This is a genomic window from Planotetraspora kaengkrachanensis (assembly GCF_016862895.1).
Classification (GTDB): Bacteria; Actinomycetota; Actinomycetes; order Streptosporangiales; family Streptosporangiaceae; genus Planotetraspora; species Planotetraspora kaengkrachanensis.
Map to the genome: position 1 here is coordinate 169,774 of NZ_BONV01000013.1, position 82,027 is coordinate 251,800.

At 70.3% G+C, this 82,027-nt stretch carries 75 protein-coding genes, 1 tRNA gene and 1 pseudogene (1 of these 77 cut by a window edge); 33 read left to right on the plus strand and 44 right to left on the minus strand.

Annotated elements, in window-relative coordinates; all coding sequences use genetic code 11:
- The 9 genes from Pka01_RS16645 to Pka01_RS16685 all read left to right on the plus strand — a co-directional run.
- Window positions 1–63, plus strand: the 3' end of a protein-coding gene (locus tag Pka01_RS16645; protein WP_203883662.1) for a fumarate hydratase. The gene continues 1,590 nt to the left of window position 1, outside the view; the window shows 63 of its 1,653 coding nt (coding positions 1,591–1,653); the start codon falls outside the window, past its left edge; its stop codon occupies window positions 61–63.
- Between the two features lie 98 nt (window positions 64–161).
- Complete coding sequence (locus Pka01_RS16650; protein ID WP_203883663.1) at window positions 162–1,340, plus strand: serine/threonine-protein kinase; 1,179 nt, start codon at window positions 162–164, stop codon at window positions 1,338–1,340.
- Window positions 1,341–1,382: 42 nt separating this feature from the next.
- The gene (locus tag Pka01_RS16655; protein WP_203883664.1) at window positions 1,383–2,972 is read left to right on the plus strand and encodes a serine/threonine-protein kinase; all 1,590 of its coding nucleotides are present in this window, start codon (window positions 1,383–1,385) and stop codon (window positions 2,970–2,972) included.
- Between the two features lie 13 nt (window positions 2,973–2,985).
- Window positions 2,986–4,377 carry a class II fumarate hydratase gene (locus Pka01_RS16660; RefSeq protein ID WP_203883665.1) on the plus strand — a complete coding sequence of 464 codons (1,392 nt, stop codon included), beginning with the start codon at window positions 2,986–2,988 and terminating at the stop codon, window positions 4,375–4,377.
- Between the two features lie 67 nt (window positions 4,378–4,444).
- The gene (locus Pka01_RS16665) at window positions 4,445–5,206 is read left to right on the plus strand and encodes a 3-hydroxybutyrate dehydrogenase (RefSeq protein WP_203883666.1); all 762 of its coding nucleotides are present in this window, start codon (window positions 4,445–4,447) and stop codon (window positions 5,204–5,206) included.
- A gap of 1 nt (window position 5,207) precedes the next feature.
- Window positions 5,208–7,061, plus strand: a complete 1,854-nt coding sequence (locus Pka01_RS16670) for a helix-turn-helix domain-containing protein (RefSeq protein WP_239115054.1) — start codon at window positions 5,208–5,210, stop codon at window positions 7,059–7,061.
- A gap of 78 nt (window positions 7,062–7,139) precedes the next feature.
- On the plus strand, window positions 7,140–8,486 hold the full coding sequence (locus Pka01_RS16675) for an MFS transporter (protein ID WP_203883667.1): 1,347 nt from the start codon (window positions 7,140–7,142) through the stop codon (window positions 8,484–8,486).
- The gene (locus tag Pka01_RS16680) at window positions 8,486–9,823 is read left to right on the plus strand and encodes a prolyl oligopeptidase family serine peptidase (RefSeq protein ID WP_203883668.1); all 1,338 of its coding nucleotides are present in this window, start codon (window positions 8,486–8,488) and stop codon (window positions 9,821–9,823) included. Before Pka01_RS16675 ends, Pka01_RS16680 begins: the two co-directional genes overlap by 1 nt.
- The gene (locus tag Pka01_RS16685; RefSeq protein WP_203883669.1) at window positions 9,820–10,839 is read left to right on the plus strand and encodes an alpha/beta fold hydrolase; all 1,020 of its coding nucleotides are present in this window, start codon (window positions 9,820–9,822) and stop codon (window positions 10,837–10,839) included. Before Pka01_RS16680 ends, Pka01_RS16685 begins: the two co-directional genes overlap by 4 nt.
- Here the strand turns inward: Pka01_RS16685 and Pka01_RS16690 are convergent.
- Complete coding sequence (locus tag Pka01_RS16690; protein WP_203883670.1) at window positions 10,821–12,746, minus strand: glycosyltransferase family 2 protein; 1,926 nt, start codon at window positions 12,744–12,746, stop codon at window positions 10,821–10,823. The two genes, Pka01_RS16685 and Pka01_RS16690, sit on opposite strands and share 19 nt — an antisense overlap.
- 198 nt (window positions 12,747–12,944) lie before the next feature.
- Between Pka01_RS16690 and Pka01_RS16695 the strand changes: the two genes are divergently transcribed.
- A complete protein-coding gene (locus tag Pka01_RS16695) occupies window positions 12,945–13,580 on the plus strand; it encodes a hypothetical protein (RefSeq protein ID WP_203883671.1) in 636 nt (211 codons plus the stop codon).
- Here Pka01_RS16695 and Pka01_RS16700 read toward each other — a convergent pair.
- Window positions 13,577–14,203, minus strand: coding sequence for an aggregation-promoting factor C-terminal-like domain-containing protein (locus Pka01_RS16700; RefSeq protein WP_239115055.1), 627 nt, complete (start codon window positions 14,201–14,203; stop codon window positions 13,577–13,579). The two genes, Pka01_RS16695 and Pka01_RS16700, sit on opposite strands and share 4 nt — an antisense overlap.
- A 348-nt stretch (window positions 14,204–14,551) precedes the next feature.
- Here Pka01_RS16700 and Pka01_RS16705 point away from each other — a divergent pair, with 348 nt between their 5' ends.
- From Pka01_RS16705 to Pka01_RS16715, 3 genes are read left to right on the plus strand one after another with little or no spacing between them, the layout of a single operon-like run.
- Entirely contained in the window at window positions 14,552–15,226 is a 675-nt protein-coding gene (locus tag Pka01_RS16705) for a response regulator (protein ID WP_203883672.1), read from the plus strand.
- A complete protein-coding gene (locus Pka01_RS16710; RefSeq protein ID WP_203883673.1) occupies window positions 15,223–16,653 on the plus strand; it encodes an ATP-binding protein in 1,431 nt (476 codons plus the stop codon). The genes Pka01_RS16705 and Pka01_RS16710 overlap by 4 nt, the downstream gene beginning before the upstream one ends.
- Window positions 16,650–17,198: a hypothetical protein gene (locus Pka01_RS16715; RefSeq protein WP_203883674.1), complete on the plus strand. Its 549-nt coding sequence runs from the start codon at window positions 16,650–16,652 to the stop codon at window positions 17,196–17,198. Before Pka01_RS16710 ends, Pka01_RS16715 begins: the two co-directional genes overlap by 4 nt.
- A gap of 9 nt (window positions 17,199–17,207) precedes the next feature.
- Here the strand turns inward: Pka01_RS16715 and phoH2 are convergent, their stop codons facing one another.
- From phoH2 to abmR, 8 genes are all read right to left on the minus strand, one after another.
- On the minus strand, window positions 17,208–18,518 hold the full coding sequence (gene phoH2, locus Pka01_RS16720) for an RNA 5'-3' helicase PhoH2 (protein WP_275414471.1): 1,311 nt from the start codon (window positions 18,516–18,518) through the stop codon (window positions 17,208–17,210).
- 263 nt (window positions 18,519–18,781) lie between these two features.
- Entirely contained in the window at window positions 18,782–19,543 is a 762-nt protein-coding gene (locus Pka01_RS16725) for an isoprenyl transferase (RefSeq protein ID WP_203883675.1), read from the minus strand.
- A 54-nt stretch (window positions 19,544–19,597) separates the two neighbouring features.
- Window positions 19,598–19,987 carry an SCO6045 C-terminal-like domain-containing protein gene (locus Pka01_RS16730; RefSeq protein ID WP_203883676.1) on the minus strand — a complete coding sequence of 130 codons (390 nt, stop codon included), beginning with the start codon at window positions 19,985–19,987 and terminating at the stop codon, window positions 19,598–19,600.
- Complete coding sequence (locus tag Pka01_RS16735; RefSeq protein WP_239115056.1) at window positions 19,980–20,822, minus strand: MbnB/TglH/ChrH family RiPP precursor modification enzyme; 843 nt, start codon at window positions 20,820–20,822, stop codon at window positions 19,980–19,982. The genes Pka01_RS16730 and Pka01_RS16735 overlap by 8 nt, the downstream gene beginning before the upstream one ends.
- Window positions 20,797–21,789: a TIGR04222 domain-containing membrane protein gene (locus Pka01_RS16740; RefSeq protein ID WP_203883678.1), complete on the minus strand. Its 993-nt coding sequence runs from the start codon at window positions 21,787–21,789 to the stop codon at window positions 20,797–20,799. The genes Pka01_RS16735 and Pka01_RS16740 overlap by 26 nt, the downstream gene beginning before the upstream one ends.
- A 163-nt stretch (window positions 21,790–21,952) precedes the next feature.
- The gene (locus Pka01_RS16745; RefSeq protein ID WP_203883679.1) at window positions 21,953–22,939 is read right to left on the minus strand and encodes a TIGR04222 domain-containing membrane protein; all 987 of its coding nucleotides are present in this window, start codon (window positions 22,937–22,939) and stop codon (window positions 21,953–21,955) included.
- A gap of 93 nt (window positions 22,940–23,032) precedes the next feature.
- On the minus strand, window positions 23,033–24,829 hold the full coding sequence (locus Pka01_RS16750) for a phosphoenolpyruvate carboxykinase (GTP) (protein ID WP_239115057.1): 1,797 nt from the start codon (window positions 24,827–24,829) through the stop codon (window positions 23,033–23,035).
- A gap of 282 nt (window positions 24,830–25,111) precedes the next feature.
- Window positions 25,112–25,630 (minus strand): ATP-binding transcription factor AbmR, encoded by a 519-nt coding sequence (abmR, locus tag Pka01_RS16755; protein WP_203883680.1) that lies wholly within the window; start codon window positions 25,628–25,630, stop codon window positions 25,112–25,114.
- A 76-nt stretch (window positions 25,631–25,706) separates the two neighbouring features.
- Between abmR and Pka01_RS16760 the strand changes: the two genes are divergently transcribed.
- Entirely contained in the window at window positions 25,707–27,206 is a 1,500-nt protein-coding gene (locus tag Pka01_RS16760) for an MFS transporter (protein WP_203883681.1), read from the plus strand.
- Window positions 27,184–27,816 carry an acyl-CoA-like ligand-binding transcription factor gene (locus Pka01_RS16765; RefSeq protein ID WP_203883682.1) on the plus strand — a complete coding sequence of 211 codons (633 nt, stop codon included), beginning with the start codon at window positions 27,184–27,186 and terminating at the stop codon, window positions 27,814–27,816. The genes Pka01_RS16760 and Pka01_RS16765 overlap by 23 nt, the downstream gene beginning before the upstream one ends.
- Window positions 27,817–27,820: 4 nt before the next feature.
- On the opposite strand, the gene Pka01_RS16770 is transcribed toward Pka01_RS16765, so the two are convergent.
- From Pka01_RS16770 to Pka01_RS16780, 3 genes are all read right to left on the minus strand, one after another.
- Window positions 27,821–29,086 carry a C40 family peptidase gene (locus Pka01_RS16770; RefSeq protein ID WP_239115058.1) on the minus strand — a complete coding sequence of 422 codons (1,266 nt, stop codon included), beginning with the start codon at window positions 29,084–29,086 and terminating at the stop codon, window positions 27,821–27,823.
- A 129-nt stretch (window positions 29,087–29,215) separates the two neighbouring features.
- Window positions 29,216–29,716, minus strand: a complete 501-nt coding sequence (gene greA / locus Pka01_RS16775; protein WP_203883684.1) for a transcription elongation factor GreA — start codon at window positions 29,714–29,716, stop codon at window positions 29,216–29,218.
- A gap of 75 nt (window positions 29,717–29,791) precedes the next feature.
- Complete coding sequence (locus tag Pka01_RS16780) at window positions 29,792–30,229, minus strand: DUF4307 domain-containing protein (RefSeq protein WP_203883685.1); 438 nt, start codon at window positions 30,227–30,229, stop codon at window positions 29,792–29,794.
- 149 nt (window positions 30,230–30,378) lie between these two features.
- Between Pka01_RS16780 and mca the strand changes: the two genes are divergently transcribed.
- From mca to Pka01_RS16795, 3 genes are read left to right on the plus strand one after another with little or no spacing between them, the layout of a single operon-like run.
- Complete coding sequence (mca, locus tag Pka01_RS16785) at window positions 30,379–31,260, plus strand: mycothiol conjugate amidase Mca (RefSeq protein WP_239115059.1); 882 nt, start codon at window positions 30,379–30,381, stop codon at window positions 31,258–31,260.
- 9 nt (window positions 31,261–31,269) lie between these two features.
- Window positions 31,270–31,443: a hypothetical protein gene (locus tag Pka01_RS16790; protein ID WP_203883686.1), complete on the plus strand. Its 174-nt coding sequence runs from the start codon at window positions 31,270–31,272 to the stop codon at window positions 31,441–31,443.
- Window positions 31,440–31,757, plus strand: coding sequence for a GNAT family N-acetyltransferase (locus Pka01_RS16795; RefSeq protein WP_203883687.1), 318 nt, complete (start codon window positions 31,440–31,442; stop codon window positions 31,755–31,757). The genes Pka01_RS16790 and Pka01_RS16795 overlap by 4 nt, the downstream gene beginning before the upstream one ends.
- A gap of 60 nt (window positions 31,758–31,817) precedes the next feature.
- Here the strand turns inward: Pka01_RS16795 and Pka01_RS16800 are convergent, their stop codons facing one another.
- Window positions 31,818–32,966 carry a hypothetical protein gene (locus Pka01_RS16800; RefSeq protein ID WP_239115060.1) on the minus strand — a complete coding sequence of 383 codons (1,149 nt, stop codon included), beginning with the start codon at window positions 32,964–32,966 and terminating at the stop codon, window positions 31,818–31,820.
- Between the two features lie 238 nt (window positions 32,967–33,204).
- On the opposite strand from Pka01_RS16800, the gene Pka01_RS16805 reads away from it, so the two are divergent.
- Complete coding sequence (locus Pka01_RS16805; RefSeq protein ID WP_203883688.1) at window positions 33,205–35,259, plus strand: thioredoxin domain-containing protein; 2,055 nt, start codon at window positions 33,205–33,207, stop codon at window positions 35,257–35,259.
- A gap of 7 nt (window positions 35,260–35,266) precedes the next feature.
- Here the strand turns inward: Pka01_RS16805 and Pka01_RS16810 are convergent, their stop codons facing one another.
- Both Pka01_RS16810 and Pka01_RS16815 read right to left on the minus strand, forming a co-directional pair.
- Entirely contained in the window at window positions 35,267–37,405 is a 2,139-nt protein-coding gene (locus tag Pka01_RS16810; RefSeq protein ID WP_203883689.1) for a transglycosylase domain-containing protein, read from the minus strand.
- Between the two features lie 221 nt (window positions 37,406–37,626).
- A complete protein-coding gene (locus tag Pka01_RS16815; RefSeq protein ID WP_203883690.1) occupies window positions 37,627–38,094 on the minus strand; it encodes an Lrp/AsnC family transcriptional regulator in 468 nt (155 codons plus the stop codon).
- A gap of 96 nt (window positions 38,095–38,190) precedes the next feature.
- Between Pka01_RS16815 and hppD the strand changes: the two genes are divergently transcribed.
- Both hppD and Pka01_RS16825 read left to right on the plus strand, forming a co-directional pair.
- Window positions 38,191–39,294 (plus strand): 4-hydroxyphenylpyruvate dioxygenase, encoded by a 1,104-nt coding sequence (hppD, locus tag Pka01_RS16820; protein WP_203883691.1) that lies wholly within the window; start codon window positions 38,191–38,193, stop codon window positions 39,292–39,294.
- Between the two features lie 87 nt (window positions 39,295–39,381).
- A complete protein-coding gene (locus Pka01_RS16825; protein WP_203883692.1) occupies window positions 39,382–40,848 on the plus strand; it encodes a M1 family metallopeptidase in 1,467 nt (488 codons plus the stop codon).
- Window positions 40,849–40,852: 4 nt separating this feature from the next.
- Here Pka01_RS16825 and ilvA read toward each other — a convergent pair whose 3' ends face one another.
- The 4 genes from ilvA to Pka01_RS16845 are packed head-to-tail and all read right to left on the minus strand — an operon-like array spanning window position 40,853 to window position 44,937.
- The gene (ilvA, locus tag Pka01_RS16830) at window positions 40,853–42,067 is read right to left on the minus strand and encodes a threonine ammonia-lyase (protein WP_203883693.1); all 1,215 of its coding nucleotides are present in this window, start codon (window positions 42,065–42,067) and stop codon (window positions 40,853–40,855) included.
- Window positions 42,068–42,094: 27 nt separating this feature from the next.
- Window positions 42,095–42,742 carry a LysE family translocator gene (locus tag Pka01_RS16835; protein ID WP_203883694.1) on the minus strand — a complete coding sequence of 216 codons (648 nt, stop codon included), beginning with the start codon at window positions 42,740–42,742 and terminating at the stop codon, window positions 42,095–42,097.
- 39 nt (window positions 42,743–42,781) lie between these two features.
- A complete protein-coding gene (locus tag Pka01_RS16840; RefSeq protein WP_203883695.1) occupies window positions 42,782–43,747 on the minus strand; it encodes an ROK family protein in 966 nt (321 codons plus the stop codon).
- Between the two features lie 2 nt (window positions 43,748–43,749).
- Window positions 43,750–44,937 carry an FIST signal transduction protein gene (locus Pka01_RS16845; protein WP_203883696.1) on the minus strand — a complete coding sequence of 396 codons (1,188 nt, stop codon included), beginning with the start codon at window positions 44,935–44,937 and terminating at the stop codon, window positions 43,750–43,752.
- Window positions 44,938–45,093: 156 nt separating this feature from the next.
- On the opposite strand from Pka01_RS16845, the gene Pka01_RS16850 reads away from it, so the two are divergent.
- Both Pka01_RS16850 and Pka01_RS16855 read left to right on the plus strand, forming a co-directional pair.
- Window positions 45,094–46,503: a sigma 54-interacting transcriptional regulator gene (locus Pka01_RS16850; RefSeq protein ID WP_203883697.1), complete on the plus strand. Its 1,410-nt coding sequence runs from the start codon at window positions 45,094–45,096 to the stop codon at window positions 46,501–46,503.
- 51 nt (window positions 46,504–46,554) lie between these two features.
- Window positions 46,555–48,504 (plus strand): vWA domain-containing protein, encoded by a 1,950-nt coding sequence (locus tag Pka01_RS16855; RefSeq protein ID WP_203883698.1) that lies wholly within the window; start codon window positions 46,555–46,557, stop codon window positions 48,502–48,504.
- Window positions 48,505–48,709: 205 nt separating this feature from the next.
- On the opposite strand, the gene Pka01_RS16860 is transcribed toward Pka01_RS16855, so the two are convergent.
- The 3 genes from Pka01_RS16860 to Pka01_RS16870 form a co-directional block, all read right to left on the minus strand.
- Window positions 48,710–49,114, minus strand: a complete 405-nt coding sequence (locus Pka01_RS16860; protein ID WP_203883699.1) for a DUF6292 family protein — start codon at window positions 49,112–49,114, stop codon at window positions 48,710–48,712.
- A 112-nt stretch (window positions 49,115–49,226) separates the two neighbouring features.
- Window positions 49,227–49,754: a GNAT family N-acetyltransferase gene (locus tag Pka01_RS16865; RefSeq protein ID WP_203883700.1), complete on the minus strand. Its 528-nt coding sequence runs from the start codon at window positions 49,752–49,754 to the stop codon at window positions 49,227–49,229.
- A gap of 76 nt (window positions 49,755–49,830) precedes the next feature.
- Window positions 49,831–50,592 carry a GntR family transcriptional regulator gene (locus Pka01_RS16870; RefSeq protein WP_203883701.1) on the minus strand — a complete coding sequence of 254 codons (762 nt, stop codon included), beginning with the start codon at window positions 50,590–50,592 and terminating at the stop codon, window positions 49,831–49,833.
- A gap of 168 nt (window positions 50,593–50,760) precedes the next feature.
- Between Pka01_RS16870 and Pka01_RS16875 the strand changes: the two genes are divergently transcribed.
- From Pka01_RS16875 to Pka01_RS16885, 3 genes are all read left to right on the plus strand, one after another.
- Entirely contained in the window at window positions 50,761–51,015 is a 255-nt protein-coding gene (locus Pka01_RS16875; protein WP_203883702.1) for a hypothetical protein, read from the plus strand.
- Window positions 51,016–51,125: 110 nt separating this feature from the next.
- On the plus strand, window positions 51,126–51,557 hold the full coding sequence (locus Pka01_RS16880; RefSeq protein WP_203883703.1) for a hypothetical protein: 432 nt from the start codon (window positions 51,126–51,128) through the stop codon (window positions 51,555–51,557).
- A gap of 39 nt (window positions 51,558–51,596) precedes the next feature.
- Window positions 51,597–52,802 (plus strand): MFS transporter, encoded by a 1,206-nt coding sequence (locus Pka01_RS16885; RefSeq protein WP_203883704.1) that lies wholly within the window; start codon window positions 51,597–51,599, stop codon window positions 52,800–52,802.
- 24 nt (window positions 52,803–52,826) lie between these two features.
- Here Pka01_RS16885 and Pka01_RS16890 read toward each other — a convergent pair whose 3' ends face one another.
- Window positions 52,827–53,966 (minus strand): cystathionine gamma-synthase, encoded by a 1,140-nt coding sequence (locus Pka01_RS16890; protein WP_203883705.1) that lies wholly within the window; start codon window positions 53,964–53,966, stop codon window positions 52,827–52,829.
- 25 nt (window positions 53,967–53,991) lie between these two features.
- A complete protein-coding gene (locus Pka01_RS16895) occupies window positions 53,992–55,362 on the minus strand; it encodes a cystathionine beta-synthase (RefSeq protein ID WP_203883706.1) in 1,371 nt (456 codons plus the stop codon).
- 122 nt (window positions 55,363–55,484) lie between these two features.
- On the opposite strand from Pka01_RS16895, the gene Pka01_RS16900 reads away from it, so the two are divergent.
- From Pka01_RS16900 to Pka01_RS16910, 3 genes are all read left to right on the plus strand, one after another.
- Entirely contained in the window at window positions 55,485–56,462 is a 978-nt protein-coding gene (locus Pka01_RS16900; RefSeq protein ID WP_203883707.1) for an SGNH/GDSL hydrolase family protein, read from the plus strand.
- Window positions 56,463–56,509: 47 nt separating this feature from the next.
- A complete protein-coding gene (locus Pka01_RS16905) occupies window positions 56,510–57,880 on the plus strand; it encodes an outer membrane protein assembly factor BamB family protein (protein ID WP_203883708.1) in 1,371 nt (456 codons plus the stop codon).
- Window positions 57,881–58,030: 150 nt separating this feature from the next.
- Window positions 58,031–59,251, plus strand: coding sequence for an acetyl-CoA C-acetyltransferase (locus Pka01_RS16910; RefSeq protein ID WP_203883709.1), 1,221 nt, complete (start codon window positions 58,031–58,033; stop codon window positions 59,249–59,251).
- Between the two features lie 70 nt (window positions 59,252–59,321).
- Here the strand turns inward: Pka01_RS16910 and Pka01_RS16915 are convergent, their stop codons facing one another.
- The 3 genes from Pka01_RS16915 to Pka01_RS16925 form a co-directional block, all read right to left on the minus strand.
- Window positions 59,322–59,732: a PPOX class F420-dependent oxidoreductase gene (locus tag Pka01_RS16915; RefSeq protein WP_203883710.1), complete on the minus strand. Its 411-nt coding sequence runs from the start codon at window positions 59,730–59,732 to the stop codon at window positions 59,322–59,324.
- A gap of 60 nt (window positions 59,733–59,792) precedes the next feature.
- Window positions 59,793–60,011: a DUF4287 domain-containing protein gene (locus Pka01_RS16920; protein ID WP_203883711.1), complete on the minus strand. Its 219-nt coding sequence runs from the start codon at window positions 60,009–60,011 to the stop codon at window positions 59,793–59,795.
- A 188-nt stretch (window positions 60,012–60,199) separates the two neighbouring features.
- A complete protein-coding gene (locus tag Pka01_RS16925) occupies window positions 60,200–60,985 on the minus strand; it encodes a Bax inhibitor-1/YccA family protein (RefSeq protein ID WP_203883712.1) in 786 nt (261 codons plus the stop codon).
- Between the two features lie 1,015 nt (window positions 60,986–62,000).
- On the opposite strand from Pka01_RS16925, the pseudogene Pka01_RS40795 reads away from it, so the two are divergent.
- Window positions 62,001–62,846 (plus strand): annotated as a pseudogene (locus tag Pka01_RS40795) (sensor histidine kinase); the annotation flags it as partial.
- Between the two features lie 81 nt (window positions 62,847–62,927).
- On the opposite strand, the gene Pka01_RS16935 reads toward Pka01_RS40795, so the two are convergent.
- Together Pka01_RS16935 and Pka01_RS16940 are read right to left on the minus strand one after the other, a co-directional pair.
- Window positions 62,928–63,899: an asparaginase gene (locus Pka01_RS16935; RefSeq protein WP_203883713.1), complete on the minus strand. Its 972-nt coding sequence runs from the start codon at window positions 63,897–63,899 to the stop codon at window positions 62,928–62,930.
- 1 nt (window position 63,900) lies between these two features.
- Window positions 63,901–64,695 carry a Clp protease N-terminal domain-containing protein gene (locus Pka01_RS16940; RefSeq protein ID WP_203883714.1) on the minus strand — a complete coding sequence of 265 codons (795 nt, stop codon included), beginning with the start codon at window positions 64,693–64,695 and terminating at the stop codon, window positions 63,901–63,903.
- A gap of 62 nt (window positions 64,696–64,757) precedes the next feature.
- Here Pka01_RS16940 and Pka01_RS16945 point away from each other — a divergent pair, with 62 nt between their 5' ends.
- Complete coding sequence (locus tag Pka01_RS16945) at window positions 64,758–65,624, plus strand: SDR family oxidoreductase (protein ID WP_203883715.1); 867 nt, start codon at window positions 64,758–64,760, stop codon at window positions 65,622–65,624.
- Window positions 65,625–65,714: 90 nt separating this feature from the next.
- Here the strand turns inward: Pka01_RS16945 and Pka01_RS16950 are convergent.
- The 5 genes from Pka01_RS16950 to Pka01_RS16970 all read right to left on the minus strand — a co-directional run bounded on the left by Pka01_RS16950 (window position 65,715) and on the right by Pka01_RS16970 (window position 69,428).
- Window positions 65,715–65,787, minus strand: a tRNA-Leu gene (locus Pka01_RS16950).
- A 46-nt stretch (window positions 65,788–65,833) separates the two neighbouring features.
- A complete protein-coding gene (locus Pka01_RS16955) occupies window positions 65,834–66,367 on the minus strand; it encodes a peptide deformylase (RefSeq protein WP_203883716.1) in 534 nt (177 codons plus the stop codon).
- The gene (locus tag Pka01_RS16960) at window positions 66,367–66,969 is read right to left on the minus strand and encodes an ACT domain-containing protein (protein WP_239115061.1); all 603 of its coding nucleotides are present in this window, start codon (window positions 66,967–66,969) and stop codon (window positions 66,367–66,369) included. The genes Pka01_RS16955 and Pka01_RS16960 overlap by 1 nt, the downstream gene beginning before the upstream one ends.
- A 99-nt stretch (window positions 66,970–67,068) precedes the next feature.
- On the minus strand, window positions 67,069–68,397 hold the full coding sequence (locus tag Pka01_RS16965) for an NAD(P)/FAD-dependent oxidoreductase (protein ID WP_203883717.1): 1,329 nt from the start codon (window positions 68,395–68,397) through the stop codon (window positions 67,069–67,071).
- A 191-nt stretch (window positions 68,398–68,588) separates the two neighbouring features.
- Window positions 68,589–69,428, minus strand: a complete 840-nt coding sequence (locus Pka01_RS16970) for a uracil-DNA glycosylase (protein ID WP_203883718.1) — start codon at window positions 69,426–69,428, stop codon at window positions 68,589–68,591.
- A 113-nt stretch (window positions 69,429–69,541) separates the two neighbouring features.
- Here Pka01_RS16970 and Pka01_RS16975 point away from each other — a divergent pair, with 113 nt between their 5' ends.
- Entirely contained in the window at window positions 69,542–70,747 is a 1,206-nt protein-coding gene (locus tag Pka01_RS16975) for a cytochrome P450 family protein (protein ID WP_239115062.1), read from the plus strand.
- Here Pka01_RS16975 and Pka01_RS16980 read toward each other — a convergent pair.
- The 9 genes from Pka01_RS16980 to mfd all read right to left on the minus strand — a co-directional run bounded on the left by Pka01_RS16980 (window position 70,721) and on the right by mfd (window position 81,119).
- Window positions 70,721–71,791: an HAAS signaling domain-containing protein gene (locus Pka01_RS16980; RefSeq protein WP_203883720.1), complete on the minus strand. Its 1,071-nt coding sequence runs from the start codon at window positions 71,789–71,791 to the stop codon at window positions 70,721–70,723. The genes Pka01_RS16975 and Pka01_RS16980 overlap by 27 nt on opposite strands.
- Window positions 71,788–72,114 (minus strand): PadR family transcriptional regulator, encoded by a 327-nt coding sequence (locus tag Pka01_RS16985; RefSeq protein WP_203883721.1) that lies wholly within the window; start codon window positions 72,112–72,114, stop codon window positions 71,788–71,790. Before Pka01_RS16985 ends, Pka01_RS16980 begins: the two co-directional genes overlap by 4 nt.
- Before the next feature lie 68 nt (window positions 72,115–72,182).
- Window positions 72,183–73,109: a Ppx/GppA phosphatase family protein gene (locus tag Pka01_RS16990; RefSeq protein WP_203883722.1), complete on the minus strand. Its 927-nt coding sequence runs from the start codon at window positions 73,107–73,109 to the stop codon at window positions 72,183–72,185.
- Window positions 73,106–73,615: a DUF501 domain-containing protein gene (locus Pka01_RS16995; protein ID WP_373318157.1), complete on the minus strand. Its 510-nt coding sequence runs from the start codon at window positions 73,613–73,615 to the stop codon at window positions 73,106–73,108. Before Pka01_RS16995 ends, Pka01_RS16990 begins: the two co-directional genes overlap by 4 nt.
- Before the next feature lie 20 nt (window positions 73,616–73,635).
- Window positions 73,636–74,052: an FtsB family cell division protein gene (locus tag Pka01_RS17000; RefSeq protein ID WP_239115063.1), complete on the minus strand. Its 417-nt coding sequence runs from the start codon at window positions 74,050–74,052 to the stop codon at window positions 73,636–73,638.
- A gap of 60 nt (window positions 74,053–74,112) precedes the next feature.
- On the minus strand, window positions 74,113–75,393 hold the full coding sequence (gene eno, locus Pka01_RS17005) for a phosphopyruvate hydratase (protein ID WP_203883724.1): 1,281 nt from the start codon (window positions 75,391–75,393) through the stop codon (window positions 74,113–74,115).
- A gap of 105 nt (window positions 75,394–75,498) precedes the next feature.
- Entirely contained in the window at window positions 75,499–76,455 is a 957-nt protein-coding gene (locus tag Pka01_RS17010) for a nucleoside triphosphate pyrophosphohydrolase (protein WP_203883725.1), read from the minus strand.
- 435 nt (window positions 76,456–76,890) lie between these two features.
- Window positions 76,891–77,526 carry a hypothetical protein gene (locus tag Pka01_RS17015; RefSeq protein WP_203883726.1) on the minus strand — a complete coding sequence of 212 codons (636 nt, stop codon included), beginning with the start codon at window positions 77,524–77,526 and terminating at the stop codon, window positions 76,891–76,893.
- Window positions 77,527–77,621: 95 nt separating this feature from the next.
- Entirely contained in the window at window positions 77,622–81,119 is a 3,498-nt protein-coding gene (gene mfd, locus Pka01_RS17020) for a transcription-repair coupling factor (RefSeq protein WP_203883727.1), read from the minus strand.
- Between the two features lie 171 nt (window positions 81,120–81,290).
- Here mfd and Pka01_RS17025 point away from each other — a divergent pair, with 171 nt between their 5' ends.
- On the plus strand, window positions 81,291–82,022 hold the full coding sequence (locus Pka01_RS17025) for a methyltransferase domain-containing protein (protein ID WP_203883728.1): 732 nt from the start codon (window positions 81,291–81,293) through the stop codon (window positions 82,020–82,022).
- Window positions 82,023–82,027: the final 5 nt, after the last annotated feature.

The following is an 82,027-nucleotide window of genomic DNA, read 5'->3' on the forward strand; positions in this document are numbered from 1 at the left end:
GACAAGGGTGGCGACTTCTTCGCCGACACCACCGGTCCCGTCCTTACCATCGGCCGGCGCTGACCTGCGATCGGCAAGTCAGAACATTTGACAGAAGATCTCAACAATTTCCCGGCATGGTCTCTACAGGTCATGTGGCACGAATCGGTAAGCTGCCACCCATGCGTGCGCCGTCCGGATACCAGTTAGCCGCGCGCTACCGGCTCGTGGAGCCGGTCGGCCGCGGCGGCATGGGCACGGTTTGGCGTGCGCGCGACGAGCTTCTCGACCGCGACGTGGCTGTCAAGGAAGTCCGGCTGCCCATGGTCCTCGACGAGGACCTGCGCGCCGAGTTGTGCGCGCGCACCGAACGTGAGGGCCGGGCCACCGCCAAGGTGGCCCATCCCTCCGTCATCACGGTGTTCGACGTCGTCACCGAGGACGAGCGCCCGTGGATCGTCATGGAGCTGCTCAAGGCCCAGTCCCTCGAGGAGATCATCAAGCAGGAGGGCCCGCTCGACCCGCGCCGGGTGGCGGAGATCGGCAGGCAGGTGCTAGGCGCGCTGCGCGCCGTCCACGCCAAGGGCATCCTCCACCGTGACGTGAAGCCCAGCAACGTGCTCGTGACCGAGGACCGGGCCGTGCTGACCGACTTCGGGCTGGCCGCGCTTGAGGGTGACGTCTCCCTCACGCAGGCGGGCATCGTGCTCGGCTCGGCCGGTTACATCGCGCCCGAGCGGGTCCTGGGCGACAAGGCCAGCCCCGCGGCCGACCTGTGGTCGCTCGGGGCGACGCTCTACACCGCGGTCGAGGGTCGCGGCCTGCACGGCCGCCGTTCGGCCGCCGCCGCCCTCGCGGCCCTCACCAGCGGTGCGCCGATCCCCATGGAGCGGGCGGGACCGCTCGCTCCGGTCCTTCGCGGACTGCTCCAGATCGACCCGGCCGCCCGGCTCGACGCCGTACGCGCCGCGGTGCTGCTCGCCAGGATCGCCGCCGGCGGGAGAGGCGACGAGCTGAACCTGCCGCAGCAGCACCGGCCGGTCCGCCCCGCGGGCCCGGCTCCGGCTCCGGCCGCGCTTCCCGGCGCCTCGCGCAAGCCCCAGCACCGGGGACAGCACCGGGCCGAGCCCCGGCCCGCGCCGCGCGTGGCCCCGCGGAGCTACCCGCGGGACCCGCAGGACTCGGGTCCGCACCAGACCAGGAGCCACCCGCAGAGTCCGCGCCGCCCGTCCGAGGGAGTCCACCGCAAGCCCAGCGGGCCCGCCAGGCACCATGGCGTCGGCGTTCCGGTGATCCAGCGGCTGGTCCAGGTCATCGTCATGGTGCTGCCGCGCCGCTACCGGCCGAAGAAACTCAAGTGACCGGAAAGCGCCGCTCAACCGAGAATCGCTATCTTTCTTAATATGCCGGAACAGCAACAGCGGCTGATCGCCGGTCGGTACGAGCTGATCACGCCGATCGGCCGGGGCACGATGGGCACCGTCTGGCGCGCCTACGACCACTCGCTCGCACGGATCGTGGCGGTCAAGCAGATCCGCCAGGACTCGACGCTCAACCGCACCCAGCGCGAGGAGCTGCGGGAACGCATGATCCGCGAGGGCCGCATCGCGGCCCGGGTGCGCCACCCGTCCGTCGCCACGATCCACGACGCCATCGAGGTGGACGGCAGTCCCTGGATCGTCATGGAGCTGATCGAGGGGCGCTCGCTCGAGCAGGTGATCGACGAGGAGGGCCCGCTGCCGCCCCGGCTCGTCGCCCAGATCGGCTACGACCTGCTGGGCGCGTTGCGGGCCGCGCACGCCCAGAACATCCTCCACCGCGACGTGAAGCCCGGCAACGTGTTGCTGACCGACGCGGGCCGGGTCGTCCTGACCGACTTCGGCATCGCCAAGGCGCCGGGCGACAGCCCGCTGACCCGGACCGGCATGGTCATCGGGTCACCGGGATACACCGCGCCGGAGAGGGCCAGAGGCGACTACACCGGCCCCGAGTCGGACATGTGGTCACTCGGCGCGACGTTGTACTTCGCCGTCGAGGGACGGCCCGCCTACGAACGGGGGACGGTCCAGGAGACGCTCGCGGCGCTCATGACGGAGACCGCCGATCCGCCCACGCAGGCCGGCCCGCTGCGTTCCGTGCTCGACGGGCTACTCGACAAGGACCACACCACGCGGCTGACGCCCGACAGGGCGGCCTCGATGTTACGGGCGGTGGCCGAGACCCCTTCGGGCCGGGCCCAGCCCTCTGCGGCGCCCTCAGGGGCTCCCCGCACGGCTCCGCCCTCCCCGTCGCCCTCCGCCCAGCGTCCCGCGCCGCGGCGCGCGGACGACGAGGGGACGATGGTGATCAAGCGGCCTCCGATCGGTGCTCCCGGATCCAGGCCCGCCTCTCCGCCGCCGGCGGCTCCGTCGGCTCCGTCGTCCGCCTCCCCGGCCTCACCGCCGCCCGCTCCACCGGCGTCCTCCCCGCCGCCGGGACCCGCGCCCGCCCGAGGCGGCTCGGCGGGTCCGCCCGAACACGAGACGACGGTCCCAGGAAGGGTGCCCGGCCGTCCCCTGCCGCGGGAGGACTCGGGCCTCCCCCAGGGCCGGCCCGCCGCCCGGCCTCCGGAGCCGCGCCACGCCCCTCCGCCGGCCGCACGGCGACCCCCCGTGCCCGGCCCGGCCGCGGGCCCCATGCCGGGTGCCGGAGCACCCGGATCCGCCGTGCCGGGCCCCGTCAGGTCCGGGCCCGCCGTACCCGGACCGGGTGGGGGCCCCGTCGCGCCGAGGCCGCCGCAGGTCCCCGGCCCGCCGCCCGTACCCGTGCCGCCGGCCTCGCCGGATGACCGCGGGCTCGGCACCGACCTGTTCGCGATGAGAGGCGAGCCCACCGAACCGCGGACGGACGGCAGGACACGCGTCCTCACGGTGCTCGCGATCGCGCTCGTCGCCTTCATCGTGCTCGCCGCCGTGGCGGTGGCGGCCTTCGCCGCCGGTCCCGGCGGCACTTGATAGGACTGGACGCATGGACGATTTCCGGATCGAGCACGACTCCATGGGCGAGGTGCGGGTCCCCTCCCACGCGAAATGGCGGGCGCAGACCCAGCGGGCCGTGGAGAACTTCCCCATCTCGGGCCGCGGGCTCGAGCCCGCGCACATCTCCGCACTCGGACGGATCAAGGCGGCCTGCGCCGCGGTCAACGCCGAGTACGGAGTCATCGACAAGGACCTGGCCGCGGCCATCAAGGACGCCGCGGACGAGGTCGCAGCGGGACGCTGGAACGACCAGTTCCCCGTCGACGTCTTCCAGACGGGCTCGGGCACCTCCTCCAACATGAACGCCAACGAGGTCGTCGCCACGCTCGCCGAGGAGCGGCTGGGACGGCCCGTCCATCCGAACGACCACGTCAACGCGGCCCAGTCGTCCAACGACGTGTTCCCCTCCTCGATCCACGTGGCCGCCACCACGGCGGTCGCACACGACCTGACCCCCGCGCTCGAGCACCTCGCCTCGGCGCTGGAGCAGAAGGAGTCGGAGTTCGCCGATGTGGTCAAGTCGGGCCGCACGCACCTCATGGACGCGACGCCCGTCACGCTGGGCCAGGAGTTCGGCGGCTACGCCACCCAGATCGAGCTGGGGATCGAGCGGTTGCAGGGCGTGATCCCGCGCCTCGCCGAACTCCCCCTCGGCGGCACGGCGGTCGGCACCGGCATCAACGTCCCCGCCCCGGACTGGGCGGCCACCGTCATCGCGGAGCTGAGCCGCATCACCGGCCTGCCGTTCACCGAGGCCAGGAACCACTTCGAGGCGCAGGGCGCCCGTGACGGGCTGGTGGAGCTCTCGGGCGTGCTGCGGGTGATCGCGGTCTCCCTCAACAAGATCGCCAACGATCTCCGGTGGATGGGCTCCGGCCCGCGCGCCGGCCTGGGCGAGATCAACCTCCCCGACCTCCAGCCCGGTTCCTCGATCATGCCGGGCAAGGTGAACCCGGTCATCCCCGAGGCGGTCACGATGGTGGCCGCGCAGGTCGTCGGCAACGACGCGACCATCGCGATGGCGGGCGCCTCCGGGGCGTTCGAGCTCAACGTGATGCTCCCGGTCATGGCGCGCAACGTGCTGGAGTCCATCCGGCTGCTGGCGAACGTCTCGCGCCTCCTGGCCGACAGATGCGTCAACGGGATCACCGCCAACGCCGACCGGCTCAGGGAGTACGCCGAGTCGTCCCCGTCCATCGTCACCCCCTTGAACCGGTACCTCGGCTACGAGGAGGCCGCGAAGATCGCCAAGCAGGCGCTCGCGGAGCGCAAGACGATCAGGCAGGTCGTCGTCGAGCGCGGCCACGTCGCCGACGGCACGGTGACGGAGGCGCAACTCGACGAGATCCTCGACGTGCTCTCCATGACCCGGCCCACATAGGGAGGCGACGATCTATGTCTGCCGACCCCATGGGCCGGACCGGCCGCGATTCCTAGGGTGAGTCGTCATGAGCCTTGATGGGCGTACCGCTCTGGTGACGGGTGCGGGCAGCGGCATCGGCCGGGCCTGCGCCCGCCGGCTGGCCGGCGACGGCGCGCACGTGATCGTCGCGGACGTGAACCGCGACGCCGCGAAACAGGTCGCGGCGGAGGTGGGCGGCGTCCCCTTCGTCGCCGACCTGTCCGATCCGGCCTTCCTCACCACCTGGGAGGACCAGCTCGGCGGAGAGGTCTCCGCCGACATCGTCGTCAACAACGCGGGTTTCCAGCACGTCGCGCCAATCGAGGAGTTCCCTCCCGAGATCTTCTCGAAGATCCTCCAGGTGATGGTCGAGGCGCCCTTCCTGCTGGCCAGGGCCATACTGCCCGGCATGTACCAGCGGGGCTGGGGACGGATCGTCAACATCTCCTCCGTCCACGGCCTGCGGGCCTCGCCGTACAAGTCGGCCTACGTGACGGCCAAGCACGCGCTGGAGGGCCTCTCGAAGGTGATCGCGCTCGAGGGGGCGGCCCACGGCGTCACGTCCAACTGCATCAACCCCGCCTACGTCCGCACGCCGCTCGTGGAGAACCAGATCGCCGACCAGGCGCGGACCCACGGCATCAGCGAGGACGAGGTCGTGGAGCAGGTCATGCTCGCCCCCGCGGCGATCAAGCGGCTGATCGAGCCGGACGAGGTCGCCGAGATGGCGGCCTACCTCTGCGGCCCGCAGGGGTCGTTCGTCACCGGGGTGTCGATCCCGCTCGACGGAGGATGGAGCGCGCGCTGACGTGAACGTCTACCTCGAACTCCTGGTCAGGGAGGCTTCGGCCGTGGAGTTCGAGGGGCCGGTCCTGCAGGCGCGCGCGGCCGGCGCGGACCCCGCGACGATCGACGAACTCGAACAGGCCAAGTTCGCCGCGCTTAAGGTCCGTGCGATGTTGCGCAGGAGGGCCAAGCGGGAGGCCGAGCTTTCCGCGCTGTTCGACACGGCGAGCGACCTCGCCGGGCTGACCGACCTCGACGCCGTGCTCGAGGCGATCGTCCACCGTGCCCGGCTCCTGCTCGGCACCGACATCGCGTACATGACGCTGAACGACCCCGAACGCGGCGACACGTACATGCGGGTCACGGACGGGTCCATCTCCGCGCACTTCCGGCGGGTACGGCTGGGCATGGGCGCGGGCCTCGGCGGCCTGGTCGCGCAGACGGGCATGCCGTACAACACGGCGGACTACTTCGACGACCCCCGGTTCCGGCACACGAACACGATCGACGAGGCGGTGCAGGAGGAGGGCCTGGTGGCCATCCTCGGCGTTCCGCTCCGCATCGGCGCCCAGGTGATCGGCGTGCTGTTCGCCGCCAACCGCAGCGCCCGGCCGTTCCTGCAGGAAGAGGTGGCGCTGCTGGTCTCGCTGGCCGCGCACGCCGCCGTCGCGATCGACAACGCCCGGCTGCTGCAGGAGACCAGGGCCGCCCTGGCGGAGCTGAGCCAGGCGAACGGTCTCATCCGCGCGCACAGCGAGGCCATCGAGCGGGCGGCGGACGCCCACGACCGGATGACCGGCCTCGTCCTGCGCGGAGGGGGCGTGGAGGACGTGGCGGCCGTCGTGACCGAGGTGCTCGGCGGCAGCCTGACCGTCCTCGACGACGAGGGCCGTCCGCTCGTCGGGCAGGCCGGCGACCTGGACGCGGGGGTCTTCGACGCCGCCCAGTCGTCGCGCGCGCTCGGCCGCACGGTCAAGAGAGGCGACGCGTTCGTGGCCTCGGTCGACGTCGGCGCGGCGCCGTTGTGCACGCTGGTGTTGCGGACCGACAACCCGGTCTCCGACGCCGACCAGCGCATCCTTGAGCGGGCCGCCCTGGTGACCGCGCTGTTGCTGCTGTTCAGGCGCAGCGTGTCCGAGGCCGAGGGCAGGGTGCGCGGCGAACTGCTCGACGACCTCATCTCCCGGCCCGACCTCGGCGGTCTGCGCGACCGCGCGCGCAGGCTCGGCGTCGACCTCGACGCGCCGCACGTGCTGATCGTCGCCCGGCACGACGGGCAGCGGGAGCGGGCCGCGTTCTGGGCGTCGTCGCAGGCGTCCATCGCGCACGGCCTGGCCGCCGCACGCGGCGACGAGGTCGTCCTGCTGCTCCCCGGCGACAAGCCGGGTCTCATGGCGCGCCGTGCCGCGGCCGACCTGAGCGCCTCGCTGGGACGTCCGGCGACGGCCGGAGCGGCGTCGGGCAGCACCGCGTCGGTCGCGGACGCGTACCGCGAGGCCCAGCGCTGCGCCGACGCGCTGATCTCACTCGGGCGCGCGGGCGACGGAGCGAGCGCGGAGGAGCTCGGCTTCGTCGGCCTGCTGATCGGCGAGGGCCGTGACGTCGCCGGCTTCCTCACCTCGGCCCTCGGCCCGGTCCTCGACTACGACACGCGGCGCGGGACCGCCCTCACCAAGACGTTGACGGCCTACTTCGGGGTCGGCGGCTCGTTGTCCCGCACGGCGGACGCGCTGCACATCCACGTCAACACGGTGACCCAGCGGCTCGACCGGGTCGGACAGCTCCTCGGCGCCGACTGGCAGGAGCCCGAGCGGGCACTGGAGATCCAGCTCGCCCTGAGGCTGCACCGCCTGCGCACCCACATGTCCGACGCCTGAGGTGTGTGTGGGAGCCCCATAGGAGTGACCCGGGTCACTGCGTACGTTGGCCGGAACCCCCCATGCGAGGAGTTCGACATGGTCAGCACCCCCCAACCCCGCACCAGAATCGGCAAGATCGTCGGAGCCAGCCTGATCGGCACCACGATCGAGTGGTACGACTTCTTCCTGTACGGCTCCGCCGCGGCTTTGGTCTTCAACAAGCTGTTCTTCCCGACGCAGGACGCGCTCACCGGCACGCTGCTCTCATTCCTCACCTACGCTGTGGGCTTCGCCGCCCGTCCGCTCGGTGGGCTGGTCTTCGGGCACTACGGCGACCGGCTCGGCCGCAAGCGGCTGCTCGTCATCAGCCTCCTCATGATGGGCGGCGCGACGTTCCTGATCGGCCTGCTCCCCACCTACGCCACGCTCGGCACCGGAGCCGCGGTCCTGCTGACCCTGCTCCGGCTGGTCCAGGGATTCGCACTCGGCGGCGAATGGGGCGGCGCGGTGCTGATCGTCTCCGAGCACGGAGAGCCGCGTAACCGCGGGTTCTGGGCATCGTGGCCGCAGGCAGGCGCCCCGGGCGGCAACCTGATCGCCACCGGCGTGCTCGCGCTGCTCACGGCCGTGCAGTCCGACGACGCCTTCCTCTCCTGGGGCTGGCGGATCCCGTTCCTGCTGTCCGGCGTGCTCGTCCTGATCGGCCTGTGGATCCGGCTGACGGTCAGCGAGTCGCCGGTCTTCCAAGAGGCGCTCGCCAAGCAGGAGAAGGCTCCGTCGGTGCCCATCCTCGACGTGCTGCGCTATCACTGGCGCGACGTCATCCTCGCGATCGGCGCCCGGCTCGTCGAGAACATCTCCTACTACGTGATCACCGCCTTCATCCTGGTGTACGCGGTCGAGGCGGCGGGGCTGGCCAAGCAGACCGCGCTCAACGCGGTGCTCATCGCCTCGGCGATCCACTTCATCACGATCCCGATGTGGGGCGCGCTCTCCGACCGGGTCGGCCGCCGTCCCGTCTACCTGTTCGGCGCCGCCGCGATGGGCCTGTGGGCGTTCGCCTTCTTCCCGCTGATCGACACCAAGTCGTTCTTCCTGGTCACGCTGGCCGTGACCGTCGGACTGCTGTTCCACGGCGCGATGTACGGCCCGCAGGCGGCGTTCTTCTCCGAGATGTTCGGGACCCGCATGCGCTACTCGGGCGTCTCGATCGGCTACCAGCTCGCCTCGATCGTGGCCGGCGCGCTCGCCCCGATCATCGCGGTCAAGCTGCTCGACTCCTACGGCTCCGGCCTTCCCGTCTCCGTCTACGTGGCGGTCGCGGCCGTGCTCACCCTCGTCGCCGTCTTCGTGACCAAGGAGACCCGGGACCGCGATCTGGCCGCCGTCGAGGCGTCGTCGAACCCCGGCCCGCAGCCCGTCCACGCCGTCAAGGAGGCCTGATGTTCCGTCGCGTCAAGGGACTGCTCGTCGCCGCGGTGGTCGCCGCCGCCGGCCTGTCCGCGGCACCCGCGTCCGCGTCCACCTGCCGCAGCATCGCCGTGCCCGGGGCCGAGCACCAGATCAGCGCATGCCTCGACGACCTCACAACGGCGGGCACGGTGGCCTCCGGCCACACCGACGTGGCCGACTGGACGGGTCTCAACTCGGCGGGGGCGGTGAACCCGTCCGGCGTGCCCGGCACGCAGATCGACGGGTACTTCCCCGACACCTCGACCGGAGACACCAACCACGGCTGGAACCACGACGCGCAGTTCGTCATCCGGCTTCCCGAGCACTGGAACGGCGGCCTGGTGGTCGCCGGGTCACCGGGCAACAGGGAGACCTACGCCAACGACTTCACCATCTCCGACTGGGTGCTCGCCAAGGGCTACGCCTACGCCGCGACCGACAAGGGCAACACCGGCACCACCTTCTACCTCGACGGCAAGCGCCCCGGCGACGCCGTCGCCGAGTGGAACGACCGGGTCAGCCAGCTGGCCGTCGCCGCCAAGAAGGTCGTCAAGAAGCGGTACGGCAAGGCCCCGAAGACCACGGTCGTCGCCGGCCAGTCCAACGGCGGCTACCTGGTGCGCTGGCAGTTGGAGAACCGTCCCGACCTGTGGGACGGCGGCGTCGACTGGGAGGGCGTCCTCTGGACGGCCGACGGCCCCAACCTGATGACGTTCCTGCCGCCCGCCCTGCGGGCCTACCCGGCGGGCGACACCGCGGGCGTGACCGCCGCCGGCTTCGCGCCCGGCTCGTCGTTCCTGTGGCCGTTCCATTACCAGATCTACTGGGACCTCACCCAGCGGATCTACCGCGAGGAGTTCGACCCGGACTTCGACGGCGCCACCCAGGCGGGCACGCCGTTCTGCGCCTCAGGCACGCCCGCGTGCGACGCCGACTACGACTACGCGTCCAGGCCGAGGAGCGTGCACAAGGCCGTGGAGAAGGTCTCCCTCACCGGGAAGATCAAGCGGCCGCTGATCACGGTGCACGGCACTCTGGACACCCTGCTCCCGATCAGCCAGGATTCGGACGTCTACGCCACCATGGTCGGCGACCAGCACCGCGGCGGCCTGTTCCGGTACTACCGGGTCGAGGGCGGCAACCACGTCGACGTGCTGTACCCGACCGCCCCGGACCAGCTGCGCCCGCTGCTGCCCTGCTTCCGCAGCGCGTTCACCGCTCTCGAGAAGTGGATCGGCAACGGCACGCAACCCCCCGCAAGCAGCACCCTCCCCCGCCCGGCGACGGGCGACCTGGAAAACACCTGCTCTCTCGGAGCCACGCAATGAGTCCATCCCTCACATCCGAGCGCGTCACCACCTCGCGCCTGAACCTCAACGTCGTCTCAGTGCCGGAGTCGGCGGGCGAGCCCGTCCTCTTCGTCCACGGCAACGTCTCGTCCAGCACGTTCTGGCACTCCACGATGAAGGCGATCGCCGGCGACGTCCGGCCGCTCGCACTCGACCTGCGCGGGTTCGGCGAGTCCGACCCCGAGCCGGTGGACGCCTCACGTGGTGTGCGGGACTACTCCGACGACGTCCTGTCCTACCTCGACGTCATCGGGCCCGCCCACCTCGTCGGCTGGAGCCTGGGCGGCGCCGTCGTCATGCAGGCGCTGCGGGACCGGCCTGAGGCCGTCAGGAGCCTCACCCTGGTCAACCCCTGCTCGCCGTACGGCTTCGGCGGGACGCGGGGCCCCGAGGGGACGCTCAACCACCCCGACGGCACGGGCTCGGGCGGCGGCGCCGCGAACGCCGACTTCGTGGCGGCGATCAAGGCACGCGACCTCACGGCCGACTCTCCCGTGTCGCCCCGCGCGGTGCTGCGGGCGGCCTACGTGGCGCCCGGCACGGACCTGGGCGAGGAGGAGGACGCGTTCGTCGAGTCCATGTTGTCCACCCGCATCGGGGACGACCACTACCCGGGCGACATGTCCGCGGCAGAGGCGTGGCCGGGCATCGCGCCGGGCAAGCGGGGCGTGCTCAACACCCTCGCCCCCACGAACTTCCGCATCGACGACCTGCACACGATCGAGCCCAAGCCGCCGATCCTGTGGATCAGGGGTGAGCAGGACGTGATCGTCTCGGACACGTCACTGTTCGACCTCGCCCACCTGGGCGCCATCGGCGCGGTCCCCGGCTGGGACGGCACGCCGGCCCAGCCGATGATCGCCCAGACCCGCGCCGCCCTCGAGCTCTACGGCGACTACCGCGAGGTGGTCATCGAGGGCGCGGGCCACGGCCCCCAGATCGACCGGCCCGCGGAGTTCCGCGAGGCGCTGCTGGCTCACCTGCTCGGACGGTAGCGAAGCACCCGCCGCGCGATCCTTCTGAGGAACGACGGTGCGGGACGCGTCCCGGCGGGCAGGACCCTCACCTGCCCGCCGCGGCCGACGGCCAGGCCGAACAGCAGGTCGACGTCCTTCTCGTCGATCCGCAGGCTCGGCCGCCAGGATCCCGGCCCGATGCTGTCGTCCCCGCGCGTCCTGCTCACCGGCACCTTGGCGATGAGCTGGCCGGCCAGGCGCCCGGGGATCCCCGGCTCGACGAACGCAGGGACCGTCGTGCTCCGCCCGCGTCCGTCCCCCTGGCGCAGCACCAGCTCGGCCGGCGGCCCTCCGCTCGGCGGCACGTACGGCACGGGCACGACGACGAAGACGTGCCCCTCCTGGCGGGCGACCGACGCCTTCGACGACACCAGCGCGATGGAATCGGGGAACGACTTGGGTTCGACGCAGACGCCGAGCTCGCCGCGCTCCGACCAGCACGGCACGACCAGCCGGCGGGGATCCTCCGCGAGGATGCCCGCGCAGTTCATGGGCGCGTCGGGCCGGGCGACGCGGGTGCGGCAGGGGTGCACGCCGCGCATCCGCACATGGACCTCCCACACGCCGGGGCGCAGGGGCCTGCCGAGGGCGGCCGACCCCACGTCGAGCCGGGCCTCGCCGCTCGCCCGGACGCGCACCTGGTCCCCCACCGTGTCCCGGTCGACCGTGCTCGTCACCGGGAGGAAGTACATGACTCCGGTCTCCGCGTCGCGGATGTAGACCTCCATACGGGCCTTGTCCGCGGCGTCGGTGACGTCGGCGGTCTCCTGGTCCAGCAGCCCGTCCATGGGCACGGTGGGCGTCCAGAACAGCCGCCCTCCCTCTTCGCGGAACCACAGCGGGCTGCCGTCGGCGCGCACGATCTCGACGCCGAGGTCGAGGGCCAGCACGCTCTGCTCCCAGCGCACGTCGCGCAGCTCGGCGCGCAGCCTCGTTCCCTGGGAAGCGGCGGCGAGCTCGACGAGCGTCTGCAGCCTGCCGTGCCGGAGCAACGCCACCCGCGCCCTCAGGTGAACGGGGAGGTAGGCGTCGAGGGCGGGCGGGAACCGCTCGACGGTGAGGCGGTACATCAGCGAGAACAGGATCGTGCGCTCGTCCTCGGAGGCCGCCAGGAACCGGCTGCCGCCGAGGCGCCGCAGCCCCAGCGCCCGGTACCAGTGGGCGTAGACGCGGTCGCGCTGCCTGCCTGGCCCGGTGTGGGCGTCGACGACGTCGAGGATCGCGTGCAGGCCGTCGAACAGGGCCTCGGGATCGGGCGAATCGTCCTCGCTGGGACCGAGGTGGCAGCAGATCTCCTCGGCGAGGATCGCGACCACCTTCGCCGCCAGGTACGCCCTGGTCACGAATGACGGCTCGGACAGCGGGCGGTCGGGGAAGCGCAACTGGAGGGCCTCGACGAACTCGCGGTTGAACAGCTTGTGCGCCGTCGGCAGCGCCAGCAGGTGGTCGCGCAGGACGTCCGCGCGCGGCTGGTTCCCGGCGAAGGCCGACAGCGGCGGCCCGCCGTCCACCACGCGGCCGACCAGCACGTCCGCGTCGGCCTCGACCGCCATGCCGTACATGTGCTCCAGCGCGGCGGACTCCAGCCGGTCTCGCTGGTTCATCAGGTAGACGTAGTCGCCGCGGGCCGCGGACAGGCCCATGTTGCGCACCCGGGCGAGGGAGCCGCTGTGGTCCAGATGCAGCACGCGGACGTTGGGCCGGTTGGCCGCCATCGCGTCGAGCCTGTCGCGGGCGCCGTCCGTCGACCCGTCGTCTACGAAGATCACTTCGTATTCTTCCGGCGGGAGCGACTGCTCGAGGAGCGAACGCACGCACGCGCCGAAGGCGTCATCCGCCAGCCCGGGGTTGAACACGGGCACAACCACGCTGACCTTCACACCCATGAGGGCAAGGGTGCATTGCGGACCGGTGGTGTCCCTCAGGCTTGCCGAATGGTCGACCAAATCTGACCAGAGAATGGACGCCTCACCGGTGTGGACCGGACCGGCCGCCGGCGGCCGGCGTGCAGGGCGGCGATCCACGGCCGGACCGGCGCGAAATCCCGTTGGACGCGATCGCCGCCGATCGGCCAGGCTGGCGAGATGCTGCTCAAGCTGACGGGATCCAGCTGCTCGGGCAAGTCGACACTCGCCTTCTCCGTGGCCGGCAGGCTCCGAGGAGTGGCGGTGCACGACTTCGACGAAGCCGGTGTGCCGGAGGGCGCGGACCGCACCTGGCGCCAGCGGACGACCGAACTGTGGGTGCGCAGAGCCTTGGACTACCAGGAGCGTGGGGTGGACCTCCTGCTCACCGGCCAGTCTCCGCTGGGGGAGGTCCTGGCCGTCCCCTCAGCTCCTCTGCTGGACGCGATCGCCGTGTGCCTGGTCGACGTCGCCGGCGACGAGCGGCGCGACAGGCTCGTCGGACGTGATCCCGGCCGATGGGACGCCTCCGCCGTCGCCGCGTTCCTCGGCTGGGCCGCGTGGCACCGCGGGCATGCCCGCGACCCCCGTCATCTGCCTGAGGCCGTCACGAACGGCGGCGCGCCCGAGATGGTCTGGAACCGCTGGACCGGATGGGCCGCGACCGACCCGCGCTGGCGGACCCATGTGCTCGACACCACGGGCCGGCCGCTTGCGCGTTCCGTCGACCAGGTCGAGGCGTGGATCGCGGAGCAACGCGACGCGCACCGATCCGGCGTGCTCCCGCTCGCCGGAGGCTGGGCCGATACGGCCTAGTACCAGCCGACCGACTGGGAGTGCGCCCAGGCGCCGCAGGGCGACTTGTAGCGGCCGGCGATGTACCCGAGCCCCCACTTGATCTGGGTCGCGGGGTTGGTCTGCCAGTCCGATCCCGCGCTGGCCATCTTGCTGCCCGGCAGAGACTGGGGGATTCCGTACGCGCCGCTGTAGCGGTTCATCGCCCGCTCGTTCCAGTGGCTCTCCTTGTCCCACAACTTCTCGAGGCATCCCCACTCGCTGCTCCAGCCGCGGGCGTCGGCCATCTGCTTGCCGAGCGCCTTGTTGCTGCCGGGGTCCGGGGTGGAGCCGGGCGGGAAGTTGGCCACAGGGAAGCCGCCACCGCCCGGGGCCTTCGGAACGATCTTCACCGGGTCGAGGTTCGCCTTGCGGCTGTCGGTGACCTCTTTGAGCCTGTCCTGCTTGAGCGCCTGGACGGCGTGCGCCTTGAGCGCGTCGTTCTCCGGGTTGGGCGCGTAGGGATCGCTGTTGGCGATGTCCTGGAGGGTGAGCACGTCCCTCGGCGCCTTGGCGTTCTCCATGGCCGTGCGGACCACGTAGGCCGTGCCGCCGGCGAGGACCGCGATCGTGACCCCGATGATGGCGACCCGCTTGGGGGTCACCCAGCCAGGCTTGGACTTGACGCCGGGACGCTTCGATCGAGAACGGGGCGCGGGCGGACGATCCCTCAGCTGCTGACCAGAGCTCACGGCACCTGAGCTTGCCCTGTCTTGGGAGGTGTTGCGCACCTAATCGAGAAACACACTTGGTGTTCTCTTGACCTAACCCGCCTGCTACATGGACTTTCCATAGAAATGTGATTTTGGTCACATCACCCGTAAATCATGCCACTGCATGCCCAACGGGAAGTCCTTGCCACTCTCCCCTCTTTACATGTGGATCATGTGCGCCCGATGTCACAGTTTCATGTCGAAGATGGGAGAACGTCCGGACAGAACCATAATGACCGCGTGGCAGGCATCCTCCTCGTCGAAGACGACCCCTCCGTCCGCACCGGGCTCGAACTGGCGCTCACCCGCCAGGGGCACTCGGTGACGACGTACGCGTCGGGTGAGGAGGCCCTCGACCACGTGCGGGCGCGCAGGCCCGAGATCGTCATCCTCGACGTGATGCTGCCCGGCATCGACGGCGTTGAGGTCTGCCGCCGCATCCGCAAGCTCGACTCGCTGCCCATCATCCTGCTGACCGCGCGCGGCGACGACCTCGACGTGGTCGTGGGGCTGGAGGCGGGCGCCGACGACTACGTGGTCAAGCCCGTCGAACCGCGCGTTCTCGACGCGCGCATCCGGGCGATCCTCCGGCGGCTCGAGTCCGCGTCCTCCGACCGCGTCAGCTTCGGCGACCTGGTGATCGACCGGGGCGCGCTCAAGATCAGTCTGGACGGCCGCGAGATCCACCTCACCCCCACAGAACTGCGCCTGCTGCTCGAGCTCGTCCGCCATCCCGGCCAGGTGCTCAACCGCCGCTACCTGCTGCGGGCCGTCTGGGACCACACCCACGTCGCGGACTCGCGGCTGGTCGACGCGTGCGTGCAGCGGATCCGGGCCAAGATCGAACCGGTGCCCGCCGACCCGGTCTTCATCCACACGGTCCGCGGATTCGGGTACCGCTTCAGCCCGCCATGACCTGGCTGCCGACCGGGCTGCGCGCCAGGCTGGTGATCACCTTCCTCCTGGTGGCGGTGACGGCGTCCGCGATGGTCGCGGGACTCGGCTACCAGCTCGTCCGGCGGGAACTGCTGGACCGGGCCGAGCGCGCCGCAGTCGCCGACGTTCGCGAGACGCTCTCCACGATCACCCTGCCCATCGGCGCCAGCGACGTCGTGTGGCCGAGCGACAGCACCGTCACCGACGACGACCTGGCCGGCCTGGTCAACGCGCTGAACGCCCCCGGCCGCTCGGTGATCATGACGTACGGAGACCTCCAGCACACGAGCCCCGACGGCCGCTTCACGTTGAGCGACGTCCCCGACCAGCTGAGGTGGCAGTCCGGCAGGAGGCTCGTCTACCAGCGCCTGCGCATCGGGAACCAGCCGTGGCTGCTCGTGGCCACCCAGATCCAGCGGATCAACCAGAGCGGCGCCCAGCGCGCCACGGGACTCACGGCGTACGTCTTCGTCTCCCTGGCCGAGGAGGAGGGCGTCCTGTTCCGCCTCCGCACCGCCCTGGCGCAGGCGGGAGGCATCACGCTGACGATCGCGCTGACGGTCGCGCTGGTGTCGGCCCGGCGCGTCCTGCTGCCCGTACGGAGGCTCGGCGTGGCCGCCCGGGCGCTGGGATCCGGGGACCTGCACGTCAGGCTCCCCGTCCGGGGCAAGGACGAGCTCGCCGAGCTCACCGCGACGTTCAACGAGACGGCGGCGGCCCTGGAGCACACGGTCTCGGAGCTGCGCACGCTGGAGTCGTTGTCCCGCCGCTTCGTCGCCGACGTCTCCCACGAACTGCGGACTCCGCTGACCGCCATGACGGCGGTGACCGACATGCTCACCGAGGACGCCGCGCGGCTGCCCGACGACGCGGGCGAGGCGATGCGCATCGTGGTCCGCGAGATCGACAGACTCCGGGTGCTGGTCGAGCATCTGATCGAGATCAGCCGCTTCGACTCCGGCGCGGCCGTGTTGCGGCAGGAACGCGTCGACGTGGGCGACTGCCTGGCCGACTCCCTCGAGATGCGCGGCTGGGCCGACCAGGTGAAGCTCACCATGCCCGTCGGCCTGATGTTCTCCCTGGACCCGCGCCGGTTCGACGTCATCGTGGCCAACCTCGTGGGCAACGCGCTTCAGCACGGCTCGCCGCCCGTGCTGGTCCGCGCCCGCGTCGACAGGCAGGGACTGGAGGTGACCGTGCGCGACCACGGGAGAGGCATCTCCGAGGAGGCGCTGCCGCACGTGTTCGACAGGTTCTTCAAGGCCGGGTCCGACCGGGCGAGAAGCGTGGGCAGCGGGCTGGGGCTGGCGATCGCCAAGGCCAACGCGGAGTTGCACAACGGCACCATCACGGCGGAGCGCTGCGAGCCCGGCACCCTGTTCCGTCTCAGGATCCCCCGATCATGAGACGGGTCCTGCGGAGCGGCCTCGCGCTCCTGGTCGCGTTGCTCGCCGCCGCGGGGTGCGGCGTGCCGCCCACGGGCGTCGTCGACACCGGCCCCGCGCCCATCGCGCGCGGGGCGGCGAGCCTCACCAGGATCTATCTCGTCCGGGACGGACGGCTCCAGCTGACGAGCGTCGCCGTGGGCTCTCCGCATGTCAGCGACTTGATGGCCACCCTGTTCAGGGCGGACGCCGAGCCCACGGAACGGCTGAACACGGCGCTGGACGGACTGCACCTGGCGGAGGTGCAGCTGGTCCGGTACGTGCCCGACGCGAGCAGCCGCAACGATCCGGACAACACCGTCACCCTGCGCATGCGCGTGTTCGTCAGCGGCCCGCGGATATCCAGGATCGCCATGGCCCAGATCACCTGTACGGCACGGCTGCGCTCAGAGGTCTGGGCCGTGGAGATCGCGCACGGCACTCCCGGCGACACGGGACCCCTGAAGGTCCACACGTGCCGGGAGTACTGGGATCTGGCCCCCAGGGACGGCCATCTCCCCCCGTGACGTCGGCCGTCAGACGGCGATGTTCTCCAGCATCTCGGTCACCAGCGCGGCGATCGGAGACCGTTCCGACCTGGTGAGCGTGATGTGCGCGAACAGCGGGTGTCCCTTGAGCTTCTCCACGACCGCCACGACGCCGTCGTGCCGGCCCACGCGCAGGTTGTCGCGCTGGGCGATGTCGTGGGTGAGCACCACGCGGGAGTTGGCGCCGATCCGCGACAGCACGGTCAGCAGCACGCCGCGCTCCAGCGACTGCGCCTCGTCCACGATGACGAACGCGTCATGGAGCGAGCGGCCGCGGATGTGGGTCAGGGGCAGCACCTCGAGCATGCCGCGGTCCAAGACCTCCTCGATGACCTCGGGCGACGTCACCGCGCCGAGGGTGTCGAAGACGGCCTGCGCCCACGGGCCCATCTTCTCGTTCTCAGAACCGGGCAGGTAGCCGAGCTCCTGGCCGCCGACGGCGTAGAGCGGGCGGAAGACGATGACCTTGCGGTGCTGACGCCGTTCGAGCACGGCCTCCAGACCGGCGCACAGGGCGAGCGCCGACTTGCCGGTGCCCGCCCGACCGCCCAGGGAGACGATGCCGACCTCGGGATCCATGAGCAGGTCGAGCGCGATCCGCTGTTCGGCCGACCGGCCGTGCAGGCCGAAGACCTCCCGGTCTCCCCTGACCAGCCGTACGGACTTGTCCGGCAGAACCCGGCCGAGCGCGGAGCCGCGGCTCGACAGCAGGCGCAGTCCGGTGTGGCAGGGCATCTCGCGGGCCTCCTCCAGGTCCGCGGTGCCGTTCTCGAAGAGAGTCTCGATCTCCTCGGTCGTGACCTGGAGTTCGGCCATGCCGGTCCAGCCCGACTCGACCACCATCCCCGCGCGGTACTCCTCAGCGGCCAGGCCGATGGAGGCGGCCTTCACGCGCATCGGAAGGTCCTTCGACACGAGGACGACGTCGCGGCCCTCGGCCGCGAGGTTCTGCGCGACCGTGAGGATGCGGGTGTCGTTGTCCCCGAGGCGGAAGCCGGCGGGAAGGACGGATGGATCACTATGGTTGAGCTCGACCCGGATGGTTCCGACGCCGATCGGCATCGGCTCATCCAGCCGCCCGTGCCGCACCCGGAGGTCGTCGAGGAAGCGAAGGGCCTCGCGGGCGAAGTACCCCAGTTCGGGGTGATGCCGCTTGGCCTCGAGTTCCGTGACGACGACGATCGGGAGGACGACCTCGTGCTCGTCGAAGCGGCTCATCGCCGCCGGGTCAGCGAGCAGGACCGAGGTGTCCAGAACGTAGGTGCGGGATGCGGACGGGTTGTTCGAGGACACTGCCACGCGTTCTCCCCCGGGCACCGAAGACGGCGCCCTGCCTTGACTGGTGGTGAACGGACCGGGCCCGTGACCTGCGGAAGCGGGTCGGGACTCCGGCCCGCCTCGCAAGGTCGTGACGCAAGGACGGGCCCTCTCCCCAGGTAAGAGCCATCGACCAGGTCGATGGCGACTCACCTACCACGGTACGTAATGAAGCCTCCCGACCCAATAGTTGGGCGCTGTCCGAAAGAGGCAGTTCATGTACCGTTTGGAATGATCTCGGCGGCCTAGGAGCCGTACCGCCGGTTACGCGCGGCGTAGGAGCGGAGCGCCCGCAGGAAGTCGACTCTGCGGAAATCAGGCCAGTAGGCCTCGCAGAAATAGAACTCGGAGTGGGCGCTCTGCCAGAGCAGGAATCCGGACAGTCGCTGCTCGCCCGACGTCCGGATGACGAGGTCCGGATCGGGGAGGCCGCGCGTGTAGAGATGCTCCGCGATGTGCTCGACATCGAGGACCTCGACGAGGTCTTCGATGCTCGCGCCCTTGCTTGCGTGCTCCTGGAGGAGGGAGCGCACCGCATCAGCGATCTCACGTCTTCCTCCATACCCAACCGCAACGTTCACAATCAGCCCGGGACGATGCGATGTGGTTTCTTTTGCATCTTTGAGGACACGAGCCGTGTGATCGGGCAGCAGGTCGAGCGACCCCATCGGGGACACGTGCCAGCCCTGGTCGACGAGGTCCTGCACGAGCCCCTCGATGACCTGGAGCAGCGGCCCCAACTCGGCCTTGTCCCTGGAAAGGTTGTCGGTGGAGAGCAACCACAGTGTCACGTATTCGACACCGGCCTCCCGGCACCAGACCAACAACTCCGAGATCTTGTCGGCGCCCTTCTGGTGGCCGTGGCTGACGTCGCGCAACCCCATGGCCCGTGCCCAGCGCCGGTTGCCGTCGACGATGACGCCGACGTGGCGGGGAATCTGATTCGAGGAGAGCTTGCGCTCGAGCCTGCGCTCGTACAGCTTGTACACGAGATCGCGCACGCCCATGAAGTCCTCTTCCTTCGCGACCTGGGAGCCTCGGTGAGGCAATTATCGCGGGACTCATGGAGTAGACGCGCCACGCCCGTCCCCCTCTGAGGGGAACCGTCCCTGTTGGCCCAGCCAGTCGGCGAAGTTCCTCGCGTCCGCCTGCGAGCCTCCGGCGGGCTTGGGACGGCCGTCGGCGTAGGCGGCGAACGTCGCGGCGAAATCAGAGCCGAGTGAGACGACCAGGTCGGGCCGCCTGTGGGCGACGATTCCCCGCCGCTTCGCGACGAGGCTGTGCGCCTGAATCCTGACGCGTACACGGTCGAAACCGTCGGGCACCGCGCCCCCGGCCACCAGGGCCGCGAGCAGAGCCGCCTGGGCGGCCCGCAGCGACTCGCGCGCCGCCTCCGCCGGCCCGTGGTCGCGCCAGCCCTCCCCGTACGGCACGGCCGCCCGCTCAGCCACGCGCGGCCCGGCCACGTGCCATGGCGGCGCGGATGCGGTCAAGCTCGGCCGCCATCGCCCGGTCGCTCGGATAGGCGTCGTCCCATTCGAGCAGGACCCCGGGGGGCCGTACGCGGCCGCACAACTCCGCCAGGATGTCGAGCACCGCCTCCGGGGCGGCGGCGGTGTGGGTGTCGTGCCAGACGTCGCCGTGGAGGTGACCGCCGGCCACGTGCACGTAGGCGAGCTCGCCGAGCGGAAGCCCGTTGAGGGCGTCGCTCGCGTCCAGCCCGAGGTTGACCTGGTTGGTGTACAGGTTCGCCACATCGACCAGCAGCTTCACCCCGGTCCGCTCGACGAGCTCATTGAGGAACTGCGCTTCGGTCAGCTCGTCCCCCGGCCAGCCGAACAGCGCCGCCACGTTCTCCAGCGCGAGCGGCACGGGGAGGGCGGCCTGCGCGAGCCGTACGTTCTCCGCGATGACGGAAAGGGCCTCACGAGTCCGGGGAACGGGCAGCAGGTGCCCCGCCTCCAGGTCTCCCTCGCGGACGAACGCCAGGTGCTCGCTCACGAGCGGCGCCTGGAGCGCCTCAGCGCAGGCGGCCAGATGTGCGAGGCGTGCCGGGTCGGGTTCGTCCGCTCCGCCGATGCCGAGGGCCACGCCGTGCGGGATGACCGGGACGCCCCGTGCGCGCAGCAGGGCGAGCGACTCCGGCAGCCGGGCGGGGTCGACGTTCTCCGCGATCACCTCGACGAAGTCGACGTCGAGCCGCTCGACCGTCAGGTCGATCTCCGAGCGCCATCCGATGCCGACTCCCAGCTCGGCCCGCTCAGCTGCCCCCTCCACAACCGCCACCGCACCCTCCTCCACCACAACTCGAACCGCCTCCGCAGCCGGAATGGCCACCGCACGAATGACCGCCGTCGGATCCGGCGGATTCGGTCCCCCAACCCGAGACTCCGCCTCCGCAGGACCCCGACGCACAGCCGGACGAGCCGCTCGGGCCGTTCAGGCTGTGATCCCGTTCCCGGTCGATTTCGGTCGCGACGGTCTGATCGGGCATCGCACCCAGCCCGTAGAGGGCGACGCCGCCTGCCACACCGGTGTAGAGCGCGCCGTCCGCCATGACGGAGGCCGGCTCGGCCCGTGTACGCGCGTTCCTGGCCTGCGCGGTCTCGAGGGCCTCGCGCCCGCTCATCGTGAGAAGGCCAGGAAGCGATCTCGAGTAACGGCGGCGGGCCCGCAGGCCGGCCACGGCGGTGACGCCTGCCACGAGCATGGCCGCGACGAACGCCGGACTCCACGGGAGACGACCCGTGAGAAGGAACATGAGGTTGACGGCCGTGACCACGAAGGCGAGGGCGACCAGGAACCCCAATCTGGTGTTGATCGCACGTGGGCCGTTGAGTGCGCCGTCCGGCAGCAGGAGCCCTTTGGCGATCAGGCGCAACTTGAGGTCGGTCATCGCCGGGCCGGCCGCGACCTCGTGGCGGATCTCCGACGTCGAGCGACCGCCCGGTGCGGCCGCCAGGTCGAGTACGGCCCGCTCGACTCCCTCTGTGGGCGGAACGGCTCCGGCGACGACGGTGACGCGGCCTCCCCGGGCGACGCGGACGAGTTCCCGCTCCACGAGCAGCGCGATCGCCGTGTTGATCACACGACGCGGGCCGCCGGCGAGATAGGCGAGCTCGTAGTGGGTGAGATCGTCCCGGCTGAAGCCGGAGATCGACCGGATCCTGCGGTGCTCCCGGGTGAAAGCCGACGCCGCGTTCCAGGCGAGAACCGCGACGACGACCGCGACGACGAGAAGTGCGAACTCCATGTCGACCTCCTTTGGGGGAGAGGAGGAAGCGCGTAACCACCGCCCCGCGGGCCATACGGTCGGCGCCCCGTCTACCCGGTTAGACGCACGGGAATCGCCGGAAGTTTCCCCCACAGGGGCCCATGCCGTACGGGATCGGCGGCGCACCGGCCTGTGGAGGATCTCAGCCTCCGCACCCGCCACAGCCTCCGCAGCCTCCGCCCCCGCAACCGCCCCCACCGCAGCCGCCTCCGGCCGCGGAGCCGGTGTCCTGCTCCTTCTCCCGCGCGTCCTTGCGATCGACCTCGGTGGCGATCTGCTGCGCGATCCCCCGATCCGGCAGCGCCCCCAGCCCGTAGACCGCCACGCCGACGGCCAGGGCGGCGCCGACGGGGCGTCTCGCCACGCCGGTTCGGGCCCGCCGTTTCGCCGTCCGATGCGACGGCTCGCGTGCCGCCGCCGAGGCCGCCGTACGGGCCTGGGCGTCCTGCACGGCTCGCTGCCCTTCCGGGGTGAGCACGCTCGTCATCTGGAGCGTGTGGCGCCGGCGGACGCGGAGGCCGTACAGGGCCGCCAGGACGTTCACGAGCACCGCCGCGACGGACGGCACGCTCCAGGAAACGAGGCCGACGACCTGCACCAGGAGTGCGAGCGCGACGACAAGGCACTCGAACACGATGAACCCGGTCAGCACACCGGCCTCCAGCCGGCGCCTGTCCGCGGTCCCGTCGGAGATCAGCAGACCCTTGGCGACCAGGCGCGACTTGAGGCCGGTCATCGCGGGGCTCACCGGGAGATCCCGGCGGAGCTGGGCCGACCTCACCCCGGGGCGAGCGGAGACCGACGCGAGGACGGCCTGCTCGACGGCGTCGTCCGAGACCCGGGCCGCCCTGGACACGAAGTGGACGCGGCCTCCCCGCGAGATCCGGACCAACTCCCTGTCCATGAGCGCGACGATCGCCGTGTCGACCACACGGTGGGGGCCGTCGGCGAGGTAGGCCAGCTCGTACAGATCGAGTTCATCCCGGCCGGCCGGCCCGGCGCCGTCCCCATTACCGCCGGCCGCCGGCATGGTCCCCACGACGAACGTGGTGAATCCGGCGATCACGACGGCGACGACGAGGAGCACGTACTCCATGTCGACCTCCTGGGGGAGGAGGAGGAGCGTCACGCCACGGCGGCTGTAGTACGGCTTGCGCCTCGTCTACTGATTGGACGCTCGATTCCCAAGAATCTTCGCATCCGTGGCGCAAGCCGTACAGGATCAGCCGAGTCGTTTCACCAGGGCGTCGTACTCGGCCCACAGCTGCGCGGGCATGTGGTCGCCGAAGGTCTCGAAGTGCGCCGGGATGAGCGACGCCTCCTCACGCCAGACCTCGGGGTCGACGGTGAGCAGGAGCCGCAGGTGCTCCTCCGAGATGTCGAGCCCCTCGGTGTCGAGCTCGGCAGGGAGGTTTCCGATCGGGGACGGCACGGCCTCCGCCTGGCCGTTCAGGCGTTCCACGATCCACTTGAGCACGCGGCTGTTCTCACCGAAGCCCGGCCAGACGAACCGGCCCTCGGCGTCCTTGCGGAACCAGTTGACGTAGTAGATCCGCGGCAGCTTCGCCGTGTCGGCGGACTCGCCGATCTTGAGCCAGTGGGCGAAGTAGTCGCCCATGTTGTAGCCGCAGAACGGCAACATGGCGAAGGGGTCGCGGCGCAGCTCGCCGACCTTGCCCTCGGCGGCGGCGGTCTTCTCCGAGGCCACGTTGGCGCCGAGGAAGACCCCGTGCTGCCAGCTCAGCGACTCGGTGACGAGAGGGACCGCGGTGGCCCTGCGCCCGCCGAAGAGGATCGCCGAGATCGGCACGCCCGCCGGGTCCTGCCATTCGGGCGCGATCGTCGGGCACTGCCCGGCCGGAGTGGTGAAGCGCGCGTTCGGGTGCGCGGCGGGCTCGGCGGAGTCCGGCGTCCAGGAGCGGCCCTTCCAGTCGGTGAGATGGGCGGGCGGCTCGTCGGTGAGGCCCTCCCACCAGATGTCGCCGTCGTCGGTGAGCGCGACGTTGGTGAAGATGCTGTTGCCCCACAGGGTCTCGACCGCGTTGGCGTTCGTGCTCTCCCCCGTGCCGGGGGCGACGCCGAAGAAACCGGCTTCGGGATTGATCGCGTACAGCCGCCCGTCGGGGCCGAAGCGCATCCAGGCGATGTCGTCGCCGATCGTCTCGACCTTCCAGCCGGGGATCGTCGGCCGGAGCATGGCGAGGTTGGTCTTGCCGCACGCCGAGGGGAACGCCGCGGCCACATAGCGGGCCTCTCCCTCGGGCGGGGTGAGCTTGAGGATGAGCATGTGCTCGGCCAGCCAGCCCTCGTCCCTGGCCATCACGCTGGCGATGCGCAGCGCGTAGCACTTCTTGCCGAGCAGCGCGTTGCCGCCGTATCCGGACCCGTACGACCAGATCTCACGGGTCTCGGGGAAGTGGCTGATGTACTTGGTCTGGCTGCACGGCCACGGGACGTCCTGCTGCCCCGGCGACAGCGGCGCACCCACCGAGTGGACGGCCTTGACGTAGTCCGCCCGTTCCTCGATGAGGCGCAGCGCGTCCTCACCCATCCGCGTCATGATCCGCATCGACACGACGACGTACGGCGAGTCGGTGATCTCGACGCCCAGCTGCGAGATGTTCCCGCCCAGGGGGCCCATGCAGAACGGCACGACGTACATGGTCCGGCCGCGCATGCTGCCCTGGAAGAGGCCGGCGAACGTCCGCCGCATCTCGTCGGGCGCGATCCAGTTGTTGGTCGGCCCCGCGTCCTCGGCACGCTCCGAGCAGATGAACGTGCGGTCCTCGACCCGGGCCACGTCGCTGGGGTCGGAGGCGGCGTAGAAGCTGTTGATCCGCTGGGTGAGCCGGGTGAAGGTGCCCTGCTCGACGAGCAGGTTGGTGAGCCGGGTCCATTCGGCCTCGGAACCGTCGCACCATTCGATCCGGTCCGGCCGGGTCAACTCGGCGATCTCGGCGACCCACGCGGCGAGCTCCGCGTGGGTGGTCGGATTCGATACCTCTACTGAAACTGACACGGGATGGCTCCTCTTGTCGCGGGGCCAAATCATCATCAACGACGAATACCGAGCGAAGCCAATTGGCGTAGACCATCACGTTTCCACGCCGTTAAATTCGCGATATTCGCCTTCTCCCCCGGTCTGACTCGACGTCGTACCAGGTAGAGGAGGTGATGCTGCATGGGAACACACCCATGCGGGCCACTCTCTAAGAAACGTCCCGTTTTCCTTACCCACCCCTCGCGGCTTACACATTGGTATAGGCCAATAGGAATGGTCTAGGCCTATCGGCCAATTGGTTCAGTCCACCAGGCCGGGGCCCTCAGAACGGACGCGGTCCACGTGCTGGAGGGCATCGCGCAGGTCAGCGAGCCAGGAGTCGGTGTGCCTGCCGACGAGCCTGACGCACCAGGCGAGCGCGTCGCTGCGACTGCGCGCCACTCCCGCGGCGACCAGCGTGTCGAGCACCTGCCGTTCGGGCTGGCGCAGGCGGGTCATGACCGGCACGGAGAGAGTGGTGAACATCACTGTCTCACCGTCGACCGTCACACCCCAGGAGACCTTCTTGCGGAAGCGGTGCTCCGCCTCGCGCGCGATCTCCATGCGGCGCTCACGGGTCTCCTCGCGGAACCGCTCGACGTACCCTTCGGCGGCCGCGGCCCGTTCCGCATCGGGCAGGCCCTCCGCCACGGTGAGCGGCGGAAGCGTGCCGATGACCGTGATCTCCTCACGGTCGAGCACGATCGCGGGCCGTTCGGCGAACCAGCCCTCGGGGAGCCGCCCCGCGAACCAGCCGCGGAGCTGTTCTTCTGCATCCATGTAATGAAGATTACAACTCGCCTCCCCATCGGCCAAGCATTGACAGTCACTACTTTTTGATAGTTACTCTCAAATCATGTCGACTCTCAATTCTCGCTGGTGGGCGCTCGGCGCCCTCGTGCTCAGCGTGCTGGTCATCGGGCTGGACGCGACCGTCCTCAACGTGGCCCTCCCCACCCTCGCCGCCGACCTCGGCGCGAGCACCGGCGATCTGCAGTGGATCGTCGACGCGTACATGGTGTTGTTCGCGGCCCTCATGCTCCCGGCGGGCGCCTTCGGCGACCGGTTCGGCCGCAAGCGACTGCTCCTGGGAGGTCTCGCCGTCTTCGGCGTCGCCTCGGTCATCGCGACGACGGCCGGCGGAATCGGCACACTGATCGCCGCGCGGGCGCTCATGGGAGCCGGAGCCGCGGTGATCATGCCGCTGTCCACGTCGATCCTGCCGGTGATCTTCCCGCCCGCGGAGCGCGGCCGGGCCATCGCGGCCTTCACCGCCGCAATGGCCCTCGGCCTGCCTCTCGGGCCGATCGTGGGCGGCTACCTGCTCGACCATTTCCGGTGGAGCTCGATCTTCCTGATCAACATCCCGGTGGTGGTCGTCGCCTTCCTGGCCGCGGCCGTGCTGCTCCCCGAGTCGCGCGACCCCGCGTCCCCGCGGCTGGACGTCCCGGGCAGCCTGCTGTCGGTGACCGGTCTCGGCGCGCTCGTGTACGGGATCATCCAGGCGCCCGCGGACGGCTGGGGCGACGCGCAGGTGATCACCGCACTCGTGGCGGGGGTGGTCCTTCTCGGTGCCTTCGTCCTGGTGGAGACCCGCACCCGGCAGCCCATGATCGGCCTGGGACTGTTCGGCGACCGGGTGTTCGTCTGGGGTGCGATCGGCGCGACCTTCATCAGCCTGGGCATGACGGGCGTGCTGTTCGTCGTCCCGCAGCACCTGCAGGCCGTGCTCGGGCACGACGCCTTCGGCACCGGGATCCGCGTGCTTCCCATGGTGGGCGGCCTCATGGCGGGCGGCCTCGTGGGAGAGCGGCTGATGCGGCGGTTCGGACTCCGCGCCGTAACGGCCGCCGGCCTGGTGGTGCTGGCCTGCGGCTTCGGCGTCGGAGCGACGACCACGGCGACGACGGGCTACGGGTTCGTCGCCCTCTGGCTGTCCGTCATCGGCGCGGGCGTGGGGCTCGCGATGGTGCCCGCCATGGACGGCGTGCTGGCCACACTGCCCGAAGAGCGCTCCGGGTCGGGATCCGCCACGTTGCAGACCATGCGCCAGGTCGGCGGCACCATGGGTGTGGCCGTCCTCGGCAGCCTGCTTTCCGCGACCTACGTGGGCGGCCTCCCGGCCGGAGCCCCCGAGGCGGCGAAGGACTCGATCACCGGCGCCCTGGCCGTCGGCGACGGCGCTCTCCTGCGGGCCGCCAGGGACGCGTTCGTCACCGGGATGGACCAGGTCCTGCTCGTCTGCGGGCTGACGGCACTGGTGGCCGCGGTCCTCATGGCGATCTTCCTGCCGGGCCGTACGCCGAGGTCCGGCGAGACGGCAGAATCGGAGCATGAGCTCACCGTCGCGCGCTGATCGCAATCCGGACTCTTCGGAAAGCGTGGCCACGAGCCTTCGTGAGCGGAAGAAGGCCAAGACTCGGCGGACGATCCAGGAGCAGGCCCTGCGGCTGTTCGCCGAGCGCGGCTACGAGGCCACGACGGTCGAGCAGATCGCGGAGGCGTCCGAGATCTCTCCGAGCACGTTCTTCCGTTATTTCCCCACCAAGGAGGACGTCGTCGTCCAGGACGACTACGACCCCCTGCTCATCGCCGAGATCGTCCGGCAACCGGCGGGCCTGTCCCCACTGCCGGCGGTCCGGGCCGCGTTCCGGGCGGCCTTCGACGAGCTCTCGCCGGAGGAACTGGAGCAGACCCTCTTCCGGGCGAAGTTGTCCCTCAGTGTCCCCGCGGTGCGCGTGCGGACAGCGGAGGGCCTGTTCACCACGGTCGACGCTCTCGCACAGGCCATCGCCGAGCGGTCCGGCGCCGATCAGGACAGCCCCGCCGTACGGACCTTCGCGGGGGCCGTGATGGGGGCGATGTTGCCCGCGATCTTCTCGTGGGTCGAGCAGGACGGCGCCCAGCCGTTGCCCGACCTCGTCGACGAGGCCATCGGCTACCTCGAGGCGGGGCTCCCGATCTGAGCCCTCAGCGCACGCCCCTGGCGACCGCCGGGCTCACTCTGACGACCCCGGCGAGGTTCTTCGTGTAGACCGCCTGGAACTTCACGACGTCCCCTGTGTGGGGCGCGACCAGCATCTTGCCGTCGCCCCAGTAGATCGCCACATGCGAGATGTAACCGGGGTTCGTGGGGTCGTTGCGCCAGAAGATCAGGTCTCCCGGCCTCGCCTGCGAGAGCGGGATCTGCGGCCCGGCCGCCCACTGCTGCGCCGCGACCCTCGGCATCCGCACCCCGGCCTGGGCGAAGGCCCACTGCACAAGTCCCGAGCAGTCGAAGCTGTCCGGTCCCTCCGCCCCCCACACGTACGGCCTGCCGAGCTTGGCCTGGGCGGCCTGGAGGGCTACCTGGATCTGGTCCGTGGACATGAACGCCGTAGTAGGCCATGCCGTACGGCCGCGCCGCTCGACGACCACCGGGTTGATGGTCGCCACCTGGCTGCCCTTCGGCAGGAGCTTCAGTAGCTTGGCCCGCAGGTCCCCCGAGTCGGCCTTCGGCGCGCTGACGACGAGGGCGTTTCCCGTGGGAATGCCCAGCGACCTGGCGGTCTGGCGGGAGACGACCGCGGAGATGGATCCCATCCCCACGGTGGCGTAGGCCCCGACCCGTAACTGCCTGCCGCCTCCGTCCACCGTGGAGCCGAGCGTGAGGCCGCCGTCCTTGCCGAGATCGAACGACACGGCCATGTCGCCGGCGGCGATGTTCGCCCACAGGGCGTCCGACTTGGCGGTCGACTTCGGCGCGTACGGGCGGAACGTCGACGGCTCGACGCCCAGTGTCTGGACCCGCTTGCCGTCCATCCGCACCTCGGCGGCGTCGACGACCTCGGCCCCGGTCACGCCCTTCTGGTCGCGAACCTCGGCCACGTCCTCCGGCGGGAGGGGATGGGCGGCGACCACGAGCAGGTGTGGCTGGATCAGCTTCTTGAGCGGGGCGACCGCTGGCGTCGGGGCGACGGCGGGTGCGGTGGCGGCGACGAAACCGCCCGGATCCCGCACCGGCTGGGGCGCCTGCTCGCGGAAGGCCGCCTTGTCCGGCTCTCTGCCGGTCAGTTCGGCCAGGACCACGACGTCCAGGATCAGTACGGAGGCCAGCAGCGCGCCGATCAACGGCAGCGTTCTGCGGAGACTGCGGATCCGGCGGTGAGGGTCCCGCCTGGGCATCCGGGGAATGAAGGCGAGGTCCTGGCGGACCTCGGATACGACCCTGGTGAGCCGCGCTCGGGCGTCGAGCACGATCTCACCCCTTTCGGCATCAATGGCCCGGACCATCCCCGAGCCTGCCTTACAGCCGGGAATCTCGCAATCCTTTACCTTGAGACTCCCGGCTTCGGGGTGAGACGCGTTCCCGCGGCTCCGGTCGGCCTAGTTGCCGATGTACGGCACGGCCTCGAGGATCTCCACGGTGTTCTGCCGGCCGTTGGGCAGGGTGTACGTGGCCTTCTCGCCGATCTTCTTGCCGTTGATGGCGGCACCGAGGGGGGACTTCGGCGAGTACACGTCGATGGGTGCGCCGCTCTCCTCGCGGGAGGCCAGGAGGAAGGTGACCTCCTCGTCGTCGCCGCCGAACCGCACCGTCACGGTCATCCCGGGACCGACGACGCCTTCGGCGCGGGGAGCCTCGCCGACCTTCGCGCTGTCGAGGATCTGACGGAGGTGGAAGATTCGGGCCTCCATCTTGCCCTGCTCGTCCTTGGCGGCGTGGTAGCCGCCGTTCTCCTTGAGGTCGCCCTCTTCCCGGGCGGCCTCGATCTTCTTGGCGATGTCGGTGCGACCCGGGCCAGAAAGGTACTCGTACTCCTCCTTGAGGCGGTCATACGCCTCCTGCGTCAGCCAGGTGACGTTTTCGTTCTGGGAGACGGCCACGGGTTCTCCTTGTTCCTGTAAGTGACTCGGAAGGCTAGGAAGTTAACGCCTTCGAACGCTTCCCCAAAGAATCCACTATACGAGATTGCAGTACTGGACGTGGACCGCTGTGGCCTGGGCAGTGGTCTTCAATGTCTCCGTGAAAGCGACGTCCGATTCGCCGCGCGGGATGTCGATCTCGCGGCTGCCGACCTCGATGTGCTTGGTGTCGACCGCGCGCAACCGGCAGGTCGCCGCACGGTCCGCCGGCTTGTGCACGGAGAAGGTGATCCGCGCCGACGAGGGGGCGCTCGCGTCGAAGGTGATCACCTCGCCGCTCACCGAGGGGTTGCCCTTGAACGCCACCATCACGTAACCCCAGCCTCCGGCCATCAGGGCCACGAAGACGCCGATCACGGCATATGCCAGGAACCGCCGGGGCGTGGCCGGGCGGGGCTGGAACTGGTCCGGCGTGCCGAGGATGGGTCCGGGCACCTGACCCTCGGGGCCGCTCGCGGCCTCGTCGCTCGACATGGCGGAATCTCCCTGTGGTCTGTCGGCGTTGTGGAAGTCAATTGTCCCCGGAGGGTCGTCCGGGGTCTCGGTCGGGCGGCTAATCCGAAGCACCCGGCCGAATAGAAGCTAACCTCTCCTGGGAGCTACCAGGAAACTTGAGGAGAGCCGTGAGTGCACCGCTGAGGCTGATGGCCGTTCACGCGCACCCAGACGACGAGTCGAGCAAGGGCGCGGCCACTATGGCTCGTTACGTCGCCGAGGGCGTGGAGGTCCTCGTGATCACGTGCACGGGCGGTGAACGGGGCTCGATCCTCAATCCGAAGATGGACCGCCCGGAGATCCTTGAGAACATCGGCGAGGTGCGCCGCCTGGAGATGGCCGCGGCCCGCGAGATCCTCGGCGTCGAGCAGAGGTTCCTCGGGTTCGTCGACTCGGGCCTCCCCGAGGACGAGAACGAGCCGCTTCCGGAGGGATGCTTCGCCCTTCAGCCGCTCGACGTGGCCTCCAAGCCCCTCGTGGCGGCCATCCGCGAGTTCCGGCCGCACGTGATCTTGACCTACGACGACAACGGCGGCTACCCGCACCCCGACCACATCATGACCAACCGCGTGTCGGTGGAGGCCTTCGAGGCGGCCGGCGACCCGGACCGCTACCCGGGCACCGGGGAGCCCTGGCAGCCGCTGAAGCTCTACTACCACATGGGCTTCACCAGGGAGCGGTTCGAGGCCCTGCACGCGATCATGAACGAGCGCGGGATGGGCTCGCCGTACGCCGACTGGATCTCGCGCTGGGAGGACCGCCCGCAGAAGTGGGAGGTCACCACCCGGGTGCCGTGCGCCGACTACTTCGAGACTCGGGATCGGGCCCTGCTGGCGCACGCCACGCAGGTCGACCCGGACGGGTTCTGGTTCGTGTGCCCGATCGAGATCCAGCAGGAGGCGTGGCCGACCGAGGACTACCACCTCGCGCGCTCGCTGGTCGACACCTCGCTGCCCGAGGACGACCTGTTCACGGGGATCCACGCGGGGGTCTCCCCTGCCTGCTCGTAAGCTGGACCCGTGAACGTGACACCCGACTACACCCACGTCGGCCCCGGGATCCTCGCATTCATGGTCGTCGCCGCGATCGGCGTCGCCCTGTTCTTCCTCATCAAGTCGATGAACAGGAAGTTCGCCAAGATCCAGGGGCCGGACGACAGGCCCGAGGACCGCAAGAACGGAGACGACGCGTGACCGAGGTCGTGGACGACGCGGAGAAGGCGCGCTACGAGATCCTGGTCGACGGCCAGGTCGCCGGCTTCGCGGAGTACCGGCTACGACCCGGAAAGATCGTCTTTACGCACACGGTGATCCGCGACGAGTTCGAGGGCAAGGGACTGGGCAGCAAGCTCGTCTCCACGGCGCTCGACCGGTCGCGGGAGGCAGGCCTCAAGGTCGTGCCCCTGTGCCCGTTCGTGGCGGCCTACATCGAGCACCACCCCGAGTATCGCGACCTTGTCGACGACGGCCACCGCGAGACCGTCAAGTCCGTCGAGTCCGCGGACTGACACGTCGCGCCCGCGGACCGGCCGGACGGCCGGTCCGCCTCCGGCGGGTCCGCCCGCGGATCAGTCCACCGACCAGGCCCGCTCGAGCGCCTTGGGCAGTCCCCACCAGCCCAGCGGCGTGAGCACCTCCGCCTTGTCCACGATGCCGAGGTGCGCCCACAGCGGGGTGACGGCCGTGAAGAGCATCTCGGTCGCCTCGAGGTCCTCCGGGTCGTCCGGCTCGACGTCGATGTCCTCGGAGTCGGCGATGAACCGGGCGATCCGCTCCGGCGAGGCGAGCACTCCCGGGCCGTAGCGGGCCAGGGTGATCACCACCGCCAGCCAGTCGGCGTGGTGAATCGCGCAGAGGGAGGCGAGGATCGAGTCCTCGTGGCTCAGCTCCCCCTCCATGTCGAAGAAGCGGGCCGCGTCCTCCTCGTCGGGAAGGTCGGAGATCGGGGCGGCGATCCCGGCGGCGACGGCGAGCCACAGGTCCTCGTCCCGCTCGGGCAGGATCCCGTCCTCGAGCCCGGCGCACGCCCGCAGGATGTTGCCGGGATAGCCCTGCTGGGTCAGCGTGACGCGCAGCCGTCCGGCGGCGGACCGCAGGTCCTGGGACGGGAGAGGCGGTTCAGGCAGGTCGCCGAGCACACGGCGAAGCTCGCTGAGCGCGAAGGCCTCCTCCTCGTCCCAGGCGGCGAACAACTCCCGGTCCTGCTCGTCGCTGACGACGACGTTCGGAACCCGCCCGTCGGGCAGAGCCGTGGTGAGCCAGTGCTCCTGCAACTCCTCGAAGGCGTGGCGGGCGTCCTGGTCACCGGCGGCCAGCGCGTCGGGGTCGATCTCGCCGGCCTGTACGAGCCCCTCGAGGAACTCGACCATGCGCCCGTACATCTCGGTGGCGACGGGGCCGCGCTCGCTCTCCTCCGGCCACACGAAGTAACTGCGAGTGAGCAGGATCGGCTCGGTCCCGCTGGACTCGAGCCAGCGCTGGACGTCTCCCACCGTGGCCGATCCCGACTCGATGCGGGACAGGATCGCCCTGGCCGAGTCCCAGAACACGGCGGACAGCGGATTGCCCGCGGCCAGCAGTTCCTTGCGCAGGTCAGACAGGGAGACCAGGGCCTGCCCCGAGGGTACGGCCAGCAGGACGCGCGCCACGTCGCGCCGCGTCAGCGCCGCCGCCTGCCGTCCCGAATGCCTGACAGCGAAGTCCAGATCCAAGCTCACGCCCCGTGAGCCTACGCTGGACGAGGCCGGAACACATCCCCGCCGCGTTCGTGGCGGTTCCTTGCCCTAGTAACGGAATGATCTGCTCGCTGTTTTCCCTGCTCGCGCGGGCGCCGACCCGGCCGCCGGGCGCGACCTGGGACAGGGCGCCCGGCTCACCCCGACGGAGGCCCTGTCGACGACCTGACCTCCCCGTGACCAGGAATCCTCACCCGTTTCCGTGTGAGAGGCTGGATCCATGAACCGGCTTGGTGGCGCGACCTCGCCTTACCTGCTGCAGCACGCCGACAACCCGGTCGACTGGTTCCCCTGGGGCGACGAGGCGTTCGACGAGGCCCGCAAGCGCGACGTGCCGCTGCTGATCAGCGTCGGTTACTCCGCCTGCCACTGGTGCCACGTCATGGCGCACGAGTCCTTCGAGGACCCCGCGACGGCTCAGATGATGAACGAGCTGTTCGTCAGCATCAAGGTCGACCGCGAGGAACGCCCGGACGTCGACGCCGTCTACATGGGGGCCACCCAGGCGATGACCGGGCAGGGCGGCTGGCCCATGACCGTCTTCGCCACGCCGGACGGGGCTCCGTTCTACGCGGGCACCTATTTCCCCCGGGCGCGCTTCCAGCAGCTTCTCCAGGGCGTCTCCCAGGCCTGGCGCGAGGACAGGAAGGCCGTCGTCGCGCAGGGGGCGACGGTGGTCGCGGCGCTCAACGAGCGCGCGGGGCTTCCCCAGGGGGCGCCGCCCGCCGCGCCGATGCTGGAGGCCGCGGTCCGCAACCTCGCCCAGAGCTTCGATCCGCGCAGGGGCGGCTTCGGCGGCGCGCCCAAGTTCCCGCCGTCCATGGTCCTGGAGTTCCTCCTCAGGCACGGCACCCCCGACGCCCTCGCCATGGCGGAGAAGACGATGGACGCCATGGCCAGAGGCGGCATCTACGACCAGCTCGCCGGAGGCTTCGCGCGCTACTCGGTGGACGCCGGCTGGGTCGTACCGCACTTCGAGAAGATGCTCTACGACAACGCCCTGCTGCTGCGGGTCTACACGCACTGGTGGCGTTCCACCGGGTCGGTGCTCGCCAGGCGGATCGCTCTGGAGACCGCCGACTGGCTGCTGCGCGAGATGCGCACGCCCGAGGGCGGCTTCGCCTCCGCTCTGGACGCCGACAGCGAGGGCCAGGACGGCACGCACGGAGAGGGCCTGTTCTACGTCTGGACCCCCGAGCAGCTCCGAGCCTTGCTCGGTGACGACGACGGCGCCTGGGCGGCCTCGCTCTTCGAGGTGACCGGCACGTTCGAGCACGGCACGTCCGTCCTCCAGCTTCTCGCCGACCCCGAGCCCGACGACGACGCCCGGTTCGACCGGGTCCGTACGGCACTGCTCGCGGCCCGCGAGGAGCGGCCGCGGCCGGGGCGGGACGACAAGGTCGTCGCATCCTGGAACGGCCTGGCCGTGTCCGCCCTCGCGGAGGCCGGCGCCCTGTTCGACCGTCCCGACCTGGTGGAGGCCGCCCGGGCCGCCGCCGTGCTCCTCGACGAGCTGCACGCCGCGGCCGAGACCCCCGCGAACGACACCGTGGACTCCCCCGCGAACGACACGGCGAACTACGCGGCGGACGCCGGTCAGGTACGGCTGCGCCGCACGTCACGCGACGGGCGGGGCGGCGACAACGCGGGCGTGCTCGAGGACTACGCGAACGTGGCGGAGAGCTTCCTCGTGCTCTACGGCGTGACGGGGGAGACACGGTGGTTCCGCCGAGCGGGAGGCCTCCTGGAGACACTGCTCGCGCGGTTCCCCGACGGGTCGGGCGGCTTCTACGACTCCCCCGACGACGGCGAGCGGCTGTTCCAGCGGCCGCAGGACCCGACCGACAACGCCACGCCGTCAGGTCAGTTCGCCGCCGCCGGAGCGTTGCTGTCCTACGCCGCGCTCACCGGATCGGCGCGGCACAGGGAGGCGGCCGAGGCGGCTCTCGGCGCGGTCTCTGTGCTGGCGGCCGAGTACGCCAGGTTCGCCGGCTGGGGTCTCGCGGTGACGGAGGGCACGCTGAACGGGCCGGTCGAGGTGGCCGTCGTCGGCGCCGCCGACGATCCTCGTACCAGGGCGCTCCATCGGGCCGCCCTGATGTCGGGCGTGCCGGGACTGGTCGTCGCCCTCGGGCCCGGGGGGACGGCGGACGTACCGCTCCTGGAGGGCCGCGGCCTGGTCGGCGGCGAGCCGGCGGCCTACGTGTGCCGCGGATTCGCCTGCCGCGCCCCGGTCACCACGCCTGCGGAGCTGCGCGCCCAGTTGTCGGCGTGAGCAGGCGTCATCCGGTGCCCGGCGGCCCTGTCGGCACCACCGGAGGCGGCTGACCCGGCGTTCCGACGCCGGGAGGAACTCCGTCACCGGGCACGCCTACGCCTCCGTCTCCCGCGCCTCCGCCGACGTCACCGTTGCCGGGCGGGTTGCTGGAACCGGTGGAGACGCCGGGGTCCGGTGTGACCACTCCGGCGTCCGATGCCGTGGGCGTCGGCGTGACGCTCTGGCTCGTGGACGGCGAGGGCGACGCGCTGGAGCCGTATCCGTCCCAGTAGTAATAGGGATCCCAGGAGACGGGGTCGGGGAACTCCTTGACCGGCTTGCCCTCCATCGCGGCGCTCATGAAGTACTTCCAGACCTGGGCTGGCAACGTCCCGCCGTACAGCTCCCCGTAGCCCGGCACGGTCACCGGCTTGTTGTCGTCGCGGAACATGTCGACGGCGACGGCCAACTGGGGGACGTATCCGGAGAACCACACGGCGGCCGACTCGTCGGTCGTTCCCGTCTTCCCCGCCACGGGACGGTCGTAGAGACGGGCGGCGGTGCCGGTGCCGCCGGTCACGACCTGCTCCAGCGCGTATGTCGTGTCCGCGGCCGTGGCCTCGCTGAAGGCCCGCACACCGGTGACGGTCGGCTTCTTGGTCACCCCGTTCGCGTCGGTGATCGAGCGGATCACGTGCGCCGGGCGGTGCATGCCCTTCGCGGCGAACGTGGCGAACCCGGAGGCCTGCTGCACGGCGCTCACCGACGCCGTGCCGAGCGGGAAGGTGGGGAAGTCCTTCTGCTTGACGAGCTGGTCGGCCGGGATCCCCGCGGCCTCCGCGGCCGCCGCGACCTTGTCCAGGCCGACGAGCTGCCCGAGGTCGACGAACGCGGTGTTCACGGAGTAGCGGGCGGCCTGCACGAGCGTGATGGCCGAGCCGTACGACCTGTTGTCGGAGTTGGGGATCTCGGCCGTGTCGATCCGCAGAGGCGAGTTGCCGTACACCCGGGTGCCGAGACCGTAGCCGGCCTGCAGGGCCGCGGCGAGCGCGTAGGGCTTGAACGTCGAGCCCGCCTGGACCTTGGCGGAGAAGGCGTTGTCGTACTGGTTGGTCTCGTAGCGGCCCCCGTAGAAGGCGACCACCTCGCCGGTCGACGGGTCGACGGCGGCGAGGCCGGTGCGTACGGCCTTGGGCGTGCCACTGGGGATCACCGCCTTCACCGAGGCCTGCGCGAGGGCCATGAGCTTCTTGTCGAAGGTCGTGGTGATCTTGAGACCGCCCTGGTTGATGTCCTCGTCGGTGTAGCCGAGCCGGTTCAGCTCCGCCCGCACCTGGGCGAGCATGTACCCGTTCTGCCCGCCGAGGGACAGCGGCGCCTTCTGGGCCGCCAGCTTGGGGAACTCCTGTGCGGCCCCGTCGGCGGAGGTCAGCGCCCGCGTGGCGACCATGCCGTCGACGACCGCGCGCCAGCGGGCGCGCGCCGCGTCAAGGTCGGCGCCCTCGGGGTCGGCGAACCTGCTGGGCTGCTGGATCACCGCCGCCAGGTACGCCCCCTCGGCCGGGGTGAGGCTCTGCACGTCCTTGTTGAAGTACGCCAGCGAGGCCGCCTGGATGCCGTAGGCGCCGCGGCCGAAGTAGATCGTGTTGAGGTACTGCTCGAGCACCCAGTCCTTGGACTTCGAACGATCGACCTTCAGGGCGATCATGATCTCCTTGAGCTTGCGCCCGATGGAGCGTTCCTGGCCGAGGCCGCTGTAGTAGTTGCGGACCATCTGCTGGGTGATCGTGGAACCGCCCTGGAGCTGGTGGCCGGTGAGCGTCGACCACATGGCGCGCGCGGTGCCGGAGAGCGAGACTCCCTTGTCCTGGTAGAACGTCCGGTTCTCCGCGGCGATGACCGCGTTCCGCACGACTGTGGGGACCTGGCTGAGCGGCACGTTCTTGCGGTTGACGCCCTCGTTGGCGAGGACGGACTTGCCGTCGCGGTAGTAGATCACCGAACCCTGAGCCGTGGCCAGTTCCTGCGTGGTGTCCGGAATCGGGGTCAGTGCCCACACCACGCCGACAGCGATGATCAGCGCCGCGACCGACGCCCCCGCCGCGATGAGAAGCACGCGCAGCAGCCGCTTCCGCGGCCGCTTTACGACCGCCTGAATGGTCATCAATTCAGGCGGTTTTGGCCCTTCACCACTTTCGACCGGCTTGGTCCAATTCCGGCTGTCACGGTCCCCCCGACCGCCTTCGCCGCCGTGCACGCGTTACCCCCAAAACGTCCCCTTACACCCGTGAGCTGGGCGGATGGATCCACGGTAAACGATGGATAACAATGCTCGACCCAAACCCATACTGGCGTACGGCGCGGTTTTCCCGCCCGCGTTCCGCTCTATGTGCGCGCGGCGGCGACCAATGGAAGGGTTCGATAAGGGACAGGTGTGTCGAGAGCGATCACCGACGAGGTCCGTACGACGCCCTCGACGTCGACGATGAGATCGATGACCCGCTGAAGATCGGCGTTGCTGCGCGCGACCACCCGGCACAGCATGTCGCCGCCCCCGGTGATCGTGTGGACCTCGAGCACCTCGGGAACCAGGGCGAGCCGGTCGGCGACCGGCACGTGCCCGCTGACCTGACGGATCTGCAGCGTCACGAAGGCGGTGACGTCGTAGCCCAGCGCGGCGGGCTCGATCTGCGGGCCGTGGCCGACGATGACGCCCCTGGCCGCCAGCCGGTCGAGTCGCGCCTGCACCGTGCCCCTCGCCACGTTCAGCCGGCGGGAGCACTCCAGCACGCCGATCCGCGGCTCTTCGGTCAGCAACGTGATGAGCATGACGTCGAGCTGATCAATCGTCACAACGTTTACCTCCGTTGGGGATTAGCGATTGGGCAAATTGTCCACCAATACATCTCACTCTTGCACAATTTGGCCACCTCATCGGACAGTGGACTCATGAACGATGTCTTTCCGGTAAACGGCATGGACGCGGTGGTCTTCGCTGTGGGCAACGCGAAGCAGGCCGCGCACTACTACTCGACCGCCTTCGGCATGCGGCTTGTGGCCTACCGGGGCCCAGAAACAGGCAGCCCCGACGAGGTCGCGTACGTCCTGGTCTCGGGTTCCGCGCGTTTCGAGCTGCGCGGGTCCGTACGGCCAGGCACGGATCTCGCCAGGCATGTGGCGGACCACGGTGACGGCGTCATCGACCTCGCGATCGAGGTCCCCGACGCCGAGGCGGCCTATCGTCAGGCCGTCGAGCGGGGTGCAACGGGCCTCGTGGAGCCGCACGTCATGGAGGACGACCACGGCAAGGTCGTGCTCTCGGCGATCGCCACCTACGGCGAGACCCGGCACACCTTCGTGGACAGGTCCAACTACGCGGGCGTCTACCTGCCCGGTTACGTCCCCGCCCAGCCGATCGTGGCCGCTCCCGACGTGAAGAACGGCCGGATCTTCCAGGCCGTCGACCACTGCGTCGGCAACGTCGAGCAGATGGACGAGTGGGTCGACTTCTACGAGCGCATCATGGGCTTCACCAAGATGGCGGAGTTCATCGGCGACGACATCGCGACCGAGTACTCGGCGCTGATGTCGAAGGTCGTGGCCGACGGCACCCGCAAGGTCAAGTTCCCGCTGAACGAGCCCGCGGAGGGCAAGAAGAAGTCGCAGATCGAGGAGTACCTCGAGTTCTACGGCGGTGCGGGCGTCCAGCACATCGCGCTCGCCACCAACGACATCCTGGCGACCGTCGACCACATGCGGGAGGCCGGCGTCGAGTTCCTGGCCACGCCCGACTCCTACTACGACGACCCCGAGCTCCGTGAGCGGATCGGCACGGTGCGGGTGCCCGTGGAGGAGCTCAAGAAGCGCAGCGTCCTGGTCGACCGCGACGAGGACGGCTACCTGCTGCAGATCTTCACCAAGCCGGTGGTGGACCGTCCCACGGTGTTCTTCGAGCTGATCGAACGCCATGGGTCGCTCGGATTCGGCAAGGGCAACTTCAAGGCGCTGTTCGAGGCCATCGAGCGCGAGCAGGCCCTGCGAGGCACCCTGTAACGATCACGCGGTAGCGGGCGGCGGGGGAAACAGCCGGATCGTCGGTGCCTGACCTGGCAACCCACCTCACGTAAGGTGGCTCGACATATGGCTGCTCATCACCCGGCGCCCCCGCCGCGCCACCTCCGACGACTCCTGCGACCGCTGTCGCTGGGGGTCGCGCTGTCCCTGGCCCTGCCGCTCGCAGGCGTCTCCGCCGCGTGCTCCGCGTCGGAGGGCGCCGTGAGCGGCAGGGGGCCGGGAGGCAACACCCAGGGGGCCGCCGGAATCGGTGACCCCGACTTCCCCGAGGACGGCAACGGCGGCTACGACGCCGAACACTACGATCTGGCCCTCTCGTACGACCCCGCCTCCCGGCGCCTGTCCGGCACCGCGACCCTGCGGGCGACTGCCGTACAGGATCTGACGGCCTTCGACCTCGACCTGCACGGACTCACGGTGAGCCAGGTCACCGTCGACGGGGCCGCCGCCCGGTTCGGCAGGCGCGACGACGAGCTGACGATCTCCCCGGCGACGCGGATCGCCAAGAACACGAAGTTCGAGGTCACGGTCGCCTACGCCGGGGTGCCGGATCCGATCCGCAACTACGCCAACCTGGGGACCTACGGGTTCATCGCGACGCCGGACGGGTCGTTCGTCACCTGCGAGCCCAACGGGGCCAAGACCTGGTTCCCCTCGAACGACCACCCTTCGGACAAGGCGTCGTACGGCTTCACGATCACGGTGCCCGCGGGAGTCACCGCGATAGCGAACGGCGAGCTCGCCTCCCCGCCGTCGACGAGCGACGGCAGGACCACGTTCGTGTGGCGGGAGAGGCATCCCATGGCCTCCTACCTCGCGACGATGACGACGGGCAGGTTCGAGACGCGCACCGGGAAGAGCACCGCCGGCATCCCGATCTACGCGGCCGTCGACCCCGCCTTCCACGGTTCGCTGGACACGCTGTACACGAAGACCGGGGAGATCACCGACTACTGGTCGACCGTCTTCGGCCCCTACCCGTTCTCCTCGACCGGCGCCGTGGTCGACGACTACGCCGCCGGGTACGCGCTGGAGAACCAGACCAAGCCGATCTACGGGGGGTTCACCCCGGATTCCGGGGTCATGGCCCACGAGCTGGCCCATCAGTGGTTCGGCGACAGCGTGAGCATCACCCGCTGGAAGGATCTGTGGCTGAACGAGGGGTTCGCCACGTACGCCGAGTGGCTGTGGTCGGAGCACGAGGGCGGCTCGACGGCCGACACGGTCTTCCGCAACTACTACGCGAAGACGGCCGACCCCATGTGGGGCTACCCGCCGGGGCGGGCCCAGCGCGCCGACCTGTTCAACGGCTCGGTGTACACCCGGGGAGCCATGACGCTGCACGCGCTGCGCAGGCAGATCGGCGACCCGACGTTCTTCACGCTGATCAAGAAGTGGACCGCCTCCCACCAGTACGGCAACGCCACCACCGAGCAGTTCGTCAGCATGGCCGAGCAGACCTCAGGCAAGGACCTGTCGGGGCTGTTCGACGCGTGGCTGTTCCAGCCGCGGCGCCCCGCGGCCGTCGCCTGAGGGGTCAGGAGAAGATCAGCTTGTGCCCGTCGCGCCGCAGGGCGCTCAGCACCTCGTCGCAGTGCGCGGGACCCCGGGTCTCCAGTTGCAGCAGGACCTCGACCTCGTCCAGGTGCAGGCGGGCGCCCATCCGTTCGTGGACCACGTCGAGCACGTTGACGCCCAGGTCGGCCAGCCTGCCGAGCAGCGCCGCGAGGGCGCCGGGACGGTCGGTCAACCGGATGCGGAACGCGAGATAACGCCCGGCCGCCGCCAGACCGTGCCTGAGCACGCGGGCGAGCAGCAGCGGATCGATGTTCCCGCCGGACAGCACCACGACCACGGGCGGCTCGAACGCGTGCGGCTGGTCGAGCAGCGCCGCCACCCCGGCGACGCCGGCGGGCTCGACGACCAGCTTCGAGCGCTCGAGGCACACCAGCAGGGCACGTGACAGGGACTCCTCAGAGACCGTCACCACGCTGTCGACCAGGTAGTGGATCAGTTCGAACGGCAGCTCGCCCGGGCGTCCCACCGCGATCCCGTCGGCCATCGTGAACGAGGGCTCGACCATCACCGGGTGCCCGGCGGCGAGCGACTCCGGATAGGCGGCCGCCCGCTCAGCCTGGACCCCGACCACCCTGATCCCCGGCCGCTGCGACTTCACGGCCAGCGCCACACCGGCGGCCAGGCCGCCGCCGCCGATCGGCAGCACGATGGTGGCCGCCTCCGGCAACTGCTCAAGGATCTCCAGGCCGACCGTGCCCTGCCCGGCGACGATGTCCGGATGGTCGAACGGATGGATGAACAGGGCGCCCGTCTTCTCGGCGTGCTCCTTGGCCGCCTCGAGCGCCACGTCGACCGAGTGCCCGGCGAAGACGACATCAGCGCCGTACGCCCGGGTGGCCTCGACCTTGGGCAGCGGCGCACCCTCCGGCATGTAGACCGTCGCCTTGGCGCCGAGCAGCCCGGATCCGAGCGCCACGCCCTGGGCGTGGTTGCCGGCGCTCGCGGCCACGACCCCGCGCGCCCGCTCCTCGTCGGTCAGCCGCGCGATGCGCACGTAGGCGCCGCGGACCTTGAACGACCCGGCCCGCTGGAGGTTCTCGCACTTGAGATACACCGGTCCGCCGACCGTCTCCGACAGCACGCGGGAGTGGACCACCGGAGTGTGCGCGATCACGTCGTCAAGGAGGTCACGCGCGGAGACGACGTCCTCGAACGTCATCTGTGGGACAGCCATGCCGCCCATCCTCTCGTACGGCGCCGCTTACGGCGTGGCGACCACGGCACGCGAGCGGTCGGCGGCCAGCTTGACCGCGAACGCGCCCAACACGGTGCCCATGACGTAACGCTGGAACCGCAGCCAGGTGGGCCGCGTACCGAAGAACACCGCGAGACCTCCCGCGCTCAGCACGATGAGGGTGTTGACCACCATGCTGATCACGATCTGCACGCTGCCCAGCAGGAAGCTCTGCGCCATCACGTGACCCGCGGAGGGGTCGATGAACTGCGGCAGCAGGGACATGTACATGATCGCGGCCTTCGGGTTGAGCAGGTTGGTGACCAGCCCCATCAGGAACAGCTTCCTGGGCGGGTCCGGCTTGAGGGCCTTCGGTTCGAAGATCGACGTGCCGCCCGGCTTGAGGGTCTTCCACGCGAGGTAGAGCAGGTAGCCCGCACCGGCGAGCTTGATCGCGACGTACGCCTCGGGCACCAGGGCGAACACCGCGGTCAACCCCAGGCAGGTGGCCGCCAGGTAGGCGAGGAATCCCACGGCGACGCCGCTCAGGGACACCAGCCCCGCCCGGCGTCCCTGGGTGATCGAACGGGACACCAGATAGACCATGTTCGGCCCGGGCGTCAGGACCATGCCCAACGCCACGAGAGTGATCCCCGCCAACGCCCCGAGACTCATGCGAGTCACCCTTCACCCGTCGAACCGCCGTCACACAGGTTAGCGGGGCGCCCAGTAACGATCGGCGGCGAGGATCAGCCCGGCGGCGCCGATGAGCCCGGCGTCCTGGCCGAGCGTCGCGGGCACCACACGGACCCTCGAGGAGAACTCCAGGCGCACGTGCTCGCGAAGGGCCTGCTCAAGGGGATCGAACAGGAGCGGCCCGGCCTGGGAGAGCCCGCCGCCGATGGTCACGACGTCGAGGTCGCACAGATGGGTGGCCGAGGCGATCGCGATGCCGACGGCGCGTCCGGCCCTGACCATCGCCGCGGAGGCGACCGGGTCCCCCGCGGCCGCGTCCAGAGCCAGGCGGCGGCCGTTCGCCACGGCGGCCTCCTCGTAGAGCCCCTCACTCTGCGGGGACGATCCCGGCGTCCACCCCCGGGCGAGGGCCCACTCGACGAGCCCCGGCCCGCGGGCGACGGCCTCCAGGCACCCTCTGCCGCCGCACCGGCACGGCGGCCCATCCGGGTCCACGACCACGTGCCCGATGTGACCGGCGTTCCCCGTGCCTCCGTCGATCAGGCGGCCGCCGAGGATGAGCCCGCCGCCGACGCCGGTGGAGACCACCATCCCCAGCATGTTGTCCGAGCCCCGGCCGGCGCCCTGCCAGTGCTCGGCTATGGCCACGCAGACCGCGTCGTTGTGGATGCGGACCGGAACGCCGGGAAAGCGCCCGGCGAGCCGCTCCCGGAGCGGGAAGCCCCGCCAGCCGGGCATGTTCAGCGGCGAGACCTCACCGGACGGCCAGGCCATCGGACCGCCCGAGCCGATGCCGACGCCGGCGACGTCCTCCGGCGAGCCGACGCCGTCGAGGAGGTCGACGAGCGCGTCCCACAGGGTCTCGGCGTCGCCTCCCGGAGGTGTCGCGACACGCTCGGAGGAGATCAGCGCCCCGTCCGGCCCGACCAGTCCCGCGGCGAACTTCGTCCCGCCGATGTCGACGGCCAGCACCAGGTCTGCCACGGTCAGGCTCCTACGGGGGGAGAGGAGGAGAACACGAGGATCGAGGCGGTGAAGCCGTGGACGTGGTTCTGCCCGCTGACGGGGCCCACCTCGCCCGCGGCGAAGAATCCCGCCACGCCGATCGGACCGAGCGTATCCCGCACGGCGAGAGCGTCATGATCGGGCGTGCCGAACATCGCGGAGCCGCGCCCGTTGCAGGAGAACAGCAGCGCGCCGTCGACCCTGCCGACCTGCTCCAGGTGGGCGTCGAGCAGTTCGTAGAGGTCCTCGTCCGCGGTCTCCGCATCCCTGACCTGAAAGCGGACGGTCCTGCCGATCTCCAGCACGTCGCCGACGGCCACCGCCTCGCGTTCCGGATCGATGCCGAGCACCCCACGGATGAGGAAGTCGCCCCGCTCGTGCCGTTCCGCGTACTCGTCCATCGCGACGCCGATCTGTAATCCCGAGGCGACGAGCTCGCGGTCCTCCTCGTCGAGATCGGTGACGATGTCCTCCAGCCGTGCGAGCGCGGGCTGGCCGGCGAGCTCCAGCAGCACGTTGTCCTCTGCGTGGGTGACGGCCATGCTCGGGCCGATCGGGCGGCACCCCTGGCTGACCACGGTTCCCACGCTCACGGCGCCGCTGAGCAGCACACCGATCGCGCCTTCCTCGTAGACCTCCCCGTCGGCGAACAACCGTACGGATCCGCGGCCCTGCATGCCGTTGGCGAGCCCGCCGATGATGGGCAGCGCGCCGAGCGCCTCACTCGAGTGTTCGATGAACGCGTCGGTCGGGAAGCTGTACGGATCGGCGAGCAGGATGGCGACCCGGTCGTCGAGGCCTCGCTCCGGCAACCCCACGACCACGAACCTGTCGCTCGTCCGGAGGGTCTCCAGGGCGAACGTGGTGACCTTGGCCTCGCCGAGGGACGCGGCCCACGCGCTCACGGCCGGCGTCAGTTCGACCCCTCTGGCATCACCGATCACTCCGGTCGCGCTGCACCCGATGACATGCGCCTCCGGCGCCATGCTCATCGCCCGTCGCCCGGCCCTGCCGACCTCCTCGGGATCCTCTCCGCAGATGAAGAAGCACACCAGATCGGGCGGACCCGACAGGCCGGCGAGAGCCCGGTGGATCGCGGTCTCCGCGGCCTCCACCAGATCGGCGCCCACGGCGAGACCATCGGCGAAGCGGCTTGTCAATACCGCCATAGCCCCGCCCCCTGTTCGCTAGCGGTTCCCTTGCCCGATTGTCCCCACTGAGGCGAGGACAACGCACATAACGCGTCACGCGATGGTCAAGATCCGGGATTTGGATCCGCCGAACGGGGATGCCGGATCCCCTGATGGGGACGTAGTCTCGGCAGCGTGCACAAATCGCCCGCGCCTGCCAGCAGCACTCTGCGTGAACTGCGCGAGAGTGGACACATCCACCGGACGGTCAAGGCCGAGGTCCGCGAGAACCTCCTGGCCAGGCTCCGGGCCGGGGAGCCCCGCTTCCCCGGGATCGTCGGCTTCGACGAGTCCGTCCTCCCGCACCTGGAGAGGGCCCTGATCGCCGGGCACGATCTGGTGCTCCTCGGCGAGCGCGGCCAGGGCAAGACCCGCCTCATCCGCACCATCACCGAGCTGCTCGACGAGTGGTCGCCCGTCGTCGCCGGATGCGAGATCAACGATCATCCGTACGCGCCGGCCTGCGTCCGCTGCCTGCGGCTCGCCGCCGAGCTGGGCGACGACCTGCCGGTGGCCTGGCGGCACCGCGACGACCGCTACGGCGAGAAGCTGGCCACGCCGGACACCTCGGTCGGCGACCTCATCGGCGACATCGACCCGATCAAGATCGCCGAAGGGCGTACGCTCGGCGACCCGGAGACCGTCCACTACGGCCTGGTCCCCCGCACCAACCGCGGCGTCTTCTCCGTCAACGAGCTGCCCGACCTCGCCGAGCGCATCCAGGTCTCGCTGCTGAACGTGCTGGAGGAGCGCGACGTCCAGGTCCGCGGCTACAACCTCCGCCTCCCGCTGGACATCCTGCTCATCGCCAGCGCCAACCCCGAGGACTACACGAACCGGGGCCGGATCATCACCCCGCTCAAGGACCGGTTCGGCGCGGAGATCCGCACCCACTACCCCCTGTCCGTCGACGACGAGCTGGTCCTGATCCGCCAGGAGGCGGCCATCGAGGAGCTCGGCGCCGACCTGCCCGGCCACCTGCTCGAGGTCATCGCTCGATTCACCCGGCTGGTCAGGGAGTCGACCGCCGTCGACGCCCGCTCCGGCGTTTCCGCGCGCTTCTCCATCGCCGCCGCCGAGACCGCCGCCGCGTCCGCCGTACGGCGGGCCGCCCTGACCGGTGAGGAGCGGCCGGTCACCCGGATCTGCGACCTGCCCGCAGTGGTGCCCACCCTGCGCGGCAAGGTCGAGTTCGAGGTCAGCGAGGAGGGCCGCGAGGTCGAGGTGCTCGCCCACCTGCTGCGGCGGGCGACGGCCGAGACGTTCCGCGGCACCCTGGGCGGGACGGACCTCGCCCCCCTGCTCGACAAGTTCTCCGAAGGAGTCCAGATCGAGTCGGGCGAGCTGGTCCCGGCCACCGAGCTGCTGCGGCGGATCGGCAGGGTCGACGGCCTCGCGAAGATCATGACGCGACTGGGCCTGGGCGAGGGCGACGAGTCCCCCGGTCACGCGGCCGCGGCGCTGGAGTTCGCCCTCGAGGGGCTCTACCTGATGCGGCGCCTGTCCAAGGACGACGTGGCAGGCGGGTCGGTGTACCGCACATGAGCGACGGCCGGCGCATGTGCGCGCAGGCTCCGGCCGGGTTAGCGTGATCTCGTGGCATACCGGTACGGGGAGTATCACGACGGGCCCGATCCACTGGCTCCGCCGTACGACGTCCGCGGGGCGCTCGACGAGATGGGCGACGCGATCCTGTCGGGTTCGACGCCGCTCGACGCCCTGCGCGACCTGCTCAAGCGCGGCCTGCCGGGCGCGTCCGACCGGCGGGGGCTCGACGACCTGCTCCGCCAGGTACGGCAGCGCCGCCGCGAGCTGAGGGAGAACGCGCGGCTCGACGGCACCCTCGAACGGGCCCGCGCGCTGCTCGACAAGGCCATCGGCCAGGAGCGCGCCGAGCTGTTCCCCGACCCTTCGGACGACGCGCGGTTCCGGGAGGCCTCCCTCGACGCGCTGCCGTCCGACACCTCGCGGGCCATCCAGGAGCTCGGCTCGTACGACTGGCGGTCGGCCGCGGCCCGCCAGACGTTCGAGGAGCTCCGCGACCTGCTGCGCCGCGAGGTGCTGGACAGCCAGTTCCGCGGCATGCGGGACGCGCTGGCCAACCCCGATCCCGCCGCGATGGAGCGGGTCCGGCAGATGATGTCGGATCTCAACGACATGCTGGACCGCGACGCGCGCGGCGAGCACACCCAGGAAGACTTCGACCGGTTCATGGAGGAGTACCGGGACATGTTCCCGGAGAATCCGCGGAACCTGGAGGAACTGGTCGACCTTCTGGCCCGCCGTGCCGCAGCCACTCAGCGGCTGCTCGCCTCGCTGACGCCCACACAGCGCGAGGAGCTCGCCGGGCTCATCGAGCAGACCCTGGAACAGGCGGGCCTGTCGGAGCAGATGCGCCGGCTGGGCAACGCCCTGTACTCCCGCCGTCCCGACCTCGCCTGGAACTCGCCCGAGCGGGTCTCAGGGGACGAGCCCATGGGGATGGGCGACGCCGTGACCGCGCTCCAGGACCTCGCCGACCTGAGCGACCTGGAGACGGCGCTGCGCCAGGACTATCCGGGCGCGCGGCTCGACGACATCGACGAGGACGCGATCAGGCGTGCCCTCGGCCGCTCCGCCGTCGACGACCTCGAAGCCCTCCGCCAGGTCGAGCGCGAACTGGAGGAGCAGGGCTACCTGCGACGCCATCGCGGCAAGCTGGAGCTCACCCCCAAGGCCGTCCGCCGTCTCGGTGAGACCGCACTGCGGCGCGTCTTCTCCTCGCTCGAGTCCGGCCGGCGGGGCGACCACGACCAGCAGGACGCCGGCAAGGCGGGCGAGCTCACCGGCTCGAGCCGCCCCTGGCGCTTCGGGGACGAGCAGCCCATCGACGTCGTGCGCACCGTCGTCAACGGCGTGCGCCGCACCCCGTCTCCGTCCGGCAGGGTCTCGCTCACCGTCGACGACTTCGAGGTCTCGGAGACCGAACGGCGCAGCGCCGCCGCCGTGTGCCTGCTGGTCGACCTGTCGTACTCCATGGCCCTGCGCGGCACGTGGGCGGTGGCCAAGCAGACGGCGCTGGCCCTCCAGGCCCTGGTGACCTCGAAGTTCCCCCAGGACGCCGTCCAGATCATCGGGTTCTCGAATTACGCGCGCGTGCTGCAGCCCGACGAACTGGCCGGGCTGGAATGGGACATGGTCCAGGGCACCAACCTGCACCACGCGCTGCTCATCGCCGGCCGCCATCTCGACCGGCACCCGGACTTCGAGCCCGTGGTCCTGGTGGTCACGGACGGCGAGCCGACCGCTCATCTGATGCGCAGCGGCGTTCCGCGTTTCGAGTGGCCGCCCTCGGCGGAGACACTGGAGCTGACCCTCGCCGAGGTCGACAAGATGACCCGTCGGCGGGCGACCCTCAACGTGTTCATGCTCGCCGCCGACGAGCGGCTGAAGGACTTCGTCAACGAGGTCGCCCGGCGCAACGGCGGGCGGGTGTTCTCTCCCAGCGCCGACCGGCTCGGCGAATACGTGGTGAGCGACTTCCTCAAGGTCAGGCGGTCACGCTGACCCGATAATCGATTGCCTATCAGGCTGCGATCGCCGGACGATAGTCAGGACTTCCCCCATATCGGTACTGACCGTTCCACGTCTCGTGGAGGGAGTGCCCAGATGTTCGCCGCCATAGGCCTGGTCGTCCTGATGGTCGTCACAGGCGTGATGTACGAGATGTGCGTCCACGGTCGCCCCCGTAGCCGCAAGTGAACGCCGTCCCTCAGCGGAGCACCGGCGCGTAGCCCGCCAGCGCCGCGTCGAACCCGTCATGCACATCGGTGTACGACCGGTACACGGGTCGCGTCGCGCCGCCGTACGCCGGGTCGTCGAGCAGGGCCACGACCCGGGCGGGCTCGGGCAGCACCCCGCCGCCGAGATGACGGACTCCGCCGAGGACGGTGCGGACACCCTGGCGGCCGGAGCCGAACCCGCCGTGACGCCACCCGCTCTCCTCGTCCCAGACGAGCGCGGTGCCGTCCGTCAGCCTGATCGTGGCGTCGCGCGGGTCGAACGGGTCGTCCCACCACGAGGCGACGCGGTCTCCGAGAACGTCGGCGACCTGCCGGACGTAGGGAAGGGGAAGCCGCAGCCACGCTTCGCTGTACGGCTCGGGCCGAAGGGTCATGACAGGCTCCCGATCTGCCACATGGGACTGTGCTAGGACCTCGTCGTCCTAGGACTCCTTTATCCGCTCTTGACCCAGGTGAAACGTTTACGTCGAAATGACGAGAAGACGACTAGTCTGTGGCGACTGCCACCCGGCGCTGGAACAGCATGGCCGACGGGTATCCCTCGAGATCGGGACGCGTCGGAGCCCAGCCCGCGTGCTCGAACCGCCGCTGCTGGTAGTACGCGTGGAGTTTGTCGTTCGTCGTCCAGGCGTCCAGGCGGATCCAGACGAGCCCCATGTCGCTCGCGCGCCTTTCTGCCCAGTTCAGCAGTTCCGCGCCGAGGTCCCGCCCCGAATGCGACCGGTGCACCATCATCCGCGAGACGTAGAGGGCGCGGTCGTGGCCGTCGTCCACGTCCGACCACAGACTGCCGCGATCCTCGGTGTGCAGGGTCATGGTGCCCACCGGTTCGCCGGCGTCGCACACCATCCAGGTCGCGCCCGCCTCGATGGCCTCCCCGATCCGCCTGGCCTGCTCCCCCTCGTCAGGCCAGGCCTCCTGCCACTGATCCAGGCCCTTGTCCTTCAACCACTCGGACAGGTGCGCGCGCAGTCCGAGGATCACGTCGAGGTCTTCCCTCACGGCCGATCGCATCTGCAGGTCGCCGAGAGTATGGAAATCGATCGCGGGAACGCGAAAAGACACGAATGACTCCGGATTGCGGAACGGATCAGGCCTCGCCGCCGCGCGCGGAAACATCGCCCATCTCGTAGGCGAGCCGCGTGCTGTCACCGGTATACACGGTGATCGTTAAACGGATGGGCCGTTCCGAGGAATAGGCCGTCCGGAAAATCTCCAGAACGGGAACGCCGGGGCCGACCCCCAGCGTGGCCGCCTCTCGCTGACCCGGCATCCGGGTGACGATCTCGTCGCGGTATCCGACCTGGACGTATCCGTGCCCGGCGAGCTCGCGAACCGTGCCGTGCGGGATGTCCTCCGGGTCGATCAGGGGGGTGCCCTCGGCGATCTCCATGGGGTAGTGCGACTCCTGGATCGACCACGGCCGCCCGTCCAGGAGCCGCTCCATGCTCCGGACCACGACCCGCGAGCCCTCGTCGACCTCGAGCCTGGCGGCCACCTCCGACGACGCCGTACGCACCTCCACACGGAAGTTGCGCTGCTCAGGGGCCCGGCTCTCCGCCTCCGCCGATGAGACGAACTCGTCCCGCTCGCTCCTGTCGGGCACGCCGGGCGCCGGCGCCGGCACCGTGAAGGTCACCCACTCCCGCACGTACGTGCCCCGTCCCTGACGCGGCTCGACGAGTCCTTCGTTGGCCAGCGCCGCGAGAGCGAGGCGCACCGTGTTGCGTGAGACGCCGAACCTGTCCTCGAGCTCCGGCTCGGACGGAAGCTGGTCACCGGGCGCCAGCGTGCCCTTGGCGATCTCGTTCCGGAGTTCCGCCGCGACCGTGCGGTACAGGGGTTCAGGCACGTCGGATCACTTCCCTCCCCATTGAGGGCTATCTCATTAGTTATGCCATTGATTACCCAGGTTAGACCCAGACCACTCGTTGGTATGACTCTTATGAGCAGCAAGAACGAAAACGTTACCAGCCATAACCGCCCCGCCTCATCGAAACGGACCGAGAAAGGAGCCGCGATGTTGGAAGCAGTCGTCATGGTGGTGGTGGCCCTCGCGGCAGTGGTCACCGGGGTGTTCGTGGTCCTCGTGATCGGCATCCGCAGGGAGGACTCCCTCGGGTCGATCACGGACCGACCTCCCGGTCCCATGGCGAAGGGCACCCGATGGATCCTCGGCCTGTCCGTGGACCACTCCGCCTGCCGGTACGTGAACGACCCGCAACACGCGTGCCCGACCTGCCGGCGCGCGTACAGCTATCCGCGGGTTCACTGACCACGCGGGTTCACCGACCACGCAAGCGACGCGACGATCGACTCCGAACACGGCGCTCTCGTGCCGAACCGTCCTCCCCATCCGATCATCCAGGCGATAACCTCGACGGCATGTCGTTCCCCGACAAGCTGCTCCTGTGGCTGCACATAGGCTTCGCCGTCTTCGCCATCGGCCCGCTGACGGCGGTGACGAGCGTGACGCCCCGCTACATCAGGGCTCGCGACGTCAACGTCCTGAAGTACCTGAACCGGTCCACCCGGCTCTTCGGGCTCCTGACGCTCGGCGTGTTCGTCTTCGGACTCGCGCTGGGCCGCAGCGCCCTGGCCAAGCCGTACCTGTCGGTCTCGATGACGTTGTTCATCGTCGCCGCGGTGCTGCTGGTGATCATCGACCGCGACCAGCGGTCGGCCATGCAGGCGCTGTCCACGGAGAGCACGGCGGACGACGCCAAGGTGCAGACCGGAAGGATCGCCGCCCTCTCCGGCCTCACCGCCCTGATCTGGCTCGTGATCCTCTTCCTGATGGTCTTCTTCAACCCCTGACGGACGTCCGCTCACGTGCACGGCAGAAAGGCGGCGACCGTGGCCTCGGACCGCGCGCCGGCGACCCGGAAACGGGCGCTCTGGGCGCTGGTGGCCCTGGGAGTCGCCACCTTCACCTACATCACCGTCGAACTCCTCCCGATCGGCCTGCTCACGGTGATGGCGGCCGACCTCCACCGGACCCCGTCGGAGATGGGCCTGATCGTCACGGGCTACGCCGCCGTCGTCGTGCTGGCCTCGATCCCGCTGACGCGGCTCGCGTTGTGGGTGCCGCGGCGGACGCTCCTCGCGGTGACCCTCGGCACGCTCACCGTCGGCACGCTCCTCACCGCCGTCGCGCCGAGCTATCCGGTCCTGCTGGCGGCCCGGCTGCTGACCGCCCTCACGCAGGCGCTCTTCTGGTCGGTCGTCGCCACGACCGCGATCGCCCTGTTCCCCCCGCGAGAGCAGGGACGGGTGGTCGCCCGCCTCGCGATCGGCAACTCCATCGCCCCCGTCCTCGGCGTCCCCGCCGGGACCTGGCTCGGCCAGCAGGCGGGCTGGCGGGTCTCGTTCGTCGTCACGGCGGTCCTGGCCCTCGCCACCTGCGCCGCGCTGATCGCGCTGCTGCCCGCCGTCACCGCCGCGAACGCCGAGCCGGCCCGCGGCACGGCTCCGGACGCCCGCAGGTACGCGCTCCTCGTCACCGCCACGGTGATCGGCGTCACCGGATTCCTGACGGCGTACACCTACATCACGCCGTTCCTCGAGGAGGTCAGCGGATTCGCCCCGCAGGCGCTGGGCTCGCTGCTGTTCGCCTCCGGCGTGGCGGGGGTCGTCGGCACGGTCGTGGTCGGGAGACATCTCGATCGGCGCCCGCGCACCGCGCTGATCGTGCCGCTCATAGTGATCACCGGCGCCCTGCTCGGCCTGTACGCCCTGGGCACCGCCGGGCCTCCCGCCGCCGTGGCCCTGTGCCTGACCGGTCTGTCGTTCGCCGCGCTGGCGACGGCCATCCAGAACCGCACGCTTCAGGTGGCCCCTGGCAGCACCGACCTCGCCTCGGCGGGCATCAGCTCGGCCTTCAACGTCGGCATCGCCTCAGGCTCGCTGCTCGGGGGCGTGCTGATCGACGGACTGGGAACGCGCAGCGTGGCGCTCACCGGCGGCATCCTGACGTCCGTGGCGCTCGCGGCGCTGATCAGCGAGAGGTGGCTGGCCCGGCCCGCGAGGCCCGCCGACGCCGAGACGGCGGTGGCGTGCTGACCGCGGACCGGACCGCCGCACTCGTCAGGAAAGCGCCTCCGTCAGGTCGGCGAGCAGGTCGTCGACCGTCTCGATGCCGACCGACAGGCGGATCAGATCGCTGGGAACCTCGAGCGGCGACCCGGCCGCCGAGGCGTGCGTCATCCGGCCGGGGTGCTCGATCAGCGACTCGACGCCGCCGAGCGACTCGCCGAGGGTGAACAGCCGGGTGCGGCCGCAGATCGCGACGGCCTCCTCCTCGCCGCCGGCCACGCGGAAGGAGACCATCCCGCCGAAGCGCCGCATCTGCTTGGCCGCGATCTCGTGCCCCGGGTGACCGGGAAGCCCGGGGTAGAGCACCTCGGTGACCCTGCGGTGCGAAAGCAGCAGGTCGACGACGCGCTCGGCGTTGTCGCAGTGCCGGTCCATCCGCACGCCGAGCGTCTTGAGGCCCCGCAGGGTCAGCCACGCGTCGAACGGCCCGGCCACCCCTCCGATCGCGTTCTGGTGGAAGGCGAGCCGCTCCCCGACCTCCGCCGAACGGGCGACGAGGGCCCCGCCGACGACGTCCGAGTGGCCCCCGACGTACTTGGTGGTCGAGTGGACCACCACGTCGGCGCCCAGCGCCAGCGGCTGCTGCAGGTACGGCGAGGCGAAGGTGTTGTCCACCAACAGCACCGCGCCCGCCTCGTGGGCGATCTGCGCCAGCGCCGCGATGTCGGCGATGCCGAGCAGGGGGTTGGTGGGCGTCTCCACCCAGATCGCCTTGGTGTGCGGCCGCACGGCGGCGCGGACGGCGTCCAGGTCGCCCAGCGGCACCGGGTCGAAGCTCAGCCCCCACCGCGAAAGGACCTTGGCGAAGAGCCGGTAGGTGCCGCCGTACGCGTCGTCGGGGATCAGCACGTGATCACCGGGCTCGCAGATCGTGCGGATCAGCGTGTCCTCGGCGGCCAGGCCGGAGGCGAACGCCAGACCCCGCGCGCCTCCCTCGACGGCGGCCAGGGCCTCCTCAAGGGCGGTCCTGGTCGGGTTCGCGGACCGGCTGTACTCGTAGCCGGCCCGCAGCCCGCCGACGCCGTCCTGCTTGTACGTCGACACGGCGTAGATCGGCGGCACGACCGCACCCGTATGCGGATCAGCCTCCTGGCCTGCGTGGACGGCGAGAGTCTCGAAGCCTTCGTTCATGCCGTCGAGCGTAGTCGCTGCCCGGCTACCGCCCGGCCAGGAACGCCAGGAGATCCTGACGGGTGAGCAGCCCGACGGGCTTGCCGTCGCCGAGGACCACCGCGGCGTCGGCCTTCTCCAGCGCCTCGACCGCGCGGGCCACCGGCTCACCCGAACCGATCATGGGCAGGGCCGCCGACATGTGCCCGTCGATCGGGTCCTCGGAGCGCATCTTGCCGCGGTACAGGCCCTCAAGGAGGTCGCGCTCGACGATCGAGCCCACCACCTCGGCCGCCATGACCGGCGGCTCCTCCTTCATGACCGGAAGCTGCGACACGTTGTACTCACGCATGATGGAGATCGCCGTGCCGACCGTCTCGTGCGGGTGGACGTGCACGAACTCGGGCAGGCCCGCCGCCTTCCTGCCGAGGACGTCGGCCACCAGGCCCTCCTCGCTCGGCGTCGTGAGGAACCCGTAGTCGGCCATCCACTCGTCATTGAAGATCTTCGACAGGTAGCCGCGGCCGCCGTCGGGCAGCAGCACGACGATCACGTCGTCCGGCCCCGCCGACTGGGCCACCTTGACGGCCGCCACCACGGCCATGCCGCACGAGCCCCCGACGAGCAGGGCCTCCTCGCGGGCCAGCCGGCGGGTCATGTTGAACGAGTCCTTGTCCGAGATCGCGATGACCTCGTCGCAGATCGTGGTGTCGTAGGTGATCGGCCAGATGTCCTCGCCGACGCCCTCGACCAGGTACGGACGGCCGCTGCCGCCGGAGTACACCGAGCCCTCGGGGTCGGCGCCGATGATCTTGACGCGGCCGCCGGAGACCTCCTTGAGGTACCTCCCGGTCCCGCTGATCGTCCCGCCGGTGCCCACTCCTGCGACGAAGTGGGTGATCCTGCCCTCGGTCTGCTCCCAGATCTCCGGGCCGGTCGAGTGATAGTGACTCGCCGGGTTCTCCGGGTTCGAGTACTGGTCGGGCTTCCACGCGTTCGGCGTCTCACGGGCCAGCCGGTCGGACACCGAGTAGTAGGAGTCCGGGTGGTCGGGAGAGACGGCGGTCGGGCACACCACGACCTCCGCGCCGTACGCCCTGAGCACGGCGATCTTGTCCTGGGCCACCTTGTCCGGGCAGACGAACAGGCAGCGGTATCCCTTCTCCTGGGCCACGATGGCCAGCCCGACGCCGGTGTTGCCCGAGGTCGGCTCGACGATCGTCCCGCCGGGCTTGAGCGCGCCGCTGCGTTCGGCGGCCTCGATCATCCGAACGGCGATCCGGTCCTTCACCGATCCACCGGGGTTGAAATACTCCACTTTGGCCAGCACCTGTGCCGGCGCTCCCGCCGTCACCTTGCGCAACCGGACGAGAGGGGTGTTCCCCATCAGCTCGACCAGTGAGTCGTGTACCCGCACCGCTAAGACCGCCTTGGTTTTGCCGAAGCTTTGTCAGCTTGCCAGGAGCCGGGGTCCCGAGGGGGTGGCCGGGATTCGGCTAGTTTTCAATTCCAAACCGTACCGTGACGTGGGGTGAGCGGGTGATCTGGACGACCGGCGCGGCGCGAACCGCGCGACGCATCGCCACGGCCGCCGCACTGGGCGGAGGCGGCCTGACGGCGCTCGGAGCGATCACCTATGGCCTGCTCATCGCCGAGGCCGCGGTGGCCCGCCGCATCGTCGGCCAGCCGCACGGCCTCAACGGGCCCGATTCCGACGGTCTGTACGGCGACACCTATCCCGGCGAGCCCATCCGAATGGCCGTCCTCGGCGACTCGACGTCGGTCGGTCTCGGCCTTACCGATCCCGCCGACACCCCCGCCGTCATCATCGCGCACGGCGTGGCCGCCGTCGCCGAGCGGCCGGTGCGGCTGAGCGTCGTCGGGCTGTCGGGCGCGGCGTCGGCCGATCTGGGTGTCCAGGTGGACCGGGCGCTCGAGGCCCGGCCCGAGATCGCGATCATCTTCGTCGGCGCCAACGACGTCACCACCGCCACCCTCCCCGCCCGTGCCGTAGGGCACCTGCAGAAGGCGGTGCGCCGGCTCAGGGACGCGGGCGTGGAGGTCGTCGTGGGCACGTGCCCCGACCTGGGGACCGTCCGCCCCATCGCGCAACCGCTCCGGTGGGTCACCCGCCGGTGGTCGCGGCAGCTCGCGGCCGCCCAGACGGTCGCCGTCGTCGAGGCCGGCGGCAGGACGGTGGCCTTCGCCGACCTGCTCGGACCCGAATTCGAGACCAACCCGGCAGAGATGTTCGGACCAGATCGTTTCCATCCATCTGCCCGAGGTTACTCACAAGCCGCGTACGCAGTGCTACCGTCTGTATGCGCCGCGTTGGGGTTGTGGCCCGGGCCAGAACCCGTGCGCGTCGAAGGATCGCAATACCTTCTGGCGGCAATGGCCGTGGAGGAACCCGGCACCGAGGTCACCGCGACCCATGTGGCCGGCCGGGCGGTCGGCCCCCACGGACGATGGGCTGCACTGCTTCGCCGGAAACCTGGGCCGATGACGAGCGGCTAGAGTCGGTTACCCCACGCGGCCAGGCCATCACCCCCTGTAGGAGTGACATGACCCGGCCTCACGTGAAACCTCCTCTCGCACTCGCCGCAGCCACCCTCCTGGCCGGCGGGGCACTGACCTCCTGTTCCAGCAGCGACACCGCCGAAGGCCCGGCGAAGTCCTGGTCCAACGTCCAGATCAACGCCGTCAGCCGCGCCACCACGGGAGCGGGCGTGGCGGCGACCACCTCGATGCGGACCAACGGGGCCCTCGAGACCGTCGCCCTCGACCTGGCCACGGGCAAGAAGTTGTGGGCCGCGCCGGCGACCATGGCGGGCCGCCTGCCCGGCATGGGCGTACAGGCGCCGGCGATGGTGGAGACCGGCCGCGGCCAGGGCGTCGTCGTGGCCGTCGACCCGGCGGGCACCGCGCCCAAGACCACCCGGATCAAGGCCACCGTGGTGGCCAGGGACGCCAGGACCGGCAAGCAGAAGTGGGCCCGCCCCATCGAGTCGACCTTCGGCCCACAGCGCTGCGGGCCGTACGTCTGCCTGTCGGAGAACACCTCGTTGAAGACGGCCCGGCTCGTGGTCCTGGATCCGCAGACCGGAAAGATCCAGTGGCAGCTCCCCGGCATCGCCGAGGTCGAGTGGTCGGACCCGGCCAACGTCGTGCTGCTGCGGCTCGCCTCACACCCCGTGCTGGAGTCCCACTCGCTGAAGACCGGCAAGGTCGTCTGGCAGCTCCCGATCGAGCAGGCCCTCGGCGAGGGCGTCGACCTGTCCGGCGGCTGGTCGTTCGGGGCGACCGGCGACAAGCTCGTGGGCTACGTCGCGCCGTACACCAACCCCGACACCAAGCAGACCTCGACGTTCGGCCTGTTCTCCGTGCGTCTGGACGACGGCGTCGTCGACTGGATGCGGCCCTCGGTGGTCCGTGTCTACCCCAGCGGCAATCCGGCGTTCGCGCCCGTCGTCAGGCCGGTCGACGAGCAGGGACAGTACGGCGGCTTCGCCCGGCTCGACGGGGAGACGGGACGCGTGCTGGGGCAGATCACGCCGACGCAGGTGCCCGGCTCCGGCTGGTGGCTCGCGTTCCCTCCGTCCATGGACACGCTCGGTTTCCTCAAGCACGACGCGGCCGGCTCGGCCTTCGATCTGAAGTCGGGTGAGCCGAGCGCGGTGAAGGGCACGACCGGCTGGTCGTTCTGCGCCACCGACCCGCGCCCGCTGGCCCTTCCCGGCGTGACTCCGGGGTTCTACGCGATCGCCGCGCTCTGTGAGTTCGACCTGGCCACCGGCAAGCGGACCTCCGCGTCCTCGGCGCCGCCCGCGTGGTTCACCGGCGGTCAGGACGGCTGGCGCCTGTGGCGCGACGAGAAGGGCGGCCTGCACGCGGTCAACGACGGCACCGCGACCACTCCCGGCATGTACGGATGACCAGCGTCCGGCACCCGCCTCGCTCCTCCGGTACAAAGTTCTGTTCATGTGGCCCCAGGGCGTGGCGGAAGCCGTACCGGGAGGTAACCTCCTGCGGAGGAGGGCCGCCCGAACGCTGAGCGCGGTGGCCGGAGAAACAGGGAGAGTCACATGCCTGAGGCAGTCATCGTGGCAACCGCGCGGTCACCCATCGGCCGCGCCTTCAAGGGATCTTTGAAGGACATCCGGCCCGACGACCTGACGGTTCAGATCGTCCAGGCCGCCCTCGCCAAGGTGCCGCAGCTCGACCCGAACGACGTGGACGACCTCATGCTGGGCTGCGGCCTGCCCGGCGGCGAGCAGGGCTTCAACATGGGCCGGGTGGTCTCGGTGCTCCTCGGCCTCGACGGCGTCCCCGGCACCACGGTCACCCGCTACTGCTCGTCGTCGCTGCAGACCACCCGGATGGCGTTCCACGCCATCAAGGCCGGCGAGGGCGACGTCTTCATCTCCGCGGGCGTCGAGACGGTCTCCCGGTTCGCCTCGGGCAGCTCGGACTCCCTCCCCGGCACCACGAACCCCCTCTTCCTTGACGGCAAGGGCCGGACCGACAAGGCCGCCGAGGGCGCGGGGCCGGTCTGGCACGACCCGCGCGAGGACGGCGAGATCCCCGACGTCTACATCGCGATGGGCCAGACCGCGGAGAACGTCGCGGGGCTGCGGGGCGTCTCCCGCCGCGAGCAGGACGAGTTCGGCGTGCGGTCGCAGAACCTGGCGGAGAAGGCCATCGCCAACGGGTTCTGGGAGAGCGACATCACCCCGGTCACCATGCCCGACGGCACCGTGGTGAGCAAGGACGACGGCCCGCGGGCGGGCACGACCTATGAGGCCGTCTCGCAGCTCAAGCCGGTCTTCCGGCCCGACGGCACGGTGACGGCGGGCAACTGCTGCCCCCTCAACGACGGCGCGGCCGCGGTGATCGTCATGAGCGACACCAAGGCGGCCGAGCTGGGGATCACGCCGCTGGCGCGGATCGTCTCGACCGGCGTGACCGGACTGTCGCCGGAGATCATGGGGCTCGGGCCGGTCGAGGCCTCCCGGCAGGCCCTCGGCCGTGCGGGGATGGCCATCGGCGACATCGACCTCGTGGAGATCAACGAGGCCTTCGCCGCCCAGGTGATCCCCTCGTACCAGGAGCTCGGCATCGACCTCGACCGTCTCAACGTCAACGGCGGCGCGATCGCGGTGGGCCACCCCTTCGGCATGACCGGGGCGCGCATCACCTCGACGCTCATCAACAGCCTGCGCTTCCACGACAAGTCGCTCGGCCTCGAGACGATGTGCGTCGGCGGCGGCCAGGGCATGGCGATGGTCCTGGAGCGCCTGGCCTGACAAGCAGAGAGCCGCTGAAGCAGAGCCGCTGAGGGGGATCCCGGAGCCGTCCGGGATCCCCCTCGCGGGCTCAGCCGTGGTGGTCGGGGCCGGCCTTGATGGGCTCGATCCGGATGAGGACCCGCCGATCCCGCACCATCGCGGCACGGTAGTCGTCCCAGTCCGGATGCTCGCCGCTGATGTCCCGGTAGTAGGCGACCAGGCCGTCCATCGCCTCCGGCAGCGGCACGACCGTCGCGGTTCCCTCGATCTGAACCCAGGGGCCGTAGAAGGCGTCAGTCATCACCGTGAGGAAGACCTGCGGGTTCTTCCGGGAGTTGCGGGTCTTCACCGCGGTTTCCCTGCTGCTGACGACGAGGTACCCGTCCTCGTCGAGCCCCACCGTGATCGGTGAGGTCTGGGGGCGGCCGTCGGCGTGCCAGGTGAGCATGACCGCACGGTGGTTGTCCTTCACGAACGCGCGTGCCTCATCGAGATCCATGAGGACAATGATGCGCCCACACCGGACGGGTGCGGGCGCAGGTATCGGATCGGTTGCTTCCTAGAAGCGACGCCGACGCTCGTGCTCCAGGACGATCGCTGCGGCGTAGCCGTGGCTCAGCCCGTGTTCGGAGGCGAGCCAGGCGGCTCGCTCATCACATCTCAGGAACGACGGACCGTTGTCGATGGCTTGGAACCACTCGGGGAGTTCGCGTCCGGTGATCGAGGGGACGCGTGCGATCAGCTTTGTCTGTGTCTCCGGTGAGTGGTTCAACGACATGTGCACCTCCACGGATCGGGCTGCTTTGTGTCACAGTGCATCACCAGCCCGTGCTTGACAAGCCCCTCGCAGACATCAACTTGTTACAGATTGTTGATCGAAAGTTTTGCCTCGCGAGGGCGCACGCTGATATTGGACAAGGAAAAGGCGCTCTTCGGGAAAGAAGAGCGCCCTTTTCTCATGCCAGGCTAGTCGTTGTTCGTGAAATAGCTGATGAAGCGAAGAATCTCCAGGTAGAGCCAGACGAGGCTCAGCGTGAGGCCGAAGGCCATCAGCCAGGAGTACCGCTCAGGAACGCCGGCCCGGACGCCGCTCTCGATCTGGTCGAAGTCGAGGAGCAGGAAGAAGCAGCCGAGCAGGATCGCGACGACGCTGAAGAGCCAGCCGATCGGGCTGTCCGTGCGCAGGCCCAGGCCGCCGTCCACGAAGAAGCCCGCGACCATGTTCAGCAGGGCGAGGCCGACGAACGCGAAACCGGCCGCGATCACGTACTTGGTGAACTTGGGCGTGGGCCGGAAGATCTTCAGGGCGTAGACGGCCAGCGTGCCGCCGAAGGCCACCATGGTGCCGAGCACGGCCTGAAGGACGATGCCGTTGAAACGCGTCTCGTAGGCGTGGCTGATGTAGCCGATCGCGATGCCGTAGCAGACCGCGTAGCCGAGGATGAGCGCGGGGTTCGTGCTCTGCTTGAACGAGACGATCAGACCGAGGACCAGGCCGACCAGCATCGCCGGGATGGCGATCCCGGCGCCGAAGTCCATGTACCACGACACCGCCGCCGCGACGACCAGCGCGCCGAGTGTCATGAAGCCGCGCACCACGACGTCGTCGATGGTCATCGGACGCGACGTCGGCGGAGCGTATGACGGCGCGCCGTACATGGCGTCGAGCTGCTGCACGCTCGGGGTCGCCGTGGTCCACTGCTGCTGACCGGTCGACCCACGCCGGCTGAATATCGGGTTTCTGCTCTCCATCGCTGCCTCCGGGACGCGACTCGCTGCTCAGCCTCTTGCGCGGCTTATTCGGGATGGTGCCCACGAAGCGCCGTGCCCACAAGGGACTCGACGCTCCGCCAACGTCTGCAACGATCAGCGCCCGGTCCGAGTTCCCGGCCACGCCGGGCGAATCGGCGCGACTTTCTTCATCGCCCCCGGCGAATCATCACAGGTCCGACTATCGCGTCATATGCATCACCGCGGATCGGGAGAAACTCGCCGGGCACGAGCACGCCAATAAACTGGGATAGTTCTTTTAACGGAGTAGTTCAAGTTTAGTGCTAGCGTGTTGGGCATCGGGCTCGTCCCGAAACGGATCCACGGCCACGGAGCGCGATCCGATCGCCCGCGCGATCGGCCGAGTCGGGCCCGCGGCCCACAACCTCACCACCTCAGCGACCCCCGGACGTCTCGAGGGGACGCGAAAACGTGTGAGGAGGACGCGGTGCACGGCTCTGTATCTTTACGCGAAGCTGAACGGTCGCCTCTGGCGCGGCTGCGCCCCCGGTCGATCCGCGGCCGGCTAACCGTTCTGGTCACCTTCCTGGCGCTGGTGCTGCTGGTGCCCACGGGATTGCTGGCAGGTTCGCTGGCGCGGCACGCGTTCAAGGACACCGTCTGGCTCGACGCGCGCCAGCAGTCCTCCTCGACGGCGGCGGCGCTCCGAGCCGGACGCCTGGGCAACCCGATCGTCCCGCACGTCCCCGGCATCACGCTGGTCCAGGTCGTCGCGCCGGACCAGCAGATCATCGCGGCGTCACAGGAGGCCCGCGGCCTTCCTCCGATGAGCGGAGTCCGGCCGCATCCGAACCGCCCGCAGATGGACGTTCGGTCCTGCCCGGCCCACGGGGACGGAGAATGCGTCCGGCTCTCCGCGCTCCGCGTGACCCAGGCGGACGACTCGCCCGTGGTCTACGCGGGCAGGCCGGCGGAGGGGCTGCTGGCAGGCGGGCCGTTCGACTGGCTCTTCGCGGTCGAGGTGCTCGGCCTCGTCATGCTCACCGGCTGGGGCACCTGGAAGATCGCCGGTCGCACCCTCCGGCCGGTCGAGAACATCCGCGCCCAGCTGGCCTCGATCAACGTCAGGCATGTCGGCAGCCGGGTCGCCGAACCCTCGGTGTACGACGAGATCGGCCGTCTGGCCAAGACGGTGAACAACACGCTGGCGCGGATCGAGGAGGCCAACCGCGCGACGGAGAACGCTCTGCTGAGGCAGCGGCAGTTCGCGGCGGACGCGGCGCACGAGTTGCGCACCCCGCTGGCGGGACTGCGGGCGGAACTCGAGGAGGCTCAGCTGCATCCGGACCAGACCGATCTGCCCGACGTGCTCCAGCGGACGCTGACCGACGTCGACCGGCTCCAGACGATCATTTCCGATCTCCTGCTGCTGGCGAAGCTGGGGGCGGGCGCGCCGGAGGAGCAGCGACCCGTCGACCTGGGCGCACTCGTCGAGGACGAGGTGTCCCAGCGTGGCCGGCGCGTCGCCTTGGGGCTGCGGCTCGAACCGGGCGTGACGGTCGACGGCGTGCCGATCCAGCTCAGCCGATTGGTCGCCAACCTGCTCGACAACGCGCAACGGCACGCCGTGCACGCCGTACAGGTGGAGGTGCGTCGGGTCGGCAACGGCGCCGAGCTGTCCGTCAGCGACGACGGCACCGGGATCCCGCCCACCGAACGAGAGCGGATCTTCGAGCGCTTCACCCGGCTGGACAGCGCCCGCAGCCGCCATCACGGAGGCTCCGGCCTCGGGCTCGCCATCGCCCATGAGATCGCGACAGCGCACGGGGGCACGCTGCAGGTGGCGGACTCGCCGGAAGGCGGCGCGCGGTTCGTCCTGCGGTTGCCACCGGCGAAGCCGCACGCGCCGACCGGCGAGCCGATCCACACGATGATCTCCGCAGGCGGCTCCGGGCCTGACGGATCACATCCGGGCGAACCACTCGCGCACGGCGTCCCTGCCGCCCGATCCCAGAGCCACCATCAAAGCGGCACGCGCCTTGACGGGGGCGAGTCCACGGGCGCCGATCGCACCCGCTTTCGCGGCCAGCCCCAGTCCGAGCGGCAGCGTGTCGAGCGGAACGCCGGACGTGTGACACCGTGACGCGACGACCACCGGAATGTCCCAGTCCGACAGTTCGGCGATCGCGGTGAACAACGTGACCGGGACGTTTCCCGCGCCCGTGCCCTCCAGCACGATCCCGCGCGCACCTGCGTCGACGACGGTCGTGAGCAACGCCGGCTCGATGTCCGGATAAGTCTTGATCAAGGGGACATGCGATTCGGGCTCCCCCACCGGGTCGGGCGGCCGCGGCGGCGCCGCGGCGAGCGGGCGGATCCGGCCTTCCTCCACGCGGAACACGGGAGAGTACGGCGCGGAGGTGAACGCCGGCCGTCCGCCGGCGTCGATCATGGTGACCCATCGGGCCGCGTGCAACCGATCGTCCAGGCAGACGACCGCTCCCACCCCGCGCAGCGCCGGGTGGGCGGCGGCGGTCAAAGAGGCCGCGAGATTGCCCGGCCCGTCGGGGGACGGGTCGTCCAGCGGGCGCACGGCTCCGGTCAGCACGATCGCGCCCCGGTGCGCGGCGGGACCCGCGAGGACATCGGTGAGGTAGGCGGTGTCCTCCATCGCGTCGAGGCCGTGTGTGATCACGACGCCGTCGAACTCCTCGTCCAGGATGGCCGACCGGGCCCGCCGGGCCAGAGCCAGCATCACCGAGGGCGACATGTCCCAGCTCGGCGGAGCCATGAAGTCCTCGACCTCGACCTGCGCGGGCAGCATGCGGGCGGGCACGGTCCGCAGCAGATCCGCTCCTGACGCCACACCCGGACGGCCCGGGCCCGACATGTAGGCGATCGTGTCGCCAGTCGCGATCAGCAGCACACGTGCCATGTCAGGCGGCCGGGCCGGCGATGCCCGCGTGCCGCTCGAGCCGTTCGATGCGCTCGGCCAGCGGCCTCAGCTCGTGACGGACGAGCTCGCCGATCCGCGCGACCACGGCCTCCTGCGACAGCGTGCCCGCCGCCGGGGCCTGCTGTCCCGCCGGCGTCTCCTGCCCCTGCGTCTGGGCCCGGAGGTGGACGTACCCGGCGAGGGCGGCGACGACGGCGCGGCGCGTGAGCCGGAGCTCGGCGCCGGCGGCACGGAGGACCTGCCCGGCGGTGCCGTCGGGTTCGGCGACGAACCCGAGCAGCAGGTGCTCACAGCCGATGTAGTTGTGACCGAGCGTCTGCGCCTCCGTGACGGCGAACTCGAGGGCGTTGGCCGCCGGGCCGCTGAACCGGCGGACGCCGTCTCCGGTCGCCTCGTCTCCTTCGTGAAGCTGCCGGGCGAGGTCGCGCGCGACCGTCTCCGGCTCGATCTCCATGGCGCGGAGAACATGGAGGGCCAGGTTGGTCCCCTCGGCCAGCATGGCGGCGAGCAGGTCCTCCGTTCCGATGGCGGCGGCTCCCCGCTCTCGCGCCTTGTCCAGCGCGAGCTTGAAGACGGCCCGGGTGCGCGCGGTGAAGTGCGCCAGCCTGCCCGCGGGATCGTCGAGCTCCAGTTCTCCCACGACGGCCTCCCTGATGGCCGTCACGCGGCGTACGGCCTGTTCCAGGGCCCGCTGGCAGACGGCGGAGACCGGCAGGCCCGCCTCCTTCACCGCCTCCGCCAGTTCGTCGGGCAGGTACACGTTGATTTTCGGCATACCCCTTGTATAACCCCTAGAGGGTTATATGGCCAGCCCGACTGGCGGCCGATCATGAAGGAATGCGAATTCTGGTGACCGGCGCGACCGGAAACGTGGGCCGGATCGTCGTGGAGCGACTCCTGGAGGCGGGAGCGACCGTACGGGCGCTTTGCAGGAACCCCCGCCAGGCCGCCCTTCCCGGAAACATCGAGGTGGTCGAGGGAGACCTGTCGCGGCCGGAAAGCCTGCGTCCCGCGTTGGAGGGCGTGGAAAGAATGCATCTTTTCCCTTTCGCCGCCACCGCATCCGACGTGGTGGACCTGGCCGAGGAGGCGGGAGTCCGCCGCGTGGTCGTCATGTCGTCGGGCGCGGTGACCGCCGGTCGCGACACCGGCGCCCATCTGCCCGTGGAACGGGCCGCGGAGGCCTCCGGCATGGAGTGGACCCACGTGCGGCCCGGCGAGTTCATGCTGAACAAGCTGTGGTTGTGGGGACCGTCCATCCGGGAGGAGCGAGTGGTCCGCGATCCGTTCCCCGACCTGGCCTGGCACCCGGTGCACGAGCGGGACATCGCCGACGTGGCCACGGCCGCCCTCCTCGAGGACGGGCACCAGGGCGTCGCCTACACCGTGAACGGCCCCGAGTTCATCAGCCGGCGCGACCAGGTCCGCGCCATCGCCGAGGCCGTCGGCGAGGACATCCGGCTCGAGGTCGTGACCCCGGCCCGGGCCCGCGAGATGTACCTGGCCCAGGGCGGCTTCGCCGCGGCCAATGCCGGTTTCCTCACCGGCTTCGAGGAGTACGCACGTGATCAAGCCGACCGTGCACGGGCCGGGAAGGCCGCCCCCGCGCCGTCGGGCCCGGCGCCCACCGCGGAGAAGGTCACCGGCAGACCGGCCCGCACGTTCGGCGACTGGGTCCGCGACCACGCCGGGGACTTCGCCTGAGCGCGAGCCCCGGCCCCCTGTGAACCGGCCTGCATGAATCAGCCCGTGACCGCCATTGGCCACGGGCTTGCTCATGCTTGGCAGGGTCTGTGCCCCCGGTGGGACTCGAACCCACAACGCAGCCCTTTTAAGGGGCTTGCCTCTGCCGTTGGGCTACGGGGGCGCCGCGATCATATGCCACGGATCTCTCATCTGTAACCGGTTAGCCCTTACGCCGCTTGTCCCCCTTTCCGGACAGCATGAACGGCCCTGGTCCCGGCGACCCGATCCAGGAAGAGCAGGCCGTCCAGATGGTCGATCTGATGCTGGACGCAGCGGGCCTCGAAGGCGTCGGCCTGGAACGTCATCGGCTCACCCGTGCCCGGCCGTACGCCATGGACCGTGATCTGGGTGGCCCGGGCGACATCCGCGGCCAGGCCCGGCACCGACACGCAGCCCTCGCGGGCCACGTCCCAGTCGGCCGCCTCCACGATCTCCGGGTTGGCGATGACCAGTTCCCCCGAACACGACCGGGTCGAGGGGTGGCCGGAGACGTCGAGGCACATCAGCCGCCATCCGACGCCGAGCTGGGGAGCCGTCAGGCCCCGGCACCCCGGCATGCTCCGCATGGCCCCCACGAGGTGGCGCACGACGGCGGGCACGACGGCGTCGGCCGGGTCAACCGAGGCCGCCGGTGTCACGAGCAGGCTGTGCGGCGCGGTGACCACCCCCTCGATCAGGCAGGTACGGCTGTCGACTTCCATCACATCACCGCCGGGTCGGCCGGCCGGAAGGCGATCCGGTATCCGTCGAGGGCGGCGGCCATGGCGCGCATCAGCGAGGCCACATCGGCTTGAGCAGGCAGTTCGACGTCGGCGACCAGGACGAACAGGTTTCCGGCCACCCGGGTGGTCATCGAGGTGACCGCGCAGCCCGCCTCGGCGAGCAGACCTGTCGTCGCAGGAAGGGCGTCGGACCCTGAGGGGCCGTGCAGGGTGAGCGCGTAGCTGATCCCGGTGGGGTCGGTGTCCGTGATCTCCGCGGAGGCGGGTGAAGATGAGGGTGCCGCGTCCCGTGTGCCTGCCGCGGCGGGTGAGATCACCGGCGGCGGAGTGAGATCCGTCACAGTGACGGCCAGGCCGGGGATGCCGCGGGTCAGGCTCTCGCTGAGGAGATCGCCTGACTGGCCGGCCGAGACGACGAGCGTCATCGCGAGATGGCCGGAGAGCAGGCTCATCGACGAGTCGCCGACGACCCCGCCACCGGACACCGCTCGCGTGATCTCGGCGACCGCGCCCGGGCCGTCCCTCCCGATCACCGTTACGGCGTAGAGCCCCACCTTCGTCCCACCCTCCGTCGCAGTCACGTCTGACCGCACCGCCGACGGAAGGGGTGGCCGGCATCGTGCTCCGGGTGCCGGACGGCACGTGCCCAGTGACGGAACACGTGCCGTACGGTGACGCATCTAGCGTGCGGGACCGCTCTTGGCGGCGGCCCTGAACACGTCGCGGGGGTTCTCGAGCTCACCGAGCGAGACGGTCTCCCTCTTGAAGAACAGGGAAAGCGTCCAGTCGGCCACCACGCGGACCTTGCGGTTCACCGTAGGCACCCGCGACAGATGATACGTCCTGTGCATGAACCACGCCGGGATCCCGCGGAGCTTGACCCCGTAGACGTTCGCGACGCCCTTGTGGAGCCCCAGACCGGCGACCGATCCGGCGTACTTGTGCCGGTAATCCCTCAGCTGCTTCCCGCGCAGGTGGGCCGTGACGTTGTCGCCCAGGACCTTGGACTGACGGACGGCGTGCTGGGCGTTGGGCGCGCAGTACTTGCCCGGGTTGGTCATGTCGGGCACGCCGGCGACGTCGCCGGCCGCGAAGGCGTCCTTGACTCCGGCCACCGTCAGGCGGGTCGTGGTCATGATCCGGCCGCGCTCGTCGAGCGGCAGGTCGCCGGAGTTGACGACCGGGCTCGGCTTGACGCCGGCCGTCCAGACGATCGTGGCCGACTCGAAGACGTCCCCGTCCGAGGTCTTGACCAGGCCGCCCTCGCACGACTGGAGCAGGGTCTTCATCTTGAGCTCGATGCCGCGGGCGCGGAGTTCCTCCGCCGTCCATTCGCCCATCTCGGGGCCGACCTCGGGCAGGATGCGGTCGCTCGCCTCGATGAGGACCCAGCGCAGGTCCTTCTTCTCGATGCTCGGGTAGTACTTGATCGCGTCCTCGGTCATGTCCTCGAGCTCGGCCAGCGCCTCGATGCCCGCGAAGCCGCCGCCGACCACGACGAAGGTCAGCGCGCGGCGGCGCACCTCCTCGTCCTCGCTCGACTCGGCCCGGTCGAGCAGGGCCAGTACGCGGTTGCGCAGCGCGATGGCCTCGCCGACGGTCTTGAAGCCGATCGCGGCGTCCGCCAGGCCGGGGATCGGCAGCGTCCGCGAGATGGAGCCGGCGGCCATGACGACGACGTCGTACTCGATCTCCCGCGACTGGCCGACGGCGGGCTCGAAGGTCACGGTCCTGGCCTCGTGGTGGACCTTGGAGACCTTGCCGTTGAGGATCCGGACCTTGGGCAGCACCCGGCGCAGCGGGGCCACGACGTGGCGCGGCGAGATGTTGCCGGCCGCGGCCTCCGGGAGGAACGGCTGGTAGGTCATGTAGGACTGCGGATCGATGAGCGTGATCCGCACGCTCCCGTCCCGCAGCTCACGACGGAGCGTGCGCTGGAGGCGCAGGCTGGTGTAGAGGCCCACGTATCCACCGCCGACGATGACAATGTGCTTCGACTTGCCGTTCACCAGGGATCGCCCTTCGTGCCTCGATTGCTTGTGAAAGCATTCACAAGGTTACGTCACGAGATGGCATCACACCAATCCGCCCAGGGCGAAATTTCTCCACCTATTTCCGAAACAGCCCGATGAGCTGCTTCTTTCCTCGCGAAGATCAAGTGAATTTTCCTTGGTGACCGACTTCACACTCGTGAAAGGATTCACAAGCGATCGTCGGCGGTGTGAGCAGGGACGTCCTGACCGGCGGCCGTCGCCAACTCGACCGCACGGGCGAACACCGCGTCGAGCATCGGTGCGGTGACCCGCCCCGTGAACGTGTTCTGCTGGCTCGGGTGGTAGCAGCCGAGCAGCGTCACGGGCGCCTTGCCGTACGACAGGGGGACCTCCACCCCGTGGCCGAAGGGCGGGCGCCGAGGAGGCAGCGCGTACCCGGCCGCGCGCAACGCCGGCCACACCGCCTGCCAGGCGAAGCCCCCGAGCGCCACGACGACCCGGGTGGACTCGGCCACCAGGGCGAGTTCACGGGTGAGCCACGGGAAGCAGGAGTCGCGCTCCTCGGGCGTCGGCTTGTTGGCGGGCGGCGCGCACCGGACCGCGGCCATCATCCTCGCGCCGACCAGCCGCTGGCCGTCGCCCGCGCGGACGCTGGTCTCCTGTACGGCGAGGCCGGTGCGGTACAGCGAGGCGAAGAGCCAGTCACCGCTGCGGTCGCCCGTGAAGATCCGGCCGGTGCGGTTCCCTCCGTGCGCGGCGGGCGCGAGTCCCACGATGAGGGTGTGCGGCCGGTCGTCTCCCCACCCGGCGATGGGACGGCCCCAGTAGGTCTCCTCCGCGAAGGCCCGCCGCTTGACGTCGGCGACGGACTCCCGCCACTCGACCAGTCGCGGGCAGGCCCGGCACACCGACTGCCTGGCGGTCAGCTCGGCCAGTGTCTCGCTACCCGCCGCCAGCGCGGCGACCTCCAGGGGGTCGTGCGCGACAGGGGTGTCGGGCCGGGCGGGGTCGTCCGGCCAACCGGTTCCGGGAGGTACGCGACTCATGAGTCCGATCGTGCCAGCCGCGTGCCTGCGACGTCGCCGCGGTCTCGCCGATCACCGGGAATCACCTTTTCTCCCTGACTTTCCCGGTACGCCAGATGGGTACGTACTCGGCCGTGTCTACCGACTCGTTCCCCCCGCTGTTCGGCCCCGCGTTCGACGCCGACCCTTATCCCGCGTTCGCCTGGCTGCGGAGCAACTCGCCCGTCACCAGGGTCCCGCTGCCGGGATGCGAGGCCTGGCTGGTCACCCGGTACGAGGACGCCGTCGCCGCGCTCGCCCACCCGTCCCTGTCCAAGGACCCGGCGTCGGGCTCGCCGGAATGGCGCGCGGCGAGCCTCGGGCTGCCGCTCGACCACCGCCCCTCCCTCGCCCGGCACATGATCAACGCGGACGGAGAGGACCACTCCCGGCTTCGCCGGCTGGTCGGCGCCACCTTCACCCCCCGGCGCATGGAGGGCCTGCGGTCCCGCGCCCAGGAGGTGACCGACGGACTGCTCGACCGCCTGGACGGGGAGGAGGCCGACCTGGTCGCCGACCTCGCCTATCCGCTGCCGATCACGATCATCTGCGACCTGCTCGGCGTCCCCGAGGAGGACCGTGAGGCCTTCCATCGGCTCGCGTCGGTGATCGACTCGGCGGCGGCGTCCGAGGTCGAAGAGATCTCCCGTGCCACCGACGGGCTGGAGAAGTTCCTGAGCGACCTCGTCACACTCAAGCGCACCCGGCCGGGCGACGACCTGCTCACGGAGCTCGTCCGGCGCTCCAACCGGGGTGCGATCGATGCCGACGAGTTGACGTCGACGGCGTTCCTGCTGCTCATCGCGGGCCACGAGACGACGGTCGCACTGATCGGCAACGGGCTTCTCGCGCTCTTACGCCACCCGGACCAGCTCGCCGCGCTCCGCGCCGACCCCTCCCTGCTCCCCGACGTCGTCGACGAGATGCTGCGTTACGACGGGCCGGTGCGCAACGCCACCTGGCGCTTCCCCACCGAACCCGTCGTCATCGGCGGGCAGGAGATGCTCCCCGGAGAGCCGATCCTGGTGTCCCTGCTCGCAGCCAACCGGGACCCGTCCGTGTTCCCCGACCCCGATGCCTTCTCCCCCGGCAGGATCGGCGAGCCGCATCTCGCGTTCGGGCGCGGACCGCACTACTGCGTCGGCGCGGCCCTCGCGAAGGTCGAGGCGGAGGTGGCCATCGGCACCGTGCTGCGCCGTTTCCCCGATCTCGCCCCCGCGGTCGACCTGGAAGAGCTGACCTGGTGGCCGAGCACCATCATGCGGGGCCTGTTCTCACTTCCCGTCCGCCTTCGAGGGTGACGCAGAGGGCGACGCGGAGGGCGACGGCGTGGCTCCCTGAGACGGCGTGGCTCCCTGAGACGGTGTCGCGCCCGGGGACGGCGTCGCGTCCGCCGACGGAGATCCGTCCGGCGTCGGCGTGACCGCCGGAGACGCCGTCGGGCTCGGCATCACGCACGCGGAAGGGTCTCCCGGCGGCAGGCCGACCTGGGACCCCTCGGGCATGAGCGGCAGCGGATAGGCGTTGCGCATGGGCGGCTCACCCGCGCAGGGGACCGCGATCGCCCTGCCGTACGCCTCCGGGTCGGTCGTGATCGGCCTGCCGTCCTGGTCGTACAGCCGGACGCCGTGGAGCGGCGCCCCCTTCTCGTCGTACGGGATGATGTTGTAGATGTCGCCGCCGAGAGTGGCGACGTCCTGGACCCGCACGTCGTACGGACGAGGCACGCCGTAGTCGAAGGCGACCTCCCCCGAGGTGTGCATCGGCGGATCGGCCAGGCCGGCCAGCACCACGATCACGGCGACGGCGTTGGCCGCGATCAGCGCGGCCCTCCCCCATCCGGCGACGCCGGGCACGGTCCGTCGTCCGGCCCAGACGGACGCCCAGACCAGAGCAAGGGTGAACACCCACGCCACGACGTCCCCGGGAACCAGCCGGCTCGGCCCGATCCCGGACAGAATGAGCAGCGCGACCGCGTAACCGCGCAGAACCCACCAGGCAGGGCGTAATTCGGGCGCGAATGCCGCCGCCTGCCGATACGGCGGCAGCTGCAGCAGGCGGGCGTGGGCCGTGCCGAGGAGGCCGGTGGCCCTGGTGCGCACCTGGGTGCCGAGACGCCGTCGCGGTCGGGCGGGCCTGCCCCCGTAGGCGGCCCGCAACTCCGCGGCGTACGCCTGGGGGGAGCCGAGGCGGTCCTCCAGGGACATGCCGGGCTCGGCGGCCACCTCCGCGAGGTGGTCGTCGAGGTCCTCGAGCATCTCCTCCCGGTCGGCGGGGGGAAGATCTGCGAGCGCCTCGCGTACCGCCTGGGCGTAAGCGCCCGGCGTCAGCGGGGGGACGGTCATGGGGCAACCTCCTTGAGAAGGCCGTTCATGGTGGCGGCGAACGAGGTCCACGCCGCGGACGACGAGGTGAGCAGCGATCTGCCCACGTCGTTCAGGCCGTAGTACTTGCGGTGCGGGCCCTCGTCGGAGGCGACCACGTAGGAATTGAGCGCCCCGGCCTTGAAGAGCCGGCGCAGCGTGCCGTACACCGAGGCGTCGCCCACGTCCTCCAGGCCGGCCTCGCGCAGACTGCGCACGACGTCATAGCCGTAGCTGTCCCGCTTGGCGAGCACCGCGAGGACGGCGACATCGAGGACTCCCTTGAGGAGCTGGCTGCTGTCCACGCGACGCACAGTACTACGCATTGCGTAATAGCGGCAAGATCTCCATGGCGCGTGGAAGGAAACCCTGGTCAGACCAGGGACCAGGCGATCCCGTCGAGGATGTCGTGCTCGCTGACGACGACATCGGCGAAGCCGTACCGCCGGACGATGCGGTCGAGGATGAGCGCGCCCGCGCCGATGACGTCCACCCTGCCCGGGTGCATGACCGGGATGGCCGCGCGCTCGTCCCTGGTCATCTCCAGCAGCCGGGCGGAGACCTCGTGGACCTGGGCGGCGGGGATGCGGGAGTGGTGGATCCTCGCGGGGTCGTAGGCGGGCAGGCCGAGGGCGATCCCCGCGACCGTGGTGACCGAGCCCGCGAGCCCGACCAGCGTTCGCGCGTCCCTGACCGGCACGGCGGCCTCGACCCGGTCCATGGCCGCCTCGATGTCCGCGATCGCCGCCGCCACCGTGTCCGGCTGCGGCGGATCTCCCTTGAGGTGCCGTTCGGTCAGCCGTACGCAGCCGATGTCGACCGACAGCGCACCCTCGACGGCGCCGGACCCGACGACGAACTCGGTCGACCCGCCGCCGATGTCCACCACGAGGTACGGAGGCTCGCCGGTGTCCTGGCCCCTCGTGGCGCCGGTGAAGGACAGCCGCGCCTCCTCCTCGCCCGTCACCACCTCGGGTTCGACGCCGAAGATCTCACCGACCCCGGCCACGAACTCGCTCCGGTTCGACGCGTCCCTGGTCGCGGACGTCGCCACGACCCGGACCGGCATCCATCCGGACGGCCCGGCGTGCTCGGCGATGAGCTTGGCGTAGCCGCGCATCGCCGTGAACGTGCGCTCCAGGGCCTCGGGCGCGAGCCGTCCGGTGCGGTCGACGCCCTGACCCAGGCGGACGATCTCCATCCGGCGTTCGACGTCGGCAGGCTCGCCGGTCTCCGGCGAGATGCCGGCGATGAGGAGCCGGACCGAGTTCGTTCCGCAGTCGACGGCCGCGACCCTCATGACGGCTCTCCTCCGGCTTCGACGCAGGGCCCCTCGGCCCACCATTCGGGCAGGGCGTCGAGAGCCTCCCCGCCCAACGGGTTGGCTCCCGGTACGGCCAGTTCGTGGGCGACCAGCGCGTGCAGGCACTTGACCCGGCCGGGCATTCCGCCGGCGGTCTGCATGTCACGGGGAAGCGGCTCCAGGCCGTCCTCGCTCGCAGCCTGGTCGCGCCGGGCGAGGTAGTCCTCGTGGGCCGCAAGATAGGCCGCGGCCAGCTCGGGATCGTCCGCCAGCCTGGCCTGCATGAGCTTCATCAGGCCCGACGACTCCAGCGTGCCGATGGCCGACGCCGCCTTGGGGCAGGTCAGGTAGAACAGCGTGGGGAACGGCGATCCGTCGGGCAGGCGCGGGGCCGTCTCCAGCACGTCGGGCAGGCCGCAGGGGCACCTGTGCGCGACGGCCCGGACTCCGCGCGGTGCACGCCCGAGCTGGGCCTCCACCGCGGCCAGGTCGGCCTGATCCACCACTGTCGAACTCCTCGCCGTCACTCCTGGCCCGCCTCCACATTCGCCTGCACGGCGTCGCGGCCGCTGTCGGCGACTTCGACCGACTGCCACAGGGTGAGATACCAGGGGGGCTTCTCCTTGGGCTTGGCCCCCGCCTTCGCGGCCGCCTTGCCGTCGCCCGCGTCGAGGACCACGAAGCACTTGGCGCCGGGCTCGCAGTAATGGAGCCGCTCCTTGGCCTGGCGCTTGATGTACTCCGGGTCCTCCAGCTGCCTGCGGCGCTCCTCGAGCCTCTGCAGGTTCTTGAGCGCCTGGGTCTGCTGCTGTTCGAGCTGCGCGATCTGCCGCCGCTGCGCGACGTACTCCCGGATGGGGTAGGCGAGGCTCATCGAGATCGCGCACACGACCACGGCGAGGATCGCCGCGCGCCCGGTGAGCTGCGGTCGCTTGGCCAACGCGACACCCCTTCCGGTTTCCGTCTCCGGTTCCGTTCGGCTTGCTGCGCCTCCCGCGGACTACCTCTGGAAGCGCGGGAACGCCCCACGACCCGCGTAACGGGCGGCGTCATCGAGGAGCTCCTCGATGCGGAGCAGCTGGTTGTACTTGGCGACCCGGTCGGACCGTGCGGGCGCGCCGGTCTTGATCTGGCCGCAGTTGGTGGCGACGGCCAGGTCGGCGATCGTGGTGTCCTCGGTCTCGCCCGAACGGTGGCTCATCATGCAGCGGTAGCCGCTGCGGTGGGCCAGGTCGACCGCGTCGAGGGTCTCCGACAAGGTGCCGATCTGGTTGACCTTGACGAGCAGCGCGTTGGCGGCCCCCTCGCGGATGCCGCGCTCCAGACGCTCGGGGTTGGTGACGAACAGGTCGTCGCCCACGATCTGGACCTTGCCGCCGAGCGAGGCGGTGATGGCCTTCCAGCCGGCCCAGTCCTCCTCGTCCAGCGGGTCCTCGATGGAGACCAGGGGGTAGGAGCGGACCAGGTCCTCGTAGAACGAGATCAGCTCGTCCGCCGAGACGCCCTTGCCGTCGATCGTGTACACGCCGCCGGAGTGGAACTCGGTGGCCGCGACGTCGAGCGCGAGCGCGATGTCCTCGCCCGGGGTGTAGCCGGCCTTCTCGATCGCCACCATGATCAGGTCGAGCGCGTCGCGGTTGGACGGCAGGCTCGGCGCGAAGCCGCCCTCGTCGCCCAGGCCCGTGGCGTAGCCCTTCTCCTTGAGCACGGACTTCAGCGTGTGGTAGGTCTCCGCGCCCATCCGGACGGCCTCGGAGAACGTCTCCGCGCCGATCGGGGCGATCATGAACTCCTGGATGTCCACGTTGGAGTCGGCGTGCGCTCCGCCGTTCAGGATGTTCATCATCGGCACGGGCAGGACGTACGCGTTCGGGCCGCCGATGTAACGGAACAGCGGCAGGTCAGAGCTGTCGGCGGCGGCCTTGGCAACGGCGAGCGAGACGCCGAGCAGCGCGTTGGCGCCGAGCCTGCCCTTGTTGGGCGTGCCGTCCAGGTCGAGCATGGTCTGGTCGATCAGCCGCTGCTCTTCGGCGTCGAAGCCGATGATCTCGTCGGCGATCTCGTCGGTGACACCGAGGACGGCCTTCTCGACGCCCTTGCCGAGGTAGCGCTTCTTGTCCCCGTCACGAAGCTCCACAGCCTCGAACTGGCCGGTGGACGCACCGCTCGGAACGGCGGCGCGGCCGGTGCTGTAGTCGTCCAGCAATACCTCGACCTCGACCGTGGGGTTCCCCCGGGAGTCGAGGATCTCGCGGGCGGTAACGGCCTCGATGGCAGCCACGAACAGCTCCTAGCAAAGTCGCGGGCAGTTTGCCTGCTGAGCCTACCGGTCCCCGCCGGCCCGCATGGCCCGGGGGCAGGCCGTTCTTCCGGCGTGTCTCATCTGTCAGGATTCGCTCTCCCACTCCTCGATCCGCCGGCGGTACTCGCGCGTCACGGCCCTCAACTCGGCCTCGGGGTCGAGCCCCTCGTCCTGCGCGAGCCGTACGAGCTCGAACAGGCGCGCGCCCACGGTGTCGGGCAGGTCGCCGGCGAGGGAGGCGGGGACACCGGCCCTCCCGGCACGGCGGAGCATCTGGGCGGCGAGGGAGAGCGCGGGCTGCCCCATGGGCACACCACTGAGCACGGAGTCGGTCTCGCCCTTGGCCGCGCGTTCGGCCGCCTTGATCGTCTCCCAGTTGTCGCTCACCTCACCGGCGCCGGAGACCGCGGTGCCGGCGAAGACGTGCGGGTGGCGGCGGACCAGCTTCTCGACGATCCCCGTCGCGACGTCGTCGATGTCGAAGCCGCCCTCCTGCCCCCTCTCCTGGGCCAGGCGGGAATGGAACATGACTTGGAGGAGCAGGTCGCCGAGCTCTTCCCGGAGCGCCGTGAAGTCGCCCTGGTCGATCGTCTCCAGGACCTCGTAGGCCTCCTCGACGAGATAGGGCACGAGCGACTCGTGGGTCTGCTTGCGGTCCCAGGGGCATTCGCGGCGGAGCCGGTCCATGACCTGGACGAGGTCGAGCAACCTGGCACCCGGAAGGTCGTACGAGCCGGGGATCACCTCGATGACGGGCGGGTCCTCCATGGCGACGGCGGCGTGGCCGACGGCGCGCATCAGGTTCTCGTCGCCGTCCTGCGCGGCCAGCCAGACGACCGTGCCCGTACGGCCCTCGGCCGCGAGCGCGACCGGATCGGGGGTCACGACCTCGACGTGGATCCCCTCGTCCGCCAGATAGGGAAGGACGGGATGACCGGCGGAGCCGGTGAGCACGCGATCCGAACGCAGTGCCGTCCAGGCCCGCCCCGTCAGCAGCCCCGGGGCCACCCGCGGAGAAGTGGTGACGACGACCAGCGCCATACCCTCAACCTCCCTCTCATTCCCCTTTGGCGTGATCATGCACAGGTTCGCGGATCCACCTCTGACCAGCCACGTCCTCCCGCGTGATCATGCACAGGTTCGCGGATCCGCCTCTGACCAGCCACGTCCTCGCGCATGATCATGCGCAGGTTCGGCGACGCACCGCTTGAGCTGGAGAAACACCTTTCGTGATCATGCAATTACATGATCACGAAAGGACTTCCCGCAGGCCAGGGCACGCCTTCACGAACCTATGCATGATCACGAAGGTACTTCCCGCAGGTCAGGGCACGTCTTCACGAACCTGTGCATGATCACGAGGTGCGTCTCGGGAGGTCGAGAGGTCCGCTCCCGAACCTGTGCATGATCACCAAACACGTCGGGGCAGGCGGGGGCCGCCCTCCTCGAACTTGTGCATGATCACACCAAGAGGGGTCAGCCTGCGGGAGGGGCGGCGGGGTCGCCGGCGGCGGCCTGCTCGGGAGCGGGCACCCTGCCGAACCGCTCGTCCGGCACGAACCCCTGCTGGGGGTCGAACTTGCCGTACCGCGGGTTGAAGCGCACCGGGACCTTGGAGTCGACCTCCTGAGTCAGCTTCTGCACGGCGATCTGCTGGCTCTGCTCGTCCTGACCCGCGCCCATGCTGTCGATCATCTTCTGCTGGATGATCAGCGAGCTGATGAACTCGCGGCCGACGGACAGCGGCACCCCGCTCTGCAACAGCGCCTTGTCGATCTGCGACTGGCCGCCCTGCGCCGCGACGATGTCGTCGATGTCCCGCTGGGAGACGGAGACGCCCTTCTCCTGACCGAGCTGCACGTACTGCTTGCCGTTGGCCAGCCTGAGCAGGATCAGCTGCGACAGCGGGATCCTGAGGCCGAGCTGGTCCTCGGTCATCTTGTTGGCGGCCAGGTCCTTGCGGAACTCCTGGATCTTGGTGTCCAAGTCGCTGGTGGAGATGCGTTCCTTGCCCACGATGGCCGCGGCGCCGGCCTGGACGGGGCCACACGCGCTCAACGCCACACCCGCCGCCGCGACGGCCACGGCGACGCGCACTTGAAATGACTTCACGAACGATCCTCCTGAGGACACCGGCCAGGCAATTGTGCCGGTTCTCTGTCTTTTGCGCGATCTCGCGCCAGCGCCGTGAGACCGCCGATCCGCGGTCACTGTACCCGCACCGGTTCGAGGAACATGGCGTCGACCAGGTCTCCGCACCATTTCAGCAGCTCCAGGTCCCGCAGCGGCTGACCGCCGATGGGCCTGGTCTTCGGCACCGGCACCAGCAGGACCTCGGTGGCCTGCTTGACGATCGACCGCGGGTACAGCCGCTGCAGCCGCACCTGCTGGGAGTCCCGCAGGACCACGGGGGCGAACCTGATCTGCTGGCCCTGCAGGGTGACGTCCGTCAGCCCGGCCTTGCGGGCCTTGATCCTGAACCGCGCCACCTCCAGGAGGTTGTCCACCTCCTGCGGCGGCTTGCCGTACCGGTCGGTCAGCTCGTCGCGGACGGCGGCGATGTCGTCCTCGGAGGCGATCGCGGCGATGCGCTTGTACGCCTCGAGCCGCAGCCGCTCCGACGTCACGTATCCGTGCGGCACGTGGCCGTTGATCGGCAACTCGACCTTGACGTCCCCCCGCTCCTCGGGCTCGGCCTCACCGGAGAGCTTCGACTTCTGCTCCTGTACGGCCTCGGCCATCATCCGCACGTACAGGTCGAAGCCGACGCCGGCGATGAAGCCCGACTGCTCGGCGCCGAGGATGTTGCCGGCGCCGCGGATCTCCAGGTCCTTCATCGCGACGTACATGCCCGCGCCCATCTCGGTGTGCTGCGCGATCGTGGCCAGCCGCTCGTGGGCGGTCTCGGTCAGCGGGGACTCCGGCGGATACAGGAAGTAGGCGTAGCCGCGCTCACGCCCCCGGCCGACGCGGCCGCGGAGCTGGTGCAGCTGCGACAGGCCGTAGTTGTCCGCTCGGTCCACGATGAGCGTGTTGGCGTTGGGCACGTCGAGGCCCGACTCGACGATCGTGGTGCACACGAGCACGTCGAAGTTGCGCTCCCAGAAGTCCACCATGATCTTCTCGAGCTGGTGCTCGTTCATCTGACCGTGGGCGACGGCGATCCGCGCCTCGGGAACCAGCTCGTGGAGCCGCGCGGCCACCCTGTCGATGCTGCGCACCCGGTTGTGCACGAAGAACGTCTGGCCGTCGCGCATCAGCTCGCGCCTGATCGCCGCCGCGATCTGCTTCTCGTCGTACGGTCCGACGAACGTGAGGATCGGGTGGCGCTCCTCCGGCGGGGTGAGGATCGTGGACATCTCGCGGATGCCGGTCAGGCCCATCTCCAGCGTGCGCGGGATCGGCGTGGCCGACATGGCGAGCACGTCGACCTGGGTGCGCAGGTGCTTCATGGCCTCCTTGTGCTCCACGCCGAACCGCTGCTCCTCGTCCACGATGATCAGGCCGAGGTCCTTGAACCTGACCTCGGGCGACAGCAGCCGGTGGGTGCCGATCACGACGTCGACGGCGCCGTTCCTGACCCCCTCCATCGTCTCCTTGACCTCGCCGTCGGTCTGGAAGCGGGACATCGGCTTGATCGTGACGGGGAAGCTGGCGAACCGCTCGCCGAACGTCGACAGGTGCTGCTGGACGAGCAGCGTGGTCGGCACGAGCACCGCGACCTGCTTGCCGTCCTGAACCGCCTTGAACGCGGCGCGCACCGCGATCTCGGTCTTCCCGTAGCCCACGTCGCCGCAGATCAGGCGGTCCATCGGGACGGGCCGCTCCATGTCCCGCTTGACCTCGTCGATCGCCTCAAGCTGGTCGCCGGTCTCGGCGTAGGGGAAGGCGTCCTCCATCTCGCGCTGCCAGGGACTGTCGGCCGCGAAGGCGTGGCCGGGGGACGCCATCCGGGCCGAGTAGAGCCGGATCAGCTCGCCCGCGATCTCCCTGACGGCCTTCCTCGCCTTGGTCTTGGCCTTGGCCCAGTCGGCGCCGCCCATGCGGTTGAGGGTCGGGGCCTCGCCGCCGACGTAGCGCGTGACCTCGTCGAGCTGGTCGGTCGGCACATAGAGGCGGTCGCCCTTGGCGTACTCGATGACGAGGTACTCCCGGGTCGCCCCCTGGACCGTGCGCTGGACCATCTCGATGTAGCGCCCCACACCGTGCTGCTCGTGGACGACGTGGTCGCCGACCTTCAGCTGGAGCGGGTCCACCATGTTCCGGCGCCGCGACGGCAGCCGCCGCATGTCCTTGGTCGACGCCTTCTGCCCCACCAGGTCGAGATGGGTCAGGACAGCCAGGCCGGGGACGACGAAGCCGTGGTCGAGGCGGCCGGTGGTGACCTGGACGACGTCGTGCGGCGGCGCGGTGTCGATCGCGGGGGCGAGCCTGGCCGCCACGTCGACGCCCTTGAGCAGCTCGACCATGCGCTCGGCCGGGCCGTGGCCCTCGCTGAGCAGCACGACCGACCTGCCCGCGCCCAGCCAGCCCTTGATGTCGGCCAGCGCGCGCTGGGTGTCGCCGCGGTAGGACTCGACGTCGTGCGCGTCCAGTTCGACGCCGTCGCCGAAGGGCGCGATGCTCCACCACGCCTGGCCCAGCTCGCGGGCGTGGCCCTGAACGTCCTCGAGGGTCCGGAACGCGGCCGCCTCGAGGTCGATCGGCGCCTCTCCTCCGGCGGCGGCGGTGATCCAGGACGCCTCCATGAACTCCTGGCTGGTCCGCACCAGCTCGACGGCCCGGCCCCGGATGCGCTCGGGATCGCAGACGAACACGGCCGAGCGGATGGGCAGGTGGTCGAGCAGCAGGTCCATCGAGCCGGCCAGCACCGGGGCGAACGCCTCCATGCCTTCCATGGGCACGCCCTCTGCGAGCTGGTCGAGCACCTCCTTCAGCGCGGGGTGCTCGTCTCCCAGCTCGCGGGCGCGCTGCCGTACGTCGTCGGTGAGCAGCAGTTCACGGCAGGGCGCGGCGAACAGGCCGTCCTGGGCGATCTCCAGCGAGCGCTGGTCGGCAACCTTGAACCAGCGGATCTCCTCGACCGTGTCGCCCCAGAACTCCAGCCGGAGCGGGTGCTCCTCGGTCGGCGGGAAGACGTCGAGCAGGCCGCCGCGCACGGCGACCTCGCCGCGCTTTTCGACCATGTCGACGCGGTGGTAGCCGTTGCCGACCAACTGCGCCACCACGGCGTCGAGGTCGGCGTCGTCACCCGCGCGCAGCCGGACGGGCTCGAGGTCGCCGAGGCCGGACACGATCGGCTGCAGCAGCGAGCGGACGGGGGCGACGACGACCCTGAGCGGTCCGGCGTTCGGGTCGCCGTCGACCGGGTGGGCCAGCCTGCGCAGTACGGCGAGGCGCTGCCCGACGGTGTCACTGCGGGGTGAGAGCCGTTCGTGCGGAAGGGTCTCCCACGCGGGGAAGACCGCGACCGCGCTCTCGTCGACCAGGCCGGTGAGGGCCGCCGCCAGGTCCTCCGCCTCCCTGCCGGTGGCGGTCACCGCCAGCACGGGACGGACGCGGGACAGGGCGGCGACGGCCAGCGGCCGGAGCGCGGACGGCGCGATCAGGTCGGCGCCGGGATCGGCGGAGTTTTCGGCGCCTTCGAGAACGGCGGCCAGCTTCGGTTCGGCGGCGACAAGGTCGAGCAGTCCGGAAAGAGACATTTGTGCCTTCTGAGCCCCACGACGGCAAGCGAAATGGCCCGAGCCAGATATGGACCGGGGGTACCCAGGCTACGCCCGTACGGGCCCGCGCCGGGCAGGAGCCCCGCAGCCGCCGAAATCCGGCCCCGCAAATGCTCTACTCATCGCACTGGCGTGGTTACGCTCTGTTGCATGTCTGAGGTTCAGTGGTCGCCCGTGGGCGAGGATGACGTTTTCAGCCAGCGAGTCCGCGAGCAGTGGACCGAGCAGCTGGGACGGCGCCTCGACATCCTCATCGCCGGATGCGGGCGGGGCGGCACGCTGGACGCCGGCCGATCCGATCCACAGGTCACGGGCGTGGACGAGGACCTGCCGCCGCTGCGGGCCCACGCGAGCTCACGCCAGGACCTGGACGCCTGTTACCTCGACGACATGCGCACGGTGCCCGTTCCGCCGCGCTCCTACGACGTGGTCTACGTGTCGTTCCTGCTGGAGCGCATCCGCAACGCCGAGCTGGTGCTCGACCGCCTGGCCGGAGGGCTCCGGCCAGGCGGCCTCCTGCTGGTCAAGCTCAGGGACCGCGGTTCGGCGTACGGCTTCTGCGACCGGGTCACGCCCTCCTGGCTGCGCCTGGCGTTGTGGAAGCACTTCATGCCCCCAGGCTCGGTGGGCCCGCTCCCGGCGATCTACGAGCCGATCGCCTCCCGCGAGGGCATCCGGGCGTACTGCCTGATGCGCGGCCTGATGATCGCGGAGGACTACTCCGGCGCGACCGGGCCGGCCCTGCGCGGGCCGCACGCCGGGCTCGTCAAGCTGGTCTGCGGGGCCGTCTCCGCGCTGTCCGGCGACCGCCTGTCCGGCACGAACGACGAGGTCTGCATGGTCATCCGTAAGCCGCAGAACCATTTCGCCCGCCTCATCTAGTGTGC

Excerpts from the sequence above, each read along its gene's own strand:
- Pka01_RS16765 (WP_203883682.1), top strand. The coding sequence starts at position 27,184 with ATGAGCTCACCGTCGCGCGCTGATCGCAATCCGGACTCTTCGGAAAGC.
- Pka01_RS16865 (WP_203883700.1), bottom strand. The coding sequence starts at position 49,754 with ATGCGATCGGCCGTGAGGGAAGACCTCGACGTGATCCTCGGACTGCGC.
- ilvA (WP_203883693.1), bottom strand. The coding sequence starts at position 42,067 with ATGGCTGTCCCACAGATGACGTTCGAGGACGTCGTCTCCGCGCGTGAC.
- Pka01_RS16955 (WP_203883716.1), bottom strand. The coding sequence starts at position 66,367 with ATGGAAGTCGACAGCCGTACCTGCCTGATCGAGGGGGTGGTCACCGCG.
- Pka01_RS16715 (WP_203883674.1), top strand. The coding sequence starts at position 16,650 with ATGAGACGGGTCCTGCGGAGCGGCCTCGCGCTCCTGGTCGCGTTGCTC.
- Pka01_RS16690 (WP_203883670.1), bottom strand. The coding sequence starts at position 12,746 with ATGGGTGTGAAGGTCAGCGTGGTTGTGCCCGTGTTCAACCCCGGGCTG.
- Pka01_RS16725 (WP_203883675.1), bottom strand. The coding sequence starts at position 19,543 with ATGGGCGTGCGCGATCTCGTGTACAAGCTGTACGAGCGCAGGCTCGAG.
- Pka01_RS17025 (WP_203883728.1), top strand. The coding sequence starts at position 81,291 with ATGTCTGAGGTTCAGTGGTCGCCCGTGGGCGAGGATGACGTTTTCAGC.
- hppD (WP_203883691.1), top strand. The coding sequence starts at position 38,191 with ATGAACGATGTCTTTCCGGTAAACGGCATGGACGCGGTGGTCTTCGCT.
- Pka01_RS16970 (WP_203883718.1), bottom strand. The coding sequence starts at position 69,428 with ATGAGTCGCGTACCTCCCGGAACCGGTTGGCCGGACGACCCCGCCCGG.
- abmR (WP_203883680.1), bottom strand. The coding sequence starts at position 25,630 with ATGGATGCAGAAGAACAGCTCCGCGGCTGGTTCGCGGGGCGGCTCCCC.
- Pka01_RS16760 (WP_203883681.1), top strand. The coding sequence starts at position 25,707 with ATGTCGACTCTCAATTCTCGCTGGTGGGCGCTCGGCGCCCTCGTGCTC.
- Pka01_RS16710 (WP_203883673.1), top strand. The coding sequence starts at position 15,223 with ATGACCTGGCTGCCGACCGGGCTGCGCGCCAGGCTGGTGATCACCTTC.
- Pka01_RS16890 (WP_203883705.1), bottom strand. The coding sequence starts at position 53,966 with ATGAACGAAGGCTTCGAGACTCTCGCCGTCCACGCAGGCCAGGAGGCT.
- Pka01_RS16665 (WP_203883666.1), top strand. The coding sequence starts at position 4,445 with ATGAGCCTTGATGGGCGTACCGCTCTGGTGACGGGTGCGGGCAGCGGC.
- Pka01_RS16675 (WP_203883667.1), top strand. The coding sequence starts at position 7,140 with ATGGTCAGCACCCCCCAACCCCGCACCAGAATCGGCAAGATCGTCGGA.
- Pka01_RS16680 (WP_203883668.1), top strand. The coding sequence starts at position 8,486 with ATGTTCCGTCGCGTCAAGGGACTGCTCGTCGCCGCGGTGGTCGCCGCC.
- Pka01_RS16920 (WP_203883711.1), bottom strand. The coding sequence starts at position 60,011 with ATGTCGTTGAACCACTCACCGGAGACACAGACAAAGCTGATCGCACGC.
- Pka01_RS16980 (WP_203883720.1), bottom strand. The coding sequence starts at position 71,791 with ATGACCGTCCCCCCGCTGACGCCGGGCGCTTACGCCCAGGCGGTACGC.
- Pka01_RS16875 (WP_203883702.1), top strand. The coding sequence starts at position 50,761 with ATGTTGGAAGCAGTCGTCATGGTGGTGGTGGCCCTCGCGGCAGTGGTC.
- Pka01_RS17010 (WP_203883725.1), bottom strand. The coding sequence starts at position 76,455 with ATGGCGCTGGTCGTCGTCACCACTTCTCCGCGGGTGGCCCCGGGGCTG.
- Pka01_RS16910 (WP_203883709.1), top strand. The coding sequence starts at position 58,031 with ATGCCTGAGGCAGTCATCGTGGCAACCGCGCGGTCACCCATCGGCCGC.
- Pka01_RS16915 (WP_203883710.1), bottom strand. The coding sequence starts at position 59,732 with ATGGATCTCGATGAGGCACGCGCGTTCGTGAAGGACAACCACCGTGCG.
- Pka01_RS16860 (WP_203883699.1), bottom strand. The coding sequence starts at position 49,114 with ATGACCCTTCGGCCCGAGCCGTACAGCGAAGCGTGGCTGCGGCTTCCC.
- Pka01_RS16945 (WP_203883715.1), top strand. The coding sequence starts at position 64,758 with ATGCGAATTCTGGTGACCGGCGCGACCGGAAACGTGGGCCGGATCGTC.
- mfd (WP_203883727.1), bottom strand. The coding sequence starts at position 81,119 with ATGTCTCTTTCCGGACTGCTCGACCTTGTCGCCGCCGAACCGAAGCTG.
- Pka01_RS16940 (WP_203883714.1), bottom strand. The coding sequence starts at position 64,695 with ATGCCGAAAATCAACGTGTACCTGCCCGACGAACTGGCGGAGGCGGTG.
- Pka01_RS16740 (WP_203883678.1), bottom strand. The coding sequence starts at position 21,789 with ATGGAGTTCGCACTTCTCGTCGTCGCGGTCGTCGTCGCGGTTCTCGCC.
- Pka01_RS16695 (WP_203883671.1), top strand. The coding sequence starts at position 12,945 with ATGCTGCTCAAGCTGACGGGATCCAGCTGCTCGGGCAAGTCGACACTC.
- Pka01_RS16835 (WP_203883694.1), bottom strand. The coding sequence starts at position 42,742 with ATGAGTCTCGGGGCGTTGGCGGGGATCACTCTCGTGGCGTTGGGCATG.
- Pka01_RS16925 (WP_203883712.1), bottom strand. The coding sequence starts at position 60,985 with ATGGAGAGCAGAAACCCGATATTCAGCCGGCGTGGGTCGACCGGTCAG.
- Pka01_RS16990 (WP_203883722.1), bottom strand. The coding sequence starts at position 73,109 with ATGAGGGTCGCGGCCGTCGACTGCGGAACGAACTCGGTCCGGCTCCTC.
- Pka01_RS16660 (WP_203883665.1), top strand. The coding sequence starts at position 2,986 with ATGGACGATTTCCGGATCGAGCACGACTCCATGGGCGAGGTGCGGGTC.
- Pka01_RS16935 (WP_203883713.1), bottom strand. The coding sequence starts at position 63,899 with ATGGCACGTGTGCTGCTGATCGCGACTGGCGACACGATCGCCTACATG.
- Pka01_RS16650 (WP_203883663.1), top strand. The coding sequence starts at position 162 with ATGCGTGCGCCGTCCGGATACCAGTTAGCCGCGCGCTACCGGCTCGTG.
- Pka01_RS16655 (WP_203883664.1), top strand. The coding sequence starts at position 1,383 with ATGCCGGAACAGCAACAGCGGCTGATCGCCGGTCGGTACGAGCTGATC.
- Pka01_RS16825 (WP_203883692.1), top strand. The coding sequence starts at position 39,382 with ATGGCTGCTCATCACCCGGCGCCCCCGCCGCGCCACCTCCGACGACTC.
- Pka01_RS16905 (WP_203883708.1), top strand. The coding sequence starts at position 56,510 with ATGACCCGGCCTCACGTGAAACCTCCTCTCGCACTCGCCGCAGCCACC.
- Pka01_RS16805 (WP_203883688.1), top strand. The coding sequence starts at position 33,205 with ATGAACCGGCTTGGTGGCGCGACCTCGCCTTACCTGCTGCAGCACGCC.
- Pka01_RS16880 (WP_203883703.1), top strand. The coding sequence starts at position 51,126 with ATGTCGTTCCCCGACAAGCTGCTCCTGTGGCTGCACATAGGCTTCGCC.
- Pka01_RS16780 (WP_203883685.1), bottom strand. The coding sequence starts at position 30,229 with ATGTCGAGCGACGAGGCCGCGAGCGGCCCCGAGGGTCAGGTGCCCGGA.
- Pka01_RS16685 (WP_203883669.1), top strand. The coding sequence starts at position 9,820 with ATGAGTCCATCCCTCACATCCGAGCGCGTCACCACCTCGCGCCTGAAC.
- Pka01_RS16810 (WP_203883689.1), bottom strand. The coding sequence starts at position 37,405 with ATGACCATTCAGGCGGTCGTAAAGCGGCCGCGGAAGCGGCTGCTGCGC.
- Pka01_RS16845 (WP_203883696.1), bottom strand. The coding sequence starts at position 44,937 with ATGGCGGTATTGACAAGCCGCTTCGCCGATGGTCTCGCCGTGGGCGCC.